Source organism: Martinezella miluonensis, assembly GCF_900094545.1.
GTDB lineage: Bacteria > Pseudomonadota > Alphaproteobacteria > Rhizobiales > Rhizobiaceae > Rhizobium > Rhizobium miluonense.
In genome coordinates, this window is record NZ_FMAH01000001.1 from 57166 (window position 1) to 168125 (window position 110960).

The window sequence follows — 110960 nt, forward strand, 5'->3', positions numbered from 1 at the left end:
CGCCCTGCTCAAAAGGCTTCCGCAGCCAGTTCCATCATCGTGTCGGCGCCGGTTTCGATGCGGGCCTTGCGCAATGCCGTTTCCGGCATGATGCGCTCCATATAGAACCGCGCCGTGACAAGCTTGTTCTTCAGATAATCCTCGCGCGCGCCGTCGCCGCCCGCAAGGCCTGTCTGCGCCGCCTTCGCCATCTTCGCCCACATATAGCCGAGGACGACGAGACCGAAGAGGTGCATGTAGTCGGTCGAGCCGGCACCCGCATTGTCGGGCTTGGCCATGGCGTTCTGCATGAACCACATGGTTGAGGCCTGCACATCGTTCAAGCCCTTCTTCAGATGCTTGGTGAAGAAGGCCATCTGCTCGTCGTTGCGGTTCTCCTCGCAGAAATCGCCGATCTCCTTGAACAGAGCCATGACGGCGCGGCCGCCGTTCAGCGCCAGCTTGCGACCGACGAGATCGAGCGCCTGGATGCCGTTGGCGCCCTCATAGATCATGGAGATGCGGGCATCGCGGACATACTGGCTCATGCCATGCTCTTCGATATAGCCGTGACCGCCGAAGACCTGCTGCGCCATGACGGCATGTTCGAAGCCCTTATCGGTCATGACGCCCTTGAGAATCGGCGTTGCCAGACCAAGGATATCGTCGGCTGCCTGGCGGTCCTTCTCGTCCGGGGAGCGATGGGCGATATCCGACTTCAGCGCCGTCCACAGCAGGAAGGCACGGCCGGCTTCGTTGAAGGCGCGAATGGTCATCAGCGAGCGGCGGATATCGGGATGGACGATGATCGGATCAGCCTTTTTGTCCGGCGCCTTGGGGCCGGAGAGCGAGCGGCCCTGGATGCGCTCGCGGGCGTAGTTTGCTGCGTTCTGATAGGCGATCTCGGCAATAGAGAGACCCTGCAGGCCGACGCCGAGGCGCGCCTCGTTCATCATGACGAACATGGCGTTGAGGCCCTTGTTCTCGGCGCCGATCAGGAAGCCGGTGGCCTCGTCATAGTTCATCACGCAGGTCGCGTTGCCGTGAATGCCCATCTTGTGCTCGATCGCACCGCAGGAGACCGGGTTGCGCGCGCCAAGCGAGCCATCTTCCCTGACGAGGAACTTCGGCACGATGAACAGCGAGATGCCCTTGGTGCCTTCAGGCGCACCTTCGATGCGGGCAAGGACGAGATGGACAATATTATCCGTCATGTCGTGTTCGCCGGCGGAAATAAAGATCTTCTGGCCGGAAATCTTGTAGCTGCCATCGGCTTGCGGCACGGCCTTGGCGCGCAGCAGGCCAAGATCGGTGCCGCAATGCGGCTCGGTGAGGTTCATGGTGCCGGACCAGATGCCCTCGACCATCTTCGGCAGATAGGTCTGCTTCTGCGCGTCGGTACCATGCACGAGGATGGCGGCGATCGCGCCCTGCGTCAGGCCCGGATACATCATCAGCGACATATTGGCGGCAGAGGTATACTCGCCGACGGCGCAGTGCAGCACATAGGGAAGCCCCTGCCCGCCGAATTCCTCCGGCACCGCCAGACCCAGCCAGCCGCCTTCGCGATAGGCGCGATAGGCTTCCTTGAAGCCCTTCGGCGTCGAGACGGTGCCGTCGTCGTGGCGCACGCAACCTTCCTGATCGCCCGAATAATTGAGCGGGAAGAGCACTTCTTCCGACAACTTGGCCGCCTCGCCGACGATCGCCTCGATCATGTCGGGCGTGGCGTCCGCGTAGCCGGGCAGGTTGTTGTAGCGCTCCACCCCGAGCACATCGTTCAGGACGAAGAGCGTATCGTTCACGGGGGCCTTGTAGACTGGCATCTTTCGAATTCCTCCAATTCGCCGCCGGACCTCAGATTCCGGTCACTGCGGTTACTCTTACAAAATATTGACGTTTGCGTAAACGTCAAATTTGTATCGCACCGAATTTTTGGCGAAGCGATGGAACGGCGCTTCGATCGGCACGAACGGAACGCAGCGTTTCCAAAGACCTTCCGGGGTTTGCCCCATAAGAATATCGGGGCATCCGACAGCAGAACCGAAATAAAAGGTTAAGACTTCCGATAAACTTAACGAGTTGTTTACCACGTTTCGTAAATTGTACGAGTTGAGCAGCGGTGCTTCGCGTTTCTTCAACTTATCCTTTGATGACGCGCTGTCTTTGCGGCTCTGTTTAAGGAAAGCCAATACATTTATCCCTTTCCGAACGGCGGGATCCGGGCAGCGCGGCAATGTCGCAACGTCTTTCTTCCGTCAACATGGTGACCTGGGTGGTCATAGTTCGAGGCGAGCAAAAGATATGAGCGGATCGCGATCAAATCCTACCAGCACGGGCGACTGGACGTCGCTGGATGCTCTGAGCCGCACAATCGAGGGGCTGGAAGCGCGCATCGAGGGATTGATGGGCACCGCCGCCTCGCGCGATACGCACCAGCGCGTCGCTGCCGGCTATGGTGCCGTTCCCGAGCGCACTGCTCCGCCGGAGCGCATGCCGCCGCGCCCCGAACGCGAATACCCAGCCAGCCGGCCCTATGAGCGTCCGCTGCGCTCCGAGCGCCAGGAGAACGACGTCTGCCCCGATCCGCTTGTAGAAATCCGCCAACGCCAGCGCGCGCTCGAGGCAAACCGCGAGCGGCTGCTTTCCCGCCGCGAAGAAATCCCGCAGTCCGAACCGCAGCCGGTTCGTCGTCCGCTCGATCCCTATAGCCAGCGCCAGCCGCAACGGCCGACCGCTGAAAATTCCGTCGACATCGCTCAGGCGCTCGTCAATCTTCGCCAGGATCTGAAGCGCGATATCGCCGACAGCGTGACCCGCGAAGTGAACTCGCTGCGCGCCGAAATTCGCGATATCCGCGAGAACACGAACGACAGGCATTTCGCAGCCGACGTTCGCGAGGATATGGCGCGGCTTGCCGACAGCATCAATCAGCTTACCGGGCAGCCTGAGACGGCCGGCCTGAAGGCCGAGTTCGACGAGCTGCGCTCGCTGATGGATGGCCTTGCCCGCGAGGAGTCCCTCCACCATGTCGGGCGCCAGGTGAAGGCGATCGACACCACCGGCCTGCAGGACGAGCTCGTTTCGCTCGCCTATCGCCTCGACGATATCAAGCAGCACCTCGGCGGCATGAATGACAGCCCCGCGGTGCATGCGCTGGAAAACAAGCTGCTGACGATTGCGACCGCGATGGAAAGCCTCGGCTCCATGATGCAGCCGCAGGACCAGGCGATGCAGCGGCTCGAAGGACGACTCAGCGGTCTTGCCGACCAGATCGACGTGATGAGCAGCGACGCGGCTCGACGCCAGCCTGCCGACGATCTCTCCGGCCGTCTCGAAGCGCTCTCCATGCGCATCGACGAGCTGGGCAGCGCCAAGGCCGTCGCCCGCCTCGAGGAGCGCCTGGACCAACTCTCGCATCTGATGGAGCGCTCGCAGAAGGCGGCGCCGCAGCCCGAACTCGTCACTTATCTTGCCGATATCTCCCACAAGATCGATGCGCTGGAACACGGTTCGGTCGGCAACGTCCTGGCGGACCGCCTGGACTACCTCGCCCGCCGCATCGACGAGATGGATTTCCATCCGCCCGTTCCGGCCGCAAGCCTTGACGACAGCGCCGCGCGCCGGCTGGAAGGCCGCCTCTCCGACATAGCGGCACGGCTGGAAGCCAGCACCGCAGCACCGCCGACGGATATGCAGGCGATGCGCAGCCTCGAAGAGCAGATCGCCCATCTGTCCACTCTGCTCACCAACGAGCCCCGCGCGGCGGCCGACCATTTTCCCGTCGATTTCGATCGGCGGATGGGCGCCATCGAAGACTATATGGCGACCAACGACGAATACATCATCGAGGCGGCACGCCATGCGGCGGAAACCGTCGTCGAGGCCTATTCGCGTGACGGCGGAATGGTCAGCGGGGTGCGGCCTGGCGACATGGCGGCACTGACGGCGCTCGCCGAAGACCTGCGCCATCTTGAAGATCTCAGCCGCGCCAGCGACGAGCGTACGCATCGCACCTTCGAGGCGCTGCACGACACGCTGCTGCAAATCGCTGACCGGCTCGACCACATGGAACATCGCCGGCCGGCACCGGCCATGCCCGCAGCGACCTTCAAAAGCGACGTCTTCGCGCAAGAAGATGCCCCGGCCATCAGGCCGCCGATGGCAGCGCCGCAGAAGGCAGGCCCGATCATCCGCACGGTTGCGCCCGCAGAGTCTGCCGCCGATTCCGAAACCGTTGTCGCGCAGGCAATCGATGCCAATACCAAGGCGGAAATCAAGGCTGCCGCCAAGAAGAGCGGTTCGAGGGCTGGCCTTCTCGCCAGCCTCGGCAAGCGTCTCTTCACGCCGGAAAAGGCCGAGCCGATCTTCCTGCCGGACCGCCCCGTGATCGAACAGGCGCCATCGATCGATCCCGCCGACATGATGCCGGCTGAAGAAGCCAACGAGCTGCTGGAGCCTGGCTCCGGCGCACCCGACATCAAGAGGATCCTGGAGCGAGTGCGCGCCAGCCAGACCTCCGCTCGCGGCGGCCGCCAGCCGACCGAGAACGAGCGCGCCGACTATATCGCAGCCGCCCGCCGCGCCGCACAGGCTGCGGCAGTAGAAGTCGATCAAGCGCAGCGCGGCACCGCACCATCCTCCAAGAAGGATGCAAAGACGGGCGGAGCATTTTCGCGCTTCCGCCGCCCGATCCTGCTCGCGATTGGCGCTGCGCTGCTGGCGATCATGGCTTTCCCGCTGGTCAACACTCTGACGCGCGGCCAGAAGGCGCCGCAGCCGGCGCAGATTTCGACCCAGGTTGCACCGGCAGACAGCGCCGCGACCAACAGTGTCGCCGCCACCGCCAACGCGGCCGGCAACAATCAGCTGCCCGGCGCGGGCCAGACCGCAACGCCGGCGGCCACCGCGACGAATGCGACAGAGGTTCAGCCCGCAGCGGCACCTGGCAATCCGACGCCTGCGCCAACCGACGACCACCCTGCAGCGGCGGCTCCGCTCGACGGCAATCAGGGCGCTACGGAAATTCCGGCGACCAGCGAAGCTCCTGCACAGCAGACCGCAGCTATCGCCCCCACCGACAAAGTATCCCTCGCGGCTCCGGCAGCAGCAGATATCCAGGTGCCTGACGGCATCCAGCCGCCATCGCTCGCCGCCGCAGCCAAGTCGGGCGACCCCGTTGCGCTCTTCGAGATCGGCGCGCGCTACACCGATGGCCGCAATGTCGCGACGGATCTGAAGCAGGCGGCAAGCTGGTACCGGCTTTCGGCCGACAAGGGTTACGCGCCGGCACAGTACCGGCTTGCTAGCATGTACGAGAAGGGCAACGGCATCGACCGCAATCTCATCAAGGCCAAGGAAAATTACGAGCAGGCCGCCAATCAGGGCAACGCCAGCGCCATGCATAACCTCGCCGTCCTCTACGCCTCGGGCGCAGCCGGCCAACAGGATTACGACTCCGCTGCAAACTGGTTCACGCGCGCCGCCAATCTCGGCGTCTCCGACAGCCAGTTCAACCTTGCGATCCTCTACGCCCGTGGCAACGGCGTGAAGCAGGATCTGCAGGAGTCCTACAGGTGGTTTGCGATCGCCGCCAAGAGCGGCGACAAGGACGCCGCGCAGAAGCGCGACGAAGTCGCCAACGCCATGAAGCCGGCCGATCTCGAAGGTGCGCGCGCCAAGGTCGATCTCTGGAAGGCCCAGCCGGCCGATCCCAAGGCCAACGGCACGGACGTTCCCGATGAATGGACGACCGGCAAGGGCGTGAACACGGCTTCCATCGACATGAAGAAGGCCATCCGCAACATCCAGGCCATCCTCAACAAAAATGGCTTCGATGCCGGCGCACCTGATGGTGCGATGGGTGACAAGACAGTTGCGGCACTGAAGAGCTTTCAGAAATCCGTCGGCCTGCCGTCGGATGGACGGGTAACGGATCAGGTCGTCAAGGAGCTTCTGGCCCGCAACAAGTAGACCTTGCTGTTCCTTCGGAATTCAGAATAGCAGCACGCTGGCGTTACCACGGCGGCGTGCTTTTGTTTTGCGGAGGTTCGATGCGCGCAGCCGCAGGCCGCACGCACCTTGCCCTTCCGGCATATCGCCGTCACAGAAAAGCGGAAAAAGCCGCGCTAGAGTGGCACGAGCAATTCTAAAACTGACGCCACGGAGCTTTTCCTAAGGCTCTGGCAATGATTGCAGATTAGAATTCGCCGCTTAAAAGGGGAAAATGGTTCAGGCTCCGATCATCGTGCCGGAATGCCTGCAAGTGGGAACAGCGCGTGACGATCTATCTGCCGATCGCAGAACTGTCGGTGAATATCCTCATCATTCTCGGCATGGGCGCAGCCGTAGGGTTCCTCTCCGGCATGTTCGGTGTCGGCGGTGGCTTCCTGATCACGCCGCTCCTCATCTTCTACAACATTCCCCCGGTCGTCGCTGTTGCCACCGGCTCCAACCAGGTTGTCGCCTCCTCGGTGTCGGGAGCGCTCACGCATTTTCGCCGCGGCTCGCTCGACCTGAAACTGGGCACGATCCTGCTTGCCGGCGGCCTGGCGGGCGCGACATTCGGCCTCTGGCTGTTCGTGCTGTTGCGCAGGCTCGGGCAGATCGACCTGATCATCTCCTTGATCTACGTGCTCTTGCTCGGCACCGTTGGAACGCTCATGCTCTGGGAAAGCGTGCGCGCCATGCGCCGGGCTGCGGGCAAGCTGCCGCCGGCGAGCGGCAAGCTGCGCCATCACAATTGGGTGCAGCGCCTGCCGCTGAAGCTGCGCTTCAAGAAATCCAAGCTTTATCTCAGCGCCATTCCGGTCATCGGCCTCGGCTTCTTCGTTGGCATGCTGACGCCGATGGGTATCGGCGGCGGCTTCATCCTCGTGCCGGCCATGATCTATCTGCTGCGCGTTCCGACGAACGTCGTCGTCGGCACCTCGCTGTTTCAGGTCATTTTCGTGACGGCCTTCACCACGATCGTGCAGGCGGCCACCAATTATTCCGTCGATATTATCCTGGCTTTCCTGCTGATGGTGGCAGGCGTCGTTGGCGCTCAATATGGCGTTCGTGTCGGCCAGAAGCTCCGCGGCGAGCAGCTTCGCGCCCTGCTCGGTCTCCTCGTCCTTGCCGTTGGGCTTCGTCTGGCGATCGCTCTCGTGGTCACGCCGGCGGACGTCTATTCTATCGTCATGGAAGGGGTCAGCCGATGAAAGGTTTTGGGCTGCTCATTGCCGCGACCTTGCTGCTTGCGCCGATCGCCGCACAAGCGCAGGTGCTGCTCGATCAGCCGACAACCTCGACGACCGCGCGCGAGACGATGGAAATCGGCACATCGACCAGCGAGATCGCCATCACCTCGGACTTCACCGGCGCCGATCTGACAATTTTCGGCGCGCTTTCCAACACCGACCAGCTGCTTCTGGCGATCGGCCAATATGACATCGTCGTCGTGCTGGAGGGGCCACGCGAAAATGCGACGGTGCGCAAGAAGCAGCGTGTCTTCGGCATCTGGGTCAATACCCGCTCGATGACGTTCGAGCATGTGCCGCAGGCCTATTCGCTATCGAGCACGCGCGCCGTAGACAACATCACCGCGCCGCTGGAACTCAGCGACCGCGGCATCGGCGTCGACCATATACCCCTCACCCCGGTCGGCTTCGTCGGCAATGTCGGCGACGTCCCGGAGTTCCGGCAAGCCTTCCGGCGGCTGCAGGCATCAGGCGGGCTTTACGAAAGCGATCCGGCGGGCGTGCGCTTCGTCAGCTCCTCGCTTTTCAAGGCGACGCTCAGAATTCCTGCCGACGTGCCGAACGGCGTGCACACCGTTCGCGCCTATCTCTTCAAGAGCGGAAAGTTCATCGGCGAGAAGGCTTTGCCTTTGCGCGTCATCAAGACCGGCATAGAGCAGATGATCACGGATGCGGCGCATCAGCAGCCGATCGCCTATGGCGTATTTTCCGTGTTGCTGGCCCTGGCTACGGGATGGGGAGCCAGCTTCATGTTCCGGAAAAACTGATCAGCCGTTCTTCTTGCGATTGACGACTTCGAGATAGGCTTCGGTCAATCGACCGAGGACGGAGGGCGTGCCCGGCGGCAGCACCTTGCCGAGATGCTTGGCGCGCAGCTCCTCCATGAAATCCTCCCATAGGTTCGAGCCACCATTCTCCAGCAGTTCGGCCCGGATCGACAGTTCTTCCGATACCGCCAGATGCTTGCGGCCCCAAGCGCCCATATGGGCGAAGAGCGGCACGAGGTCGATCGCCATTTCGGTCAAGCTATAGACGGCCTTCTGCTTGTGAGTGGGATCGTCCGCGCGCGTCAGCAAGCCGCGCTCGACCAGCCGCTTCAGGCGGTCGGCAAGGATGTTGGAGGCGATCCCCTCCTCCGAATTTTGCAGCAGCTCGCGAAAGTGACGGCGATTGCCGAACATGATGTCTCTGATGACGATCAGGCTCCAGCGATCCCCGAGAATTTCCAGCGTCAGATTGATCGGGCAGCCGGAACGATGTGATGCGTCCATAATGATCTCCAAAAACTGCTTGCATTTTGCCATCGGTGTAGCTAGCAATCAACCGCTTGCTTTTAGTAACCAGTTTCATTTGTGAAACAGTTTGCCACGGAGGAAATGATGAGAAAGCTTGTTGTCTGGAATCTCATGACGCTTGACGGCTATTTCGAGGGAACCAAGCCCTGGGATCTCGATTTTCACATGCTCGCATGGGGCGACGAGCTGGAGCGCTATGCGACAGACCTCGGCAAGGAAGGCGATCTGCTGATCTTCGGCCGCAAGACCTATGAAGGCATGGCCGCCTACTGGTCGACCGCAACGGAAACGCCCGCCATCGCCGCCTACATGAACGGCATCGCCAAGATCGCCGCCTCGCGGACGCTCGACAAGGCGGATTGGAATAATACCCGCGTCGTCGGCGACATTGCCGCGGAAGTGAAGACGCTGAAGGAAGAACCCGGCAAGACCATGTTCGTCTTCGGCAGCGCCGAGGTGACGGATGTGCTGCTCAAGGCTGATCTGGTGGACGAGATCCGCATCTGCCTTGTTCCCGTCGTGCTGGGATCAGGCAATCCGCATTTCAAGCCGGCAACGGCGCAGCGGCCGTTGAAGCTCATCGACTCCACGGCCCTCAAGACCGGGGCAGTCGTCCTGCGTTACGTACCCGCAAACGTAGCTTAGGCAGATAGGTTACCGAACCGCACGGAATAGATCCGGTCGCGGCCGAGCAGATGAGCGATCAGGCTCTCCCGCTCGAAGAGACCCGCCATCGCCTTGTGGCGGAGATCGAGGCCGCCCGCCATCACGCCGAAGGCCGGCATCAGCAGACGGGCGCCATCCGTCGCAAAGCACGGGCGGCGCACCGACTTTTCACGACGGCGAACGGTGGCGGAAGGATGCAGGTGGCCGGCGATTTCGCCAGCCTGCCGGCCCGCCTTCGGTTCGTGGCGGAAGGTGAGCCCGCCATAAAGCACCTCGTCGACGGAATGGCCGGGAAGGTCGACCGTGCCATCCGGATCGTGATTGCCGTTGATCCAGATCCATTCGCGGCCACGCGCCATGTTGACGATGAGGCTGCGAAACTCTTCCGGCAAATGCTGCGAACCGACCCGATCATGGAAATTGTCGCCGAGCGACACGACGAGCTTCGGATCGTAGCGGGAGATGACGGCGGAGAGAACGGTCAGCGTCGCCAGCGTGTCATAGGGCGGCAACAACATACCGCGACGGGCAAAGGCCGCCCCCTTTTCCAGATGCAAGTCGGAGACAACGAGAATACCAGCATCCGGCAGATAGAGCGCGCCAAGCGGATCGCAGACGGCCGCGACACCGTGAACAATGGTCTCGACGCCCGCAGCGGGCGCAGATTCGCCGCTGTCTTGGCAGTTCAAGCTCCGTGCCAGCGCCAGCCGGTTGATCACCTCAGTCCATCCTCGTTCATCTGTTGCGCATGATCTTACCCGAAACGGCGTCACGCTTTATTCCATCGCCTCGCGGATCAGGTCGTCGGCGGCCTCCGCAAGCAGGACATCGTGAGCCTCGCCCGGTACCGGCACCTTGCCGATTTCCAGCATCACCGGCACGGCGAGTGGCGAAATATGATCCAGCGCCCGGTGGGTGATGTGACCTTTGATTCGCTTCAGCATATCCGCAAGACGGCCAATATCCAAAAGTCCCGTCGCCGCATCCTGCCGCGTTGCCTGCAATAAGATGTGATCCGGCTCGTGGCTGCGCAGCACGTCGTAGATCAGATCGGCAGAGACCGTCACCTGACGGCCGGTTTTTTCCTTCCCCGGATGCCGGCGCTCGATCAAACCGGCAATCACGGCGCAATTGCGGAACGTGCGTTTCAGCAGGAAGGATTCGTCGAGCCAGGCCTCGAGATCGTCGCCGAGCATATCCTCATCAAAGAGATCGGCAAGGCTGAGGCGGCGGTTGGCAATCATCAGCCCCATATCCTCCAACCCCCAGATACCGAGGGAATAATCGGTGGCGACGAAACCCATGGGCTTGGCGCCTGCCCGCTCCAGCCGCCGGGTCAACAGCATGCCGAGCGTCTGGTGCGCGAGCCTCCCCTCGAAAGGATAGGCGACCAGGTAGGCACGGCTGCCACGCGGGAAGGTCTCGACCAGAAACTCATTGCGTTTCGGCAGCAACGACTTCTCTTTCTGGATTTCCAGCCAGTCGCGCACCTGATCCGGTAGGCGACGCCGCCGGTGGGGATCGGCAATCATCGCCCTCACCTGATCGGCAAGATAGGTCGAAAGCGGAAACTTGCCGCCGGCGTAGGAGGGGATTTTCGGGTCCAGCGAAAAGGCCTGTGACGCCAGGCATTCGCTCTCACGGATGCCTTCGAAGCGCAGCACCTTGCCGGAAAAGAGGAAGGTATCGCCGGGCGAAAGCTGCTCGACGAAATATTCCTCGACCTTGCCGAGCGGCGCGCCGCCTCTTCCGAGCGAGCCCAGCGCATTGCGCTTGACCATGCGGATATTCAGCATCGCCTCCTCAACGATGGTGCCGAGATTCAGGCGATATTGCTGCGCCACCTGCGGATTGGAGACGCGCCAGCGCCCTTCCGGCGTCTTACGGATGCGGGCATAGCGCTCATAGGTTCTGAGCGCATAGCCGCCGGTGGCGACAAAATCGACGATGCGCTCGAAGGTCTCCCAGGAAAGCTCGGCATAGGGAGCGGCACTCTGCACCTCGTCATAAAGCTCCAGCATGTCGAAAGGTTCGGCACACGCCATGCCGAGCACATGCTGGGCGAGAACATCGAGCGCGCCGGCGCCGATCGGCGGCGTATCCTGCGCGCCGATATAATTGGCATCGAGAGCGGCCTGACACTCCATGACCTCGAAGCGATTGGCCGGCACCAGGATCGCCTTCGACGGCTCGTCCATGCGGTGATTGGCGCGGCCGATGCGCTGGGCAAGCCGGCTTGCTCCCTTCGGCGCGCCGACATGGATGACGAGATCGACATCGCCCCAGTCGATGCCAAGATCGAGTGTCGAGGTGGCGACGACGGCGCGCAACCGGTTCTCCGCCATGGCCGCCTCGACCTTGCGGCGCTGGCCGACATCGAGCGAGCCGTGATGGAGCGCGATCGGCAGATTGTCGTCATTGGCCGACCATAGCTCCTGAAACAGCATTTCCGCCTGCGAGCGCGTATTGACGAACAGCAGCGTCGTGCGATGCGCCTTCAGCTCGCGATAGATATCGGGGATCGCATATTTGGCGGAGTGGCCGGACCAGGGGATGCGCTCTTCCGTCGCAAGGATCGAGATATCGGGCTTTGCGCCGCCCTCGACGATGACGAGGCCGGCATGGTGCTCTTCCCCCTGCTCTTGCGCCACAAGCCATTTCTGCAGGTCCATGGGGTCGGCCACGGTCGCCGAAAGGCCGATGGTCTGCACATCGGGTGCGAGCTTGCGGATGCGGGCAAGGCCGAGCGACAGCATATGGCCACGCTTGGAGGTGACCAGCGAATGCAGCTCGTCGAAGACGATGTACTTCAGGTCCTCGAAGAAGCGCTCGGCCTCGCGGTTGGCGAGCAGCAGCGCCACCTGCTCCGGCGTCGTCAGCAGAATATCGGGCGGATTGAGCTTCTGCCGCTGCCGCTTGCCGCTTGGCGTATCGCCGGTGCGGTTCTCGACGGAGACCGGCAGGCCCATTTCGGAAACGGGCTTCATCAGGTTGCGCTCGATATCGACGGCCAGCGCCTTCAGCGGTGAGATGTAGAGCGTATGGCTGCCGGTGAAGGCCGAGCCCGGTGGGATCTTGCCGCGACGAGTGAGATCGGTGAGCGACGGCAGGAAGCCTGCGAGCGTCTTGCCAGCGCCGGTGGGCGCGATCAGCAGCGTGCTTTCGCCGGCCTCAGTGCGCGCAAGCAGTTCGAGCTGATGGGCGCGTGGCTGCCAGCCCTTTTCCGCAAACCAGCGGGTGAAGGGTGCAGGCAGGGCGAGAGGATGCTTCGGGTCAATCTGGTCCACGCCCAAACCCTAGCGGCAAATTACGGAAAAAAGAAAGGGCTTGACGGGCATCGTAATCACGGATAAAAAATATCCATGATTAGAAAGGCAGAGAGATGAAGCTCGGAGACGGCGTCGAACAATCCATCCATTGCGTTGGCATGCTGGCGGGCCTGTCCGATGGCGGAGTGCTTTCGGCAGCGGCACTTGCGGAATTTCACGGCGTCTCGGTCAGCTATCTTCTGAAGCATCTGCAAGCGCTTTCGGGCGCCGGCATTCTCGATACCGTGCCGGGGCCGAAAGGTGGCTACCGGCTTGCGCGCAAGCCGGAGGACATCAGCCTGCTCGATATCGTGCTGGCGGCGGAAGGGCCGGCGCCCGCCTTTCGCTGCGCGGAAATCCGCCAGCGCGGCCCGAACCCTCTGGAAGGGCGCTATTTTGCCAAGCCATGCGGCATCAATGCCGCCATGCTGGCTGCCGAACGCGTCTATCGGGCCGAACTGGCCAAGACGAGCATCGCCGACGTGCTGACCGATCTTAGGCAGACGGACACGGATGGTGGAATAGCCGCGAGAGGCTGCGCCTTTCTCGAGCTTCATGAACGCAAGACCAAAAACTGAACCCTAAGACCTGAACCCAAGGAGAAGACCATGCATCCCCGTTTCAACTTCGCCAAAGCTTCGCCTGACTCCTACAAGGCCGTCGTCGCACTGGAGAACTTCGTTCAGAGCAGCGGCCTCGAACGCCGCTTCATCCACCTGATCAAGCTTCGCGCCTCGCAGATCAACGGCTGCGCCTACTGCGTCGACATGCATGTGAAGGAAGCCCGGCACGATGGCCTTAGCGAACAATGGATCAACCTGATGTGCGTCTGGTGGGAATCGCCTGTTTACGACGACCGCGAACGCGCCCTGCTGCGCTGGGTCGACTCGGTGACCAAGATCGCACAGACCGGCATACCGGATTCCGACTATGAGCCGCTGAAGCAGCATTTCAGCGAAGAGGAGATCGTCAAGATCACCGTCGCGATCGCCACGATCAATGTCTGGAACCGCCTTGCCGTCGGCTTCCGTTCGCAGCATCCGGTCGATGCGGCAAACAGGGCTGCTTGAAGCAGGCCATCAGAATGCAAAAAGCGCGGGACCGAAATCCCGCGCTTTCTATTTGTACCAGTCTCACAGAACTTAGGCAGCTTCCGAAGCGAAGCCAGCCGTCGGAACTTCCGAGATGGTCTTCAGAACCTGCGAAGCGATCTGGTAGGGGCAGCCCTGAGAGTTCGGACGACGATCTTCGAGGTAGCCCTTGTAATCGTTCTTGATGAACGAGTGCGGAACGCGGATCGAAGCACCGCGGTCGGCAACGCCGTAGCTGAACTTGTTCCACGGAGCCGTTTCATGCTTGCCGGTCAGGCGCATGTGGTTGTCCGGGCCGTAGACAGCAATGTGGTCGTGCAGGTTCTTGTCGAACTGAGCCATGAGCGCTTCGAAATAGGCCTTGCCGCCGACTTCGCGCATGAACTTGGTCGAGAAGTTGCAGTGCATGCCCGAGCCGTTCCAATCGGTGTCGCCGAGCGGCTTGCAATGGAACTCGATGTCGATGCCGTACTTTTCGCACAGACGCAGCAGCAGGTAGCGTGCCATCCAGATCTGGTCGGCGGCCTTCTTGGAACCCTTGCCGAAAATCTGGAATTCCCACTGACCCTTGGCCACTTCGGCGTTGATGCCTTCGTGGTTGATGCCTGCTTCGAGGCAAAGGTCGAGATGCTCTTCAACGATCTCGCGAGCGACATCGCCGACGTTCTTGTAGCCGACGCCGGTGTAGTACGGGCCCTGCGGAGCCGGATAGCCGGATTCCGGGAAGCCGAGCGGACGGCCGTCCTTGTAGAAGAAGTATTCCTGCTCGAAGCCGAACCATGCGTCCTCGTCATCGAGGATGGTCGCGCGGCTGTTGGATTCGTGCGGCGTGACGCCATCCGGCATCATGACTTCGCACATGACGAGCGCGCCGTTCGTACGAGCCGGGTCCGGATAGATGGCGACGGGCTTCAGCACGCAATCGGAGCTGCGGCCTTCGGCCTGCATCGTCGACGAACCGTCGAAGCCCCAAAGCGGAAGCTGCTCGAGCGTCGGAAATGCTTCGAATTCCTTGATCTGCGTTTTACCGCGCAGGTTTGGTACCGGGGTGTACCCGTCGAGCCAGATGTACTCGAGCTTATATTTCGTCATTACGCACCTCATAACAGTTAATCAGGCAAAGCAGGAAACTTGCCCGGCGCGGCTGCCGGAAAATTCCTCGCCACGAACGGCTGCCAAGGAAGAAGCATTTGCCGTGCCAGATTGCACGGACACGCGGCTCTCCAGGTGAGTTTTTTATGATTCGGTCGTTTTCAGGCCGGATTTCTGGGTGCCAACCGTCGGATTCTTTTCAAATCGCAGGCACCATTCCGGCCGAGCTGACAAGATGTCGCAGGCTCGCGTGCTTTGGAATGGCTTGGAAAGCCGGCAGGCCAAAGAAGCGGCATCGATCCCGCCATCGCCAAATTGCCTATAATTTCAGCATTCAGCATTTTTTTTAAGCGGAATGATGATATTCGCTTTGGGCTTTGCTATATATGAGCTGTCTCTTCAAGCGCGCCCGCTTGAAAACCAAAAGGGAGAGACGGCGAATGGCAATCAGTGCTCGACATGAAACGGCAAAGATCTATCAGTTTCCGGTCACGGCCCGCGCTACGGCGGTGAGCCAGCAGCGGCCGAAGGTCAACCTTACGCCCGACATCGGCCCGAGCATTGCGTCGGCTGCATTCGATAGCTGGTATCATGAAGCCGCGCTCACCGAGACGGATCCCAGCCGCAAGCAATAAGGCTACCGCCGATTACAAGGCCCACTTACAAGGCGATGTAGCGATCCGAGCGATGATTGATCGCGACGAAGAGATTGAGCGCGATTGCGCCGATCACCGAGCAGATGACCACGGTCGGCGTGGTCACCGCGAAAGCGACGGCGAGCACGCATAGATCGATCGCAAGCTGCACCAGCCCTGCCCTGATACCGAAACGCTCCTGCACATAAATCCCCAGAATGCCGACGCCGCCCAGGCTGGCGCGGTGGCGATAGAGTGCAAGCAACCCGAAGCCGAGCAGGATGCCGCCGAGGATCCCTGACCAGAGCGCATTGATATGTGCGATATCGAACAGGAGCGGCTGCAGGTTGGTAAGCAGTGACGTCAGCGCAATGGCGATGAAGGTCTTGACGGTAAAGGCGGGACCGAGCTGCTTTAGCGACAGATAGAAGAACGGCAGATTGACCACGAAGAAGGCCAGGCCGAAATTCACACCAATTGCGTAATGCAGCAGGAAAGCGACGCCGGCAGTGCTGCCGGTCAAAAGGCCGGCACTTGAAAGGCAGAATAGCCCCAGCGACGAAATCAGGCTGCCGGAAATGATGCCCTGAACGTCCTCGACCCATGAATGCCGGGTCGCAGATGTATTCCAGACGCCAAAAGTGGCCTTCGCGTTCGCCATGTGCTTTCTCCTGTGTTTCCGGAGCTTTCTGCTGAAAGCTCTGGCGACAATCAAGCGAAAATACGTAAGCAATGCTGACCTATTTTAAATTCGCAAGATTCGAATAGTCAGGCCGATTTGCGGGTAATGAACAGAATGCCATGGACCGGTTTTCCGGCATCCATGCGAATGACGCTACGGGCTAGGTCCTGCACGGCAAAGCCGTGATCGGCCAATATCTCCCGCACATAGGCTTCCGAGTGTGCGAAGCGCAGAGAATCGCGCAGCACATAGCCTTCTGCCTGTTGCTGCGCATCCTCGACCGAAAAGGCAAAGACGGCGCCATCAGCCGAAAGCTCGCGCACGATCACCATCACGCCTTGCAGATTGCCCAGATACATCAGCACGTCGGCGGCAGTGATCAGGTCCGCACGGCCCGACGCCATGCCGGCGTCGAAAACGCCTGACAGATCCGGCGCCAAAGACAGATCGGCCTGGCCGAGATGGTCGTAGACATTCTTCTCGGCCGCTCTGGCAAGCATGCCCTTCGACAGGTCGTAGCCCTCGAGCCGATCGACACGGCCCCGGATTTCCGGCCCCAGCAGGCCCGTTCCGCAGCCAAGGTCGACGGCGAGACGGAAATGTTTCAGAATGTCGGCCGTCTCGGCAATCAGAGCGGCAAGCTTGCCGGGTACGCTATAGCCGAGCTTTTCGACAAGCGAGGTTTCGAAGCGATCGGCGTAATCGTCGAACAGCCGCTCGACATAGAGGCTCGGCGGTCGGTCCGGCTGTTCGGTGCCACCGAGAACGGCAAGCTTCAGGCGGGCACCGAAGACATCGCCCGCATCAAGCGTCAGCACCTCATTCAGCGCGGCGATCGCGCCCGCCACGTCGCCGGCCTTCTCGCGATAGGTCGCAAGCGTAAACCAGCCCGCCGCCCAGCGTGGCACCAGCTCCAGCGCCTGCTCCATGAGTTCGGCGGCGCTTGCAGGCTCTCCGCTTTCGGCAAGCATCTTCGCGTAGTCGGCGCGGCGGTCGGCAATGACATCGCCGGAGGAAAGCTGGCTTGGCGGCATCGGTTTCATCCTGTTTGACGCTCGGCTTTGAACGCGGCCATAAAAAAACTCAAGTCCTATTTCAGGCAGTCGCCTGTTTGAGGTGCACGCCAGGCAAAAGTGCTTGCGAGTCGCAGGCCCCGGCCCTATCTCAACACCACCGACTGCCATCATGGAGACGTCAGTATGTCCGATCAGGTGAACAGATTCCTTGGCGACTCGCCCGGTCGCACGCTGGTGAAGCTCGTTATCGTATCGCTCGTCGTCGGCTTCGTGATGAAGTTCTTCGGCTGGCGGCCGCTCGATTTCTTCTATGGCGTCCGTCGCTTCCTGCTCGACCTCTGGCACAGCGGTTTTGCTGCGCTCGGCGAGTTCGGCGATTATGCGCTGATCGGCGCAACCATCGTCATTCCCATCTTCATCATCCTCCGCCTGTTCAATTATCGCAGCTGACATGACCTCCCAGACACTGAACTACACGCGCCGCGATACGCTGCGCCTCGCCGCCCTTGCGCTCACCGCATCCGTCGCAAGCTGTGCCACGCCGCCCGCCCGCGTTTCCAAAACGCCCGCCAGCGACCAGACCGCCTCGGCCCTGCCGCTCGTTAATGCGCTGCGGGCCAAGAACGGCCTGCCGCCGCTGAAAATCGATACCGCCGCCGGTGCCGCCGCCGTCTATCAGGCGCGCCGCATGGCGGATGCCGGCAAGATGGAACACCTGATCGGCATCGGCGACGATTTCGGCAAGCGGGTCAAGGCGAGCGGGGTCAAGCTGCCAGCGGCAGAGAACATTGCCGAGGGACAGCGCGACGTGAATGCGGCCGTGACGGCCTGGATCAACTCGCCGAAGCATTTGCACAACATGCTCGGCAAATATGACGGTCTTGGCGTTGCTCTCGCCTATACACCCTCTTCCGGTGACAAGCCCTATTGGTCCATGGTGCTCTCTTCAAACTGAGGAGGCGTAACGCAACATGGATGTCCAACAAGGGGGCCCAAGGGTTCTGCCCTTCGACGTAACGCATCGGCTCGTGCTGTCGATCGCGCTTCCGATGACGCTCGGCTTCATGACGACGCCGCTGCTCGGTCTCGTCGATACCGCAGTCGTCGGCCATCTCGGCGAGCCGGATGCGCTGGCGGGGCTTGCGATCGGCGCCGTGCTCTTCGACCTCCTCTTTGCCAGCTTCAATTTCCTGCGCGCCTCCACCACGGGCCTTACCGCCCAAGCTTTTGGCCGGCATGACCGGCGTGAACAGCAGGCCGTCTTCTGGCGGGCGCTGATCTCGGCGCTCGGCTGCGGCATCCTGATCGTCCTTTTGTCGCCTCTTCTGCTCTGGCTCGGTATTCAGCTGATGGGGCCGCAGGGCGCTATCGCCGATGCGACGCGCACCTATTTCTCCATCCGCATGCTCTCGGGGCCGGCCGCGCTTGCCAATTATGCGCTGCTCGGCTTCGTGCTCGGCCGCGGCCAGGGCCGCATCGGCCTCCTGCTGCAGACCGTTATCAATGGCGTCAACATCGTGCTTGCCATCCTGCTCGGGCTCTGGCTCGGCTGGGGCGTGGCCGGCGTTGCCTGGGGCACGCTGATCGGCGAAGCGAGCGGTATGCTGCTGGGGCTTGCCATCGTGGTACGCGGCTTTGCAGGCGAGGAACGGCCGCCCCGCGCGGAACTCTTCTCGCGCACCAAGCTCGCACAGCTCTTCGGGCTCAACCGCGATATCCTGATCCGGACCTTCGTGCTCATCGGCGCCTTCACGCTGATGACGCGCATCGGCAACAGCTTCGGCGCCGTCATGCTGGCCGCCAATGCGGTGCTGATGAACTTCTTCCTGCTATCGGGCTATTATCTCGACGGGCTGGCAAACGCCGCAGAGCAGATCACCGGCCGCTCGATCGGCGCCAATTACCGGCCGGCCTTCGAGCGCGGGCTGAGGCTGACCGGGCTTTGGTCGTTCGGGCTGGCACTTGCCGCTGCCGTCTTCTTCTTCACCGCCGGTCCGGCTCTAATCCGCCTGCTGACGACCTCAGATGAGGTTCGCACGGCAGCCGGAACCTATCTGCCCTGGGCTGCCATTACCGGGCTGACCGGCGCGCTCGCCTTCCTGATGGATGGCGTCTTCATCGGCGCCACATGGTCGCGCGAGATGCGCAACAAGATGCTGATGTCCTTCGGCGGATACCTCGTAGCGCTTGCCGCCTTCGTACCGACGCTCGGCAATCATGGCCTGTGGATGGCGATGAACGCCTTCCTGCTGTTCCGCGGCATCTTCCTCGCCATGGGTCTGAAGAAGCGCGCGGATCAGACGTTCCGGTTCGCCCAATAGTCCAGTCTTGTATCGCGGAGGTCACGGATCGAGGCAGCGCGCGCTTGGTCGAGCAACGTCGAGAGGCCGGTGACGACCCGGGTCGGCAATCCGGGCCCTTCATAGACCATGCAGGAATAGAGCTGCACGAGATCGGCTCCCGCCTTGATCTTCTCCAGTGCCGTCTCGGCCGACGACACGCCGCCAACGCCGATGATCGGCAGCACAGCTCCCACGCGGCGACGCATCTTAGCCAGCACTGCGGTCGATTTCTCGAAGACCGGCTTACCGGAAAGCCCACCTGCTTCCTTGGCCTGCAACTGATCCTTCAACCCGTCACGGGAAAGTGTCGTGTTGGAGACGATCAAACCGTCAAGCGCATGGGACAAGGCTTCGGCGGCGATATCGTCCATGCCCTCCTCGGTCAGATCCGGAGCGATCTTGAGAAAGACAGGGATGCGAAAGCCTGCCTTCGCCGCTTCCTCGTTACGGGCAGCAAGCACGGCCGACAACAGCGCCGAGAGGCTTTCGCGCGCCTGCAGATCGCGCAGACCGGGCGTATTGGGCGACGAAATATTGGCGGTGAAATAGCGCGCCACAGAATAGAAGCGACGGATGCCGGCGACATAGTCGGCGATGCGGTCGGCGCTATCCTTGTTGGCGCCGATATTGACGCCGATGATGCCGTTGCCGCGGATGGCCTTGAGCCGCTGGAAGGCGGCTTCATGGCCTTCATTGTTGAAGCCGAGACGATTGATGACGCCTTCGTCCTCGACCAGGCGGAAGATGCGCGGGCGTGGATTGCCTGACTGCGCCTTCGGCGTCACCGTGCCGATCTCCGTGAAGCCGAAACCGAGCTTCAGTAGCGCTTCCGGCACTTCGGCATTCTTGTCATAGCCGGCCGCCATGCCGATGGGATTGGCAAAATCGAGCCCGGCCACAGTCTGGCGCAGGCGAGGATCGGCGCTAACGCGGCAGGCTGGCACGAGGCCGGATTTCAGCGCGGCTATAGACATACCGTGCGCGGTTTCCGGATCAAACAGGAAGAGGCCGCGCCGGCCGAGATCGCGAAACGCACCGATCATTCCGCCATCTCCGGAAAGACGTGGGCACCATCGGCGCCGAGCGGCAGGGGCTTTTCCCAGAGCACGGCCGAGAGCGCCAGCGGCGCATAAAGATGCGGGAAGAGATCGCCGCCGCGCGAGGGCTCGAAGACCAGCTTGTCGCCGAGCGCATTGCCGTCGATCGCCACCAGCAGGAGGCCAGTCTGTCCTGCGAAATAGAGCTCTGCAGTTTTCTTTGCCTGCTTCGCGGTGGAGAAATGAATGAAACCATCCGTCAGATCGATTGGCGCGCCATGAAAAACGCCGCTTTGTCTGGCTTGCTGCCAGAGTGTGTCCGGCACGATCTTGTAAACCACTGGCATGGCGGTCATCATCCCTATGTAAACTTGTCCTGTTAGGGCTTTGCACGAAAACATCGGCTGATGTCCACGGTTTCCGTGGTGGATTTAAGTTTTAACGTAGAAAATCCGGAGGATGACATGACGAAGAAACTGAGAATCGGCCTTGCAGCCATGCTTGTGCCTGCCGCTTTTCTTCTCTCCATACCGGCTCTGGCCGCTGAACCGGACACGGCACGCTTCCAGCTCGAACGCAGCGGCGATCATTTCGTCCGCCTCGACCGGAAGACGGGTGCAATGTCCGTATGCCAGGATCAGGGTGGCAACCTCGTTTGCCGCATGGCTGCCGACGAACGCAGCGCCTATGACGACGAGCTCGACCGCCTGTCCGACCGCGTGACGAAGCTCGAAAAGACCGTTGCTTCGAACAAGGGATCGAGCCTGCCTGACGATGCCGAAATCGACCGCACGCTCGGCATCATGCAGAAATTCATGCGCGGCTTCATGGGCATGGCGAAGGAATTCCAGAACGAGGAACCCAACACCAAGCCGCTGCCGCAGAAGACCTGAGGCCGGCAAGACCGCAAGACGAAAGCGGGGGGATAAAGGATCCTATTCCTATGCCGGCCTTTACTCGCCCAAATGCCTCGGTTAACGTTTTTTAAAGAGTTGAGCGCCCGGGCAAGCCGGTGCACGGATGCTGAGCGGCGATGCTGTCACACGAGCAGATATGGGGGGCGATCGACCGGCTTGCCGAGCGGCATGCCTTAACACCCTCCGGCCTCGCACGCCGCGCCGGGCTTGACGCCACCTCCTTCAACAAGTCGAAGCGATTGAGCCAGGATGGCCGCTTGCGCTGGCCATCGACGGAATCGATCGCCAAGGTGCTGGAGGCGACAGGCGCCAGCCTGGAGCAGTTCCTCAGCTTCATTCGGCCGGGCGAGCCGCCGGGCGCTGCTGCACCACAGGCGATTTCGCCGGGCGGAAACGCCATCCCCCTGATCGGCTTTGCCCAGGCAGGCGCCGGCGGCTTCTTCGACGACGGCGGATTTCCCGCAGGCCAGGGCTGGGACATGGTGGAATTTCCCGTCGCGGCCGGGCAAAGGGCTGGCGCCTATGCGCTTGAGGTGCAGGGCGAAAGCATGTTGCCGCTCTATCGCGACGGGGATATTCTGATCGTCGAGCCAGGCGCTCAGATTAGGAAAAACGACCGTGTCGTTGTGAAGACCCGCGAGGGTGAGGTCATGGCCAAGGTCCTGCTGCGGCAGAGCGCAAAGTCGATAGAACTGTTGTCGCTCAACCCCGAACACCCCAACCGCAACTTCGATCTTGCGGATGTGGAATGGATTGCCCGGATCACATGGGCCAGCCAATAGGAAAGTTTTCTCGTTATGCGTCGCAAATTTTTGCTTGCAAGTGTGGCAGGCGGGATCGTCGGTTCTTGGTTGACCCTCATCGCGGTTCAGTTCGGTGGATACGGCTTCAGTCTTCCGGGCCGAGGCCACGCCACGACGACCGAGTACAAATCTACTACGGCGGCGCCCCCCGAGACCGCCAAGGCTGAGCCGACGCTGCCGAAAGCCATGGTGGCACCAAAGCCCGTCGAAACGACAAGGCCGGACGAGGTTGCATCGGGCAAATCGCAACCGGAAAATCCGCCGGTGGCCCAGCCTGCCAACTTGGCATCGAAGGACAAGGAGACGGTTCTGGCCGCAGCGTCCTCTTCGACAAAGGGGTCCGACAGCAGCCCCGAGCTATCCGCCACGGCCATGGCAGCCGCTGCAACGGCCACCCCAGTGGGCAACGACACTGAAAAGGCACCGGACGGCAAAGTTCCCACCGACCCCGCACATTCGAACGACGCGTCAACGAAGCTGGAAGAGGCACAGGCGGCGCCTGCAGCGACAGACGCGGCCAAGAATACCGCCTCGCCTTCCACGCCACAGCCGACCGAAACCACGCCGGACAAGGCATCTGCCGCCGCACCGGGGGCAACTCTTGCCGACCAAGCCAAAACCGATCCACTGCCGAACAATCGGATACCGGCCGACCAGATCGACAGGGAAATGGCGGCGGCCGCGCACCGGACGATTCCTTCGCTGCCTCAGCATCAGGACAAATCCAAATCCGGGTCCGAACAGGCATCGCTCGGTCCAGTATCCCAACCACGAGGGCAGACGACGACGATCGAGCTTATCCGCCCCTTCGCGGATCAGGCCGGCATATTGACCCTAGCCGGCAGGAGCGTGCAACTGGACGGGATCATTCCGACCGATGTGGACCGAATGTGTACCGGCCCGAGCGGCAAGAGCTGGCCCTGCGGCCAAGCCGCACGCACGGCATTCCGTATGTATCTGCGCGGGCGCTCGATCGATTGCGATGTGCCGGACCCTGCCTGGAAGGGCACGGTTAAGGGTGCGTGCCGCTATGTCCGCGTTGATCTTAGCTCCTGGCTCGTCCGCTTCGGCTGGGCCGATCCGGAGCCCGGTTCGCCGCTTGCGGCACTTGTCGACGAGGCCAAGGAGAAGAAGCGCGGCATGTACGGAGACGATCCGCGCAAGAACGGAAAATCGACGCTTGGGCCGCCCCTGCCTAAGGAAGATCCGCTCAATCCGATCTGACGCCTTGCTTCCGCCACTACAGCGCCGCGCGTCGTATATGACGCGCAAAGGTCGCTGTAGCACTTTTAATTTGCTGCATAATTTTATCCTTAAATCGATTCCGATTTAAGGAATTATGCAGTAACTTTTGCCATGAGACGCGCGACTTTTCAGTCTGCCAAATTCAAAGGACTTCGCCTGTCATGAACAAGCCGCTTTCTGCTCACGAGGCCCTGATCTACGTCATGGTGCTGGCCTCGGCCGTCGACCGCACGATGAACGACCGCGAGCTCAGCCGCATCGGAGAGCTCATTCACGCCCTGCCGGTCTTCAAGGGCTTCGACGACGAGAAGCTGATTTCGGTATCGCGCGACTGCGCCAAGCTGCTTTCAAGCAACGAAGGGCTCGACATCGTTCTCGAAACGGTGCGCGACACCCTGCCGGCGCGTCTCTACGACACCGCTTATGCACTTGCCGTTGAAGTCGCTTCGGCCGACCTCTCGGTCAAGGCGGAAGAACTGCGCCTGCTCAGCCTGCTTCGCGATCGCCTTGGCCTGGACAAGCTGACCTGTGCCGCCATCGAGCGCAGCGCGATCGCCCGCTATCGCAAGGCCTAGAGCGTTTTAGGCATTCCGGACGGAAAACCGCTGCGCACTCTTCCCGGAATTGCTCTAATCAGTAAAGCCCGTAAGGGAAATAGCGCAGATAGATTTCCTGCAGCCTGCCATCGCGCGAGAGCATGGCGAGGGCATGGTTGATTGCGGCCGTCAGATCGGCATCTTGCTGGCGCAGCATGATGGTCAAGCCTTCGCCGAGAAACTGCTGCGACAGATAAGGCCCGTCGAAGATCGCGCAGCATTTTTCAGCCGCCGGCGACGATACCCAGAAGGACAGCTGCAAGCCGTCGGCAAAAGCGGCATCGACCTTGCCTTCCTTGAGGGCGGCAAGAAGCGCGTCCTTGTCGTCAAAGGGCACAGGTTTGATGGCCGGGAAGAAGGCGGCCATCATCGCCTCATGCGCCGTTCCCTTGACCACGCCGACCGGACGGCCGGCGAGCGCTGCCGCCGTCGTTCCGTTGATCGAGGCCCTGACGTTGCGCACGAAGCGCGCCGGCAGCATCAGGAAGGGGCGCGAAAAGGCGAAGCTTTTGCGCAGCTCCGGCGTTACCGACACACCGGCGATCACCGCATCGCCCTGCGAGGCCGCAAGCGCGCCCTGCAATTCGCCGAAGGGCAGAGCCTGGATCTGGCACTTGTCCGCTATCGCGAGCTCATCGCAGATCTTGCGCGCAAGCTCGACATGGAAGCCCGTGAGCTTGCCGTTCTGATCGAGGAAATTGAAGGGCGGAAAATCGATCGATGTCAGGAAACGCAGCCTGACCAGCGAAGACAGATCGGGCTTAGGCAACCGCTCGCGGGCATCGAACAGGATCGGCAGACTGGGCGGCTTGGCCTCCTGGGCAGCAAGCGGCATGACGCAAGACATCGCAATCAGTGCCGCATGCGTGAAAAGCCGGGCCATGGAGACCATCGACGAAAGGCAAACACGCATGGTCTTGATCCGGCCTCCGGTCGCAAATGCACATTCCTGATTCACTGCCACGATGTAGCAGAGTCATGCCGCAGGGGGAATATCACGCCTCGCAGTGACGGCCGCAGCGCTCAAAGGATGAGCGGAAGACAGCCCGCACATCGCGTGGTTGCGCGGTTTTGAACACGTACGAAATTAGTACGGGATTTCTCCCGGCAATCCCCCGCCGTTAGCAGTCGATTAAGCTCTGTTGATTGTACTCCGGGATATCGACGACGTCGGCCGGGCCGATCGCATGATGCTGGTCGTCCAAGCCTTCTTTGCAGGGTATCAAGCAACTCGACCTCCACACGCACGCATCAGGCGAAACTCCTTGATCACATCCGGGCGAGCGGCCTTCCGCACGTTTCCTCGATGCCGCGCAGCACTCGCAGACGGACAGCCATGTTCAGCAATCTGAAAATCAAGACCAAAATGCTAGCGGTGATCCTGCTTCTCGGCATCATCTCCTTCGCCGGCCTGCTGCATATCGCCGGCGAGTTCCGCAGGGCGGACCGTGCCTATAGCGCCTTCCTCGACAACGAGGCCGTTGCGGCGACCGAATCCGCACGCGCCAGCGCCGCGTCGCTGGCATCGGTGCTGCAGGCAAGCTTGATGCTGAATTTCGATCCCGGCAGCGATGCGTTCAAGGCGGTCGCGGCCGGCGACAATCACTTCAGCGAGGCAAGGGAGAGGCTCAAGCACGCCGAAAGCCTCGTTCCCGACGAAAGGCAGTCGATCGAAGATATTCTTGCCGGCCTGGACGAACTGCAAATGCTCACGAACAAGGCTATCCAGCAGCGCAAGGACGGTGACCTCAAAGGCGCGGAAACGAGCATGATCACGGTCAACGGCAAGCTGGCCAAGATCATAGCAAGCATGATCGCCAACGACGAAGCGCTGACAAATCGCATGAACGCCGGCGCGGATGCCTTGTCGGCCAATGTCAATAGCGACGTCATTTATACGCTCGTCGCCCTCGGCGGCTTCACGCTGCTCGCACTGATTTTCGGCATATATGTCGCTCAGAATGGCATCGCGACGCCGCTGATGCGCCTGCATCGGCGCATGACGGCGCTCGCCGACGGCGACACGGTCAGCGAGATCGAGGGCCGCGACCGTCGCGACGAGATCGGCCAGATGGCGTCCGCTATCGCCGTGTTCCGCGACAATGCCATCGAACGCGCCCGCTTGGAGGCACAGGCGGAAGCCGATCGTACGCTGAGCGATAGCGAACGCGCCCAGCGCGAGACCCGGCAGGCGGCCGAGGCGGCTCATCTGCAACAGGCCGTCCAGGCGGTCGGCGACGGCTTGAAGCGCCTTGCGGAAGGCGATCTGGTCACGCGGATCGACGCGCAGTTCGTCGGACACCTCGACCAGTTGCGGCAAGATTTCAACAGCTCGCTCACGAAGCTGAGCGGTACCATGCAGGCCGTCGGCGCCAATGCCCGCGCCATCAGTGCCGGCGCCAACGAGGTCCGCGGCGCGGCCGACGAGCTTTCCAAACGGACCGAGCAGCAGGCTGCGTCCGTCGAGGAAACTGCCGCCGCACTGGAGCAGATCACCACCACGGTCAAGGACGCCGCCCGGCGCACGCAAGAAGCAAGCCAGCTCGTTGCACATACCCGTGCCGGAGCAGAGCGATCTGGCGAGATCGTCCGCAATGCCATCGAGGCTATGCAGCAAATCGAGACATCCTCGGGCGAGATCAACAACATCATCGGCGTCATCGACGACATCGCCTTCCAGACGAATCTTCTGGCGCTGAATGCAGGCGTCGAGGCGGCCCGTGCCGGGGAGGCCGGCAAGGGCTTTGCGGTCGTTGCCCAGGAAGTGCGCGAGCTGGCGCAGCGCTCCGCCAATGCTGCCAAGGAAATCAAGACACTCATTGCCACCTCCGAAACGCATGTGCGCACCGGCGTCGGCTTGGTCGGCGAAACCGGCAGGGCGCTCGACGCCATCGTCTCTGAGGTGCAGGAGATCAACCGGCATGTGCACGCGATCGCCGAGGCGTCGCGCGAGCAGTCGGCCGGCCTGCAGGAGATCAATACCGCCGTCAACGCCATGGACCACGGCACCCAGCAGAATGCCGCCATGGTCGAAGAGAGCACGGCCGCAAGCCATGGCTTGGCGACCGAGGCCGCCTCTCTGGCGACGTTGCTCGGTCAGTTCCGTACGGGCGATGATGCCGCCCATCTTTCCGTGGCGCCTGTCGCCAATACCACGTCGCGCCCAGCGGCTCGCCCCTCGCCTCGACCTGTCGCTGCACCGGCCATTCGGGCCGTCGATGGAGCCAAGGTCCGCCCTTCTCCCTCGCCGGCACGCGCGCTCGGTCAGAAGTTGATGAGCGCATTCGGCGTCGGCCAGACGACCGCATCGACAAGCAAGGATGCGGACTGGACGGAGTTCTGAGTTCGCCCGTATCGCGTCATCAATGGGACGGCAGCGACGTGCCTCGATGGGCGATTTCATGATGTCGGGGCGAGCGGCCTATGCTGCTCGCCCCGTTTCATTCAGGTCCGTGTGGCAACGCCGGTAACAAGGGCAATCACGCCGAAGCCCGCGGCGGCCGAGCAGACCGCGACCCAGCCGCCAAAGTCCCATGCCGTGCCGGCAAGGGCGGAGCCCAGCGCCCCACCGAGAAAGAAGATGCCGACAAAGAGACCGTTGATGCGTCCTCGGGCTTCCGGCTTCAGGAGGTTGACGGCCCGCCGCCCCAAAGTTTGATCGCCGGTAATGCCAACATCGAGCATCACGGCGCTGACGCCGAGAAGGATCAGCAGGATGAGCGGCTGGCCGGATCGTACCCCGCCCACCCAGGCCGCCAAGGCCGTGGCGCCAAGCACGATCAGGTGCGACACCAAGGTCGCCGTCCGCGTCCAGCCCCTGTCGCCCATGCGGCCGAACGGAGAGGTGGCGGCCGCACCGCCGGCTCCGACCAGCGCAAACAATGCGATGCCGGACTGACCGAGGGAGAACGGTGGCTGCGCCAGGAGCAGAGCGACGGACGTCCAGAACAGGCTGAAGCTCGCCATCATCAAAGCGGCAGTGAATGCACGCACCCGCAGTACCGGCTCTTCCCGCAGGAGCTGGAAGAGCGAGCCGATCAGCGCTCCGTAGCTGGCGCTCACCAGGGGGCGCCGCTCAGGAAGCCTGAGCGCAAGCACGGCAGTCAGAAGCGCCAGCGCCGCAGCGCTGACGACGTAGAAGCTTCTCCAACCCCATAGATCGGCAATCATGCTCGCCAGCGGGCGGGAGACCAAGATGCCGACCATGACGCCGCTCATGACATTGCCGATCACGCGGCCACGATGTTCGGGTGGCGTCATGGCTGCAGCGATGGGCACGAGAATCTGGATTGCGGAACAAGCGGCGCCCAGCAGGAAGAGGAAGATCAACAGGCTCCAGCCTGTCGGTGCGAAGGCGGCCGCAACGGCCATCACCAGGGCCGATATCAGCATACGCAACACCAGCTGCCGATTCTCCATGAGGTCCGCCAGCGGCACTAGGAAGAAGAGGCCGGCGGCATAGCCAAGCAAGGAGGCCATGGCCACTAGGCCCGCGCCGCTTTCGGAAAAACCCAGCGACGGGCCGATGATGCCGACCAGTGTCTGCGGGGCAAAGAGATTGAGGATGATGACGCCGGTGGCAACGGCAAACAATAGCGTCGAAGGGGCAGCGTCCGCGACGGAAACATCGTCCTCCGGCTCGCTCACCATACATTCGGGAACTTGGGACATGGGCTCTCCGATAATTTATGATAATAAAGATGGCCATGTTTATCGCCTTGATGCATAATGCGACAATTGAAATGAAGTAATAATGATTATGTGAGTTCTGCATGAACATTCATGATCTGGAAGCTTTTGTCGCGGTGGTGGAAACGGGGTCGATCGTCGCTGCCTCAGCGCGGATCAACCTGACGCAGCCAGGCATTACCAGGCGCATCCAGAATCTGGAGGACAGTCTCGGCATTGCGCTGCTCGACCGGCAGTCCAAACCGCTCAAGCCGACGGCGGCAGGGCGCGAGGCCTATGAACATGGACGCCGCGTGCTGCGCTCGCTGGACGACCTCAAGACCGGCGTTTCGCCCGGCGGAGCGATCGGCGGCGAATTCCGCCTCGGCATCATGCCCTATCTCTCCGAGGCTGCGCTCTCTGCTCCGCTCGACGCGCTCCGCAGCCAGTTTCCGCAATTGAGCTTACGGATCGTCTCAGGCTGGTCGCCGCAACTCATCGAGCAAGTCGCGCATAGCCAGCTCGATGCGGCAACCGTCTGCCTGGCGGAAGGCATGCAGCCGCCGGACAATGTCGTCGGCGACGTGCTTGGAGTCCATAGTGTCATTCTCGTCGCCGCGCAGTCGCTGGGCGTTCCCAAGGCGCCGCGCATCGAGGAGCTTTCCCGCTTTCCATGGATTTTGAACCAGAACGGTTGCGGCTTCCGCGCCTTCATTCACCATCGCTTCGAAGCGGAACGCTTGCCCTTCGATGTCGCCGTCGAGGCAATGAGCGCCGATTTGCGCATGTCGCTCGTCGCGCGCGGCCTCGGCATCGGTGTGCTGACACCGGCGGCACTGGCAGACAGCCGCTGGCGCAATGACGTCGAGATCATCGAGGCTCCCGATTTCAGTCCGAAGGTGGTCAACTGGCTGCTGCACCGGCCACCAGCGGGCCGGCTCGCTCGGCCAATCGCAACCTTCGGCGAAGCGCTGACGGAAACGCTGAAATCGAAAAGACCGTTTCTGACCTGAGCCCTGCCAGGGCGCGTCGCGATCCTTCGGATCAGCAGCTTACGCTTTAGGCCTTTGGTTTTTCAGATAACGAGACCGTTGAGCGGTCAAACCAATTGCTGAGAGAGACTGGAGCGGGTGAAGGGAATCGAACCCTCGTATTCAGCTTGGGAAGCTGCTGCTCTACCATTGAGCTACACCCGCCTGACCCCTGAGATGTCCAACAGTTGGCGGCCTCTGTCAAGGCCGCCGCTATGCGATCACAGGCGGAAATGCTTCGAGAGCTTGAGGCCCTGCGCCTGATAGTTCGAGCCGGCACCGGAGCCGTAGAGACTGCTCGGCTGTTCCACCATGTGTTCATAGATCAGGCGACCGACGATCTGGCCATCCTCGAGAATGAAGGGCACTTCGTGGCTGCGCACTTCGAGCACAGCGCGGCTACCGCGGCCGCCGGCCGGCGCATGGCCGAAGCCCGGATCGAAGAAGCCGGCATAATGGACGCGGAACTCGCCGACCAGTGGATCGAACGGGGTCATTTCGGCCGCAAAATGCGGCGGCACATGGACGGCCTCGCGAGAGACGAGGATGTAGAACTCATCCGGATCGAGAATCAGCTCGGTGCGGCCGCGGCTATAGAGCGGCTCCCAGAAATCGAAGATATCGTGCTGGGCCTTCTTGTCGACATCGACGACGGCGGTGTGATGCTTGCCGCGATAGCCGATCAGCCCTTCCTTGTCGCCGGCAAGGTCGATCGACAGCGCGATGCCGCCGCCGGTGATGTTCGGCTTCTTGCTGGCAACCAGCGTCTCCGTCTCGTGCAGTGCCAGCAACTCCGGCTCGGTGAGCAGGGCCTGGCCGACACGGAAGCGGATCTGCGACAGGCGCGAACCACGGCGCACGACGATCGGGAAGGTGCGCGGGCTGATTTCGAGGTATAGCGGCCCGGAATAGCCAGCCGGGATCTTGTCGAACTCCTGCGCCCGGTCGGTGATGACGCGGGTGAAGATGTCGAGGCGACCCGTCGAGCTCTTCGGATTGGCCGATGCCGACATGTCTTCCGGCAGGTCCAGCCGCTCCATTAGCGGCACGATATAGACACAGCCGGTTTCCAGCACAGCGCCCTCAGAAAGATCGATCACATGCAATTTCAGCCGGTCGAGCTTGTCGGATACGAGATGCGAAGGCCCTGGCATGAAGCTGGCACGGACGCGGAAGGCATGCGAACTGAGCCGCAGGTCGAGACTTGCCGGCTGGATCTGATCGACATCCAGTTCTCTCTCGCTCGTCAGCCGCCCCGTTTCAAAGAGCGCTGCAATGGCGCGATCGGCCAAAATTCCAGTATTGCGAGCCATCATGCCTCTTTCCCAGCCCATAACCCTGCGAGTGGAAAATCAACTTGCAGGGTTATGGGCTGATTCAAACTATTACTGCGATCCTTGCGCATCCTGACGGTCGCGCGGGCAGTAATTTGCCGCAGACAAAACCAAACTCAGGGAATTGACGCAAGCCGTCAACGGCAGTATTGCAACTTATCCCGTGGTGATTTGGCCGGTCGGCTTGCAGCCACGTTAAATAAGTGGCTAAAAAGACCGGGGTTGAACCGGTCTGCTTTCGCGGCCGGTTTTTTTGTTTTGAAAGTGGTGATGGCATGAGCAAGACTTGGCGCCCCGCAACCCAACTCGTTCACGGCGGAACGCTCCGTTCGCAATTCAGCGAGACCTCCGAAGCGATCTATCTGACCCAGGGCTTTGTCTACGACACTTCGGAAGCGGCGGAAGCCCGCTTCAGGGGCGAAACGGAAGGCTTCATCTACGCCCGCTACGGCAGCCCCACCAACGACATGTTCGAAAAGCGCATGTGCGCGCTGGAAGGCGCTGAAGACGCCCGAGCCACCGCCTCGGGTATGGCCGCCGTTTCCGCCGCCATCCTCTGCCAGCTGCAGGCCGGCGATCACATCGTCGCAGCGCGCGCCCTCTTCGGCTCCTGCCGTTGGGTGGTCGAGACGCTCGCGCCGAAGTACGGCATCGAGTGCACGCTCGTCGACGGACGTTTCGTCGAGAACTGGGAAAAGGCCATCCGCCCGAACACCAAGGTCTTCTTTCTCGAAAGCCCGACCAATCCGACGCTGGAAGTGGTCGACATCGCAGCCGTCGCCAAGCTCGCCAACCAGATCGGCGCCAAGGTCGTGGTCGACAACGTCTTCGCCACGCCGCTCTTCCAGAAGCCGCTGGAACTCGGCGCCCATATCGTCGTCTACTCCGCCACCAAGCATATCGACGGCCAGGGCCGTTCGCTCGGCGGCGTCATCCTTTCCGACAAGCAGTGGATCGACGAGAAGCTGCAGGATTATTTCCGCCATACCGGCCCGGCCATGTCGCCCTTCACCGCATGGACGCTGCTGAAAGGCATCGAGACGCTGCCATTGCGCGTCGCGCAGCAGACCACAAACGCCGCCAAGGTGGCCGATTTCCTCGCCGAGCAGACCAGCAAGGTCGCCCAGGTGATCTATCCGGGCCGCAAGGACCATCCGCAGGCCGATATCATCGCCAAACAGATGAGCGGCGGCTCGACCCTGGTCGCCTTCGAGCTCAAGGGCGGCAAGGAAGCAGCCTTCAAGCTGCAGAACGCATTGGAGATCGTCAAGATCTCCAACAATCTCGGCGACTCCAAGAGCCTGATCACCCATCCGGCCACGACGACGCACAAGAACCTCACCGATGAGGCCCGCGCCGAGCTCGGCATTTCGCCCGGCACCGTGCGCTTCTCCGCCGGTATCGAGGACGGCGAGGATCTGGTCGAGGATTTCGCCCGCGCGCTGGCGCAGGTTTCCGCCTGACATCGCTCGAGCCGCCCGGAAGTTTCTCCGGGCGGCTCGAACTAGCTTATGGGCAATGTCGCAGGAGACGGCTCTCTGTCAGCTTGCGGCCCTGAACTGAACTTCACCGTCGTGCAGGAAGAACATCTTGTCGAACAATCTGAGATCCAAGGGGTTCGGCAGGCGGACATCCTCCAGATCGGGGACCGGCTTCCGTTCAGGATCGTATGAGCGATCGATCTGCGAGATGAAGACGATGATCACGCTTCTTTCGCGCGCGAATGCCTTCAACGCCTGTACCTGGGTCATCACATCAGGATTTTCCCGCTTCTGATCCAGCAGTTGCAGATAATCGACCACCGCCAGCGTGCCGCGCGGCGCCGCGGCCAGCCTTTTGACGATATAGTCGGCGCTGATGACATCCGAATTGTCGAATTCGAACAATTCAGCGAATTCTACGGGATCGGCCTCGATCATCCGGAAGCGATCCAGAACGGCCTTCTCCGTGTCTTCCAGGGTGAAGAACGCACCGCGATTGCCTGATTTCATGGCTTCGACGGCAAGCCTCAAGCTCATCAAGGTCTTACCGTGACCGGGTCGGGCTCCGACCAGAACCAGATCGCCCGGATTCAATCGCGAATACAACTCGCTGACTGGGACGTCAGTTTTTGTTCTGGCCGAAAGCAAGCTCCAGCCTTCAAATCCCTCGCTGGCCGCAATGCGATCCAGCGCGGCATGCAAGGGTATGCTCTGCTGGCGGGACAGCAGCCTCGCCTTACGTTTCAAATGATAAACAGGGGCGGAAAGCCTCATCTAAACCTCCTATTGCGAGCAATGACCGCAACCCCTCCTTATGCCAGGTGCTCAAACAGTCGGTTCGGTGATCGACCGCCCCGCATGAATCATACTTTCCCGAATGGAGGGGGGAGGCACGGGCCATGCCAGAATCAGATGATAGCCTAAATCCGGTTGCCGGAAAATCTCAAGCAGGCACCTCGCCGGCGGAACATAAGGCAAGATCAGGCATTATGCGAACTCAAGTTCTTGATCGGAGATCAGCAAATCCGAGCATAAAGTCAAAGTGAACCTGCAATTGTGGCAAGCCTATATATCTGCGGCGGCACCTGCTGCCGGGAATTGTGCTAGACAAGAGCAAATGACAAATGGAGCGAGATACTTTTGAAGCAAGCCGCTAACCTTCTTCATCGGTCTTAATAGCTGAAATTCAAAAGACTTCGCCGTTACGAGCTAGATTTCATTACGCCGTTCCTTGACGGAACGGATCGGTTATAGGATACCGCTAGATGTCCTGCGCTTTGCAGGGATCAGGGAAAGCGGATAATATGCCGCTAGCATTGGAAATGCTGAAACGTTCATGAGGCTTGAAGAAGCGTTCGACGATTCAGGGCAGTGGCAAGGTATGAGATATGTATCGCGCCTTAACACGCGACATAGAAGTGGTCGTGGAGCCGTTTTATCTGGAGGAGCAATCCGATCCGGACGACGATCGCTATGTATGGGGATACCGCATCGTCATCTCCAATCATTCCAAGATGGCCGTCAAGCTGGTGACGCGCTACTGGCACATTACCGACATGAACGGCATCGTGGATGAAGTGACAGGCCCTGGCGTGGTCGGCGAGCAGCCGCATCTGAAGCCTGGCGATACCTATGAATACTCCTCCGGCTGCCCGCTGGACACGCCGTCAGGCATGATGTTCGGCCATTATCAGATGGAGACGGATGACGGGGAGCAATTCCATGTCAAGATCCCCGCCTTCTCTCTCGATACGCCCAACCTGCTGCGCACTCTGAACTGAGCAGCATCAGGCCGCTTCTATTTCCGACACTTCGAAGCGATAGGTGGTCGAGCAGAACTCGCAGGTCACGGCGATTTCGCCATTCTCCTCGCTGGCTTCGATCTCCTCGGCCGAAAAGCCCTGCAATACGCCCTTCAGCTTGTCACGCGAGCACGAACAGCGATCGTAGACGGCCTTCGGCTCGTAGACGCGCACGCCGCGCTCGTGGAAGAGGCGGTATAGCAGCCGCTCAGTGCCGACAAGCGGATCGGTCAGTTCGTCTGCATCGATCGTCTCGACCAGGCTGCGCGCTTCCGCCCAGGCATCATCCTCGAGATGACGACGCGCGCCGTCATCCCCGTCGCCGCCATGCAGGTCCGGCTGCCGCATGCGTTCCGGCGCTTCCGGGAGGAACTGGGCGATCAAGCCCCCTGCCCGCCAGCGATGACGCGGCTTGCCATTCTCGTCGCGGTCGAAGAGTTCGGCAGCGCCCAGACGCACGCGCGTCGGGATCTGTTCCGACTGGCGGAAATAAGTGCCGGCAATCTCCTCGAGCGACGCGCCGTCGAGAGCAACAATGCCCTGATAGGGCTGGCTGAAACGGCCCTGGTCGATCGTGAAGGCGAGCACGCCCTTGCCGAGCAGCTGCTCCGGCTCCGTCCGGCCTTCCGCCACAGCCTTTGCCAGCGCCTCTTCATTGAAGCGGGCATAGGCGCGGACATTCTCCGGCGTCGAGAAATCGGCAACCAGAAGATCGACGGGACCATCGCCCTTAGTTTGCACGGTGAACTTGCCTTCGAACTTCAACGACGTGCCGAGAAGCACCGTCAGGACAACCGCTTCAGCCAGAAGACGCGCGACCGGCATCGGATAGTCGTGCCGGGCGAGGATGGCGTCCAGCAGCGGACCAAGCTGCACGGCACGGCCGCGCACGTCCAAACCCTCCACCTGGAAGGGGACCACGTGATCGTCACCGGCAAAATCGAACTGACCCAGCGATGCGGCATTTTCAGCCATTGCTTTACTCCTACTGCGCCCGCGCCCTTGAGACGCGGCTTCATATCCTCAGATCGCGCCCAGGCACCAAGCAAGAATCGACTTTTGCGCATGAAGGCGGTTTTCCGCCTCATCGAAAACAACGGATTGCGGACCATCGATCACTTCGTCCGTCACCTCCTCCCCGCGATGGGCGGGCAGGCAATGCATGAACAACGCGTCTTTGCCGGCCTGTGCCATCAAAGCCTTGTTGACCTGATAGGGCTGGAAGACGTTGTGACCGCGAGCCCGGTGTTCCTGATTCATGGAAACCCAGGTATCGGTTACCACGCAATCGGCGCCGGCGACCGCACGGTCTGCATCATGCGAGAGCAAGATTTCGGCGCCCTCGTTGCGGGCCCAGTTCAGATAGTGATCCTTTGGCTCGGAACCAAGGGGTACCGCCATGTTCATGCGATAACCGAAGCGCGCGGCACCTTCGATCAGCGAATGCAGCACGTTGTTGCCATCGCCGGTCCAGGCAATTGTCTTGCCCTTGACGGGGCCGCGATGCTCCTCGAAGGTCATGATGTCGGCCATGATCTGGCAGGGATGCGTATCGTCCGTCAGCGCATTGATGACCGGAACGGTCGCATGTTCCGCAAGCTCCAGCAGGCGCGAGTGATCTGTCGTGCGGATCATGATCGCGTCGACATAACGCGACAGCACCTTGGCGGTGTCGCCGATCGTCTCGGCCCGGCCGAGCTGCATTTCGGTGCCGGAGAGGAACAGCGTCTCGCCGCCCAGCTGACGCATGCCGACATCGAAGGAGACGCGGGTACGGGTGGACGGCTTCTCGAAAATCATCGCCAGCATCTTGCCGTCCAGCGGCTTGTCAGCCGCGCCCGCCTTCAGCGCCTTCTTTCGCACGATCGCATCGTCGATGATATTGCGCAGATCGGCAGCCGGAACAGCCGAGAGATCGAGGAAGTGTTTCGGAGAAGCCATGTCCTTACCTGTACTCCAGAAAAAACAATAACGCCCGCGTGGGGCAGGAACGCCCCGACTGCGGGCGGTAAACTTAAGCCGATTTCTTGGTGCGGGCAGCGCGCGCGCGTTCGGCCGCATGCTCGATGCGGGCGAGGCCCTCGCGTGCTTCCTCGGCGGTGACGACCAGCGGCGGCAGCAAGCGGATGACGTTGTCGCCTGCGGGCACACCCAGCAGATGCTCGGCTCGGATAGCCTGCAGCAGATCCGCCTGCGGAATGGCCGCCTTGATGCCAAGCATCAAGCCTTCGCCTCGTACATCCTCGATGATATCGGGGAAGCGGTCTTTCAGCGAGGCAAGGCCCTGGCGGAAGACCAGGGCGACATCGCGAACATGCTGCAGGAAGCCATCGGCAAGGACGATGTCGAGCACGGCATTGCCAACGGCCATGGCAAGCGGATTGCCGCCATAGGTCGAGCCGTGCGTACCGGCCTTCATGCCGGAGGCGGCCTCAGCCGTCGCAAGGCAGGCGCCGAGCGGGAATCCGCCGCCGATACCCTTGGCCACGGCCATGATGTCAGGCTTGATGCCGGCCCACTCGTAAGCGAAGAGCTTACCTGTGCGGCCGACACCGCACTGGACTTCGTCCAGGATCAGGAGCAGGCCGTGCTCGTCGCAGATCTGGCGCAGACCACGCAGGAATTCGTTGGTTGCCGGGCGAATACCGCCTTCGCCCTGCACCGGCTCGATCAGGATCGCAGCCGTCGCATCGGTAACGGCTGCACGAACGGCATCGAGATCACCGAATGGCACCTGATCGAAGCCCGGAGCCTTCGGGCCGAAGCCTTCGATATATTTTTCCTGGCCGCCGGCAGCGACTGTCGCGATGGTGCGGCCGTGGAAGGCGCCCTCGAAGGTGATGACGTGGAACTTCTCGGGATGGCCCTTGGCGAAATGATAGCGCCGCGCCGTCTTGATGGCGCATTCCAGCGCTTCGGCACCGGAGTTGGTAAAGAACACCTTGTCGGCGAACGTCACCTCCGTCAGTCGCTTCGACAGCTTCTCCTGACCGGGCACTTCATAGAGGTTGGATAAGTGCCAGACCTTGTCTGCCTGTGCCTTCAGTTCCGCCACGAGGTGGGGATGAGCGTGACCGAGCGAATTGACCGCCACGCCGGCTGCGAAATCGAGGTAACGTTCGCCACTTTCAGTGATCAGCCACACGCCCTCGCCTCGCTCGAACCGCAGCGGAGCACGCATGTAGGTATCATAAAGCGGCGCGGTCTCGGCCATGGCCATATCTCCTCGATCACAACTCTAAGGACCAATCGCTTCCGCTTGATGAAACGGGCCCGAAAAAATCAAAAATGCCGCCTTGCGGCGGCCTGGGCACTATTGATGTTTTGCACCGCGATGTCAACAAAACTGGCGATTTAGCAGGTGCGAGAAAGCGCTTGCGCATAAAAGGAATGCGTTGGGCGTTGCATATTGCAGAAATGCCACGTTGAGGCAGCAAGTTGGGGAAAACCTCGAAATCGATTCCTCAAGATTCCCGCGACTCTTGTCACGGAGTCAGCCTCACACTAGGTTAAAAACCAATTGCTAGACTGCATGCGGCGGAACTAGTCACCACAATTTTAAAGCGTTTCGCGCCTCGACCTAATGCGAGGCTATGGTGAAGGATTCTGCCATGGGAAACGCGACAGCGGAGACAGGGCATGAATTGGACAGACGAACGCGTCGAGAAGCTGAAAAAGCTATGGTCCGAAGGGTTGAGCGCCAGCCAGATCGCGGCGCAGCTGGGCGGCGTCAGCCGTAATGCCGTCATCGGCAAGGTGCATCGCCTGAACCTTCCCGGCCGAGCGAAGGCGGGTGGCACGACGACCGCCGCCCGCACGCCGAAGCGCGGCGCCACGGCGCCACGGGCTCCGACCTACGCCTCGCGCGTTGCAACCCGCACGGTTACCCGTCAGCAGGGCGCGACCATGCTGAAGGAAGAGATCGAGATCGATGCCGTCAGCGAGATTACCTATCGGCCGGCGAGCAATGTCGTCGTTCCGATTTCGCGCCGCCTCGGCCTGACCGAGCTGACGGAACGCACCTGCAAATGGCCTGTCGGCGACCCGCTGAAGGACGATTTCCATTTCTGCGGCAACGATAGCCCGGATTCGTCGCCCTACTGCACCTATCATCAGCGCATGGCCTACCAGCCGGTGCATGAACGCCGCCGCAACAACGGCTAAGCATCGGATCCCAGGCATCCAGACAAAGAAACGGGCCCATCAGGGCCCGTTTTCTGTTTCCGCCGCTATGTCGAGTGCCTGAGCGGGCATTGCCGCTCAAGCCTCCATGGAGTAGCCCGCGCCGCGAACGGTGCGGATGACATCCTGCATACTGGAAAAATTGAGCGCCTTGCGCAGGCGGCCGACATGAACGTCGACGGTTCGTTCGTCAACGTAGATATCATGCCCCCATACGCCGTCCAGCAGCTGTGAACGCGAGAAGACGCGACCCGGCGAGGACATCAGGAATTCCAGCAGGCGGAATTCCGTCGGCCCCAGCCGCACTTCGCGGCTCTTGCGATGGACGCGATGGGTCTCGCGATCCAGCTCGATATCGCCGCAGCGCAGCACCGTGGAGAGGACCTCCGGGCGGGCACGCCGCAGCATCGCCTTGACGCGGGCCATCAGCTCCGGCGTCGAGAACGGCTTGACGACATAATCGTCCGCGCCGGTGGAAAGGCCGCGCACGCGCTCGCTTTCCTCGCCGCGGGCCGTCAGCATGATGATCGGCAGGCGCTCCGTCTCCGGCCGCATACGCAGCCGGCGGCAGAGCTCGATGCCGGACACGCCGGGGAGCATCCAGTCGAGGATCAAAAGATCGGGGATGCGCTCCTGGAGACGCAGCTCGGCTTCATCGCCTCTGAGGATCGTGTCGACCTCGAAGCCTTCCGCCTCGAGATTGTAGCGCAGCAGAACGCTCAGCGCTTCCTCGTCTTCTACAACAGCAACTCTCGGAACCATGCGCCTGTGGTCTCCTTTCTTAGCTTCCAGATTATTCCGTCACCGCACCGACGGTGTTCGCAGTATCGTCCTTCGGACGCTCGCCTTCCGGCTGAGCGCCGGTCGCCATGTAATAGATCGTCTCGGCAATGTTGGTGGCATGGTCGCCGATGCGCTCGATGTTCTTGGCGCAGAAGAGAAGATGCGTGCAGGTGGTGATGTTGCGCGGATCTTCCATCATGTAGGTCAGCATCTCGCGGAAGAGCGAGGTGTACATGGCATCGATTTCCTCGTCGCGCTCGCGGATCGACACGGCCTTGTCGGGCGAACGGGTCGCGTAGACATCGAGAACCTCCTTGAGCTGGCTCAGCGCCAGTTCGGAGAGATGTTCGATGCCGCGGGCAAGCTTCCGCGGAACGCCGGTGCCCTGCACGGCGATGACGCGCTTGGCGGTGTTCTTGCCGAGGTCGCCGACGCGCTCCAGGTCGGAGGCGATGCGGATCGAGCCCATGATCTCGCGCAAGTCGGCCGCCATCGGCTGACGACGAGCGATGGTGACGATCGCCTTGTCGCCGACTTCGCGCTCGGCATGATCGAGGATGACGTCGTCGGAAATGACCTTCTGCGCAAGAGCAGTGTCGCTTTGGACCAGCGCGCGCACGCTGTCGCTGACCATCTGCTCGGCCAGACCGCCCATTTCCGCAATGCGGCGGGTCAGGAACTTCAGGTCTTCGTCATAGGCAGAGAGAATGTGAGTGGAGACCATTTTTCTATCCTCAAGGTGAATTGTGTGAAAGGAACCGCGCGCGCGGCATCATCAACCAAATCGGCCCATGATGTAATCCTGCGTGCGGAAGTCGTCGGGATTGGTGAACATCTTATCGGTGTCGTTCTCCTCAACCAGATGGCCGAGATGGAACATTGCGGTGCGTTGCGAGACGCGGGCTGCCTGCTGCATGGAATGCGTCACGATGACGATGGTGAAGTTTTCCCGCAGCTCATGGATGAGATCCTCGACCTTTGCGGTTGCGATCGGATCGAGCGCCGAGCAGGGCTCATCCATCAGAATGACCTCCGGGCTGACGGCAACGGCACGGGCGATGCATAGGCGCTGCTGCTGCCCGCCGGACAGGCTGGTGCCGGCATCGTGCAGCCGGTCCTTCACCTCGCCCCACAGACCGGCCTTCTGCAGGCTGGTCTCGACGATATGCTCGAGATCGGCCTTCGAACGATGCAGGCCGTGAATGCGCGGGCCGTAGGCGACGTTTTCGTAAATCGACTTCGGAAACGGATTGGGCTTCTGGAAGACCATGCCGACCCGTGCACGCAGCTCCACCACGTCGATACTGTTGTCATAGACATCCTGATCGTCGAGCGTGATCTTGCCGGTAACGCGGCAGGTCTCGATCGTATCGTTCATGCGGTTGAGGCAACGCAGGAAGGTGGACTTGCCGCAGCCGGACGGGCCGATCAGCGCCGTAACCGTGTTGGCGCGGATATTCAGATTGACGTCGAAAAGCGCGCGCTTTTCGCCATAGAAGACCGAAACGTCCTGGCCGATCATCTTGTAGGGGATCGTCATCATCTTCTTGGCCAATGCTCTTTCACTTCCAGCTTCCGTCATCATGTTCATCTTAGCCCCTCCCTTACCAGCGCCGCTCGAACCGGCGGCGCAGCAGGATCGCGCCGATATTCATCGCGACGAGGAAGAAGAGCAGGACGATGATGGCCCCTGAGGTTCTTTCGACGAAAGCCCGCTCGGCTTCGCTCGCCCACATGTAGATCTGAACCGGCAGCGCCGTCGAAGGATCGAGCGGTGATGTCGGATAGTTGGCGACGAAGGCGACCATGCCGATCAGAAGCAGCGGCGCGGTCTCGCCGAGCGCATGTGCCAGCCCAAGGATCGTGCCCGTCAGGATGCCGGGCATTGCGAGCGGCAGCACATGGTGGAAGACCATCTGCATGCGCGATGCACCGAGGCCGAGTGCTGCGCTGCGGATCGAGGGCGGCACGGCCCGCAGCGCGGAACGCGTGGCGATGATGATCATCGGCAGCGTCATCAGGCTGAGCACCAGCCCGCCCACCAGCGAGGCAGAGCGCGGCAGCCCCATGGTGTTGATGAAGACCGAAAGCCCGAGCAGGCCATAAACGATCGAGGGCACGGCGGCGAGGTTGTTGATGTTGACTTCGATCAGATCGGTCAGCCGGTTCTTCGGTGCGAACTCCTCGAGATAAATCGAGGCGGCGACACCGACAGGCAAGGCAAGCACGAGCACGGTCAGCATCAGATAGAGCGAGCCGATGAGCGCGACGCCGAGACCTGCGGCCTCCGGCCGGCTCGAATTGCCCGACAGGAAGAGGCCGCTGTTGAAACTCTTATACAGAGCGCCGCTTTCGCTCAGCTGCTTCATCCAAGCGACCTGGCGATCGGATACCTTACGGTCCTTCTCCTCAACGGTCAGATCGATCTGCCCCTTGTTGGCGGAGTCGATGTTGGCGCTGGCGAGGAAGGTGACATTCTGGGTCGTGCCTATGATCGCAGGGTTTGCCACCACCTTGTCGCGAAGCACGATCCTGGCGCTGTCCGACACCATCGAGGTCGCTTCGCGGACGAGCGCGCGATTGGCAGGATCGATGCCCAGCACCTTCACCAGCGTGTCGCGCACGAGGACGGGATAATTGGCTGATATCAGCACCTTGGAATCGCCGGCGCGCTTGCCCGTGGGGTCGATAAGCTTCTCGCTGAATTCGATCGGCAGCGTGATCGAGGTCTGCACGAAGGCGGTATAGCCGTTGCGGACGACCGTCGAGACCAGAATGACGAGGAAGACCAGGCCGAAAATCACGGCGGTCATGCCATAGGCGCGAAAGCGTCGCTCGGCGGCATAGCGCCGCTTGATGCCAATATCGCGTCGCGCCGGAGCGCCTGGCGTGAGCCCGCGCGGGATGTTCTGTGACGGGGAGGATACGACATCGCTCATTCGTATTGCTCCCTGTAGCGGCGGACGATGTAGAGGGCATAGACGTTCAGGCAGAGCGTCAGGCAGAACAGCGTGATGCCGAGCGCAAAGGCGACCAGCGTCTGAGGCGAGGTGAATTCCAGGTCGCCGGTCAGCTGGTTGACGATCTTTACCGTTACCGTCGTCATCGGCTCGAAGGGATCGAACTGCATGCGCGCCGCGACACCGGCCGCCAAGACGACGATCATCGTTTCTCCGACCGCCCGCGAGGCGGTCATCAGCAGCGCACCGACGATACCCGGGAGCGCGGCTGGCAGGAGGACGCGCTTGACCGTTTCCGAGCGGGTGGCGCCAAGGCCGAGCGAGCCGTCCCGCAGCGAGCGTGGCACCGCCATGATGATATCGTCCGACAGCGAAGAAACGTAAGGGATGAGCATCACGCCCATAACGAAGCCGGCGGTCAGAACGCTCTGCGCTTCGATGAAGCTCGTATAGCTTCCGGTCATCAGGCCATTGATCTCGGCCGACATGTCCCTGAGGAAAGGTCCGACCGTGACGAGGGCGAAGAAGCCGTAAACAATCGTCGGAATGCCGGCCAGCACCTCAAGCATCGGCTTGGCGATGGATCGCACGCGAGCCGAGGCGTATTCCGCCATGTAGATGGCGGCGAACAATCCGATGGGCACGGCAAAGAGCATCGCGACTAGGCCGATATAGATCGTTCCCGCCAGCAGCGGGATCAATCCGAAGGTACCAGATGTCTGCGAGCCGGCGCCGGTAAAGCGCGGATCCCAGACCGTGCCGAAGAAGAATTCCTTGGCGGGCACCATGCCGAAGAAGCGCGCCGCTTCCGACAGCATCGAGATAACGATCCCGACCGTCGTCAGCACGGCGATGGAGGACGCGACGATCAAAGCCCCGAGAATGACCTGTTCAACGCGATTGCGGGCGCGAAAACGCAGCGCGATGGCCCGCAAGCCGTAAACGGCGCAGAGCAGCGACAACAGGATCGCCGATATGGTCATGACGATCCGGCTGATCTCGCGCATGCTGTTATACTTGTTGGCGGCATCGATCATGTAGCCGGTCGGGCGAATTGCGAGCGGCACGCCCTTCTGCGCCAGCAGCAATTGCAGATCAGCCCTGCCGCCGGCGACTTCAGCTAGCTCCTGACCATTGAGAAGGCGCATGCCATGGGCGATGCTACGCACCATGCCGTAGCTAAGGTTGAGCTCGGCCCGCGGAAGCGCTTTCACTTCCTCCGGAAAGGACTTGACCACCAGGCCGTCGATCACCTCCGGGCTGGCAATCGACCAGACGCAAACGAGCGCCAGGGCCGGAAGCACGGCCCATATGGCGGCATAGGCGCCGTGATAGCCGAGCCGGGAATGCATCGACGAAGACCTGCCGCCCGACAGCGCAGCAGCCCTCACCCGCCCAAGCACGAAGGCAAAGGCGCCGATGACCGACACGCATAACAGCAATAGCGACACACTCATTCCAATTCCCCGGCCCATTCCTCGGCCAACGTCGTCGCGGTCGAATGCCGCACCGACGCACAGTCCCTACGCACTCACATGATCTTTCCGTCCGCAAAATCCTTGCGGATCTGGTCGCGCTCAGCATCCGGCGCCGGCACGAGGCCATATTCCGCCAACGGGCTATCCGGCCCGATCATCTGATCGCTGGTGAAGAAATCGACATATTCCTTAAGTCCAGGAATGACGCCCAGATGCGCCTTCTTGACGTAGAAGAACAGCGGCCGCGATACCGGATAGGTGCCGTCGGCGATCGTCTGGCCCGACGGCACGATGCCACTCACGGTGGCGACCTTCAGTTTGTCGGCGTTGTTCTGGTAGAAATACAGGCCGAAAACGCCGATGCCGTGCTTGTTGGCATTGATGCGCGCCAGCGTCTCGGGATAGTCGCCGTCGATGTCGACAGCCAGGCCATCCTTGCGCACGGCAATGCACTTCTTCGCCTGCTGGTCGGCATCCTTGACCGTGGCCTTGATGACGTCGAGCGCGCCGGACGCCTTGCAGCCGGCAGCAAGCACCCGCTCTTCGAAGACCTCGCGCGTGCCGTGCTTCTCGCCTGGAATATAGGCTGATATCTCGAAAGCCGGCAGCGACGGGTTGATTTCGGACCATTTCTTGTAAGGATTGGCAACCAGCTTGCCGTCGACGACGACCTCGGCGGCGAGCGCCTTGTAGAGATCGGCGGGCACGAACTTGATGTCCGGATTGCTCTTGTCGAAGGCAAAGACGATGCCGTCATAGCCGATCTTGACCTGCTGGATGTCGGCAACACCGGCCGCCTTGCATGCGCCGATTTCGCTGTCCTTGATCGGACGCGACGCATTGGCGATATCGATGGAATCGGTGCCGACGCCCTTGCAGAATTCCTTGAGGCCGGCACCGGAGCCGCCGGATTCGACGATGGGCGTCTTGAAGTTGGTGTGGGTCTCGCCGAAATTTTCGGCAACGATCTTGGCATAGGGGAATACGGTGGAAGAACCGGAAATCTGAATCTGGTCGCGGGCGACGGCGGCGCCTGCGAAAGCAGCCGATGCGACCAGCGCGAGAATAGACAATTTCAACGCGTTCATGATGAATCCTCCCTGACGGGCTTAAGGAGCACGACGGCGGACAGCACATCCGCCAGTTTCAGCGCTTCTTTCTTACCGGCCAAAGCACCGTCCTTTTATGTCAGGCGAGTGAAACAATTATGACAGGCCATCTATTTGAAATTGATGCGATAAATCTCGCATAAAACAGCCGGTTCACAGAGGTTTTCAGAAGCGTACGGTAAAGTCCGTCCCCTTGCCGACTTCCGACTTGACGATCAACCTGGCGCGGTGGCGGGTAAGGATATGCTTGACGATGGCAAGCCCGAGGCCAGTGCCCTTCTTGGAACGGCTGTCCTCAACGTTAACGCGATAAAAGCGCTCTGTCAGGCGTGGCACATGCTCTGCCGGTATCCCCGGTCCCTTGTCGGAAATGACGACCGCGACCGCCTGGTCCGGCTCGTTCAGCAACGAAACCTCGACCGATTTTCCTTCCTGACCATACTTGCAGGCGTTCTCGATCAGATTTTCGAAAACCTGCACCAGCTCGTCGCGGTCGCCCAGCACCTCCGCCTTGCCGGCCGGGACATGCAGGTTGATCGTCACATCGAGATCGCCGGCAAGCGGCAGGAGCGAATCCCGCACATGGCCAAGCAGCGGCACCAGATCGACCTTCTGATCCGGAGCGATATGCGACTTCGACTCCAGTCGGGACAGCGACAGCAGATCGTCGACCAGACGGCTCATCCGCGTCGTCTGATCGAACATGATGCCAAGGAAGCGCTGCTGCGCCTTCGGGTCAGACTTGGCAGGCCCCTGGATGGTTTCGATGAAGCCGCGCAGGGAGGCCAGTGGCGTGCGCAGCTCATGGCTGGCATTGGCGACGAAGTCGGAGCGCATGCGATCGATATGGCGCAGTTCCGATATGTCACGGAACGACAGCAGGAAGAAGGTTCCCGCCTCCACCTCGGCTTGCTGCAGATCGATCGGCGCGATGCGCACGATATAGACGCGCTCGGACGGCAGCCGCTCGGAGTGCTCGATCTGGTTCGGGCTATTGGTCGCCATGGTCTCGCGGACCATGTCGAGCAGGCCCGGAGAGCGCAGCTTGGAAGAGATGTGCGCGCCGATCGGAAAGGCGCCGAAGGCCTTTTCAGCCGCGGCATTCTGCATCAGCACCGAGGCCTCGCGGTCGATGATCAGCACCGGTATGTCGAGTGCCGAAAGGCCCGCGAAAGCGGTCCGCAGCAAAGCCTCCGGATCAACAGACGCGGGCGCGGTCTGCGATGACACGACGACCCGCTCCACCAGCGGAGGCCGGATCAGCGCAACGATGAACGTGATGGCCCAGATCCAGAACACGATGCCGGTGTGGATGCCTTCTATGAGCGCAAGCGCGGCGATCAGCGTCGCCAAAATCAGGATGGCGCTCTCCTGTCGTAGCCGCCCCGCCAACTTCCTGACAAATGACCACTCGTCTTCCAACTGCGCCCGTCCCTTCGCCTGCCATCATGGAATGCTGGATCCCGCCTCTTATCTGCGATTCATGACAGAAGTATTCGGCTGTATCCACAGAAGGCGATAACTGACAACAATAAATGTAGCCGGCAAAAGAGGAAGATCGCAAAGGGGTTGAAACCATTGGATAAAAGGGCCAGTTTGCCTGCGGAGCTTTTTGCCGCGATCCCGCGGCAGGATTAGCAAAGCGTAAACAACCGAGGAGCCGGGATATATGGGAGAGGAAGCGAAAAGCCGCACGGTGGAATTGGATATCGGCGGTACCAAGCGCATATTCGATGTCGACGATCCCGTACTGCCAAGCTGGATCGACGATGAGGCGCTGACTTCCGGCAACTATCCCTACAAGAAGAAGCTCAAGGACGAAGAGTATCTCGACGAGCTGAAGACGCTGCAGATCGAGCTCATCAAGGTGCAGTTCTGGCTGCAGGCGACCGGCAGGCGGGTGATGGCCCTGTTCGAAGGGCGCGATGCCGCCGGCAAGGGCGGCTCGATCGCCGCGACATCGGCCCACATGAACCCTCGCCTGGCGCGCGTCGTGGCGCTGACCAAGCCGACGGATCGCGAGGCCGGTCAATGGTACTTCCAGCGTTATGTCGCAGAGTTCCCGACCGCCGGCGAATTCGTGCTGTTCGACCGCTCATGGTACAACCGCGCCGGTGTCGAGCCGATCATGGGCTTCTGCACACCGAAACAGTACGAGCAATTCCTGAAGCAGGCGCCGCAGATGGAAAAGCTCATCGTCCACGACGGCATCCACTTCTTCAAATTCTATCTCGATATCGGCCGGGAGATGCAGCTGAAGCGTTTCCACGACCGGTGCCACGATCCGCGCGCCGTCTGGAAACTTTCCTCCATGGATATCGCCGCGCTTCCGAAATGGAAGGAATACAGCGAAAAGCGCGATCGCATGCTGAAGGACACGCATACCGATCACGCGCCGTGGACCGTCGTGCGCGCCAACGACAAGCGGCGCGCGCGCCTGAACCTTATCCGCCACATCCTGCTGACGCTCGATTATGACGGCAAGGACAAGAAGGCGATTGGCGAGATCGACGACAAGATCCTCGGCACCGGGTCGTCCGTTCTCAAATAGCTGATGGCTCTCAAGCAACTGACGGCTGGCGCGCAGCCCGGACTTATTGTCCGGGCAAAACGCGGATAGCGTAGACGTTGATGCCGCGCGCCTTGCCGTCGACATCGCTGTTGATGATCAGTCGGCCAGAGCTCGTCGGCGCCATTGCGCGATCATAGTGAACCTGAAACAGCGCATCCGTCTTCTGGCGGCTGACCGTGAAGCGATGACGCCCGCAGCGGCCGAGCGAACCGAAATCGCATTCCACCGTGATCTGCGTCGGCGCATCAGACGTGGACTGCAAGGTGAGCGCGATCGTCGAAGGTTTGCCAGCCATCTGCTGCAGCACGCTGGTCGGCACCTCGACAGTGGCGTTGCCGTCGGAACCGCTGCTGAGAGAGGTAATCCGCACGGCCGCCCCCTCATTCTCCGAAACATTTTCAGCCTTCGCCTGCGCCGAGGAGCCAACCTTCGATGCTTCCGTGGGCTTCAGGACTTCGATCCACTCTGCGGAGAAGCTGTTCTGCGGGTCTATGGTCGCGAGCCCCGGATTAACCGGACCGCTGTTGTCGTCATACTCGGCGTTGTCGTCTTCGCTATTGTTGCCGCTGAAATCCTGCGAATCGACATGCGCCGGCGGATTGCGGACGCTCGTATCCCGCTGAGCCGCCGACATGAAGACACCCGAGGTCTTGATCCACCAGCCGCCGACACCGAGAAAGGCCAGCAGGATGCAGAACACCAGCAGCCGCGAGAAGAACTTCCGCGGCTTGCGGCGAACCGCGGCGCGCTCCGGCTTGAAATTCATCGGCCGCGCGGCTGTCGGCGCTCCCGCCGTCGCCCGCACCTCGCTGTCGATGCCGAGATGATCGGCGGGGCCGGCTCGCATATCCCCGAAATCGGACTGCGGCCCTGCAGCCTCTACCGACTCGCTTTCGACCGGAACGGGGTCGCGGGCGACAGGCGGCGCGGTCTCACGGGTTTCGCCGCGCACGCTCATGACCGGCTCCGTCCGCAGCACAGGCCGTCCGGCCTCTGGGCGCGTTGCGGCGGGGGAAACATGCGGGGCGCCGAGATCCGGCGAGGTAGGTATCTCTTGCGCGGGGCGCGCGCGCTGCTCGGCCTCGATCTCCCTTATCGTCGCTTCCAGCCGCTGACGCTGGGAGGAAATGACGTTGACATCGGTAATGTCCTGCTTGCGGAGACCGGCTTCCAATGCCTGTCGTGCCGATTGATAGATACGAGCCCGGATTTCCGGATTGGCGCGATCGGACCGATCCAACGCGCTTCTGATAGCCGTTTCTAATCCGCTCACATCAGGTCCTTTACTCTTACTCGCAACATACGCGCATACTCTGCTGGCAAGACGGCCTTGGTCTTTAGCATTCGTTAACCGGATTCGGTAGCGCCCCGCTTGTCAATACGCAAGCCTTCGACAAGGACGGCGAGCACTCCGGCGGGGATAAATGCCAAAGGCGACACTTTTGCGATGGCTCAAGGGCGGTCCGACTTGAGCCGGATACTCCTTGAAATCGCCCTGGAAAGCTGCCCGGCAGCTCGCCACTTCCCCTCGCAACGAACATCTGCTATCCATTTTGACGTTTTCGTAAACGTCAAAATGGATGATGTTCATGGCCCTTCCCTCCATCCTGACCGAGCGCCTGCGCCTGCCGATCGTGGCTTCGCCGCTCTTCATCGTCTCCCATCCGGCGCTGACGCTGGCGCAATGCAAGGCAGGCGTGGTCGGCTCCTTCCCGGCCCTGAACGCGCGCCCGGAAAGCCAGCTCGACGAATGGCTTGGCATGATCACCGAGGACCTCGCCGCATATGATGCCGCAAATCCGGATCGTCCGGCGGCTCCATTTGCGGTCAATCAGATCGTCCATACGTCAAACAAGCGCCTGGAGCATGATCTGATGCTCTGCGTGAAATACAAGGTGCCGATCGTCATTTCCTCGCTCGGTGCCGTGCCCGAGGTGAATGCGGCCGTACATTCCTATGGCGGCATAGTGCTGCATGATATTATCAACAATCGCCATGCCAATTCGGCGATCCGCAAGGGCGCGGATGGGCTGATCGCCGTGGCGGCAGGCGCCGGCGGCCATGCCGGCCGTCTCTCGCCCTTCGCGCTGGTCCAGGAAATCCGCGAATGGTTCGACGGGCCGCTGCTGCTGGCAGGCGCGATCGCCACCGGCGGTGCCGTATTGGCGGCTCAGGCCGCGGGCGCTGATCTCGCCTATATCGGCTCGCCCTTCATCGCGACGGAGGAGGCCCGCGCCATTGATGGCTACAAGCAGGCAATCGTCGAGGGAAGCGCCGCCGATATCGTTTATTCCAACTATTTCACCGGCGTGCACGGCAATTATCTGAAATCCTCCATCCTTGCGGCCGGCCTCGATCCCGACAATCTGCCCGAAGCCGACCCCTCCAAGATGGACTTCGAAGCCGCCACAACCGGCGTCAAGGCCTGGAAGGATATATGGGGCTCCGGCCAGGGCATCGGCGCCGTGAAGGCCATCCAGCCCGTCGCCAAGCTTATCGACAGGCTCGAGGCGGAATACCGTCAGGCGCGGGCGCGGCTCGCCCTTTGAGCATGAGGAAGCGGGCTTGTTTTTCACAAGCCCATTCGCTTTTTTGCCAAATGGCAATTTGAGCGCTTGAAATCTGGTCGCATAGAATGTATCAGCGCCATGCAAATCGCGGGGCCGAACCGAATGCCCCTTGAATGCCGCTTTAGCTCAGTCGGTAGAGCACATCATTCGTAATGATGGGGTCACGTGTTCGAGTCACGTAAGCGGCACCACTTTTCTTTGCAAGGCAACTGAAAAGAAACCAAATTAGCCTCCCCTAATGGTTCCTACCCACCTCTTAATCCACCTTTGTTAATTCGGTGCAGGCCGAAAAATGATTTCCGTCACTTTCTAAAATCCGCTCTCGGATCACCGCATCGCCATGTTGACCACTACAGCTCTAGCCGCGACGATGCGCCTTTCGACAATCGTGAGCCAATCGAGAGAAGAATTCATCAGCCGCATGGGTGGTTTTCGCATTGGCGAGCGCCAGCAAGAATTTGCGGTCCGCGTTCACGAGACTAGCGATCCGGAACGCATCCAGCGTCGGCTGTCTGAGCTGAAGCGGATCAGTTTCGACTTTGATGACGGCAGGTCCGAATAAAACAAGAGAGTTTTGTCGGGTTGACGTTGGCCTTTAGGCCCAATGACGCGACCGCCCCAAAATCATCAATTTTGGTTCAGCTGACGTTCAGGCGGCACGGGATCTAATGCAATTTAAGGGGCTGGATGGAGCGCGAAATGAATCGAATCCTGATCACATCAACGCTGCTTGCCGGATGCTTTCTCGGCGGTACAGCGAATGCGATGCCGGCGCTTGAGGCCGGCATGGCGGCAACCGAACAGAAGCCTGTCCTCGTCGACTATGCCTGCGGTCCCGGCTGGCACCTGACGCAATGGGGCCATTGTCGCCGGAACTATTGGCAACCGGCGCCCAGGTATGTCTATCCCCGCGGCTACAATGGCTGGTACGGCCCTCCCGGCTGGCGCGACCGCGGCCCTCCGCCCGGCTGGCGGCATCGTCATCATCATGAAAACGACGACGACCAGGGCGACGACGACTGACGGAGGCTTTCGGCGGCGGCCCGTCTTTTTGACATTCGTTCCTCTCAGCGTCGCCGAGAAACGGTCTTGTGACCGGAGCCCAAAGAAATAGCCAAGCAGCCTTACGCGCCTTTGCCACGAAATGGCATTACATCAACAACGAACTCGACTGCGTTTCAGGTTGCTTGGCTTGCCGCCCGACAATTGACGTTTCGCAGTCCCCCGGATGAGGTGCATTCAGAGCCGCTTCAGGGAAAACGAGAAATGCCCGTGGGATTCCATGGTGAGGTATTCGAATTGCCAGCGGAAATCCTTGCAGAATTTCGTGCAGGCCTCGACGACGCCGTAGGGGACGGCATCAACCACGTTGCCACTGCAGAAATCATGGCCGGCGATGCGCCCCTGCGGCCTTACCTTGCTGTTGCTGATCACCAACTCTTCCCAGGTCGTCTCGAAACTATGGTTGGTATCGATATAGACCCAGTCGAAAAAGCTGTTGGGAAATTCTGCCAGCCTGACGGTTGAATAGCCCTGCACGATCCGCAGGCGATCATTTTCCAATGCGCCTCGGTATTTCGTCTTTATCTGCTGCAGGCCGTCCTGATAACGGGGTGTGTCCCAGGCGTCGATCAGGTAAAGTTCGCGTGGCGCATTCTTTTCGAGGATCTCGCCGGTGAAATCGCCGAAAGCCGCGCCGATCTCCGCGCCGACGCCACCCTGTGGCAAACGATAAAGAAGCTCGCCGCGATCCGGCAGCAAACGGGCATTTTCCGTGTGCTGCAGGCTGAGCTGCGTGTGCGGCATCGCGCTCTTGTACTGAAATCTCCAGTCGCGGGTATTCATGTGCGGCGGATACCTTCGATGTTGAGCGGCCCGAGCCGCGCCGATGACCCGCTTTAGACGCGGTGGACGCCTGAATTCTTGGCATCCATGGCTTGCCTCAGGCATTCGAGCCGATATGCATTCGCCACGCTTCATGCGCTTGCTTGGCCATCGACGACTTCATCTGTGATGCCCGTTTAGATATCGCCATTCTGTGATAGTGATCGACACCTGCCGCGGATTCGGCGGCATCGGCTATTTTTCACCCCTATTACTTATGGTTCCAAGGATATCGTCATGATCCACGTTCTCGCCATTCTTACCGCGCTGCCCGGCAAGCGGGTCGAAGTGCTCGAAGCTTTTCAGGCCAACGTTCCCGCCGTTCACGCCGAAGACGGCTGCATCGAATACACTGCTGTCGTGGATGTCGAAGGAGCCGATCCGGCGTTCGGACCCGACACATTCGTCGTGGTCGAGAAGTGGGCAAGCATGGACGCGTTCAAGGCCCATGCGGCTTCGGCGCATATGGCAGCCTATGGCGAGAAGGTGAAGCATCTGATGGCCGAGCGCGCCGTTCACGTGCTGAACCCGGCATAAGCCTGTCACCGCCCGGCAGGCCAGACGGGAACATCCTCAGAGAGCGGCGCCATCTGGCGCCGTTTTGCTATCGGCATGGTTGTCAGTTGTGCGAGAAATGCGGCTCGCCATGATACCGCCAGTATCCGTGGCCGCCGTGCCACCCGCCATGATAGTATCCCCGATCACCGTCCCAGCCATGATGATGGTGGTGGTGAAATCCGCCGAAGCCGCCAAACCAGCCGAACGAGTAAAATGGCTGATAGCCGCCATAATAGGGCTCGTCATAGCCATAATAGGGCCGGTAGTAATTGGGATAAGGGCTGTAATAGGGACGATAGTAGTAGCGATGATAATAGTAGTGCCGATAGACCATCATGTGGTGATCGTGGTGATGCCAATGATGGTAGTGACGACGCGCTTCAGCATGGGTTGCAGGCAGCGCGAGCATGCCTAGCGCTACGAGCGCTGTTGCCAGAATTTTCATTTCCAGCCTCCTTGAATGCCGGACGCAAACGCGACTCGGATCATTCGTGTCGTCCGGACCATGAGATAAACGCAATTGCACCCTCGAAAGTTCCGCTAACCGCTGCACCGCAAGCGTTTTCGCGGCTTGCCCGTATCGCCCGCCACGCCAGGAAACACCGTTAGATCAGCAAGTGCGCCTCGGCCGAGGCTTGCGACCATTAATTGATCACGCGGGACGACATGTGTTTTCGCGGAGCGTCCATCTCTCCCACCAATTCGCGAACCGCCTGCTGGATCAGCCGACAAGCTTCGACCGAGGCTTTGCGACCATTATGGGCGAGATGGTAGGACAATGGCAGGACCTCATCCGGATCGACGATCCTCACCTTGTCGGCGATCGGCAAGGCGCTGACGCGGCCGAGAAACGAGACGTAGCCATGATTGGCCACCAGGTCGACGATGACAGGCAGGGAATCCGCCGAGGTGATGTCGCGGCCGCGAAACCGGCGCCGATCATGGCTATCATAGCCGAAGGCAGTCGCCGCGTTGCCGATGCCTGTGCGCGGGCTCGGCACGCAGAGCGGATGATTTTCCACCAGCGCGGCGAGCGTCTGCTCCGTGCTGTCAGGTGGCGCGATCGCCACCATGTCGGTCGCCACCAGCTCCATATGCTCGAAAGCGTCGAGGCCGAACACGGAATCGACGATGGCAACGTCGATACGACCGGAGCGGAGCGCCTCGCGCAGATCATCGGCAGTCATCAGCATCAGCGACAGCATGTTGCGGTTGCCGCCGATGTTCCATCGCGACACGAGGCTTGCAAGCGAGCGGGCGACCCAGCTTTCAGCGCCCGTCGGAATGATAGAGCCGATGCGCACGGCGCGGGCGGTGCGTTGAAAGCGCTCGTCCGCTGCCGCCCTCATCTCGTCCCATGCCTGTGCGATGCTGGCCAGAATGGCGTGAACCTCCTGCCCGGCCTCGGTCAGTACGGAACCTTGCGCCTGCCGAGCGAACAGGCGGAAGCCGAACAGCTCCTCCAGATTGGCGATCTGCAAGGAGAGCTGCGGCTGTCCCAACCGCAGGCGACGGGCGGCACGATTGATACTGCCTTGATCGGCCACTTCGAGGAAGCGCTCGATGGTGGCGATCTTCAGCGACAGGCGTGCCGCCCATTGAGCATAATCATCGGCCGCGGGCGGATCCTTCATCAGGGTCGAAAGCTCGCGAATGCCGGCGAGAACGGGCTGCAGCCCCTTCTGGACCTTCGAGCTGGCGAGCAGCGTCGCCAGCTCTCCGGATGCGCGCTCGACGAGCTTCATCGCCAGTTCCGTTTCCAGGCGGCGCAGCGCGCTGGAGACCGTCGAAGCCGAAAAGGAGAGCCTGCGAGCAGTCTCCCTTACCGAGCCGATGGAGAACACCATGTCCGCTATGAACAATGCCCCGAGATACAAGCCCTTTTTCCCTTCCAAGCCAAGCATGCGCCGCCTTTCCGTCACGGCGGCACCAATTGATATCCCGACGATATGATGTGTTCTTGAAAAAAGATATCCCTAAGCGGAAGAGCGATGGCTATCGTTTCCTTGTCGCCTTACCGATCCAGCCGCAAAATGAGATCGGAACAGCGCCAAACGGGTCAGGGGAACAAAAACAAACGCACTTGCCCCCGAAAAAAGAAATCCAATTTCGCGCGAATGTCGAGTACGCTCGGCATAATCGCGCGACTGCAACGGGAATCCGGAGCATCATCGACTTTTCCGCGATGAGCGCCACGTGCCCGAAACAGCCACGAATTCGCCAGTGGGCAGCCGGCCCGCTCGAAGCCTGCTTGTCCGAACTGCGGCCTTGAGGCGCATGGGCAAGCAGAACAAAGGTTTAACGGGGTACAAAGGGAAAACATCATGCTCAAGAAGCTTGCACTTGCCGCCACGCTGACGGCTTTCCTCGCTAGCGGCGCCAGCGCCGCCGATGTCATCGTCTCCTCCAAGATCGATACCGAAGGCACGCTGCTCGGCAACATCATCCTCGCCGCACTCAATGCCAACGGTATCAAGGCTCAGGATCGCATCGCGCTCGGCACGACGCCGGTCGTGCGCAAGGCGATCACATCAGGCGAAATCGACATCTATGCCGAATATACCGGCAACGCCGGCTTCTTCTTCAACAAAGCCGACGATGCGGCCTGGAAGAACCTGCAGCAGGGCTACGATCTGGCCAAGAAGCTGGATTACGACGCCAACAAGATCGTCTGGCTGACGCCCTCGCCGGCCAACAACACCTGGGCGGTCGCCGTGCGCAACGATGTCGCCGGCCCGGCCAAGCTGAAGACCATGTCCGATTTCGGCAAGTGGGTTGCCGGCGGCGGTTCCATCAAGCTCGCGGCTTCTTCCGAATTCGTCAATTCTCCGGCAGCCCTGCCGGCCTTCGAGACCACCTATAGCTTCAAGCTGAAGCCGGATCAGGAAGTCGTGCTTTCGGGCGGCGATACGGCAGCGACGATCAAGGCTGCGGCCGACCAGACCAATGGCGTCAACACCGCTATGGTTTACGGCACGGACGGCGCCATCGAAGCCGCCGAACTGACCGTTCTTGAAGACGACAAGAGCGTGCAGCCGGTCTATGCGCCGACACCGATCATCCGCGAAACCGTTTTGAAGGCCAATCCGAAGATCGAACAGGTTCTGGCTCCGATCTTCAAGGGCCTGACTGCCGACGTGCTGCGCAAGCTCAACGGCCGCATCCAGGTCGATGGTGAGCCGGCTAAGGCCGTCGCCGAATCCTACCTCAAGGACAAGGGCTTCCTGAAGTAAGGCTATGCCGCTGCTCTTGCGGCTCCATTTTGATAGACTGGAGCCGCGGGGGCTTTCCTATGGGCATGATCTTGTCCGAACCCGCCTCAAATTTTGAGCTCATGCGCTGACGGAGCTTGCCTTATGGAAGATACGCTAGCGGTCCGCAGAGTGGACCGCCTCGGAGTGGTATTGGTGGCAGGCGGCGCATTCGCGATAGCCTGGATGCCGTTCATCATCGTCAAGGCGAATCGCATCGCGGCGGGAAAGCCGCAATTGCTGACGCAGCTTCTTGGCCAGCCGGCGGCGCTTACCCTGCTCATCCTTCTTGCGGCAACCGCCCTTGCCGCACTTTTCCTGCACAATCAGATTATCCGCCTTGGCGTCGCGACGCTTGCGATCGCCATGCTCATCGTCACGCTCGGGCTGGTTTCGACGGCAGCGACGCCGGAGGGCAGCACCGTGGCGCGCATTACACCCGGTGGTTCCTTCTGGGTGTTGCTGGCTGTGGTCGGGCTGATGATTTCGGACGCGCTGGTGAAGCTGCAGCTGACGCCCTGGCTGCGCGTGGCAGCGCTGGCCGCTTATGGCGCCTTGCTCGCGATGGTCCTGCGCTCCGGCCTACTCAACAATCTCTCGATCATGAAGGAATACGCCAACAATGCCGACAAGTTCTGGCATGAGGCGCTCGGTCATGTTTTCCTTTCCCTCGGTTCCGTCGCTATCGCAATCGTGCTTGCTCTGCCGCTCGGCATCTTCTGTTACTGGCAGCCGCGCATCCGCGCCGTGGTGCTGCGGGCGCTGAGCCTGGTGCAGACCATTCCGAGCCTGGCGCTGTTCGGCATCCTCATGCTGCCGCTCGGCTATATCGCCGCCAACGTGCCCTTTGCCGCCGCGATCGGCATCAAGGGTATCGGCGTGGCGCCGGCCCTGCTGGCGCTGGTGATCTATTCGCTGCTGCCGATCGTCGCCAACACCGTCGTCGGTCTTGCCGGCGTCGATCCCTCCGTGCGCGATTCCGCCGCCGGCATGGGCCTGACGCGCCGGCAGATCCTGACCGGCATCGACCTGCCGCTCGCCTTTCCAGTCATCCTCACCGGCATCCGCATCGTGCTGGTGCAGGCAATCGGCCTCGTCACAGTAGCGGCGCTCATCGGCGGCGGCGGCTTTGGCATTTTCATCTTCCAGGGCATCGGCCAGACCGCCAATGACCTTGTGCTGCTCGGCGCCGTGCCGACGGTCTTTCTAGCCTTCTCATCGGCCGTCATCCTCGATGCGGTCATCGACAGCATCCGGGGACAACGCGCATGACCAACATGATCGAGCTCAAGGGCGTCACCAAGCGCTATGGCAGCGCAACCGTGGTCGACAAAGTCACCATGAGCATGGAAAAGGGCACGATCACCGTCATCGTCGGCACCTCCGGCTCCGGCAAGTCGACACTGATGCGGATGATCAACCGGCTGGTGCCGATCACCGAAGGGCACATCACCGTTGGCGGCCAGGATATTATGAGCGTGCCGGCGACCGAGCTTCGCCGTCGCATCGGCTATGCCATCCAGGGGCACGGCCTGTTCCCGCATCGCACGGTCGCGCAGAATATCGCCACCGTGCCCGAACTGCTCGGCTGGGAGAAGGGGCGCATCGATCGCCGCGTCGAGGAGCTCCTCGATCTCTTCCGTCTCGATCCCGGCACCTTTGCCGCCAAATATCCGAGCCAGCTCTCCGGCGGCCAGCAGCAGCGTGTCGGCGTGGCGCGCGCCCTTGCGGCAGAGCCAGAAGTGCTGCTGATGGATGAGCCATTCGGTGCTCTCGATCCCGTTATCCGCGGCAAGGCGCAGGACGATCTGCTTGCCATCCAGAAAAAATTCGGCACCACCATCATTCTCGTCACCCACGACATGGACGAGGCCTTCCATCTCGGCGACAGGATCGCCGTCATGAGCGGCGGCAAGCTTTTACAATGCTCCGAGCCTGAGAAGATCCTGACCGAGCCGGCCGATCCGTTCGTGCAGCAGCTGACTGGTACGTCGGACCGCGCATTGAAGCTGATGTCGCTGCTGCCGCTCAAGGAGAGCATGCAACCGCCGCGGTTCGGCCTCAGCTACAGCCTGCCGCAGACGCTCAATTTGCGCGATGCCTTGGCTGAATTGATCTGGCAGGGCGCGGACGAGGCGACCGTCGAGGACGAACGCAAGATGCCGGTGGGCTCGATTTCGATCCAGCATCTGATCGAGCTGGGCCGCAAAGCATGAAACTCCTCGCCGCCAATCTCTTTCGCCTTCTGGCGCTGACGCTGCTGCTGGTGATGCTGTTCCGTCCGGAATGGCTGACGCCCGTCCTGGCACCCCTGACCAAATTCGGAGCGTCACCGATCTATGCGCAAAACAGCCTGCCGAGCTTGGCGCTCAGCCATCTCGAACTGATCCTCATCTCGATTGCGGCAAGCGGGATCCTCGCCGTTCTCGGCGGCATCTTCGTCACGCGGCCGGCTGGTGCCGATTTCCTGCCGCTGTCGCGGGCGATTGCCAATGCCGGGCAAACCTTCCCGCCGGTTGCCGTGCTGGCGCTTGCCATCTCGACCACCGGCTTCGGGGCAGTACCGACGCTGATCGCACTCTTTCTTTACGCATTGCTGCCGATCTTCGAAAACACGGTGGCCGGCCTGCAGCAAGTCCCAGCCTCGGTGCTCGATGCCGCCAACGGCATGGGCATGAACGGCTGGCAACGGCTGTTCCGCGTCGAGCTGCCGCTCGCCCTGCCCCTGATCATCGAAGGTCTGAAGATCGCGACTGTCATCAATATCGGCACGGCAACGATCGGCTCCACCGTCGCGGCCAAGGGCCTCGGCGAGGTCATTATCGCGGGGCTAATCAACGACAATACTGCCTTCATCCTGCAGGGCGGTCTGATCGTCGGCCTGATGGCGGTGCTGATCTATGACGGCATGGAGATGATCGAGCGGTCCGTAACAAGCAAGATCGGCCTCCAATCCCATTGAGATCGGAGGTCATCACTCGCTCTTACAGCCGGTGATCGGCAAATAGCTCCGTCAATCGCCTTCGCCGGAAAGCAGAGAGGCGCCCGGCAAATACAGCGAGATCGGCCTGATTTCATAAACGGCGGTGGGATTGACGCGGCGCAATTCGCGGGCCGCCTCGACCGCTCCCTCGATAGTCGGAAAATCAACGACGTAGAAGCCAAGCAATTGTTCCTTCGTCTCGGCAAATGGGCCGTCGATGACCAGTCCCGCGCCTTTTCCGCGCACGGTCACGGCGTTTTGCGTCGACCCCAGGCGCGCAGCCGGCCCCAGCGATTTCTGCGCGACCATGCGGTCGTTGATCTCCAGCAGGTCGGTCATGAGCGCGGCGTCTTCCTCCTCGCTCCACGACTCGACGATGTCTTCTTCATGATAGGCCAGAATAGCGTAGTACATGGCGTCTCCCCATTGAGCCGTATGCCTGAGCGCTGGGGAGTAAAGCAGACGGATAGGAATCCAGAAACCCCGGATCTATAGGTAAATGCGCGCAAGACAATTTTCCGCGCCTTGCCTTCAGCGGGCACCGATGGCATTGGCTTCGGATTAGAGACTGAGACGACCGATGGAGAGGCGCCCATGGCCAAGATGATTCACTCGATGATCCGCGTGCTCGACGAAGCACGCTCGGTCGATTTCTACAATAGGGCTTTCGGGCTGGAAGTTGCCGACCGTATCGCCTTCGAGACCTTCACGCTGATCTATCTCAGCAATGCCGAGACCGGGTTCGAACTGGAATTGACGGTCAACCAGGGCCGTACCGAGCCCTATGCGCTCGGCAATGCCTATGGCCACCTCGCCGTCTCCGTCGCAGAGCTGAAGGACGAGCATGCGCGCATGACGACGCTCGGGCTCAATCCCGGCAAGATCGTAGAACTCAATCGCGATGGGAAGGTCTTTGCCCTGTTCTTCTTCGTCACCGACCCCGACGGCTATAAGATCGAGGTCGTGCAAAGACATGGGCGATTTCAATAGGTCACACAAACCAAAGCCCCGCGCCAGCGGGGCTTAACGTACCGGCTCCGTCAGCGCGCTCACATCCAATAGGGTGGCACGCCAAAATAATCATGGCTCTTGTGGCCATGATGCTTGTTGTCGTGTTCATCCTTGATGGCGAAGCGGCGCGCTTTTTCAATGTCGTTCTTGGTCATGCTGACACGATAGCCGTCGATGCGGGCATCGTAGCGCAGCTTCTCCCAAGGCAAGCGGTAGTGATCCTGACCGATGCCGAAAAAGCCGCCGAAGCTCAGAATGACGAAAGCGATCCGACCATCGCTTTTTTCAAGCATCAGGCGCTCAATATGACCAATTTGCTTGCCGTCCGATCCGAACACTTTGGATCCTTCGACACGGTCGCAAGCGACCAGCATCGACATGTCCTTGACATAGAGGTCACGGCCAGGGACTTCGACACTCTCTTTATGCATGTGCGCACCTCCTTTTGGATACGCTTTACATAAACTTGGAGCGTCCGATCTGCTCTTCCAGGCACACGATGCTCCTAATGGGTATTCGCCCATGGCGCATTAACGCTCCGTTGCAGCAAAAGTTCCAGCATTTTTTTCAAAACTGTAAAAAAACGTGAGTGCGCAGGAATTATTGACGCTTACGTTAAGGTTAGTATAGCTTTGGATACGCTCGAATGATTTAGTTGAGAGCGAGGGCTGCGACACCGTGAAAAGCGGGAGACTTTTCGGTCGCGCAGTGACACTCTGCATAACCGCCACTGCAATTGGCGGGGCGTGGTGATGATGCGTAAAGGAGGAAGTGCGCATGAATTCAATCTCCGCTCCTTCGGATAGACCGCAGGTCAAAAAGATCTGGCTTGCGTCCTATCCGGATATCGTACCGGCCGAGTTGCCGCCGCTGGAGCATGCATCACTCGTCGAACTGCTGGAGGAAAGCTGCAGGCGCTATGCCGATCGCTCCGCCTTCACCAGCATGGGCAAATCAATCACCTATCGCGATCTCGACACGCAAACGCGCAAGATCGCCGCCTGGTTGCAGAGCCTCGGCCTCAAAAAGGGCGATCGTGTCGCCGTAATGATGCCGAACGTGCTGCAAAATCCCGTCACCACCTATGGCATCCTTCGCGCCGGCCTCGTCGTCGTGAACGTCAATCCGCTCTACACGCCGCGCGAACTCGAGTACCAGCTGCGCGATTGCGGCGCCAAGGCGATCTTCGTCCTGGAAAACTTCGCTCATACCGTGGAGCAGGTGCTGGCGCATACGGATGTGCGCCATGTGGTCGTCACCTCTCTCGGCGACATGCTCGGACTCAAGGGCCATATCGTCAACTTCATCGTCCGCAAGGTGAAAAAGCTGGTGCCGGCCTGGTCCATCCCCGGCCATCGCAACTTCAAGGCCGTGATTGCCGAGGGCGCACGCCTGCCGCTCAAGCCATCCGAGCTCGGCGGCAGCGATATCGCTTTCCTGCAATATACCGGCGGCACGACCGGCGTTGCCAAGGGCGCGATCCTCACCCATGCGAATCTGCTGGCAAACCAGCAGCAATTGCTGCTCTGGCTGCAATCCGCCTACATCAGCAAGCCGCGCCCCGAACAGCTGACCTTCGTCTGCGCGCTGCCGCTCTACCACATCTTCGCGCTGACGGTGAATTCGTTGATGGGCATGTCGCTCGGCGGCCATAACGTGCTGATCGCCAACCCTCGCGACATACCGGCCTTCATCAAGGAGCTGGGCAAATACAAGTTCGACATGTTCCCCGGCCTGAACACGCTGTTCAATGCGCTGATGAACAATCCCGAATTCACCAAGCTCGACCTTTCCAACACGGCGACGCTTGCCGGCGGCATGGCGGTGCAGCGGCCGGTTGCCGAACGCTGGCAGAAGATGACGGGGGCCTGGATTACAGAAGGCTATGGGCTTTCCGAGACTTCACCCGTTGCCAGCGCCAACCGCTTCGATAGTTCCGAGTTCTCCGGCACGATCGGCTTGCCGATCACGGGCACTGAATTCGACATTCGCGACGAGAACGGCAAATCGCTGCCGCTCGGCGAAGTCGGCGAGATCTGCATCCGCGGGCCGCAGGTGATGGCAGGCTATTGGAAACAGCCGGCAGAAACCGCGCGCGTGATGACATCGGACGGCTTCTTCCGCAGCGGCGACATGGGCTTCATGGACGAACGCGGCTATACCAAGATCGTCGACCGCAAGAAGGATATGATCCTGGTATCGGGCTTCAACGTCTATCCCAACGAGATCGAGGAAGTCGCCGCCATGCATCCGGGCGTTCTGGAGGCGGCGGCGATCGGCGTGCCGGATCCGCATTCCGGCGAGGCGGTGAAACTCTTCGTCGTCAAGAAGGACCCGGCCCTGACCGAGGCCGACCTAAAGGCCCATTGCGCTGAAAACCTGACGAACTACAAGCGCCCGCGTTTCATCGAATTCCGCTCCGAACTGCCGAAATCGAATGTCGGCAAGATCCTGCGTAAGGAGTTGCGCGGCTGACATAATTCCGTGTCATTCAGAAGGCTGCTCACCTTAGCCGGCGAGCGGCCTTTTTTCTTTTTGGACGATACGTGAACTTGATTTACGCCCTACATAGGGAATAGTTTCCGCGACCAACTCAGAGTGCCCTGCCCTCTCCGGACGGCAAGCGGCGCGAACCGCAAGGAGTCCTCCATGAACGCCCTCGTCGATCAACTGAAGAGCATCGCATCTGCAACGAAGGCCACCGATATTCGCGCCGCCTTCGCCTCCGATCCAATGCGCTTTTCCCGCTTCAACGCGTCTTTCGACGACCTGTTGATGGACTATTCCAAGACGGCGGTAAACGACGATATTCTGGGCCTTCTCGAGAAGCTTGCGGACGAGGGCGGCGTCGCGGCCAAGCGCGAGGAAATGTTCTCGGGCGTTGCCATCAACTTCACCGAAAACCGCGCCGTCCTGCACACCGCGCTGCGCAATCGCTCCAATACGCCTGTGCTGGTCGACGGCAAGGATGTCATGCCTGACGTCAACGGCGTTCTGGCCGCCATGGGCAAGTTTGCCGACGGCATCCGCTCCGGCGCGCTGAAGGGCTCGACGGGCAAGGCGATCACCGATGTCATCAATATCGGCATCGGCGGCTCCGATCTCGGCCCGGTCATGGCGACGCTCGCGCTCGCCCCCTTCCATGACGGCCCGCGCTCTCATTTCGTTTCCAACATCGACAGCGCCCACATCGCCGATATCCTGAAGCTCGTTAAGCCGGAAACGACGCTGTTCATCGTCGCCTCGAAGACCTTCACGACAATCGAAACGATGACCAACGCGCAGACGGCGCGCAAGTTCATCGCCGATGCGCTTGGCGAAGCTGCCGTACAGCACCACTTCGCCGCCGTTTCGACGGCGCTCGACAAGGTTGCGGCCTTCGGCATCGACGGCGAGCGCGTCTTCGGCTTCTGGGATTGGGTCGGCGGCCGCTACTCGATCTGGTCAGCCATCGGCCTGCCGCTGATGATCGCCGTCGGCCCGGAAAACTTCGGCAAATTCCTCGATGGCGCGCATGCGATGGACAACCATTTCCGCAAGGCGCCGTTCAAGGAAAACCTGCCGATGCTGCTCGGCACCATCGGCTTCTACCATCGCAACGTGCTCGGCTATCCCACGCGCGCGATTCTGCCCTACGACCAGCGCCTGTCGCGCTTCCCGGCCTATTTGCAGCAGCTGGACATGGAATCGAACGGCAAGGGCGTCACCATCGACGGCACGCCGGTCGAAGGCAATTCCGGCCCGGTCGTCTGGGGCGAGCCCGGCACCAACGGCCAGCACGCCTTCTACCAGCTCATCCACCAGGGCACGAGCGTCATCCCCGCCGAATTCATGATCGCCGCCAACGGTTTCGAACCGGAGTTGCGCCACCAGCACCAGCTGCTAATGGCCAATTGCCTGGCGCAGTCGGAAGCGCTGATGAAGGGCCGCACCTTCGAAGAGGCCAAGGCACAGCTCACCTCGAAGGGCATGGACGGCAAAAAGGCCGACTTCATCGCACCGCACCGCGTCTTCACCGGCAACCGCCCGTCGATCACCTTCGTCTACGACAAGCTGACGCCGTTTGCTCTGGGACGCCTGATTGCGCTCTACGAACATCGCGTCTTCGTCGAAGGCGTGCTGTTCCGCATCAACTCCTTCGACCAGTGGGGCGTCGAGCTCGGCAAGGAACTGGCGACGGGCCTGCTGCCTGTTATCGAAGGCAAGGAAAGCGCTGCCGGCCACGATTCCTCGACGCAGGGGCTTGTGGCTGCGCTAGCAAGCCGCGCGAAGTAATATCTCCATCGGAAACAAAAGAGCCCGCCTGAAGCATCAGGCGGGCTCTTTTATTGGAAGACTTGAAAGTCGAGGGAGCTCAGAGCCCGATCTCATGCGCCCACGGCGGATTGGCGCCGGCGCGGGACACCGTCACAGCCGCGGCCTTGGCGCCGAGCGCCAGCGCATCCTGCAACGCCTTTTCACTCAAAGCAGCGACCTGAGCCTTGGTCAGCAGGTTATTCATCTTCAGCGAGGCCAGAATGCCGGCATCGAAGGTGTCGCCTGCACCGACGGTATCGACCACGGTGACGCGCTCGCTCGGAACCGAGACCTTCAGCGACTTGGTGTAACCGGTTGCGCCTTGCGCACCCTTGGTGATGACGACGAGCTTGGCGCCCTGGCCTAGCCAATGCGCGGCGAGCTCATCGTGATTGCCAGCGATGCCGAACCATTCCAGATCCTCATCGGAGAACTTCAGGATGTCGGACATGGCGACCATCCGGTTCAGACGGGCCATGTGCGCGGCCTTGTCCTTGATGAAGCCCGGACGGATGTTCGGGTCGAGCGAGATCACGCGGCTCTGATGCTCGCGCTTCATCAGCGCCTCATAGGTCGCACCGCAAGGATTGGGGATCAGGCTGATCGCACCGAAATGCAGGGCTTCGCAATCATCACCGAGCGTCGGCAGATCGGCCTCGGTGATCATGCGGCCGGCCGTGCCTTCGTCGTAGAAGGCATAGGTCGCCTGGCCGTTGACGAGCTTGACGAAAGCGATCGTGCTCGGACGGGGCGTGATGGCGCAGTAGCTATAGTCGACCTTGGAGGCGGATAGCGTTTCGCGCAGGATGTCGCCCATCATGTCATCGGCGAGGCCGGTGAAGAAGCCCGTGGGGACGCCGAGACGGCCAAGCGCTATCGCAGTGTTGAAGATCGCACCGCCGGCATAGGGGGCAAAGCCCTTTTCGCCCTGCGTTGTCTCCCGCGGCAGCATGTCGATCAAAGCTTCGCCACAGCACAATATCATTCCGGCCTCCCAAAGAGCGCGTCTATCTTATCCAGTCTCATAAATCGATTAGATAAATTCACGGCAAAAGCAAAGCGTCAGTTTTTCGGCAGCTCCGAAATACCGCCATTCCGGCTGGACCAGGGGAGCGGCGCATTGAGAAAGGCCTCGACCTCGTCGAGCGTCTTCTCGTCGAACAGCTTCTGTTCCTTGGCAACGGCGAGCACATCGCGCCAAGTGGCGATGTGATGCAGGCGGACCTTTCTGTTGGCAAAACGCTGTTCCGCCTCGGGGAAAATGCCGTAATAGAACAGCGCCATGCCATGATCGACGATGCCGCCGGCCGCACGGATGGCGTCGATGAAGGTGAACATGCTGCCGCCGGCCGTCGTCAGATCCTCGATGACGAGCACGCGCGCACCATCCCGCATATCGCCTTCGATCTGGGCGTTGCGACCATGCCCCTTTGGCTGCTTGCGAACATAGATCATCGGCAGGTTCAGGCGCTCGGCCAGGAAGGCGGCGAAGGGAATGCCCGCCGTCTCGCCACCGGCAACGCAGTCGAACTGCTCGAAGCCTGCATTGCGCATGACAATGCTTGCGGCGAAATCCATGACCGTCGAGCGGATGCGCGGATAGGAGATCAGCTTGCGGCAATCGATATAGACCGGGCTCGCCATGCCGGAGGCGAACTTGTAGGGCTTGTCGGCGCTGAAATGGACCGCCTTGATCTCCCAAAGCATCCTGGCCACCAGCTCAGCCATGACGGAGCGATCGGTAAATGTCATCTGGGTCATGCGGGGGGCCTCCTTCGCAGCGCTAATGTTCCAGCGGCAATAGCAGCAAGCGGCCCGGGTTTCCAGACGCATGGAAGGTTTTGCAGGCATCCGTCGCCGGCGCCACAGCCCTCCCTCCGTAAAAAGCCGCCTGTCAAACCACACCGAGATCGGCGGGCAGCATCACCTTGAACAACGCAATCACCTTGTCGCCTTCTTCCCGTTCGATCGAAATCGCATAGCGGACCGCCGCAGCGACAAGCTGCATGGTCAATCTGGCGATCCTTGCCAGCTCGGAATGGTCGCGCTCCGGCCACAGGCGCTGGAGGACAGTGAGAAAAGCCTGCGAATGCCATTCCATGTCCTCGGCATCGACCTGCTGCAGCAGCTTGTCGGCATGGGTTGCGTGCCAGATGTCGCGCATGACGGGCTCATCGAGAAACATGGCGTAATAGCCATCGACAATACGGCCAAGCGCGGACTGGAGCTGATCGCGGCTTTTGATCGCCTCCAGTTCATCCCCGACGCATTGGCGACCCTGCTCGTTATAGCGTTCGGCCAGCACGCGGATGATCGCCGTCTTGTCCGGGAAATATTGATAGAGCGAGCCGAAGGAGACGCCTGCCTTTTCGACGATCTCGCCCATGCGCAGCGCATCGCTGCCGTTCCTGGCAATCAGCTCGGATGCCACCGAAAGGATCAGATCCACGCGTTCGCGGCCGCGCTGCTGGCTGGGTATGCGCCGCGGCGTGCCCGCCTCGTCCTTGCTGCGCCTGCGCTTCGCGACCGGTTCCTGCGTCATGTCATTCCCTACCTGTGACTGTTGACAAGCAATATAAGAGAGTTTATCACATTTCGCAAATGAGAGAATTTATCACATTTTGTGCAGGAGGAGCTTGAAATGCAGATTTCGACTGTTGCCGTCATCGGCGGATTGGGAAAAACCGGCGGCCGGGTTGCCGAACGGCTGAGGGCGCGCGGCATCAAGGTTCGCGCCGCCTCGCGCTCAACGACACCGAACTTCGATTGGCAGGACCGCGGCAGTTGGCATCAAGCGCTTGAAGGCCCGTCGGCCGCCTATGTCACGTTTCAGCCGGACCTCGCCGTGGCCTGGGCGGCCGATGCCATTGCGGCCTTTGCGAAGGCGGCTATCGATGCCGGCGTGAACCATATCGTCCTGCTTTCCGGCCGCGGCGAGGATGGAGCGATCCTGAGTGAAACAAAGCTCAAGGCCGCCGGCGTGGATTACACCGTGTTGCGCGCCAGCTGGTTCAACCAGAATTTCAGTGAGGGCGCCTTTATCGACGGAATTCTCCAGGGGAAACTCGCGTTGCCCGCCGGCGATGTGCCAGAGCCTTTCGTCGATGCTGACGACCTTGCCGACGCGGCCGTCGAGTGCCTCATCAATCCGCGTCACCGCAACCAGACCTACGAGCTGACAGGCCCTCGCGCCCTGACATTTCGCGAAGCGGTTGCCGAGATCGCATTGGCCTCACGCAGAAGTATCGGATACGAAACGGTTCCGATCGATGCCTTCATCGCCGAAATGACCGCTTTCGGTCTGCCGCAAGAGGCCACCGATCTCCTGCATGAGCTTTTCACGCAGGTCCTCGATGGTCGCAACTCGCCCGTCATGGATGGCGTCAGCCAAATCCTCGGCAGGCAGCCGAAAGACTTTTCCGATTACGCCAACCAAACTGCCGCAACCGGCATCTGGAGCATTCAGTCATGACTTTTCCGATCACAAGTATCGCGCTCATCATCGCGGCGCTCAGCAGCGGTCTTCTCGCCGGCGTCTATTTCGCCTTCTCGACCTTCGTCATGCAGTCCCTCGCCCGCCTTCCGGTCGACCAAGGGATTGCCGCCATGCAATCGATCAACGTCACGATCGTGCGTTCGCCATTCATCGTCGTGTTCATGCTGGCCGCCGCCCTGTCGGTCTTCATCGCCGCCATGGCCATCGTCTATTGGCGGGGCGGCGTCAGCGTGATGATGCTGGCGGGGGCTGCGCTCTATATCGTCGCCAGCTTCCTCTCGACCATCGTGTTCAACGTGCCGCTGAATGATGCGCTCGACAAGGTCGATGGCCATACAGCGGAAGCAGCACAGCTGTGGACGACCTATCTCAGCGATTGGATGCAGTGGAACCATGTGCGCACGGTGGCATCGCTTCTTGCCGCATGCGCCTTCGTACGGGCTCTGTTTTAACCGGTCAAAAGAGAGCTACAGGGGCCTAGCGAAATGATCGGCTAGACGGCATGCAGGTAGGCCGCAACCTCGACACGGTTGCGGCCGTTTCGCTTTGCCTCATAAAGCGCCTTATCGGCAGCGCGAAGAACGTCGTCGAAGCCGATCCCCTTGACGGTGCCGGTGGCGACGCCTGCGCTGACGGTGCAGACCAGCGATTTGCCCTCTACCTCGATCGCCCGCGCAGCAAAGGCATCCCGCACCCGTTCCGCGACCTGTTCGGCACGCCCGGGCAAGGTATTGTCGAGCACAAGGGCAAACTCCTCGCCACCGAGCCGCGCCACCGTGTCCGAAGGACGCAAGCCCACGGACAATTCCTGGCCGAAAAGCTTGAGCACAAAATCGCCGGCGGCATGGCCATGCTGATCGTTGATCAATTTGAAGCGATCGATGTCGAAGATGATAACCGCCATGGACGGGCCGAAGGTCCGTCTGCCATGAAGGTCGAAAAGTGCGCGGCGGTTGAGCAGACCGGTCAAGGAATCTGTGATCGCCTCCTGACGATGCAGCGCCGCCTGGCGCCACTGATGCAGTGCAAGCGACAGCGCCCCGATCCCGGTCATTCCGGCGATGCAGACGGCGAGGCTGAAATCCTCGGCCCAATTGTTAGGCGCGTGGCCGAGCACGAGCTTGCCATCGGCGATGAGCACCGCCGCGCAAAGGCCAAAGGAAATGGCGGTCAAAGTGTAGAGCGCGGTAATGCCATAGAGCGGCGTCGGCGCTTCATGGCGGCTTATCCAATATTCGCGCGCCGTCAGAAGCAGCAGCAGGCCGATGACGACGTTGTCGCCGATGAAGGCCAGCCCATCATAGCCGGCGAGCATCGGCCCGACCGAAGCGGCAATACCGGTGAGGCATCCGAGCAGGAAGCGCCACCCGGAGAGCCGGCGCGTGCGAAATTGATAGCCGGCGACCCAGATCGTCGAGAAGCCGATGAAAAACAAGATGAAAGTCAGGATTGCAAAAATCGGATGCGGCTTGTCGACATAATGGCCGTATATGAAAATGCCGCCCACCAGCGGCACCAGGCCGGCGGAGCATGTCAGCAGAAAGGTATCGGGCCGGCGCGAAAACCAGCTTCCCACCAATGTCACCGCGAGGCAGGATGCGGAAACGCCAAGGGCGAGAAGAAGTGAGTTGTAATCGACCAGCATCATGCTCTTTCGACGGTTTCTTGCTTACCGTAGGGGATCAATGACACGCTAGCTCTCAAGGGGTATCGAATTGGTTACGGCAAATAATAAAGAAAATACATTTCAGTAAAATATACGTGCCATTTGGCGGCAGAACACAAATAATCCGCCGCCAATACTGTTCGTTAAATTCATTATTACTTATATAAAGAAGAACTAAATCAGGCTTCGACGTCCCAGTGCAGCGGGAACATCGGGTCGAAAACGGTGACCGGACCAGCCCCGGTCTCAATCTTCGCCGGGAAGGTCACCGCATCAGGCCGGCGCACCAGCGTGATGCTATCCTCGTTGACGGGCAAGCCGTACCAGGCCGGTCCGTTCAGCGAGGCGAAGGCCTCGAGCTTGTCGAGCGCGCCCTCCTCCTCGAAGACATGGGCAAGGCAGCTCATGGTGTTGATCGAGGTATAGATGCCGGCGCAACCACAGGCGCATTCCTTCAGCGGATCGACATGAGGGGCGGAATCCGTGCCGAGGAAGAACCTGGTGTCGCCGCTGGTTGCGGCCGCGCGCAGAGCGAGGCGATGGCTCTCTCGCTTGGCGACCGGCAGGCAATAGTAATGCGGTCGGATGCCGCCGACGAGGATGGCGTTGCGGTTGATGATCAGATGGTGCGTCGTGATCGAGCCGGCGAGATTTGCCTTCGCCGACTTGATGTAGTTCACGCCGTCCGACGTGGTCACATGTTCCATCGTCACCTTCAGCTCCGGCAGGCGCTGACGCAATGGATCGAGCACGGTTTCGATGAAGGCCGCCTCGCGATCGAAAATGTCCACGTCGGGCGTCGTCACCTCGCCATGGACGCAGAGCGGCAGGCCGATCTTCGCCATGCGCTCCAGCACCGGCATGGCCTTGTTCAGATCGCGCACGCCGCCATGGGAGTTGGTCGTGGCACCGGCCGGATAGAGCTTGACGGCGGTGATCAGGCCGCTCTTCTTGCCCTCCTCGACATCGTCGGGGCTGGTATGTTCGGTGAGATAAAGCGTCATCAGCGGCTGGAAGCGATCCCCGGCCGGCAGCGCCTTCAGGATGCGCTCGCGATAGGCCATCGCATCCGCCGTCGTCACGACCGGCGGCACGAGATTGGGCATGATGATGGCGCGGGCAAAGTGTCTGGAGGTATCGCCGATCACGCCTTCCAGCATGGCGCCATCTCGCAAATGCAGATGCCAGTCGTCGGGACGGCGGATGGTGAGCTTTTGCATGGGCGCGACCTCTGGAAATATGAGCATGGTCTCGTCCGAAAGCGGCTTCCCGCCCTTCGGGACCATGCTTGATGATATCGCGCTTCGATAACACCAACCAGCATCGCAAAACAATCCGCAGCGGCGGTTAAATGATCGTGAGCTTCAGTCCTGCACTGCGTCGATGGTGACATCGGCCGGGCGGCGGTTCTCGAGGATCAGCCGACCGTTCGGCAGGTCGTTGCCGTAAACCTTGGCGCCGGCCGCCTCTTCATCGAGATCATAGCCTCTCCAGCGCGCCCACAGCCGCTCCTCAAGCACTTCCATCGGCGGCGCAAGCATGATCGAATAATCGAACACGCCCTCCAGCTCCGCCCATTTACCCTGGCTGAACAGCAGGTAATTGCCCTCGATCACGATAAAGCGATGATCTGGCGACACGATGCGGGCGGATGCAATGGCAAGTTCGCGCGAGCGGTCGAAGACCGGCACGAGCACCTCCTGATCGGCGGCGCGCACGGCTTTGACGATATCGAGAAAAGCGCGGACATCGAAGCTCTCCGGCACGCCCTTCCGCTTCAGGAGCCCTTTTTCGATCAGGACGGCATTGTCCATATGGAAGCCGTCCATCGGCAGGACTTCGGCGCTTTCGCCCTTGGTCTGCAGCGCCTTGGCGACGTTTTCGGCCAAGGTCGATTTGCCGGCGCCGGGCGGCCCGGCAATCGCCACCAGAAACCGCCTGGTATCGCCGGCGCGAGCAATGATCTCGCCGGCGATGTTCTCGAGAGAGACGCTCATGCGGCGACGTTCTCCACCGGCGGAGCCTTGGCACCGGTCATGAAGGCGACGGCATCCGACATGGTATATTCCTTGGGATTGATGACGGTCAGACGACGCCCAAGGCGATGGATATGGATGCGGTCCGCCACCTCGAAGACGTGCGGCATATTGTGCGAGATCAACACGATCGGCAAGCCGCGGGCACGCACGTCGAGAATGAGCTCCAGCACCTTGCGGCTTTCCTTGACGCCGAGGGCGGCCGTCGGCTCGTCCATGATGACGACCTTGGAGCCAAAGGCTGCGGCGCGGGCCACGGCAACACCCTGGCGCTGGCCGCCGGAAAGCGTTTCCACCGCCTGGTTGATGTTCTGGATCGTCATCAGGCCGAGTTCGGTGAGCTTGTCGCGGGCGCGCTTTTCCATGGCCGGCCGGTCGAGCATGCGGAACCAGGAGCCGAGAATGCCGGGCTTGCGGATTTCGCGGCCGAGGAACATGTTGTCCGCGATCGAGAGCGCCGGCGAGAGCGCCAGGTTCTGATAAACCGTTTCGATACCGGCCTCGCGCGCTTCCATCGGCGACCTGAAATGGACGGGCTTGCCTTCCAACCTGATCTCGCCTTCATCGGGTGTGGCCGCGCCGGAAATCGCCTTGATCAGCGAGGATTTTCCGGCGCCGTTGTCGCCGATGACAGCAAGGATCTCGCCGGGGTAAAGATCGAAGTCGGCATTGTCGAGCGCGGTCACGCGTCCATAGCGCTTGACGAGGCCGCGGGCGGTGAGAAGGGGTTCGCCGGTCGTGGTCATGCCGATACCTTTCTGATCCATTGATCGATCGCGACGGCGCCGATGATCAGCACGCCCGTCAGGAGGACCTTCCACTGCGGATCGGCTCCGAGCATGTTGAGGCCCATGGATACGACGCCGACGATCATGGCGCCGAACAGCGTGCCGAGGATCGAGCCGCGGCCGCCGAAAAGCGAGATGCCACCAATCACCGTCGCGGTAATTGCCTGGAGATTGAAATCCGTCACAGCCGAAGACGGGGAGACCGAGCCGTTGCGGCCAATCGAAACCCACGCGGCAAAGGCCGCAATCAGTCCCGAAACGCCGTAGACCGCGAGCAGCACCTTCTTGGTCTGTATGCCCGACAATTTTGCCGCTTCCGGGTCATCGCCGACAGCATAGACATGCCGGCCCCAAGCGGTGTGATTGAGAATATACCATAGGCCGACCACCAGCAGCACCATGGCGATGACACCGAGGGTCAGCACCGCTCCACCGACACGGAAGCTGATCGCGAAGAGATGCAAAAGCGGTGCCTTTTCATCGACATCGGTGTCACGGATGGTCTCATTGGCGGAATAGATGAAATTCGTCGCCATGACGATATTCCACGTGCCGAGCGTCACGATGAACGGCGGCAGCTTCATGTTGGCGACCAGGAAACCGTTGAGCAATCCGCAGAGACCGCCAGCGACCATGCCGGCAAAAACGGCGACAGGCGTCGGCAGGCCGTAGGTGACGGCGACGTTGCCCATGACGACGGAGGAAATGACCATGATCACGCCGATCGAAAGATCGATGCCGGCCGTCAGGATGACCAGGGTCTGCGCTGCGGCGAGAATGCCGACGATGGCGATCTGCTGCAGGATCAGCGTCAGGGTATAGGCCGAGAAGAAACGGCCGCCGATGGCAAAGCCAAAGATGATGATCGCCAGCACCAGCACGATCAACGGCACGGCGGCCGGCGTCGAATGCAAGAAATGCTGCATGCGTTTGAGAAGAGAGACGTCCTGGTGCTCGAACGAGGCAACATTCTTGTCGCTGCCGTCGAGAACACGCTCGAATTCCTGTGCTCCGGTCATTGTATTCCTCCGCTGCCGCGCTGAACTATACGCGGAAACCGCCGGCTGTTGAACCGGCCGGAGTTAAGGTCCGGCCGGCGTTGATATCAGGAAGGCACGATCGCGAACCGAAGGGCCGCTTCAGCGAAAAGTGTGAAGCGGCTCTCGGATTGGATCATGCCAAGTTCAGGACGAGGCTTAGCCCCAGCACTTTGCCGTGCCTTCCTTGGTGTCGATCGACTTCAGGCCGGGAACCGGCTTGTCCGTCACCAGCGAAACGCCGGTGTCGAAGAAGGACTTGCCTTCGGTCGGCTTCGGCTTTTCGCCCGTCGCGGCGAACTTCTTGATCGCCTCGACGCCGAGGGCAGCCATCATCAACGGATATTGCTGCGACGTCGCGCCGATCACGCCTTCCTTGACGGACTTGACGCCCGGGCAACCGCCATCAACAGACACGATCAGAACCTGCTTTTCCAAGCCGACGGCCTTCAGAGCCTGATAGGCGCCGACGGCGGCCGGTTCGTTGATCGTGTGGATGACATTGATGCTCGAATTCTTCTGCAGGAGGTTTTCCATGGCCTTGCGGCCGCCCTCCTCGTTGCCGTTGGTGACGTCATGGCCGACGATGCGCGGATCGGTTTCGTCGCCGATCTTGTTCGGATCCTTCGGGTCGATGCCGAAGCCGATCATGAAGCCCTGGTCGCGCAGGACGTCAACGGAAGGCTGCGATGGCGCCAGATCCAGGAAGCCGACCTTGGCGTCCTTCACCTTGTCACCCAGCGTTTCCTTTGCCCACTGACCAATCAGCTTGCCAGCGAGAAGATTGTCTGTGGCAAAGGTCGCGTCGGCGGCGTCGGCCGGCTCCAGAGGCGTGTCGAGCGCGATGACCAGCAGGCCCGCGTCGCGTGCCTTCTTGACCGAGGAAACGATGCCCTTGGTGTCGGAAGCGGTGATCAGAATACCCTTGGCACCGCTGGCGATGCAGCTCTCGATCGCGGCAACCTGGCTTTCGCTGTCACCGTCGATCTTGCCGGCATAGGACTTCAGCGTCACGCCGAGTTCCTTGGCCTTGGCCGTCGCACCTTCCTTCATCTTGACGAAGAAGGGGTTGGTATCGGTCTTGGTGATGAGGCAGGCGGACACGTCTGCAGCCTTTGCCGGCGCGGCAAAGGCAACGCCGAGCGCCAGAGCGGCGATCGCTGCGGAAATAACAGATTTCTTCATTCAATCCTCCCGATGTTTGAAAAGCCGGACCGTCCGGCATTCCCGGATGAGCGCCCGGGGTGGAGATGCGCAATGCCTGTCAGATTATTTTCGAGAGACCTCCTCCAAGGCCATATACGCATCCTCGACGCCTATATCTGAGCCTAAAGATTTCCATCTGTCAATAAATAAATCGGATTGAATTATTAATTGGATGTGGCATTCTGGAAAAAAATCAGGCATGGCCATGGTGGAAGGAGCAGGCCCATGTCTCTCGTGCACGACCCGGAGGACACACCCACAACGCCAGCGATTCTCGACCCCAGCGGGGGCGCGAACCAGCTTGGCGTGCGTGCCCATAACGAGCGGCTCGTGCTGTCGCTCGTGCGCCGCCACGGCGCGCTGTCGAAGGCCGATATCGCCCGGCGCAGCGGGCTATCCGCGCAGACCGTTTCCGTCATCATGCGTGCCCTGGAGAAGGATGGGCTGCTATCCCGCGATGCACCGGTGCGCGGGCGCGTCGGCCAACCATCCACTCCCATGCGGCTCAATCCGGATGCTGTGCTCTCCTTCGGCGTCAAGATCGGCCGACGCAGCGCCGATCTCGTGCTGATGGATTTTGTCGGCAGAATCAGGATGCAGCTTCATCAGACCTATCCCTATCCGCTGCCGCAGGAGATCATCGCTTTCGTGACTGCCGGCATCAGGGAATTGGAGGGGCGCCTGAGCGAAGAGGAACGCCGCAAACTCGCTGGGATCGGCGTCGCCGCGCCGTTCGAGCTGTGGAACTGGGCCGAGCAGGTCGGCGCGCCGCCCGGAGCCATGGATGTCTGGCGCGGCTTCGACCTGCGCACCGAAATCGCCTCTCGCGTGACTTATCCCGTCTTCCTGCAGAACGACGCCACCAGCGCCTGCGGGGCAGAACTGGTTTTCGGTGCGGGCGCGCATTATCCTGATTTCGTCTATTTCTTTGTCGGCTCCTTCATCGGCGGCGGCATCGTGCTCAATTCCTCGATCTTCGTCGGGCGAACGGGCACGGCCGGAGCCCTTGGGCCCCTGCCCGTGCGTGGCCGCAACGGTGAAAATCGCCAGCTCCTGGAAATCGCCTCGATCTTCGTGCTCGAGAACCTGTTGAGGGATCACGGCTTCGACTCGCGCCCCCTCTGGTACTCCGCCGACAACTGGATCGATTTCGGCGAACCGCTGGAGATCTGGATACAGGATACGGCAAAGGCGCTGGCGCAGGCGATCGTCGCAGCTGCCTCGGTCATCGATTTCAGCGCTGCCGTCATCGATGGCGGCTTCCCCGATTGGGTACGAGAGCGGGTGGTGCGCGCAACCATCAAGGCCGCCTCGGATCTGGATCTGCAGGGTGTCATCATGCCCGAGATCATCGAGGGTGCAGTGGGGCCGCAGGCGCGGGCCATCGGCGGCGCGAGCCTGCCGATCTTTGCACATTACCTCATCGACCAAAACGTCCTCTTCAAGGAGATAGAGCATGCTGAAGGGCATTGACCCGCTGTTGAGCCCGGAGCTTCTGGCGACCTTGCGCGCCATGGGTCATGGCGACGAAATCGCCCTCGTGGACGGCAATTACCCCGGTCTCGAACATGGGCGCCGTCTCGTCCGCCTCGATGGCCATGGCGTCATCCGCGTGCTCGATGCCGTGCTGAGCGTGCTACCGATCGACGATTTCGTGCCGCAGGCGATTTTCCGGGCGACCGTCAAACAGGACCGTGATGCTATCGATCCCGTTCATGCCGAGATGATCGAGTGCTGCGCCCGGCATGTGCCCGATATCCGGGTCGTGCCGCTGCTGCCCGCGGAATTTTACGAGCGGGTCAAGCAGGCGCATACGCTGATACAGACCAGCGAGCCGCGGCTCTATGGCAATATTATTTTGCGCAAGGGCGTGATTTATCCGAAGGGATAGCGGAGGGGCAGAGACGCCCCTCATCCGGCCTATCGGCCACCTTCTTCCCGCAGGCGGGGCGAAGGGGATAGACGCGACCACAGCCTTCCTTCCGGCAATTTGCTTCGACGAGAATGCAGAGCTAGTCCCCTCTCCCCGTCAAAACGGGGAGAGGGTTAGGGTGAGAGGCAGAACTCTCCAGACGATAGGAGCCGATGGCCCTGCCCCCTCAAATATCGCCCGCCGAAGGCCCCCAGACATCCGTCATGGCGAAGCCTTCCGCCATCGGGTCGAACGGATCGAGCGCCACCTGGCTGAGACCGAAGGTGAAGCCTCGGCCGGTGATCGTGGGAATGATGGCCGGCTTGCCGGCGACTTCGGTCACCGCCTGCAGGCCGACCTCGAACTCCGAACCGATGATCGAGCGGGACTTGAAGATATCGCCGACCTTGGCCTTGCCGCGGGCATGCAGCGTCGCCAGATTGGCGGAATTGCCGGTGCCGCAGGGTGAGCGGTCGGCGCGGCCTGGCCACATGGTCGTGCAGGTGCGGATGGCGCCATCGGGATCGATGTCGCGGAACATCACATAGGCAACGCCGGAGATCGCAGGGATTTCCGGGTGAACCACGGTCATCGCCCGATTGATCGCATCCTTGATGACCATGCCGGCCTGAACGAGGGTAGCAGCATTGCCCTTCTCGATTTTCGAGCCGATCTGGCCGACATCGACGAGCGCATAGAAGATGCCGCCATAGCAAAGGTCTAGCTTGATCTTGCCCCATTGCGGCGTGTCGAGTTCGACATCAAGCTCATGAACGAAAGACGGCACCATGATCAGCCGCACCTTCTCGCAGCGGCCGTCGCGGCAGGTCGCCGTGGCACGGACGAGGCCGGCAGCCGTATCGAGCGTGACGACCGTTTCCGGCTCCTTCATCTCGACGATGCCGGATTCGAGCAAAGCGGTGGTTACGCAAATGGAGTTGGAGCCGGAGCTTGCATGCGCCTGATCCGGCTGGAGGATGATGAAGCCCGCATCGGCCTCTGGGTGCTTGGCCGGCAGCAGCAGGTTGACAGAGCCGATCGGCGCGCCGCGCGGCTCCAGCACGAGGAAGCGGCGCAGCTCCTGCCCCTTCGGATCAGTGTTTAGCCAATGCAGCTGCTCGGCAATACTGTTTCCGGGGATCTTCGGCACGCCGCCGATGGCAACCTTGCCGATTTCCCCTTCGCAATGAACGTCCAGCAGCTGGATCGTGCGCTTCCATCTCATGTCATCTACTCCAATCAAACGTATCGCGGGATGCCGCTATCGATCATCAATGCAGGTGCTCTTTGTTGCGGGGCATCAAGCCGAGATGGCCGCTGAACAGCCGCGTACCGGAGGTCCGGTACGCAGGAGCGACGATAATCCCGCGGCAAATCGCGGCCGGCCATCTCGCCACCATCGCCGACGCTGATAACCGTACGCCTGATTTCGCCCATGCCAAAGCCTACCCGCAATGCGCCACCATGTCCGATATGGCGCAGCTCTGTGATATATCAGATTGAATTGACTGGCTACGGCGTTCTGAAAGACGACAAGCGATGCGGTCCCGATTGAAGATATGGGGCTCTACTTTCCCAATGTCTCCCCGACATTGTTACTCGTCGCCTCGACGCTGTCGCCGAGCGAGCCGACCGTATTGCCCGCGGACGCGCCGACACGGCGCCATTGCTCGCCGTAATTCGCACGCGTGCGGGGATCGAAGATGGCAATCGGGGCGCTGACGGCCGCGCCTGCGACACTGCCAACCGTCTGGGCAGCGCCGAGAGCCACCGCGCCGACGGCATCGCCGATACCGACATCGGAATCGGTGATCGTCTGGCCGGCAATCAGCCGCGCTCCGATCAATTTCACTACTTCAGGGCTCTCGGCAAACTTGCCGTGGTTCAGGCCATCGCCAGTCTTGAGCTTGGTGAGATCAAGTACGGTGATCCCCTGCTTTTCCAGCTCGCTGCGATAGGGCTCGGCTGTGGGATCGATCTGGCCGAGACGATCGATACTGCCCGAAATGCGCCGTGAGAGCGACAAGGCCCGGTCGTCGCGCGAGACGAACAGCGTAAAATGCGGCTTGTCTTTGCCGAGTGCTGCGAACTGCCGCCCGAAGACATCGACATCGAGATCGGGCGAAGCCAGAATGACGTTCTTGATCTTCGGCGTGACGCGGCCATTGCGGATCGCCATCTGCCGGAGGGATTCGACGGCTAGCCAGCTCCCCATCGAATGCGCCATGACGGTGATATCGCCGACGGCAGGATCGGCGGCGACCCGGCGCAACAGCTCCTCAAGCGAGTCGCGCGAATAGTTCGCGCTTTCCTTGTCATAGGCATAGTCGAAGATGCTCGCCCGCGATGGCCAGGTAAAGACGATCGGTGCGACATTGGCGTGCGAATCGTGCACGATCTGCGCAAAGCGATAGACGGCGTCCTCATAGCGATTGTTGAAACCATGCACGAAGATCAGTACCCGCCGGTCCTTCGGCAATTCCGCATGCAGCCAGGCGCGACCATCCGCTTCGGTCGCCAGCGGCTTGACGGCAAGGGTGACGAAATTCTTCAAGGGGTTGCCGGGCAGACGGCTCGGCCACTGCACCTGGCCGACCTTGCGATTGGCCTCCGGCGGAATGGAGACGCTGACAGCGTCGATCTTCAACCCCGGGCCACGTTCTCCCGAAAACAGGATCGCCGGATCCTTGTCCGGCAAGCGCGTGGTGGCGACCAGCAGATCGACCTTCGAGGTTCCCGGCACATTTTCCCCGACCGGCTGCATGACTCCGACGGGACGGCCGCAAGCCGCAAGCGATAGCGTCACAGCAACGGCAACGGTTCGGAAAAACACGCTTCCCCCTCGGCCCGAGCCTGCCACATGCTGCATCATGCAACCCTTCTCCAACGCCCAACGATCGCGCCACTCTACGCATCGGCACCCATGGTGCAAGCAGAGAGAGCGGTTATCGCCCACATGAAGCAGCGCTAATTCGCACCGGCATTGCAATGGCGCAACTCCGAGATCGAACAGAAGATGCCGCGGGAACATCAGGAATGTGGGGAATAAAAAAGAGCCCGACGCGGGAGGAGGATGCGTCGGGCTCTTGATCCGGATTGGCAACTGGGAGGAGGAGTGTTGCCAATCAATGAAGGAGCGCTGGGAGGAGGAGGTGCGCTGCCTTCGAGCGGGTAGATATAACGCTGGGACACGCATGAATAGACCGGCCTTCGCAATGCAGCAATGCGCTGCGCGCAATGCTTATACCCAAATTGGCCAGGAATCCCGCATAGCACCGGCGAACAGGGCATTCCGCCGCCTATTTTAAAGCCGTCGGATGCCAAGACTGCAGGATTCACATGATCGTGAAGCAGGACTGCGCGCTCGCACAAGCATATATGGGCGGCAGAGACGTTGTCTTCGCCGCCCCGTGCACATTTTCGAATCGTCGCTCCAGCTTTGCGCGCCGAAGCCGTGGGCCTTATGCCGCCTTGAACGCCTTGCGACCTTCGGCATCCAGTGCAGCAAACTCCTCATCGGAGAGCACGATGTCGACGGCCGCGGTGTTTTCCTCGAGATGCTTGACCTTGCCCGTTCCGGGGATCGGTAGCATGACCGGGCTGCGCTTCAGCACCCAGGCAAGCGCGATCTGGCTCGGCGCCGCGTCATGCTTCTTGGCGATGGTATCGAGAAGCGAGCCTTCCTTGGCGAGATTGCCCGCGGCCAGAGGGAACCAGGGAATGAAGCCGATATTGTGCTTATGGCAATAATCGAGGACATCTTCGCTGGTGCGGTCGACGAGATTGTAACGGTTCTGCACCGTCGCCACGCTGAAGTGCTTCGACGCCGCCTCGATGTCGGCAACGGAGACTTCGCTCAAGCCCGCATGGCGGATGATACCGTCATCGATCAGGGATTTCACGGCATCGAATTGCTCGGCGACCGGCACTTTGGAATCGATGCGGTGGAGTTGCCAGAGATCGATGCGGTCGACGCCGAGGTTGCGCAGGCTCTTGTGCGCCTGCTGGATCAAGTACTCCGGACGACCTAAAGGCACCCAGACATCCGGGCCGGTTCGCGTCAGTCCGCCCTTGGTGGCGACGACGAGATCCTTGCTATATGGATGAAGCGCTTCCTTGATCAGCAGTTCGGAAACGTCGGGACCATAGGAATCGGCTGTGTCGATGAAGTTGATGCCAAGCTCCGGCAGGCGCTTCAGCGTGCGGATGGCTTCGTCGTGATCGGCAGGCTCGCCCCAGATGCCGGCACCCGTGATGCGCATGGCACCGAAGCCGAGACGATGGACGGGAAGATCACCGCCGATCTTGAATTGACCGGACTTGGCTGCGTCGAAATCTGACATGGTTATGTCCCTTCACTGATCTAAGAATATATCTGGAGTTCCCGCCATCGGAGCGGCCGGGATCTGTCGATCAAAGCGAGCTGTTCGCGAAGAGGGAAATAGGGTCGCGACACGGCAGTAGATGGGTCTGCGATCCGGCATATGCAATGCATTGCCGCCGACAAAGCCATCTTTTCGAGATGCCGCGATCGACGCGGGTCTGCAGCTGCCGATGGATCGCATCGGGATCACCGGGCTGGCAAATGCGCCCGCGCCAGCGCGCCCAGGTCGGCAAGCGCTGCCCAAAGCTCATGGAACATGCCGGAGGCGAACTCCTCCAGCGGTAGATCTTTCTGCGCGCCGCTCCAGCGTTCGCCGCCGATGCGCAGCATGCCGACGACGGCTGCGGCAAGCAAACTCAAGCGGAACCGCTCCTCGTCTCCGCCGGAACAGCGGGCATGCAGCGCATCCGTGAGCTTTCGTTCTAGCTTGGCGTATTTCAGCTGATCCCGGGACCGAAGTGCCGGCGTATCCCGGATCAGGACGGCGATGGCAAGATGCTGAGGATCAGAGACCGCAGCCCGCAGGGCCGCATTGATTGCCGTCTCGATGACCTCGACCAGCGGTGCATCTGCAGGCTGGGCAGCGACTGCACCGATCAGTTCGTCGGCGAAGCCATCCTGCCAGGCAGCGACCACATCTTCCTTGCTGGGGAAGTAATCGAAGAAGCTGCGTTTGGAAACATCGGCCGCCTCGGTGATATCTTCGATGGTGGTATTGTCGAAGCCTCGCTCGAGGAAAAGCTTCAATGCCGTGGTTTCGATACGCTCGCGGGTCTGGCGACGCTTCCGTTCGCGCCGGCCTTCCCTCACCGCGCCATCGATATCCGCCATCTGCTCCCCCCGCTATGCATTTGCTTCGGGCCGCCCCGTATCAGCCGTGCCGGCCTCCTGCGCATGGGCGCCGATTGCCGCGATCTTCCCGGTGCTACGAGATTCGGCGCCGTTGATCGAGAGTTCCAGCGGATCTTGGCGCGATATCCTGTAGACGCCGGCCGGCGGAATGTTGCGCACGGTGCCGCCGATGCGAGTGCCCTTCAAGCCGAGGCTTTCGAGGATCGGCCGCTGAATAGGACAGCGCGGGCCATAGGTGAATTGATAGAAGGCACTGCCCGGCTTCATCACCGCGAAGGCTCCGCCGACAATGGCGGCGACTTTCGAAGGCGGCATGGACAGGAGTGGCAGGCCGCTGACGACGGCACCAAAAGGCGCGTCGTCGAAGAGGCCGCAACCACCAAGCTGGGCCGCATCCATCCGCACTACTCGAGCCTCAGGAAAACGGTCCCGCAAACGAACGGCAAACTCCTCGCCGAATTCGACGAGCGTGAGGGCACTTTCCGGAATTCCCCGCGCCAGCAGAGCCCGCGTGAAAACGCCCGTGCCGGGGCCAAGTTCCAGAATCGGGCCATCAAGCGGATCAATCTCCTGCGTCATCAGCCTGGCCAGCCGCTCGCCCGAAGGCGCGACTGCTGCGACCCGCATCGGATCGCTCACCCAGGAGCGAAAGAACCGCACGAAATCGGCGCATGATGTCTTTGTCGTCATTCCGCGAATCCAATCTCCGGCTGCGATATCGAATGTGGCGCGATCAGGACTGAGCAGCATGGCATTTCAAAGGCGTATCACGCCATTAGGCCATCCAGAATCGTTGAGATGCAAGTGCCGTCGCACGACTTTTCGCATATTTTATCTATTGCAAATTTGCATTTAATGCAAAAATATATCGGTTGCAACAGGCGATAACGAATCTCTCTGTGAAGTCTCTCGCAACGGCGTGAAATAAAGCCCTCCCCGCGATTGCCGAGAGGGCTTCAAGCATCCAGTTCACCGACAGCTTACGGGCTCACGCACTGGCGGCGAGGACCATTGGTCGGCTGATAGGTATTGTCGGAAGCGCGATAGGTCTTGTAGCGGCTGGCGCACCAGCGAACATGCGCACTGCCGCGAGGTGGATGAGCAACGGCGCCGGCAATAATTGCACCGGCAGTGAAGGCAGCCATCGGATACCACCAGCCATCGCTATAACGGCGATAGCCTGGGCGGGCGTGGCGATAGCCGCGATGGCCATGCCAATAGCCCGGCCGATGATGCGGGCGATAGCCAGGACGATAATGGGGGCGGTGGTGCGGGCGATAGCGCCTGTCGTGATGACGATACTGCACGTCGACGACACTGGAGGGCTGGCCACTCGTCTGTATGGCCGCCGGCTGAACCATCGGCTGGATCGGTCCTGCAACTGCCGGATCAAAGGACGAAATCGCCAAAAGGGCACTCAATGCGGTCACCGTTACCGTGGTCAGAAGTCGTTTCACAGCTCTCTCCTCTCGAGTCGCAGTACTGATGAACAACGCGTAATGATTGAAAAATGTTTCACAATATTATCGCTTGCGCAAGTACGCAGGCGGAGCATATAGATAGGAAGCCTACCTATCTATTGAGGCTGATGCTCCATGACCGATACCATCCGCCATCCTGGGCTCGACGAAGCCCATGCGCTTGCCGAAGCATTGCGCCCTGCCTTGCATCGCCTTTATCGACAATTGCGCCGCGAAAGTGACGATCCGGGATTGTCGCCGCTACATGCCCTGCTCCTCGTTGCCGTCATGCGGCAACCAGGCATCGGAGTTGCCGAACTGGCGCGGATGGAGAAGCTGCGCGGGCCGACGATTTCAGGACATGTGAAGGCAATGGAGCGGGACGGTCTCATTACGCGCTCAGAACCGGACCCCAGCGACCGCAGGCGCAACGGCCTGATCGCAACCGAGAAGGGCAAGAAGCTCATACAGGCTCTGAAACAGAGGCGGACCGACTGGCTCGCATCGGAACTGGCCAAACTGTCGCCTGAAGAGCGCGCTGCAATTCGGGCCGCGATCGGGCCACTTGGAGAGATCGGACAATGAGCGGAGATCGTCTCCAGGCAGCTTCGCCAGCGGCACCAGCAGCGGACGGCCTACCCGACCGCCGCGAGATCCGCGCCGTCATTCTCGGCCTGATGATCGTTCTCGGGCTCGGCGCCATCGACCAGAGCATCGTCGCCACCGCCCTGCCCCGCATCGTCAGCGATCTCGGCGGGCTGACGCATCTTTCCTGGGTGGTCAGCGCCTATGTGCTCGCCTCCACCGCCACCATGCCGCTCTACGGCAAGCTCAGCGACCAGTATGGCCGCAAGCCGATGATCTATGCGGCGATCCTGATCTTCCTGCTCGGCTCCGTCCTGAGCGGCATGGCGCAGACGCTGATGCAGCTCATCATCTTCCGGGCGATCCAGGGCATCGGCGCCGGCGGATTGATGCCGCTGGCGCAGATCATCATCGGCGACATCGTGCCGCCGGCTCGGCGTGGGCGCAACCAGGGCTCGATCGCCGCCGTCTTCGCGGTTTGCAGCGTCATCGGCCCGATCGCCGGCGGCATCATCACCGATCTCCTGTCCTGGCACTGGATCTTCTACGTCAATCTGCCAATCGGCGCCGTTGCCCTCATCATGATCGGCCGCGCGCTCAAGCGGCCGCACCAGTCTCGCAGTCGCCGCATCGACTATCTCGGCGCCGCCTTGCTGACGGGCTGTACGACGAGCTTCCTGCTGGTGCTGGCGCTCGGCGGCAACGAATGGGCCTGGAATTCGCCGGAGATTTTCGGACTGTCTGCCGTCGCCCTCGTGCTTTGCGTTCTTTTCATCCTTCACGTCCGGCGCGAGCCCGAGCCGGTGCTGCCGCCCGATCTCTTCCGCAATCGGCTGTTCGTCGTCGCCTGCATCGTGCTGGCCCTGACCTTCATGGGGATGCTGGGCGCAAGCCTGTTCTTTCCGCTGTTCTTCCAGATGGTCATGGGGGTCAGCGCCTCGCATTCCGGGCTGCTGACCGGCCCGCTGATGATCGGCGTCGTTATTTCCTCGATGGTCAACGGGCGCGTACTGCTGCATCGCTTCGGGCGCTACAAGCCGGCGCAGCTCTGCGGCCTCAGCCTCGCGACGGTCGCCTTCGCGATCCTTTCCTGGGCCGCGGCCACCAGCCAGGGTTTCGGGATCATTGAGCCCGCCGTCTTCGCTCTCGGCCTTGGTCTCGGGCTTGTCATGCCCACCATGACGATTGCCGTGCAAAATGCCCTGCCCCTTGCCCATCGCGGCGTCGGAACGGCGACACTCGCCTTCTTCCGTTCGCTCGGCGGCCTCATTGGCGTCACCGGCTCGGGTGCAATTCTGGCCTATCGCGTGCAGAACGCCTCCGGCGCGCTGGATGGCGTGCATGTGTCGTCCCTCACCGAGGCCGGCATGAGACAGCTCGCGACCGCCTCTCCCGAGGCCCATGCCGCCGCCATCGCGCTTTACCGCCACGCCATTGCAATGACCTTCGCAACGGGAACGGCGATCGTGGCACTGGCGTTGGTCGTTCTGTTGTTTCTGCCGGAATTGCCATTGGCAACGGATCACGGACAGGGGACCCCGCGGTCAAGCTGACTGGGCTTCTCCGCCAGCAGGGCTACCGATCCAGAGAGACGCTGACTTGGGGCGCAAAGCCACCATCGGCCCGTCCGTGCGCCGGTCGAGGTGCGCCCGTCGCGCCCAGCAGGTAATCGCGGCGACCAGAACAGATCGGATCGAGGGCGCGAACACCGAGGCCGAACCGGCTATGCGTTTAGCCCGATAACAGGCTGCGTTTCAAACGCAGCAAGCATAAAAAACGATAAGGGAAAAATGGCGCACCCGAAGAGATTCGAACTCCTGACCCCCAGATTCGTAGTCTGGTGCTCTATCCAGCTGAGCTACGGGTGCGTGCCGAAACGGAAGAAACCGTTCGGTGTGGGCGGTTCTCTAAAGGGTCCCTTGGGGGAATGCAAGTGGATTTCTGAAAAAGATCGCGATTTTCGTGCAAGATACCGACAACTATCTGAAAATATTCAGATTTCTTGCAAGCTCTTGCTGCGATAATCGTCGAGGGATACGGGACGGTCGGGAATTTCGATGCGGAACTGCGTTCCGGCAGCCGGTTTTTCCACGAGCGCAATGGTGCCGCCATGGGCAAGCACCAGCTCCCGGGCGATCGCCAGGCCAAGGCCTGTGCCTCCGGAGCGGGCGGAGCCACGAAAAGCGGTGAAGAGATTCTCCCGCGCCTTCTGCGGCATGCCGGGGCCGGTGTCGTCGACGGTAATGCTGACGACGCTGCCGATTCGATGCGCCGAGACCGTGATGCGCTTTATGCTGTCGAGCTCGGCGTTGCTAATGGCAACCAGCGCCTGATGGGCGTTGCGGCAGAGATTATGGATGACGCGGAACAACTGTTCGCCGTCGGCATCGACTTCCAGATCGGCACTAAGCTGCTCGATGAATTCTATGCCGCTGTCGGGCTCGATCGCCAGGATATCGCGAACCTCGGCGATCAGCTCGATAAGACGAATCTTGCGCCGGCGCGGCGCCGATTCGGAGGTCTGGCCATAGGACAGCACCTCGGTCGTATAGCCGACGGCGCGATCGATGGTGCGCAGCAGCTTCGGCGCGAAGCGCTTGACCATGGGGTCGTCGATATCGACGAGCCGGTCCGACATCAGCTGCGCAGCCGACAGGATGTTGCGCATGTCGTGATTGATCTTCGAGACGGCGAGGCCGAGGGCGGCAAGATTCTTCTGCTGCTTCAGCGTCTTCTGAAGCTGCGTCTGCATGGCAGCAAGATGGCGGCCAGCGACGGCAAGCTCGTCGCGCCCCTGGTCGGGCACGAGAATGCGGCCCGGATCCTCCGGATCGTCGGAATAGGCCTGCATGCTGTCGGTGAGACGGCGGATCGGGCGGATCATGATGCGGTTGATCGCAAAGAAGATCAGCGTCGCGGTGAAGAGCGAAATCAGGATGGAAACGAGGAAGACGCTGCGGGAATAGGCAAGCATCGCATTGCGCAGGCGCGTATCCTTCAGCACCACTTCGATGCCGGTGCCGGCATCCCCGCCGACGGGGCCGAAAACACGGATGATGCGGTTGCCGCCGAAAAGCAGAGTGTCGAGGGCGTCCTTGATGGCGGTAGGCTGCGACACGTCGCTGAGATCATACATGTCATCGACCGAAGCCGGCATTTCTGCCGTCGCCAGCAGACGCGAGGTGCCGTCCTTGCGCAGAACGATGGCCCGCGTGCCGGTGGCCATCAATGTTTCCTTCTGCAGCGCACGGGGCAATTCGGCCGTCTGCAAGCCGTCAATGGCGATGGCGGCGGCGGCAGCCGTGCTCAGCCGATCCTCCAGCCAGCGCAGCCGCATATTGGCGACGGAAGGCACGAAGATGAGCACCTCCGCCAACGATATGAAAACGATGGTGAGGATGAGGAGCTTGCCGGAGAGCCCGCCAAAGATGCCGGTTGGCCTGCAAAGCCTGGAGAGGCCGACCTTCTCGGCCTTGCCGTCCTTTGCGGCGCTCCTGCCCTGCTCACTGTCCATTTCAATTGTCCCGCTTCGCCGCAAAGCGACCTGATGGCGACTTGTCGAAACGGTATAATAGGTGATTGTGGGCTTTTTTCCAATCGCGTCCCGATCCTAGGGCACGATGACGCATACAAGGAGAGCGGCGGCGCTCAGCACAGCCGCTTCTCGCCCACTCGCGAAGAGATCAGAACTCTTCCCAATTCTGCGCAGCAGCGGCCGGCGCGCGGGCAGCGTTGCCGCCGAAGGCCGTCGCGACCTTGTCAATCATCCGGCGCGCCGGCGATGCCGTCGGACGATGCGTTTCGGCGCGCGCCGGCACCGGAGCGGAAACGCTGCCTCCATCGACCTTGAAGCGGGAGACCAGGCGCACGAGGCCGTCAGCCTCGCCCGCCAGACGATGGGTCGCTGCCGAAGTTTCCTCGACCATGGCAGCGTTGCGCTGCGTGACCTCGTCCATCTGATTGACGGCCTTGTTGACTTCCGACAGGCCGGTCGCCTGTTCGCGCGCCGCGGTGGCGATGGAATGGATGTGATCGTTGATCTTGAGCACGCGCGCTTCGATGGTCGACAGCGCCTCGCCGGTCGCCTGCACCAGCTTGACGCCGACCTGCACCTCGCCGCCGGATTTTCCGATCAGCGCCTTGATATCCTTGGCCGCCGTGGCGGAGCGTTGGGCAAGCTCGCGCACTTCCTGCGCGACGACGGCAAAGCCCTTGCCTGCCTCGCCGGCGCGCGCAGCCTCCACACCGGCGTTCAGTGCCAGCAGATTGGTCTGGAAGGCGATATCGTCGATAACGCCGATGATCTGGCTGATTTCGCCGGATGCCTGCTCGATGCGGCCCATAGCATCGATCGCGTTGCGAACGACGGTGCCGGAACGGGCAGCATCTTCCTTGGCTTCGCCCACCATGACGCTCGCTTCGCGCGCCCGCTCCGTCGAGTTCTGGACGACGGAGGTGATCTCATCGAGCGCTGCCGAGGTTTCCTCGAGGGCAGCTGCCTGCTGCTCGGTACGCTTGGATAGGTCGTCGCTGGCGTGACGAAGCTCGTTGGTGTTGGAATTGATCGAGCCGGTGGTCTCGCGCACCTCGCGCATGGTGCTCTTCAGCGTTGCGAGCGTCGCGTTGACGTTCTGCTGCAATTCCGCAAAGGCGCCCTGGAATTCGCCCTTCATCGACTGGGTGAGATCGCCTTCGGCCAGGCTTGCGATGACGCGACGGACCTCGCCGATGCCGACATCGACGCTCATCAGCAGCTCATTCACATTGGTAGCGAAGCGATTGAGATTGGCGTCGCCGTAATCCTTGTCGATGCGGCGGCTGAAATCGCCGGCGGCCGCAGCCGAAACGGCCAGCGACATGCTGGACTGCAGCTCGTCGCTTCTGGCGCGCATCGCCATTTCCTCGGCATTCATGCGGCGCACGGCATTGCCGTTTTCCTTGAAGACGTCGACAGCCGCTGCCATCTCGCCGATTTCGTCGCCTCGACCGGCAAACGGGACCTCGATATCGAACTGGCCGTCGGCAACCTTCTTGATCGCGTCCGTGACCTTGCGGATCGGGCGGCTCAGGTGAACGGTGCCGATGTAAGCTCCAAGACCGACGCCGGCGCCGATGCCGGCGACCATGATGCTGAGGACGACCCACAGGACGCTCTCGTGGAAGACGGCGATCTCGGCTTCAGCCTTTGCAAGTTCCGCTTTGTCAGCCTGGACGACGGCGTCGATCTCAGCCTGGAAGGCTTTGCGATTGGCGCGGTTCGCCTCGTTGTTGCCCTGCTTGGCCGCCGCATCGGGGCCATCCGTCACGCCGAGTTTGACCGTCTCCGTGCGGAAGACGCGAAACTCCTGAGCGCGGGCTTTCAGCTTGGCGAAATCCGCTTTCTGACTATCCGGAACCAGAGGCGACCAGGAGACCAGAACCTTGTCGATCTCGTCGAGATCGGCCGTCAGCCCATCGGCGAAGCTCTTGGCATCCTTTGCGGAAGCGGCCGCATAGATGCCGCGGGATTCCATGACCACCGCGGTTACATAACGGTTGAGGTGCTCGCCCATATAGGCGCGGCTGGCTGTCTGCTCATAACTCTGCAATCTCTGGTCATATTGATGCAGCGCGTAAAGAGTGGTGCCGCCGATCAGGAGTGCTGCGCCGGTCATGACGAGTACAAGCAGATTTACTTTGCCGCGAATTTTCAAGATATCCCCCAAGGCCAGCGTCATCCCCCAAAATCGGTGGGTTTTGCCAGTACGCACTTAGATATCGGCTAAATTCATTAATGTTATCTTGCCGTATTTCGCGTCGGAACATCGGGATTCAGGGCTGTTTCCGCCTTATATTTCAGGAATCTCCGAACTCTATTGCCGGCGGCACAATCGATCGGCCGACTAACAGGAATCCTGGATTTCCAGGAATCTGCGCCGGTATAATTGACTTTGGGGGCCCTGATCCTTATAAGCCCGCGCACGTTCGGTCATAGAGCCTGCATCTGCGGGCCAAGTCCGTTCGTCATAATCAACAACGCTCCTTGCTATTGAAGCAAAGCTCAAGAAGGGCCGCACTCCGCGGTGTTTAAATAAATGAAGCGTACCTATCAACCATCCAAGCTTGTCCGCAAGCGTCGCCACGGCTTCCGTTCCCGTATGGCTACCAAGGGCGGCCGTGCGGTTCTTTCCGCTCGCCGTAACCGCGGCCGCAAGCGTCTTTCGGCCTAACGGCCGAAATGCCCGATAGTCGAGGATGGCGGGCAATTGACGAATGAACGACCCAAAAAGACTGTCGGGCGGCTGAAAAGCCGGCCGCAGTTTCTTGCAGTCCGTGAAGGCGAGAAGCGCAGAGGCGGCTTCTTCCTGCTAGAGATGCTGGACCGCAAGCTTGCCGACGCCGACCCCCGCGTTGGTTTTACCGTTACCAAAAAACATGGCAACGCAGTGGAGCGCAACCGCATGCGGCGCAGGCTGAAAGAAGCCGTGCGGCTTCATGCCGGGTTTGCAATGCAGCCCGGACACGACTATGTGGTTGTCGCGCGGCGCGATGTGCTGACCGCACCTTTCGAAAAACTGGCAAGCGAACTCGTAAGCCGCATCGAAACCAGGCCGAAACATCGGCGGTCCGAGACGGACCGCTCCAGGAAAGTATGATGGAAAACAACCGCAATTACTTCATTGCAATTGCACTGTCTGTGCTGATTGTTCTCGGCTGGCAGTTTTTCTACATGAACCCGCGCCTCGAGGCGCAGCGCCAGGCCGAACAGGCCGCCAAGCAGCAGCAGTCGCAGCACGCCCAGACGACGCAGGCACCCGCCGCCGGCGCAGGCGCTGCTCCGGTCAATGGTTCGCTGCCGGCAGGCGGCCAGAACACGGCGTCGGTGCTGACGCGCGATCAATCGGTCGCCAAGACGTCGTCTGCGCGCGTCGCGATCGATACGCCCGCGCTGTCAGGCTCCATCAACCTGGAAGGCGCGCGCCTCGACGACCTGCAGCTCAAGGCCTATCATGAGACCGTCAGCAAGAGCAGCCCGATCATCACGCTGTTCAGCCCGGCAGACACCAAGGATGGCTACTTCACCGAGCTCGGCTATGTCGGCAGCGACGCGACCGGTGCTGTCCCCGGCCCTTCGACCGTATGGAAGCTGGCAAGCGGCGACAAGCTGACCGATAAGACGCCGGTGACGCTGTCCTACACCAACGACAAGGGCGTCACCTTCTCGCGCACCATCTCCGTCGACGATCGCTACATGTTCACGATCACCGACAAGATCGCCAATGGCGGCCAGGCACCGGTTTCGCTGTCGAGCTATGGCCGCGTCACCCGCTACAACAAGCCCGAGACGCCTTCCGCCTACGTCCTGCACGAAGGCTTCATCGGCGTCATCGGCGATGACGGCCTGATCGAGACCAAATATGCGTCGACCGAGAAGGAAGCCACGACGCCCGCCAAGGCGACCGGCGGCTGGCTCGGCATGACGGACAAATACTGGGCCGCAACCATCGTGCCGCCGCAGTCGACCGCCTATGATGCTCGCTTCTCGCATTTCAGCGACGGTACGGCGCGTTATCAGGCCGATTACAAGCAGGATGCCATCACGGTGGCTCCCAGCCAGTCGATCGAGCTGAAGAACCTCATCTTCGCCGGCGCCAAGGAAGTTCCGGTCATCGATCGCTATGAAACCAGCTATTCGATCCCGCGCTTCGACCGCCTGATCGACTGGGGCTGGTTCTATTTCATCACCAAGCCGATGTTCAAGCTGATGGATTTCTTCTTCCGCTTCTTCGGCAATTTCGGCGTCGCCATCCTCTGCACGACCATCGTGGTCAAGGCGCTCTTCTTCCCGCTTGCCAGCCGGCAATATGCCTCCATGGCGAACATGAAGCGCGTGCAGCCGAAGATGGAAGAGCTGAAGGCCAAGTTCGGCGACGACCGCATGGGCCTGCAGCAGGCGACGATGCAGCTCTACAAGGAAGAGAAGATCAATCCGATCGCGGGTTGCTGGCCGGTGCTCTTGCAGATCCCGATCTTCTTCTCGCTCTACAAGGTGATCTACATCACCATCGAGATGCGCCATGCGGCGTTCTTCGGCTGGATCCAGGACCTCTCCGCGCCGGATCCGACCTCGATCGTCAACCTCTTCGGCCTGCTGCCGTTCGCAGCCCCGACCATCCTGCATCTCGGCGTCTGGCCGCTGATCATGGGCGTCACCATGTTCTTCCAGATGCGCATGAACCCGACGCCGCCGGATCCGACCCAGGCGATGATCTTCAACTGGATGCCGCTGGTGTTCATGTTCATGCTGGCAAGTTTCCCGGCCGGTCTCGTGATCTACTGGGCCTGGAACAACACGCTCTCGGTCATCCAGCAGTCGATCATCATGAGGCGCCACGGCGTGAAGGTGGAGCTCTTCGACAATCTGAAGGGCCTCTTCAAACGAAAACCGGCGCCATCGAAATAAACAGCAAAGCCCCGCTTCGGCGGGGCTTTTCTTTTTTGTAGCAAGTGACCTGCGTCGCGATGAGGTCGCCATCTCCTGGCTGCGGTCAGGGCGTGCGGCTTGCGCCGAGATGCCGGCGAAAGAAGGCCAGGACCTCCGCATCGAACGAGCGGTGAAACGCCGCCCTGTCAAACCCCGCCTGATCCTTGCAGATCTCCGGCTGTGAGGCAGCCAAGGCGGCCGGACATGGCGCCAGGAAGGCGAAATGCGCCGAGCCGGGCACGGCATGAAAGTCGGGCCTATCCGGTAGATTGACGGCCAGCGCCGCGACGCTTTCCGGCAGCACGCCATCGCCGCCATGCTCGGAACTCCAGAGCTGGATGGGCGCGCCGACAGCTTTCAGGCTCTCCCTGTTCGAAAAGAAGCTCAGCGGATCGGCAAGGACAAGTGCCCTTATACGCCCGTCGCGGGCAAGCGGCTTTGCCGGTATCTCGTTCCGGCGAATTTCACCGCAGATGGGAGCAGGCTCGGGACAGGGAACGTTAGGGTCGCGAAAATCAGGGACCGCGCCGGCGAGCACGAGGCCGGTATAGCCGCCGCGCGAAAAGCCGAAGAAGCCGATTCGGTCGGGATCGATCTTTGCCGCCTCCGGCCATTTGCCGATGATGAAATCGATCAGGCGCTTTATATCCGTCGGCCGCTGAAACATGATCGAAATGTCGCCCGCCCGGCTCAGATCGGAAAAGTTATCGCCCGGATGGTTCACCGCGACCACAAGGAAGCCTGCATCCGCAAGCGCCTCCGCAGTATCGTGATGATTGAGGGAGCCACCGCCATGTCCATGCGAGATGATCACCAATGGCAACTTGCTCCCGGCAATCGGGCAGCCGCGAACGGCGGGCAGCGCGACTGGCCCCAGCTTGACCTCACTTGGCGGCGTCGCACATGGCGACCAGACGAAAGCTTTAAGAGCAGGACCGTCTCCATTCGCCGGAACGTCGATCGATGCCAGTCCCGCGGCCCGGACCGATGTCGTCGCCAAGGCGAAGGCGATGAGAAAGCCGATTTTCGTAATGCGCATTTTCTTCTCCGAACAGGGTAGTGAAAGGCAAAAATGAAAGGCCTCGGCAGACGCTTCACGGTCAGCCGCATATCAGGGATCGAGATGTCAAAGGATATGGATCGTTAAGTCGTGTCGGCGCCGCGAAGCGGGATCAGCAGCTCGGTGGCAATCTCATGCTCCATCACCGTGGCCGGATGGTTGAGATAGACCTCGATAACCGGGCGGTCATCGGGTTCAAAGCCGCTTTGCGGCAACCAGCTACCGAACAGCGTCTGAAAGGTAGAGGAAATAAGGGCGTAAGATCCCATGAGCCTGTAGCATGCATAGCGGCCGCCGGGCAGATCGTAGCGCTCCAGCCCTTCCAGTGTGGTGCTTTCCAGCGGAAGCACGACCCCGGCAAAGTAGGTAAACTCCTCTCCTTGCTCCGGATCGCCGGATCCGACACCGACCCTTGTCAGATCGCTCCACGCCAGTCCTCGCTCCGACAGCATCTGCGCGAGGCGACGGTAGGTATGCGGGATGGTCTGTGCCGGACCCTCATGATGCAAGCCGTATACCCTTGCCTGCGGACGATCGCCGATCGTCACCAATGGCAGGTTTGCCGCAATCGACTGTTGTTGTTGCTGGAAAGCCGTCGGGGTGAGGCCCGTCAGGCTGCGAAAGGCGCGGGCGAAGCTCTGCGAGCTGTCATAGCCAGCCTCCAAAGCCGTCTCGGTTATCGAGGCCGGGCTCACGGCCAATTGATACGCCGCCTGCGCAAGCCGCACCCTGCGTATGGTGGCGGCAACGCTTTCGCCGGTCATGGCACGGTAGAGCCGGTGAAAATGAAAGGGGGAGAAGCGGGCCACTGCGGCAAGGCTTTCGACGGAATGCGGCGCCGAGGGATCGACCATGATCGCCTCGATGACCCGCGCTATGCGCCGACGATAGTTCTGTTCCGTGGTCGTTTTCATGGCATCGAGCCTTAGCACGACTTATGCGGCTCTGCGGTGCAGCAATTGCGGATTTTGCGCTGGCGGCGTCAAATTCAGAAGACACGAACGAGCCAGCCAATCCCGTCCAGCGATCAAAACTTGACTTTCGCGGATAAAACCCCGAAGCCAGTCCACTCATCCAAGCAAAAGACCGAGAGCATGGCAGACCAGACGACAAAAGACGACAAGCCGCTTTTCGGGCGTCCGTGGATCTTCATCCGTGGCGTACCGTCGATGAAGTTCCTGCCGCCGGAAGGGCCGTTCGAAGTGGCCTTTGCCGGGCGCTCGAATGTCGGCAAGTCGTCGCTGATCAATGCCCTGGTCGGACATAGGGGACTGGCGCGTACCTCGAATACGCCGGGACGCACGCAGGAACTCAACTATTTCGTTCCCGATGGCTTTTCCGGCGAAGGTGGTGATCTGCCGCCGATGGCTCTGGTGGATATGCCCGGCTATGGCTACGCCGAAGCACCGAAGGACCAGGTCGACGCCTGGACCAAGCTGGTGTTCGACTATCTGCGCGGGCGCACGACGCTGAAGCGCGTCTATGTGCTGATCGATAGCCGCCACGGCATCAAGAAGAATGACGCGGAAGTCCTCGACCTGCTCGACAAGGCCGCCGTTTCCTATCAGATCGTGCTCACCAAGACCGACAAGATCAAGGAAGCGGGCCTGCCGAAGCTGCTCGCCGACACAGCCGAGAAGATCCGCAAGCGCCCCGCTGCCTATCCCGGCATTCTTGCCACCTCCTCGGAAAGAGGCGTAGGCCTTCAGGAACTGCGCGAGGCCATCGGCTTGACGGTCGGCATCGAGGTCTGAAAATGCACCGGTCGCATGTGGCCGCCGCTCATTACGCCGCCAAGTAGGAGCGACGGCCGTGTCGCCGCGAGATGACTACATCTTCGGCAACAACACCTTATCGACGACATGGATCACGCCGTTCGACTGCTTGACGTCGGCGATGGTGATGTGAGCGGTGCCGCCGGCCTCGTCGGTCAGCGTCAGCTTGCCACCTTTTTCCATGGCCTTGATCGTGCAGCCGCCGACCGTTTTCAGATCGTATTCGCCACCCTTGCTCATTGCCCATTTCTTGAGGGCGGCGGCCATGTCATCGCCAGCGACGACATGGCAGGTCAGCACCTTGACCAGCTTTTCCTTGTTCTCCGGCTTCAGCAGCGTCTCGACCGTACCGGCCGGCAGCTGCTTGAAGGCTTCATTGGTCGGAGCAAAGACGGTGAAGGGGCCTTTGCCTTCAAGAGTGTCGACGAGGCCAGCAGCCTTGACGGCTGCAACGAGTGTCGTGTGATCCTTCGAATTGACGGCGTTCTCAACGATATTCTTGCTGGCGTACATCGCTGCACCGCCCACCATCGGGTCCTTGGCATAGGCAAGGCTGGTTGCGGCAGACAGAATTGCGGCAACAGCGGCAACGCGAAACACGGTCTTGGTCATAACGTTTCCTCTTCCTCTTTGTTACCCCGATCAGGTGGGGTCGGAAGAAGATACGGAGCGCACGGAGAAAGAGTTTCAGCGGCGATTGCTTTTCGCGGAAGGAAATTCGTCAGGGCAAGTGGATCGTGCCGGAAGCGATCACATCGCCTGTGGGCTTGCCGGTCGGAGAGCCGCCGAAGGGCTCGACGCTGACGGCGATGATGGCGCCCTCGGTCAACTTGCCGTGAAGGTCCGGCGGCAGGACAATTTCGCCATCGCCGGTCTGCGGCAGGATGCCCAGCGCCTCGGCCGGATCGCTGCCGCGAATCAGCCAGAGCTCCAGCGACTTCTCACCAGACTTGCCGGCCGCGACCGGCGTTACCTTCAAACGGCTGTTGGCGATGTCATAATTGGCAAGGAGATTGATGGGGTTGTTCTGGCCGGCAAGGGATGCAGAGAGCTGCTTGCCGGGGGAAGGACGCAACACACCTTCGTTTGTAATGGCAAAGACCAGAACGCTGGCCGCCAGAAACAGCGAACCGAAGGCGACGGAGCGCCAGAGAATGAGCGAATTCCAGAGCTGGGCGCCGCGGGCAGCTTCCCCGAAAATCCGCTTTTCGATCTTCGGGAACACCGAAGCCGCGGGCGTCGCCGATTCGTATTCCTCGTTGAATTCCGAGAGGTTCTGCTCCCATCGGCTGACGATGGCGGCAAACTGGCGATCGCTGCGCATGCGGCGCTCGACCTTTTGCCGATCCTCCAGCGAAAGCACGCCAAGCACGTATTCTCCGGCCAGGACTTCATCGCGGGAGCGGCCTCCCTTGCTTTGATCGGGGGTACTCATCTGTCCATGCACTCTCTTAGTCTGATCAGGCTCCGGCGCAGCCAGGTGCGCATGGTATTCAAAGGTACCGAATATTGATCGGCGAGTTCCTGGTAGCTCAAGCCCTCGACATAGGCGCTGCGAACAGCCCGGGCACGATCAGCTTCCAACTCTTCCATGCAGCTGTCAATCCGCCTACCCTCTCCCTTTACGATTGCTTGCTCTTCAGGGTCGAGTTCTCCATCGGCAAGATCGTAGGCGGCATCGATCTCGTCGGCCACCGGCTTGCGGGCGCGGACAAAATCGATGGAACGATTGCGCGCGATCGTCGCGAGCCAGGATATCGCCGACCCTTCCGAGGCGGAAAACTGCTCTGCCTGCTGCCAGATCTTGATATAGACTTCCTGCAAGACCTCTTCTGCATCCGCCTTGTTGCCGATGATACGTAAGCAAACGCCGAGGAGTTTCGGGCTGGTGCGCTTATAGAGCGCGGCAAAGGCTTTCTGGTCACGCATGGCGACACGGCCGATCAGCGCTTCCATCTCCTCGGTTGCCATCCAACTCCCCGGTCGCGACACCTGCGCCATCTTTAAGAGAAAAGCGACGGCTGGCAAGCTTGCGGGTGCGATCAATTTTGATAGCGCTAGTGTGACACAGCATCAACTTATACCGACATCATTATTCCCTCTGTCAAAAACTTGAGATAAAAGGCCGCGAACATTTTCGAAGGGTGCACCATGTCCGAAGCCCACAGCGAACTCCAAGCCAGCCTGCTCGCACAGGCGCTGCCCTACATGCAGCGTTACGAAAACAAGACAATCGTCGTGAAATACGGCGGCCATGCCATGGGCAATGTCGAGCTCGGCAAGGCATTCGCAGCCGATATCGCGCTCTTGAAGCAGTCGGGCGTCAACCCGATCGTCGTTCATGGCGGCGGACCGCAGATCGGCGCCATGCTGACGAAGATGGGCATCGAATCGAAGTTCGAAGGCGGCCTGCGTGTCACCGACGCCAAGACGGTCGAGATCGTCGAAATGGTGCTCGCCGGCTCGATCAACAAGGAAATCGTCGCGCTGATCAACCAGACCGGCGAGTGGGCGATCGGCCTTTGCGGCAAGGACGGCAACATGGTCTTCGCCGAAAAGGCGCACAAGACCATCAAGGATCCGGATTCCAACATCGAGCGCGTGCTCGATCTCGGCTTCGTCGGCGAAGTGGTCGAAGTCGACCGCACGTTGCTCGACCTGCTCGCCAAGTCTGAGATGATCCCCGTCATCGCACCAGTCGCTCCGGGCCGCGACGGCGCGACCTATAACATCAATGCCGACACCTTCGCCGGTGCGATTGCCGGCGCGCTCAGCGCCACGCGCCTGCTCTTCCTGACGGATGTCCCGGGCGTGCTCGATAAGCAGGGCCAGCTCATCAAGGAGCTTTCCGTCGCCCAAGCGCATGCCCTCATCGCAGACGGCACGATTTCAGGCGGCATGATCCCTAAGGTCGAAACCTGCATCGACGCCATCAAGGCCGGTGTTCAGGGTGTCGTCATCCTCAACGGCAAGACAGCCCATTCGGTCCTGCTCGAAATCTTCACCGAACGCGGCGCCGGCACGCTGATCGTTCCATAAGGAAAATACGCCCTCCCAGAACGGGAAAGGCGTATTTTGTCATTGCCCGCAGCGATACGCTCAACCGAAATCGGTTGAGCGGGTCAGATCTTCCCAGGCGGCGATCTCCTCGCTCAAGGCAGCGATCTTCCCGCGCGCAAGGTTCAGCGCGTCCGTCCCGAGCAGCAGGTGTACGGGCGGATTTTCAGACGCGACCAGCGCCAGTATGGCGGCGGCGGCCTTTTGCGGGTCGCCGGCCTGATTGCCGCTCTTTTCCTCGCGCGCCTTTCGGATCGGATCGAACAGCTCATCGTAGTCCGCAATGCTGCGACCGGAGCGCACCATGGAACGGCCCGCCCAATCGGTGCGGAACGAACCGGGCGCGACGGCGGTGACATGAATGCCGAAATCCTTCACCTCTTTCGCCAATACCTCGCTGATCCCCTCCAGCGCGAATTTGCTGCCGCAGTAATAAGGGATACCGGGCATGGTGATGAAACCGCCCATCGAGGTGATGTTGATGATCTGGCCTGCGCGACGGCGGCGCATGAAGGGCAATACCGCCTTGATCATCGCGACCGCGCCGAAGACGTTGACATCGAACTGGCGCCGCATCTCGTCGAGCGGCGATTCTTCCAGCGTGCCCTCATGGCCGTAGCCGGCATTGTTGATGAGTACATCGATCGGCCCCATCTCCGCCTCGATGCGGGTAACGATGGGCTCGATCGCGTCAAAATCGGTCACATCGAGCAGCACGGCCTTCGCGCGATCCGGCGCGATCGCTTCGAATTGTGCCTTGCCATCGGCATTGCGAACTGTGCCGACGACACGGTGGCCAGCAGCGAGCGCCGCTTCGGCGAAAGCGCGACCGAAGCCGGAACTGACGCCGGTAATCAGGAAAAATTTGCTGTCTTTCGAACTCATGGAAGCCTCCTGGCTGTTGGCGCGCTCCACGCTCGATGAGCGGTCGCGCTCCATCTAGGTGGATATGGCGCGACCGGCAGTCCAATATATTGCCGTGGCTTTGTTCATATCTTAAAGATATCACGCTGCTAACCCGGAGAAGGTCGGATGGAACTGCGCCACATCAGATATTTTCTTGCCGTTGCCGAAGAGCTGAACTTCACGCGCGCCGCGCGACGGATAGGTATCGGCCAACCGCCGCTCAGCAACCAGATCCGCGATCTGGAAGAGGAAATCGGCGCGTCGCTGTTTCGTCGCATGCCGCATGGGGCGGAGTTGACCCAGGCGGGCCAAGTTTTTCTGCCGGAGGCGCGCGCGATCGTGGCCAAGGCTGAGCAGGCTAAGGCATTGGCGCTGAGGGCGGCGCGCGGCGAACTCGGGCGATTGCGGATTGGCTTTACCGGTTCAGCGGCTTTCAGCCCGATCGTTCCGTCGTCCGTGCGCAGCTTTCGCCGCGCCTATCCGGAGATCGACCTGACTTTGGAGGAGGCGTATACGACCCGGTTGCTGGAGCGGCTTGGTGCCGAGGAGCTGGATGCGGTCTTCATCCGGCCGGGGCACGCCGATCCGCCCTCTTTCCGTTCGCATACGCTCGCGGAAGAAGCCATGATGATCGCCCTGCCCTCGGGCCATCCGCTGGCGGGGGCGGAAAGTCTGCCTCTATCGGCCTTGTCCGGCGAGCCTTTCGTGCTTTTTCCGCGCACCGCCGGCCCCGGCTTGTTCGACCGGATCGTCGCCGCTTGCCGGCAGGCCGGCTTCGAACCGATCCTCGGGCAAGTCGCACCGCAGATCACCTCGATCGCCAATCTGATCGCTGTGGAACTCGGTGTTTCGGTAGTACCGTCGGCGATAGCTCAAATCCGGGTTCCCGGCGTTACCTATATTGCCATTGCGGGCGATGGACCGGTAGCGCGGCTGACGCTCGCGACGCGCCGCGAGGAACGTTCGGCCGTCGTGCAGAACTTCATTGCGCGCGTGCTGGCAGCCAAGGTTGAGCTCGTATGATCAGTCGTGCCGATAGATTGCTTCGGCCTCGCTCTTCAGCATCCCCATCACCGAACGATAGGGCGCGGGGCCATAGCTGATGCGGCTGACGCCCAGGCCGGCCATCGTCTCGTTATCGGGCGTCGTTGGGCGCACCATGATGTTGACCGGCAGGGACGAGCGTTCGCAGAGGGCTCCGATCAGTTCCGGATCGACAAGACCGGGTGCGAAGAAGCCGCTGGCTCCCGCCTCGGCAAAGGCATCGGCGCGGCGATAAGCATCATCGAGCAGGATCTGATGGTGTGCCGTATCGCTTTCCTGGAGGAAGAGATCGGTGCGGGCATTGATGAACAGCGGCAGTTCGCGCCGGTCGGCCATTTCCCTGATGGCGCGAATGCGGGCAACTTGCGTCTCGATCGGATGAACACCGTGTCCGCCGATTACCTGGTCTTCGAAATTGATGCCGATGGCGCCGTGATCCATGATTTTTTCGACATTGGCGGCGACTTCCTCTGATTCGACGGCATAGCCGCCCTCGAAATCGACCGACAGAGGCAAGTGGCTCGTCACCGAAATCAGTTTGGCGGTGACCGCCAGCAGCGATAACGGAATGGCCTGGCCGTCGCCGAAACCGTTGGCGGCGGCGACCGACCAGCTTCCCGTGGCCAGAGCTTTCGCTCCCGCCTCCGTGACTGCCTTCGCCGAGCCGGCATCCCAAATATTGAAAAGGATCAGCGGCTCGCCCTTCTTATGCAGCCGCGCGAACTCCTGCGCCTTTTCCACCTGACTCATCGCATCCCCTCCGAAAAGCCCGGCCGGGCAATTTTCTCTCCACAACCCGAAAGAGCGTAAGCCCTCCCTCACTTGGCAAATAGAGCAAAACCCCGGAAATCAATGGTGGAAACATAGTCGGCATTGGATCAACCGGCAATCTCCATCAGCGGCCCCATATGCCGCAACATGAATATTTTCCTTTTCCTTGGCGGAGGCGGCATGTCATAACGCGGCCATGAGCCAGACAAAAACGCTATCCGAACCTGCAGACTTTTCCGATATCCGCGATTGGGTGTTCGATCTCGACAACACGCTCTATCCGCATCACGTCGATCTCTTCGCGCAGATCGACAAGAACATGACGGCCTATGTCTCGGCTCTGCTGCAAATGGAGCGGGAAGACGCGCGCAAGCTGCAGAAGCAGTATTATCTGGAGCACGGCACGACCCTGCAGGGGCTGATGATCCATCACGGCATCGACCCGAACGACTTTCTGGAAAAAGCGCATGCGATCGACTATTCGGCGCTGACGCCACAGCCGGAGCTGGCAGCCGCTATCAAGGCGCTGCCGGGGCGCAAGTTCATCTTCACGAACGGCAGCGTGAAGCACGCCGAGGCGACGGCCGGTGCGCTCGGTATCCTCGACAATTTCGACGGCATCTTCGATATCGTCGCGGCCGATTTTGTGCCCAAGCCTGCCGGCAGCACCTATGACAAGTTCATGAGCCTCAATCGTGTGGATACGAAGAAGGCGGCGATGTTCGAGGACCTGCCGCGCAACCTCACCGTGCCCAAGGCGCTCGGCATGAAGACCGTGCTGCTTGTTCCGCGGAACCTCGAGACTGCTATCGTCGAATGGTGGGAGCGCACGACCGGCGAGGACGACCACATCGACTATGTGACCGACGACCTCACGGCCTTCCTCAAGGCGCTGGTTTAACCATTCATCAGGACGGGGTTACGAAAGTTTCATCCGCGTTACAGAGGTTTAATTGGTCGTTTTTAACGGCCAGCCGTATCGTTTGACCATTCCTCGACACGAAAGGAAAAACGATGAACGGGAAAAAATTTCTTCTTGCAGGACTTTCCGCAGCCCTTCTGGTGGGCGCTGCCGCCCAGGTGAGCTTCGCTGCCCAAGGCGATGAAGCAGGGGATGGTCATCATGGCGGACGTTGGCACGGACCGCGCTTTTCACCGGAAATCGTCTATGTGCGCATGCTGAAGCAATTCGGCCAGCCGGGCGACACGAAGGTCACCCGGGACGAGGTGAAGGCTGGCGTCGACAAGATCTTCGATCAGATCGACACGAACCACGACGGCGAAATCACGCCCGGCGAGCTGCGTGCCTATCGTCAGGAACGCATCAAGGAATGGAAGGCCGAACGCGCCAAGGCAGACGGCGATCAGGGCAAGAATGAGGCCCAGAACGATCAGACCAAGGGTGATCAAACCAAGGGCGACCAGGCCCAGGCCGACGATAACGGCGACAACCGTCCGCGCCACCACAGGCCACATGGCCGCTTCATGCATGAGGCAGGCTTCATGCGCGGCATGATGCTGTTCCATCGCATCGACAAGGATGAGAACGGCCAGATCAGCAAGCAGGAAGCCGAAGACGCGGCCAACAAGCTCTTCGACCGCATGGATCGCAACCATGACGGCGTGATCTCGCTGGACGACATGCCGAACCGGCCGCTGCTGTAAACCGGTCGATCCGGCGCGATCCGAAGAAGCATCGGCACGCTGCACGGATTGCTTTGAAGAATATCCCAAGACCGAAAGGCCCGCCTTCGCGATGCGACGGCGGGCCTTTCGTCGATCAATGGCCGTTATCGTGCTCGTAGAAATCGGCGACGATCTTCCAAGCTTCATCCGCGGTATCGACAAAGCTGATCAGATTGACGTCGTCGGGAGCGATGGTGCCGAATTCGGCGAGCGCATCGAAATTGATGATGCTGCGCCAGAACTTCTCGCCGAAGAGAATGAGCGGCAGGCGCTCCATGCGGCCGGTCTGGATCAGCGTCAGGCATTCGAACAGCTCATCCATCGTGCCGAAGCCGCCCGGGAAGACGGCGATTGCCTTGGCGCGCACCATGAAGTGCATCTTGCGGATCGCGAAGTAATGGAAGTTGAAGCTGAGCTCCGGCGTCACATAGACGTTCGGCGCCTGTTCGTGCGGCAGGACGATGTTGAGGCCGATCGAAGGCGCCCCCTCTTCGGCCGCACCGCGGTTGCCCGCCTCCATCACGCCCGGACCGCCGCCGGTCACCACGACATATTCATGGAAATCGAAGCCGGCGGAATAACGGGAGCAAAGCCGGGCGAACTTGCGCGCCTCTTCATAGTAGACCGATGCGGCTTCGAGATTGACGCGCTGCACGTCGTTGCGGGCAGCCCAGGCATTGGTGCCGGGTGCGGGAATGCGGGCACCGCCGAACATCACGACGGTCGACTTAATGCCGCGCTCGGTCAGCGACATTTCGGTCTTCAGCAGCTCGAGCTGCAGGCGGATCGGTCGTAATTCCTCACGGCACAAGAAATCCTCGTCTGCATAGGCAAGCCGGTAGGAAGGCGACATCGATTGCGGCGTGCGCGGCACGGATTCGGCCCGCTTCTTGTCCGCCGAGCTCGTCTTCAGGGGATCCCATACCCCATCCTTGCGCCTCAGCCTGCCATTCTTCCCCTTGCTCATCTATTCATGCCTTTCGAATCGATCGTGACGCGCTATTCTCGCCCGCAGGCAGGAATAGCCAAGCTCTTGCATATGCCCCTACAACGCCTTGAATCCAAGCTCAATCGGCGCGGAAAAGACATTCCATTTTCAAGCTTCATGTTATAGGACCAATCGACCATATCCGGAGCCGCTGCCGGAAATCACGATAGGCACTGACGTTTTAAGGAATTCCCATGAGCGCTAACGATCTCGCCTCCCTCGAAAAGTCTATCGAGGCTGCTTTCGACAATCGCGACAACGTGAACACGTCGACGCGCGGCGAAGTCCGCGACGCCGTCGAGACGGCGCTCAACCTCCTCGATAGCGGCAAGGTTCGCGTCGCAGAGCGCGGTGCGGACGGCAACTGGACCGTCAATCAGTGGCTCAAAAAAGCTGTCCTGCTCTCCTTCCGCCTGAACGACATGAAGATTGTCGAAGGCGGCTCCGGCGGCGCGACCTGGTGGGACAAGGTTCCCTCGAAATTCGAAGGCTGGGGTGAGAACCGCTTCCGCGAGGCCGGCTTCCGCGCCGTGCCCAACGCCGTCGTGCGTCACTCCGCCTATATTGCCCCCAATGCCATCCTGATGCCGTCCTTCGTCAACCTCGGCGCTCATGTCGGCGAAGGCACCATGGTCGACACCTGGGCGACCGTCGGCTCTTGCGCCCAGATCGGCAAGCATGTGCACCTCTCCGGCGGTGTCGGTATCGGCGGCGTCTTGGAGCCGATGCAGGCCGGCCCGACGATCATCGAGGATAATTGCTTCATCGGCGCCCGCTCCGAAGTCGTGGAAGGCTGCATCGTCCGCGAGGGATCGGTGCTCGGCATGGGCGTCTTCATCGGCAAGTCCACCAAGATCGTCGATCGCGCCACCGGCGAGATCACCTACGGCGAAGTTCCGCCCTACTCGGTCGTCGTTGCCGGTTCGCTGCCGAGCAGCAATACGATGGCGAACGGCCAGCCGGCCCCCGGCCTCTATTGCGCCGTCATCGTCAAGCGCGTCGATGAGAAGACCCGCTCGAAGACCGGCATCAACGAGCTGCTGCGCGACTGATCATCGATTGGGGAGCGCGGTACTCATATCGTGCTTCCCTTACGCTTGCCGGATGACTATGCCCGTGCGATTGCTGGAATCGCGGCAAGGATTTTTCGGCCTATCGCCGACCCTTGCCATCGCTTTGCCATTTCCCGCCGGATAAATTGCCCCCGATGACCGCTACCGATCCCATCGCCAATCTGCAAACCCTGATCCGCTGCGCTTCCGTGACCCCCGCCGAGGGCGGCGCGCTCACGGCGCTTGCTGGCATGCTGGCGCCGCTCGGCTTCAAGATCGAGCGCATGACGGCGAACGAGCCAGGAACACCCGATATCGAAAACCTCTATGCGCGGCTTGGCACCGACGGGCCGCATCTGATGTTTGCCGGGCATACGGATGTCGTTCCTGTCGGCGACGCCGCCTCCTGGAGCCATCCGCCCTTTGCCGCCGAAATCGCCGATGGCGAGCTTTTCGGCCGCGGCGCTGTCGACATGAAGGGCGGCATTGCCTGCTTCGTGGCCGCCGTGGCGCGTCATATCGAAAAGCACGGCAAGCCCGCCGGCTCGATCTCCTTCCTGATCACCGGCGATGAAGAAGGCCCGGCGATCAACGGCACGGTCAAGCTGCTGCAATGGGCAGCCGAGCGCGGCGAGACATGGGATGCGTCGCTCGTCGGCGAACCCACCAACCCCAATCGGCTCGGCGACATGATCAAGATCGGTCGTCGCGGCTCGATCTCCGGCTTCATCACCGTCCACGGCGTTCAGGGCCATGCCGCCTATCCGCACCTCGCCGACAACCCGGTGCGCAGCATTGTCAAGCTGACGGAGGCGCTGCTCGATCCGCCCTTCGACGCCGGCACGGATAATTTCCAGCCGTCAAACCTCGAAGTCACGAGCATCGACGTCGGCAATGCAGCCACCAACGTCATCGCCGCCAAGGCTACCGCCGCCTTCAACATCCGCTTCAACGACACCTGGACGGTCGATGCTCTAAAGGCCGAAATCCTGGCCCGCCTGGATGCGGCCGCAGCCGACCAGACGCTGCGCCCGGGCCGCGAGCCGACCAGATACGACATCACCTGGTCGGAGCGCCCAAGCCATGTCTTCCTGACGCGCAACAATGCGCTGATCGCCTCGCTCTCTTCCGCCGTCGAAAACATCACCGGTCAAAGGCCGGCGCTTTCGACCACAGGCGGCACCTCCGACGCCCGCTACATCAAAGACTATTGCCCGGTCGTCGAATTCGGCCTCGTCGGCCAGACCATGCACATGGTCGACGAACGCGTCGCAGTCTCGGATCTCGAAACGCTGACCGAGATCTACCAGACCTTCATCCAGCGCTGGTTCGAGAATGCCGACCTTTAGGGAAGTCCAATATTATCTGTCCGGCCTCTGGCTGCTGATCCGCATGGATGCGCGCGGCTTCCAGTATCTGGACATATCGGACCGCGGCATGCTGCGCTCCTTCTGGGCCATCCTCTGGAGCCTGCCGCCGATCGGCATTTCCTGGCTGTGGTGGCAGCGGGCCTATCTGACCGCGATGCCGCCCGAAACGTCGACGGGTCTTGCCTTCTTCCTGCGGCTGGCGCTGGTCGAAGCCACAAACTGGGTGATCCCACTCGTTCTCGCCGGCGTGCTGCTGCTCATCTTCCGATTCGGCGACAAGTTCGCGCCGATCGTTGTTGCGGTGAACTGGCTTGGGGTACCGACGTCCTATCTGAACGCATTGCTCATTGCGCTGATCGCCTTTGTCCCTGGCTCCAGCGGGCTGGTGGCGCTACTCTGGCTGGTGTTGATGATGGCGGTCATCTTCTCGCTGGCGCGCATCCTCAGGATGATCTGCGGTGCCCATCCGCTCTTCATCGGTGCGCTGACGCTGGTGCTGATGATCCCCAGCATGCTGCTGACGGACTTCCTGCAGCGCTTCCTCGGCGTCTATCCGCCGGGTTGAGACACGCGGGGCAGGACTACGAGAGATCCTCGCCCTCATCGACATTATCGCCATCGCCGCCAGCCGCACCGGTGCCATCGCGATAATCCACCTGCATGAAGTAAAGCCCGTCCGGCGGAGCAACAGGACCGCAGGCCTTGCGATCCTGAGCTTCGAGCGCTGCGCGCACATCGTCCGGCGTCCACTTGCCCTCGCCTGCGAGCTTCAGCGTGCCGGCGAAAGAACGGATCTGATTGTGCAGGAAACTTTGCGCCGTGGCGCGGATCTCGATCAGTTCACCGCTGCGCGTCACATCCAGCCGGTCGAGCGTGCGCACCGGGCTATTCGCCTGGCAATGCGCCGAACGGAAGGTGGTGAAATCATGCCGGCCGACAAGTGTCTGCGCGGCGGCATGCATGACCTCGTAATCCATGTCCTTCGGCACCCACCATGCGCGTCCGGCTTCCAGCGCCAGGGGCGCGCGGCGGGCGATGATGCGATAGAGATAGTGGCGGCGAATGGCCGAAAAGCGCGCGTCGAAGCTCTTATCGACCTCGGCGATATCGAGAATGGCGACCCGCTCTCCGGCGAGCCTCAGATGGGCATTGAGCGCATTGCGCAGCGTGTAGATCTTCCATTCCTTGGAAAGATCGGCATGCATGACCTGACCCATGGCATGAACGCCGGAATCGGTGCGTCCCGCTCCACGGATCGAAACCGTCTCGCCCGTCAGCGAGAAGATGGCACCCTCGATCGCGCCCTGCACGGAAGGACCGTTCTCCTGGCGCTGCCAGCCGACATAGGGGACGCCGTCATATTCGACGGTCATTTTGTAACGCGGCATCACGCTTGCTCCGACGCAAGCACGGTGCCAGGCGCGATCGGCGTGCCGCGCAGGAAATCGGCCGCCGCCAGCGGCTTGCCGCCGGCCTTCTGCAGCTTCGTAAGCCTGATGGCACCATAAGCGCAGGCAATGACAAGATCATCCGTCAGGACCTGGCCGGACGCTCCGTTGCCATCGGCCAATTCCGAGCCGAGCACCTTGATGCGCTCCGGCCGACCGGCGATATCAGCCTCGAACCATGCGCCGGGAAAAGGCGACAGACCGCGAATATGATTGTGAACGTCGGTCGCTGGCTTGCCGAAATCGATGCGGGTTTCGCCCTTGTCGATCTTTGCTGCATAAAGAACGCCTTCGGACGGCTGAGCGGTCAGCGGCAGTTCGTCATGCTCCAGCTTGTTCATCGCCTCGACCATCGCCTTGGCGCCGACGAGCATCAGCCTGTCATGCAGCTCGCCTGATGTCATGGTGTCGCCGATCTCGACTTCGCGTGTCAGAGCGACCGGCCCGGTATCGAGCCCCTTGTCCATCTTCATCACCATCATGCCGGTCTTGGCGTCGCCCGCCATGATCGCCCGTTGGATCGGAGCCGCGCCGCGCCAGCGTGGCAGCAGCGAGGCGTGACCGTTATAGCAGCCGAGGCGCGTGCCGGTGAGGATCGCTTCCGGCAGCAGCAGGCCGTATGCGACGACGACCGCGACATCGGCATCCAGATCGCGAAAGCGCTGGCGCTCGTCGGGATCCTTGAAATTGACTGGCGTGAAAACCGGCAGGCCCAGCAATTCGGCCGCCTGATGCACCGGCGATTTCTGCAGGTCGAGCCCGCGCCGGCCGCCCGGCCGCGGCGGCTGCGTATAAACGGCGCGCACCTTATGCCCGGCATCGATCAAAGACCGCAACGTCGGTACGGAAAATTCGGGCGTTCCCATGAAAATGATGTTGAGCGACATGCGATCCATCCGGCTAAAGTATCAAGTTTCGAGTGACCTGGCGGCAACTGCGCGCGCCATCGGGGTCAAACGTTAGCCGCCTTCAAACGGGTTTATGAGCTTGAGATCAAGCCCCTCGAAGTCTTTTGTGTTGCGCGTCGCCAATGTCGCACCGTTCGCAAGGCAGATGGCGGCGATCATGGCGTCCTGCACCGAAATCTGATGGCCCGTGCGATCGCGACGGGCGCGAATACGTCCCGTCTCGATGGCGGAATTCTGATCGAACCGAAGTATCCTGCCATGGAACGACGTTAGCAACGTATTGAAAATTCGCGCGTAGCGATCAGATTGTGTGCGAAGTAAAAAACGCTCCGCACCATAGGATTGCTCCATCACCACGACATCACAAAGATAGAGCTCGGTGCTTGGCTGAGCTTTCATCCAGATAGTAACATCTTGATCGGGTACAGGCTTTTCCAATTCGGAAATGACGTTCGTATCGAGGACGATCATTCGAAATCCTCGACCGGACGGCCGAAGTCCTTCTTTCGCTCCACCTCGATTTCATCCATGATACGAGCGTATTCCGTCGCCGCGGCATCATCGCCATCGTAGAGAATTGGCCGAAGTAGTTCCCAAGCAGACAATCGGGAGCTCTCCTTTTCGCTGTTCTCTGCCACCAAGGCCTTCCGCAAGAGTTCCTTCGCTTCGTCCGAGAGGCTGCGCCCAGCCTGCTTTGCCCGTTCTGCGATATCCTGCTTCATCGGCTCGGAAATATCGCGAATCAAAAGATCACTCATACGCTATCTCCCACTGATATCAATGATATCATAGGCGCATCAACCCGGTCTTTCAATGGCGAGAGATCAGAGCGCCTTGGCCTTGGCAGCCTTGGTGAACTTCTTGATCACCATCTCCCGCTTCAGGCGAGAAATATAGTCGATGAACAGCACGCCGTTCAGGTGATCGATCTCGTGCTGCACGCAGGTCGCCAGCAGGCCGTCAGCCTCCGTGATCTGTTCCTTGCCGCTGCGATCCAGATACTTGACGGTGACGCGCGCCGGGCGCTCAACTTCGGCATAGTAATCCGGAATGGAAAGGCAGCCTTCCTCGTAGACCGAACGGTCGTCGGACGAAGCGACGATCTCCGGGTTGATGAAGACCAGCGGCTTCTTCTCTTCGCCTTCGCGCGCGACATCGATGACAAGCAAGCGGCGGGGAACGCCGACCTGGATCGCCGCAAGGCCGATACCTGGCGCGTCATACATGGTTTCCAGCATGTCGTCGGCGAGGCGCTGAATTTCGGTGTCGATCTGCTCGATGGGCTTGGAAGCCTGGCGGAGCAGCGGGTCGGGCAAAATGATGAGTGGCTTGATCGTCATGACGTTTCCCATAACGCATCTTGTTGTACGATGGAATCGCCAAGATGGCGGTGAAGGCTTGTTTTTTCATCGAGCGCCATCCTGGTCGACGGAAATGGCTCTGAAATTTTGTTCATGGTTTGATCTGGATGTTCGCAACAATTTTGCTATGGTGCCAATAAGACTTTCACAAGCACGCCAGGTTTCATGTCCTTCATCATCTTCGGCCAATCCATTTCCACCGTCCAGGTTCTGACCGGCCTTGTCATCCTGCTTGCTATCGCGGTGATCGTCCTTTTCGTTCGCAGCAAGGCACGCGCGGAAGACGATATGCTTGATGCCGAGCATACGATGGCCGCGCTGTTGCGGTCGCAGGCGGAGATGCAGGGGCGGCTCGCCACCATGGCCGAAGTCTTCGGCTCCAGGCAGGCCGAACTCAATCAGGCCATTGGGCAGCGTCTGGATGGCATGTCGCAGCGGGTGACCGCGACGATCGGCGAGCAGACGCGCTCGACGCATGAAAACCTGCGCCGCCTGCAGGAGAGGCTCGCCGTCATCGACGCGGCGCAGACCAATATCCAGTCGCTGGCGAAGGATGTCGTCGGTCTGCAGGCCATTCTTTCCAACAAGCAGACGCGGGGCGCCTTCGGCCAGGCACGCATGGAGACCATCGTCGCCGACGGGCTGCCGATGGGCGCCTATGCGTTCCAGCCGACGCTTTCGAACGGCTCCCGGCCGGATTGCACCATTCGCATGCCGAACGGCTCGCCGCCGTTGGTCATCGACGCCAAGTTTCCGCTCGAAGCCTGGAACGCCATTCGCAGCGCCGCCAGTCCCGAGCATGGCAAGATCGCCGCGCAGCAGTTCCGCCGGGATCTTGAGCTGCATATCCGCGACATCGCCGAGAAATATCTCATTCCGAGCGAGACGCAGGACACGGCTTTTCTCTTCGTACCCTCGGAATCGATCTTCGCCGAGATCCACGAGAATTTCGAGGCGATCGTGCAGAAAGCCCAGCGCGCCCGCATCGTTATCGTTTCGCCTTCGCTGCTGATGCTGTCGATCCAGGTCATCCAGGCGGTGCTGAAGGACCAGCGCATGCGCGAGCAGGCGCATGTCATCCAGAGCGAAGTGGCGCATCTGATGGAGGATCTCTCGCGCCTGGATGAGAGGGTGCGCAAGCTTCAGGGTCATTTCGCCATGGCGCAGAAGGATGTCGACACGATCGTCACCTCGGCCGACAAGCTGGCAAGGCGTGGCGAGCGGATAGAGGCGCTGGAATTCGAGGCAGCAAAGGAGCCGGCAAAGACGCGCCCGGAAGAAAGGCCCAAGCCGGTCGACAACCGTACCAGCCAACTCAAGCTCAGGGTGGTTGACGAAGACTGATCGCTTCGGGCAGTGTCGCGCTCAATCGATGTGTGATCCCAAAAGACATAACAGGCCTTCGGGCAGGATCATGCAGGATCAACACCCAGGGCAGGATATCGCATGATCACTATTTTTGGCTCCATCAACATGGACCTTATTGCCACCACGGATCGTCTGCCGAAGCCGGGCGAGACCGTCGCCGGCAACGGCTTTGCCACCGCCGCCGGCGGCAAGGGCGCCAACCAGGCGCTTGCAGCACGCCGCGCCGGCGCAACGGTGAGGCTTAGCGGTGCGGTCGGCAATGACAGCTTTGCAGAACCCGCGCTCGCGCTGCTCGGCGCTGCCGGCACCGACCTTTCCGCCACCCGCCGCGTCGCCGAGCCAACCGGCACGGCCCTGATCCTGGTGGGCGGCGACGGAGAGA

The 110960-nt window shown here is 61.0% G+C and carries 110 protein-coding genes, 3 tRNA genes and 1 riboswitch (1 of these 114 running past the window's edge); of the genes, 51 read left to right on the top strand and 62 right to left on the bottom strand.

Features of this window, described 5'->3' with window-relative positions; genetic code table 11:
- Window positions 1-8 precede the first annotated feature (8 nt).
- Both GA0061102_RS00285 and GA0061102_RS32470 read right to left on the bottom strand, forming a co-directional pair.
- Window positions 9-1805, bottom strand: coding sequence for an acyl-CoA dehydrogenase C-terminal domain-containing protein (locus GA0061102_RS00285; RefSeq protein ID WP_092842953.1), 1797 nt, complete (start codon window positions 1803-1805; stop codon window positions 9-11).
- Between the two features lie 57 nt (window positions 1806-1862).
- On the bottom strand, window positions 1863-2171 hold the full coding sequence (locus GA0061102_RS32470) for a hypothetical protein (RefSeq protein ID WP_139115009.1): 309 nt from the start codon (window positions 2169-2171) through the stop codon (window positions 1863-1865).
- A 112-nt stretch (window positions 2172-2283) separates the two neighbouring features.
- Between GA0061102_RS32470 and GA0061102_RS00290 the strand changes: the two genes are divergently transcribed.
- The 3 genes from GA0061102_RS00290 to GA0061102_RS00300 all read left to right on the top strand — a co-directional run bounded on the left by GA0061102_RS00290 (window position 2284) and on the right by GA0061102_RS00300 (window position 7987).
- A complete protein-coding gene (locus GA0061102_RS00290) occupies window positions 2284-5952 on the top strand; it encodes an SEL1-like repeat protein (protein ID WP_092842955.1) in 3669 nt (1222 codons plus the stop codon).
- Window positions 5953-6257: 305 nt separating this feature from the next.
- The gene (locus GA0061102_RS00295) at window positions 6258-7181 is read left to right on the top strand and encodes a sulfite exporter TauE/SafE family protein (protein ID WP_092842957.1); all 924 of its coding nucleotides are present in this window, start codon (window positions 6258-6260) and stop codon (window positions 7179-7181) included.
- On the top strand, window positions 7178-7987 hold the full coding sequence (locus GA0061102_RS00300; protein WP_092842959.1) for a TIGR02186 family protein: 810 nt from the start codon (window positions 7178-7180) through the stop codon (window positions 7985-7987). Before GA0061102_RS00295 ends, GA0061102_RS00300 begins: the two co-directional genes overlap by 4 nt.
- Here GA0061102_RS00300 and GA0061102_RS00305 read toward each other — a convergent pair whose 3' ends face one another.
- Window positions 7988-8491 (bottom strand): winged helix-turn-helix transcriptional regulator, encoded by a 504-nt coding sequence (locus GA0061102_RS00305; protein WP_092842961.1) that lies wholly within the window; start codon window positions 8489-8491, stop codon window positions 7988-7990.
- Window positions 8492-8599: 108 nt separating this feature from the next.
- On the opposite strand from GA0061102_RS00305, the gene GA0061102_RS00310 reads away from it, so the two are divergent.
- Entirely contained in the window at window positions 8600-9160 is a 561-nt protein-coding gene (locus tag GA0061102_RS00310) for a dihydrofolate reductase family protein (protein ID WP_092842963.1), read from the top strand.
- On the opposite strand, the gene pdeM is transcribed toward GA0061102_RS00310, so the two are convergent.
- Both pdeM and GA0061102_RS00320 read right to left on the bottom strand, forming a co-directional pair.
- Complete coding sequence (gene pdeM, locus GA0061102_RS00315) at window positions 9157-9897, bottom strand: ligase-associated DNA damage response endonuclease PdeM (RefSeq protein WP_425348505.1); 741 nt, start codon at window positions 9895-9897, stop codon at window positions 9157-9159. The genes GA0061102_RS00310 and pdeM overlap by 4 nt on opposite strands.
- A gap of 60 nt (window positions 9898-9957) precedes the next feature.
- Window positions 9958-12468, bottom strand: coding sequence for a ligase-associated DNA damage response DEXH box helicase (locus GA0061102_RS00320; protein WP_092843640.1), 2511 nt, complete (start codon window positions 12466-12468; stop codon window positions 9958-9960).
- A gap of 95 nt (window positions 12469-12563) precedes the next feature.
- On the opposite strand from GA0061102_RS00320, the gene GA0061102_RS00325 reads away from it, so the two are divergent.
- Both GA0061102_RS00325 and GA0061102_RS00330 read left to right on the top strand, forming a co-directional pair.
- The gene (locus tag GA0061102_RS00325) at window positions 12564-13067 is read left to right on the top strand and encodes an RrF2 family transcriptional regulator (protein WP_092842965.1); all 504 of its coding nucleotides are present in this window, start codon (window positions 12564-12566) and stop codon (window positions 13065-13067) included.
- A 30-nt stretch (window positions 13068-13097) separates the two neighbouring features.
- The gene (locus GA0061102_RS00330) at window positions 13098-13559 is read left to right on the top strand and encodes a carboxymuconolactone decarboxylase family protein (RefSeq protein WP_092842967.1); all 462 of its coding nucleotides are present in this window, start codon (window positions 13098-13100) and stop codon (window positions 13557-13559) included.
- 72 nt (window positions 13560-13631) lie between these two features.
- Here GA0061102_RS00330 and GA0061102_RS00335 read toward each other — a convergent pair whose 3' ends face one another.
- Window positions 13632-14672, bottom strand: coding sequence for a glutamine synthetase beta-grasp domain-containing protein (locus tag GA0061102_RS00335; protein WP_092842969.1), 1041 nt, complete (start codon window positions 14670-14672; stop codon window positions 13632-13634).
- 440 nt (window positions 14673-15112) lie between these two features.
- On the opposite strand from GA0061102_RS00335, the gene GA0061102_RS00340 reads away from it, so the two are divergent.
- On the top strand, window positions 15113-15307 hold the full coding sequence (locus GA0061102_RS00340) for a DUF2735 domain-containing protein (RefSeq protein ID WP_092842971.1): 195 nt from the start codon (window positions 15113-15115) through the stop codon (window positions 15305-15307).
- Window positions 15308-15332: 25 nt separating this feature from the next.
- On the opposite strand, the gene GA0061102_RS00345 is transcribed toward GA0061102_RS00340, so the two are convergent.
- Both GA0061102_RS00345 and GA0061102_RS00350 read right to left on the bottom strand, forming a co-directional pair.
- The gene (locus tag GA0061102_RS00345) at window positions 15333-15968 is read right to left on the bottom strand and encodes a YitT family protein (protein ID WP_092842973.1); all 636 of its coding nucleotides are present in this window, start codon (window positions 15966-15968) and stop codon (window positions 15333-15335) included.
- A gap of 107 nt (window positions 15969-16075) precedes the next feature.
- Window positions 16076-17023, bottom strand: coding sequence for a class I SAM-dependent methyltransferase (locus GA0061102_RS00350; protein ID WP_092842975.1), 948 nt, complete (start codon window positions 17021-17023; stop codon window positions 16076-16078).
- Window positions 17024-17188: 165 nt separating this feature from the next.
- Between GA0061102_RS00350 and GA0061102_RS00355 the strand changes: the two genes are divergently transcribed.
- Genes GA0061102_RS00355 through GA0061102_RS00365 form a run of 3 tightly spaced genes read left to right on the top strand, consistent with a single transcriptional unit; the run spans window position 17189 to window position 19326 of the window.
- Window positions 17189-17455, top strand: a complete 267-nt coding sequence (locus GA0061102_RS00355) for a DUF6460 domain-containing protein (RefSeq protein WP_092842977.1) — start codon at window positions 17189-17191, stop codon at window positions 17453-17455.
- A gap of 1 nt (window position 17456) precedes the next feature.
- On the top strand, window positions 17457-17960 hold the full coding sequence (locus GA0061102_RS00360) for a CAP domain-containing protein (protein WP_092842979.1): 504 nt from the start codon (window positions 17457-17459) through the stop codon (window positions 17958-17960).
- A 16-nt stretch (window positions 17961-17976) separates the two neighbouring features.
- Window positions 17977-19326: an MATE family efflux transporter gene (locus GA0061102_RS00365; RefSeq protein ID WP_092842981.1), complete on the top strand. Its 1350-nt coding sequence runs from the start codon at window positions 17977-17979 to the stop codon at window positions 19324-19326.
- On the opposite strand, the gene GA0061102_RS00370 is transcribed toward GA0061102_RS00365, so the two are convergent.
- Window positions 19302-20390 carry a quinone-dependent dihydroorotate dehydrogenase gene (locus GA0061102_RS00370; protein WP_092842983.1) on the bottom strand — a complete coding sequence of 363 codons (1089 nt, stop codon included), beginning with the start codon at window positions 20388-20390 and terminating at the stop codon, window positions 19302-19304. The genes GA0061102_RS00365 and GA0061102_RS00370 overlap by 25 nt on opposite strands.
- On the bottom strand, window positions 20387-20743 hold the full coding sequence (locus GA0061102_RS00375; protein ID WP_092842985.1) for a DUF952 domain-containing protein: 357 nt from the start codon (window positions 20741-20743) through the stop codon (window positions 20387-20389). The genes GA0061102_RS00370 and GA0061102_RS00375 overlap by 4 nt, the downstream gene beginning before the upstream one ends.
- Window positions 20744-20848: 105 nt before the next feature.
- Here GA0061102_RS00375 and GA0061102_RS00380 point away from each other — a divergent pair, with 105 nt between their 5' ends.
- The 4 genes from GA0061102_RS00380 to GA0061102_RS00395 all read left to right on the top strand — a co-directional run bounded on the left by GA0061102_RS00380 (window position 20849) and on the right by GA0061102_RS00395 (window position 23924).
- Window positions 20849-21277, top strand: coding sequence for a hypothetical protein (locus tag GA0061102_RS00380; RefSeq protein WP_092842987.1), 429 nt, complete (start codon window positions 20849-20851; stop codon window positions 21275-21277).
- A 140-nt stretch (window positions 21278-21417) separates the two neighbouring features.
- Complete coding sequence (locus GA0061102_RS00385; RefSeq protein WP_092842989.1) at window positions 21418-22083, top strand: S24 family peptidase; 666 nt, start codon at window positions 21418-21420, stop codon at window positions 22081-22083.
- A 15-nt stretch (window positions 22084-22098) separates the two neighbouring features.
- On the top strand, window positions 22099-23328 hold the full coding sequence (locus tag GA0061102_RS00390) for a hypothetical protein (protein ID WP_167667858.1): 1230 nt from the start codon (window positions 22099-22101) through the stop codon (window positions 23326-23328).
- A 182-nt stretch (window positions 23329-23510) separates the two neighbouring features.
- Window positions 23511-23924, top strand: coding sequence for a tellurite resistance TerB family protein (locus GA0061102_RS00395; RefSeq protein WP_092842991.1), 414 nt, complete (start codon window positions 23511-23513; stop codon window positions 23922-23924).
- Window positions 23925-23982: 58 nt separating this feature from the next.
- On the opposite strand, the gene GA0061102_RS00400 is transcribed toward GA0061102_RS00395, so the two are convergent.
- Entirely contained in the window at window positions 23983-24828 is an 846-nt protein-coding gene (locus GA0061102_RS00400) for a transporter substrate-binding domain-containing protein (protein WP_425348506.1), read from the bottom strand.
- 453 nt (window positions 24829-25281) lie between these two features.
- Here GA0061102_RS00400 and GA0061102_RS00405 point away from each other — a divergent pair, with 453 nt between their 5' ends.
- Window positions 25282-27288, top strand: coding sequence for a methyl-accepting chemotaxis protein (locus GA0061102_RS00405; protein WP_092842995.1), 2007 nt, complete (start codon window positions 25282-25284; stop codon window positions 27286-27288).
- Between the two features lie 101 nt (window positions 27289-27389).
- Here GA0061102_RS00405 and GA0061102_RS00410 read toward each other — a convergent pair whose 3' ends face one another.
- Window positions 27390-28616, bottom strand: a complete 1227-nt coding sequence (locus tag GA0061102_RS00410) for an MFS transporter (RefSeq protein WP_092842997.1) — start codon at window positions 28614-28616, stop codon at window positions 27390-27392.
- Window positions 28617-28717: 101 nt separating this feature from the next.
- Here GA0061102_RS00410 and GA0061102_RS00415 point away from each other — a divergent pair, with 101 nt between their 5' ends.
- Window positions 28718-29626: a LysR family transcriptional regulator gene (locus GA0061102_RS00415; protein WP_092843000.1), complete on the top strand. Its 909-nt coding sequence runs from the start codon at window positions 28718-28720 to the stop codon at window positions 29624-29626.
- Between the two features lie 109 nt (window positions 29627-29735).
- Here GA0061102_RS00415 and GA0061102_RS00420 read toward each other — a convergent pair.
- Together GA0061102_RS00420 and GA0061102_RS00425 are read right to left on the bottom strand one after the other, a co-directional pair.
- A tRNA-Gly gene (locus GA0061102_RS00420) sits at window positions 29736-29809 on the bottom strand.
- A gap of 56 nt (window positions 29810-29865) precedes the next feature.
- Window positions 29866-30960, bottom strand: coding sequence for a 2'-deoxycytidine 5'-triphosphate deaminase (locus tag GA0061102_RS00425; protein ID WP_167667859.1), 1095 nt, complete (start codon window positions 30958-30960; stop codon window positions 29866-29868).
- Between the two features lie 171 nt (window positions 30961-31131).
- Window positions 31132-31210: riboswitch (SAM riboswitch) on the top strand.
- A gap of 43 nt (window positions 31211-31253) precedes the next feature.
- Between GA0061102_RS00425 and GA0061102_RS00430 the strand changes: the two genes are divergently transcribed.
- Window positions 31254-32441 carry an O-succinylhomoserine sulfhydrylase gene (locus GA0061102_RS00430; protein WP_092843003.1) on the top strand — a complete coding sequence of 396 codons (1188 nt, stop codon included), beginning with the start codon at window positions 31254-31256 and terminating at the stop codon, window positions 32439-32441.
- A 78-nt stretch (window positions 32442-32519) separates the two neighbouring features.
- Here GA0061102_RS00430 and GA0061102_RS00435 read toward each other — a convergent pair whose 3' ends face one another.
- Window positions 32520-33233, bottom strand: a complete 714-nt coding sequence (locus GA0061102_RS00435) for a DNA helicase (RefSeq protein ID WP_092843005.1) — start codon at window positions 33231-33233, stop codon at window positions 32520-32522.
- Window positions 33234-33847: 614 nt separating this feature from the next.
- Between GA0061102_RS00435 and apaG the strand changes: the two genes are divergently transcribed.
- Entirely contained in the window at window positions 33848-34240 is a 393-nt protein-coding gene (apaG, locus tag GA0061102_RS00440; RefSeq protein WP_092843006.1) for a Co2+/Mg2+ efflux protein ApaG, read from the top strand.
- A 6-nt stretch (window positions 34241-34246) separates the two neighbouring features.
- Here apaG and GA0061102_RS00445 read toward each other — a convergent pair whose 3' ends face one another.
- The 3 genes from GA0061102_RS00445 to GA0061102_RS00455 all read right to left on the bottom strand — a co-directional run bounded on the left by GA0061102_RS00445 (window position 34247) and on the right by GA0061102_RS00455 (window position 37475).
- Window positions 34247-35236 (bottom strand): Hsp33 family molecular chaperone, encoded by a 990-nt coding sequence (locus GA0061102_RS00445; protein WP_092843008.1) that lies wholly within the window; start codon window positions 35234-35236, stop codon window positions 34247-34249.
- 48 nt (window positions 35237-35284) lie between these two features.
- Window positions 35285-36202: an ornithine carbamoyltransferase gene (gene argF, locus GA0061102_RS00450; protein WP_092843010.1), complete on the bottom strand. Its 918-nt coding sequence runs from the start codon at window positions 36200-36202 to the stop codon at window positions 35285-35287.
- A gap of 73 nt (window positions 36203-36275) precedes the next feature.
- Window positions 36276-37475, bottom strand: a complete 1200-nt coding sequence (locus GA0061102_RS00455) for an aspartate aminotransferase family protein (protein ID WP_092843011.1) — start codon at window positions 37473-37475, stop codon at window positions 36276-36278.
- 425 nt (window positions 37476-37900) lie between these two features.
- On the opposite strand from GA0061102_RS00455, the gene GA0061102_RS00460 reads away from it, so the two are divergent.
- On the top strand, window positions 37901-38425 hold the full coding sequence (locus GA0061102_RS00460) for a GcrA family cell cycle regulator (protein ID WP_092843013.1): 525 nt from the start codon (window positions 37901-37903) through the stop codon (window positions 38423-38425).
- Window positions 38426-38521: 96 nt separating this feature from the next.
- Here the strand turns inward: GA0061102_RS00460 and phoB are convergent, their stop codons facing one another.
- The 7 genes from phoB to phoR all read right to left on the bottom strand — a co-directional run bounded on the left by phoB (window position 38522) and on the right by phoR (window position 46195).
- Window positions 38522-39205: a phosphate regulon transcriptional regulator PhoB gene (phoB, locus tag GA0061102_RS00465; protein ID WP_092843014.1), complete on the bottom strand. Its 684-nt coding sequence runs from the start codon at window positions 39203-39205 to the stop codon at window positions 38522-38524.
- Window positions 39206-39236: 31 nt separating this feature from the next.
- Complete coding sequence (phoU, locus tag GA0061102_RS00470; RefSeq protein ID WP_092843016.1) at window positions 39237-39950, bottom strand: phosphate signaling complex protein PhoU; 714 nt, start codon at window positions 39948-39950, stop codon at window positions 39237-39239.
- A gap of 51 nt (window positions 39951-40001) precedes the next feature.
- Window positions 40002-40817, bottom strand: a complete 816-nt coding sequence (gene pstB / locus GA0061102_RS00475) for a phosphate ABC transporter ATP-binding protein PstB (protein ID WP_092843018.1) — start codon at window positions 40815-40817, stop codon at window positions 40002-40004.
- A gap of 13 nt (window positions 40818-40830) precedes the next feature.
- On the bottom strand, window positions 40831-42165 hold the full coding sequence (gene pstA / locus GA0061102_RS00480; protein ID WP_092843020.1) for a phosphate ABC transporter permease PstA: 1335 nt from the start codon (window positions 42163-42165) through the stop codon (window positions 40831-40833).
- Complete coding sequence (gene pstC, locus GA0061102_RS00485) at window positions 42162-43643, bottom strand: phosphate ABC transporter permease subunit PstC (protein ID WP_092843022.1); 1482 nt, start codon at window positions 43641-43643, stop codon at window positions 42162-42164. Before pstC ends, pstA begins: the two co-directional genes overlap by 4 nt.
- A gap of 74 nt (window positions 43644-43717) precedes the next feature.
- Entirely contained in the window at window positions 43718-44752 is a 1035-nt protein-coding gene (locus tag GA0061102_RS00490; protein ID WP_092843024.1) for a substrate-binding domain-containing protein, read from the bottom strand.
- 186 nt (window positions 44753-44938) lie between these two features.
- Complete coding sequence (gene phoR / locus GA0061102_RS00495; RefSeq protein ID WP_208858592.1) at window positions 44939-46195, bottom strand: phosphate regulon sensor histidine kinase PhoR; 1257 nt, start codon at window positions 46193-46195, stop codon at window positions 44939-44941.
- Window positions 46196-46442: 247 nt separating this feature from the next.
- On the opposite strand from phoR, the gene ppk2 reads away from it, so the two are divergent.
- Window positions 46443-47324, top strand: coding sequence for a polyphosphate kinase 2 (gene ppk2 / locus GA0061102_RS00500; protein WP_092843028.1), 882 nt, complete (start codon window positions 46443-46445; stop codon window positions 47322-47324).
- Window positions 47325-47367: 43 nt separating this feature from the next.
- Here ppk2 and GA0061102_RS00505 read toward each other — a convergent pair whose 3' ends face one another.
- Complete coding sequence (locus tag GA0061102_RS00505) at window positions 47368-48618, bottom strand: hypothetical protein (RefSeq protein WP_092843030.1); 1251 nt, start codon at window positions 48616-48618, stop codon at window positions 47368-47370.
- Window positions 48619-48934: 316 nt separating this feature from the next.
- Here GA0061102_RS00505 and GA0061102_RS00510 point away from each other — a divergent pair, with 316 nt between their 5' ends.
- The 3 genes from GA0061102_RS00510 to GA0061102_RS00525 all read left to right on the top strand — a co-directional run bounded on the left by GA0061102_RS00510 (window position 48935) and on the right by GA0061102_RS00525 (window position 50938).
- Window positions 48935-49894 (top strand): NAD(P)H-dependent flavin oxidoreductase, encoded by a 960-nt coding sequence (locus tag GA0061102_RS00510; RefSeq protein WP_092843032.1) that lies wholly within the window; start codon window positions 48935-48937, stop codon window positions 49892-49894.
- 136 nt (window positions 49895-50030) lie between these two features.
- Window positions 50031-50106, top strand: a tRNA-Thr gene (locus GA0061102_RS00515).
- A 508-nt stretch (window positions 50107-50614) separates the two neighbouring features.
- On the top strand, window positions 50615-50938 hold the full coding sequence (locus tag GA0061102_RS00525) for a GCG_CRPN prefix-to-repeats domain-containing protein (RefSeq protein WP_092843036.1): 324 nt from the start codon (window positions 50615-50617) through the stop codon (window positions 50936-50938).
- Window positions 50939-51154: 216 nt separating this feature from the next.
- On the opposite strand, the gene GA0061102_RS00530 is transcribed toward GA0061102_RS00525, so the two are convergent.
- Window positions 51155-51760 carry a class I SAM-dependent methyltransferase gene (locus GA0061102_RS00530; protein ID WP_092843038.1) on the bottom strand — a complete coding sequence of 202 codons (606 nt, stop codon included), beginning with the start codon at window positions 51758-51760 and terminating at the stop codon, window positions 51155-51157.
- A gap of 276 nt (window positions 51761-52036) precedes the next feature.
- Here GA0061102_RS00530 and GA0061102_RS00535 point away from each other — a divergent pair, with 276 nt between their 5' ends.
- Complete coding sequence (locus tag GA0061102_RS00535; RefSeq protein ID WP_092843040.1) at window positions 52037-52336, top strand: putative quinol monooxygenase; 300 nt, start codon at window positions 52037-52039, stop codon at window positions 52334-52336.
- A gap of 82 nt (window positions 52337-52418) precedes the next feature.
- Here GA0061102_RS00535 and GA0061102_RS33260 read toward each other — a convergent pair whose 3' ends face one another.
- Both GA0061102_RS33260 and GA0061102_RS00545 read right to left on the bottom strand, forming a co-directional pair.
- Window positions 52419-52802 (bottom strand): hypothetical protein, encoded by a 384-nt coding sequence (locus tag GA0061102_RS33260; RefSeq protein ID WP_208858593.1) that lies wholly within the window; start codon window positions 52800-52802, stop codon window positions 52419-52421.
- A gap of 199 nt (window positions 52803-53001) precedes the next feature.
- Window positions 53002-54234, bottom strand: coding sequence for a LysR family transcriptional regulator (locus tag GA0061102_RS00545; RefSeq protein ID WP_092843646.1), 1233 nt, complete (start codon window positions 54232-54234; stop codon window positions 53002-53004).
- An 83-nt stretch (window positions 54235-54317) separates the two neighbouring features.
- On the opposite strand from GA0061102_RS00545, the gene GA0061102_RS32480 reads away from it, so the two are divergent.
- The 5 genes from GA0061102_RS32480 to GA0061102_RS00565 all read left to right on the top strand — a co-directional run bounded on the left by GA0061102_RS32480 (window position 54318) and on the right by GA0061102_RS00565 (window position 58570).
- Window positions 54318-54629: a hypothetical protein gene (locus GA0061102_RS32480; protein ID WP_139115010.1), complete on the top strand. Its 312-nt coding sequence runs from the start codon at window positions 54318-54320 to the stop codon at window positions 54627-54629.
- 52 nt (window positions 54630-54681) lie between these two features.
- Complete coding sequence (gene osmF / locus GA0061102_RS00550; RefSeq protein WP_092843042.1) at window positions 54682-55590, top strand: glycine betaine ABC transporter substrate-binding protein OsmF; 909 nt, start codon at window positions 54682-54684, stop codon at window positions 55588-55590.
- 123 nt (window positions 55591-55713) lie between these two features.
- The gene (locus GA0061102_RS00555; protein ID WP_092843044.1) at window positions 55714-56880 is read left to right on the top strand and encodes an ABC transporter permease; all 1167 of its coding nucleotides are present in this window, start codon (window positions 55714-55716) and stop codon (window positions 56878-56880) included.
- Window positions 56881-56885: 5 nt separating this feature from the next.
- The gene (locus tag GA0061102_RS00560) at window positions 56886-57824 is read left to right on the top strand and encodes an ABC transporter ATP-binding protein (protein ID WP_245297900.1); all 939 of its coding nucleotides are present in this window, start codon (window positions 56886-56888) and stop codon (window positions 57822-57824) included.
- Window positions 57821-58570 (top strand): ABC transporter permease, encoded by a 750-nt coding sequence (locus GA0061102_RS00565; protein ID WP_092843048.1) that lies wholly within the window; start codon window positions 57821-57823, stop codon window positions 58568-58570. Before GA0061102_RS00560 ends, GA0061102_RS00565 begins: the two co-directional genes overlap by 4 nt.
- A gap of 51 nt (window positions 58571-58621) precedes the next feature.
- Here the strand turns inward: GA0061102_RS00565 and GA0061102_RS00570 are convergent, their stop codons facing one another.
- Entirely contained in the window at window positions 58622-59005 is a 384-nt protein-coding gene (locus GA0061102_RS00570) for a YciI family protein (protein ID WP_092843050.1), read from the bottom strand.
- A gap of 180 nt (window positions 59006-59185) precedes the next feature.
- Here GA0061102_RS00570 and GA0061102_RS00575 point away from each other — a divergent pair, with 180 nt between their 5' ends.
- A complete protein-coding gene (locus tag GA0061102_RS00575; RefSeq protein ID WP_092843051.1) occupies window positions 59186-59581 on the top strand; it encodes a VOC family protein in 396 nt (131 codons plus the stop codon).
- A 59-nt stretch (window positions 59582-59640) separates the two neighbouring features.
- Here the strand turns inward: GA0061102_RS00575 and GA0061102_RS00580 are convergent, their stop codons facing one another.
- A complete protein-coding gene (locus tag GA0061102_RS00580) occupies window positions 59641-60033 on the bottom strand; it encodes a PRC-barrel domain-containing protein (protein WP_092843053.1) in 393 nt (130 codons plus the stop codon).
- A 346-nt stretch (window positions 60034-60379) separates the two neighbouring features.
- On the opposite strand from GA0061102_RS00580, the gene GA0061102_RS00585 reads away from it, so the two are divergent.
- Window positions 60380-62077, top strand: coding sequence for a long-chain fatty acid--CoA ligase (locus tag GA0061102_RS00585; RefSeq protein ID WP_092843055.1), 1698 nt, complete (start codon window positions 60380-60382; stop codon window positions 62075-62077).
- A 174-nt stretch (window positions 62078-62251) separates the two neighbouring features.
- The gene (pgi, locus tag GA0061102_RS00590) at window positions 62252-63877 is read left to right on the top strand and encodes a glucose-6-phosphate isomerase (RefSeq protein WP_092843056.1); all 1626 of its coding nucleotides are present in this window, start codon (window positions 62252-62254) and stop codon (window positions 63875-63877) included.
- A gap of 79 nt (window positions 63878-63956) precedes the next feature.
- Here the strand turns inward: pgi and GA0061102_RS00595 are convergent, their stop codons facing one another.
- The 3 genes from GA0061102_RS00595 to GA0061102_RS00605 form a co-directional block, all read right to left on the bottom strand.
- On the bottom strand, window positions 63957-64883 hold the full coding sequence (locus tag GA0061102_RS00595) for a carbohydrate kinase family protein (RefSeq protein WP_092843057.1): 927 nt from the start codon (window positions 64881-64883) through the stop codon (window positions 63957-63959).
- Window positions 64884-64960: 77 nt separating this feature from the next.
- The gene (locus tag GA0061102_RS00600; protein WP_092843058.1) at window positions 64961-65659 is read right to left on the bottom strand and encodes an orotate phosphoribosyltransferase; all 699 of its coding nucleotides are present in this window, start codon (window positions 65657-65659) and stop codon (window positions 64961-64963) included.
- A 133-nt stretch (window positions 65660-65792) separates the two neighbouring features.
- Window positions 65793-66440 (bottom strand): TetR/AcrR family transcriptional regulator, encoded by a 648-nt coding sequence (locus GA0061102_RS00605; protein WP_092843060.1) that lies wholly within the window; start codon window positions 66438-66440, stop codon window positions 65793-65795.
- 99 nt (window positions 66441-66539) lie between these two features.
- Here GA0061102_RS00605 and GA0061102_RS00610 point away from each other — a divergent pair, with 99 nt between their 5' ends.
- On the top strand, window positions 66540-67370 hold the full coding sequence (locus tag GA0061102_RS00610; protein WP_092843062.1) for an SDR family oxidoreductase: 831 nt from the start codon (window positions 66540-66542) through the stop codon (window positions 67368-67370).
- Window positions 67367-67846 (top strand): anthrone oxygenase family protein, encoded by a 480-nt coding sequence (locus tag GA0061102_RS00615; RefSeq protein ID WP_092843064.1) that lies wholly within the window; start codon window positions 67367-67369, stop codon window positions 67844-67846. The genes GA0061102_RS00610 and GA0061102_RS00615 overlap by 4 nt, the downstream gene beginning before the upstream one ends.
- A 41-nt stretch (window positions 67847-67887) precedes the next feature.
- Here GA0061102_RS00615 and GA0061102_RS00620 read toward each other — a convergent pair whose 3' ends face one another.
- The 6 genes from GA0061102_RS00620 to GA0061102_RS00645 form a co-directional block, all read right to left on the bottom strand.
- On the bottom strand, window positions 67888-69039 hold the full coding sequence (locus GA0061102_RS00620; protein WP_092843648.1) for a GGDEF domain-containing protein: 1152 nt from the start codon (window positions 69037-69039) through the stop codon (window positions 67888-67890).
- A 200-nt stretch (window positions 69040-69239) separates the two neighbouring features.
- Entirely contained in the window at window positions 69240-70280 is a 1041-nt protein-coding gene (gene pyrC / locus GA0061102_RS00625) for a dihydroorotase (RefSeq protein ID WP_092843650.1), read from the bottom strand.
- Between the two features lie 144 nt (window positions 70281-70424).
- On the bottom strand, window positions 70425-71057 hold the full coding sequence (locus tag GA0061102_RS00630) for a nucleoside triphosphate hydrolase (protein WP_092843066.1): 633 nt from the start codon (window positions 71055-71057) through the stop codon (window positions 70425-70427).
- Complete coding sequence (locus GA0061102_RS00635; protein WP_004120962.1) at window positions 71054-71863, bottom strand: ATP-binding cassette domain-containing protein; 810 nt, start codon at window positions 71861-71863, stop codon at window positions 71054-71056. The genes GA0061102_RS00630 and GA0061102_RS00635 overlap by 4 nt, the downstream gene beginning before the upstream one ends.
- Window positions 71839-72903, bottom strand: a complete 1065-nt coding sequence (locus GA0061102_RS00640; RefSeq protein WP_004120960.1) for an ABC transporter permease — start codon at window positions 72901-72903, stop codon at window positions 71839-71841. Before GA0061102_RS00640 ends, GA0061102_RS00635 begins: the two co-directional genes overlap by 25 nt.
- A gap of 177 nt (window positions 72904-73080) precedes the next feature.
- A complete protein-coding gene (locus GA0061102_RS00645; RefSeq protein WP_037152929.1) occupies window positions 73081-74106 on the bottom strand; it encodes a sugar ABC transporter substrate-binding protein in 1026 nt (341 codons plus the stop codon).
- Window positions 74107-74352: 246 nt separating this feature from the next.
- Here GA0061102_RS00645 and GA0061102_RS00650 point away from each other — a divergent pair, with 246 nt between their 5' ends.
- Window positions 74353-75600: an ROK family transcriptional regulator gene (locus GA0061102_RS00650; protein ID WP_092843068.1), complete on the top strand. Its 1248-nt coding sequence runs from the start codon at window positions 74353-74355 to the stop codon at window positions 75598-75600.
- Complete coding sequence (locus GA0061102_RS00655; protein ID WP_092843652.1) at window positions 75584-76018, top strand: RbsD/FucU family protein; 435 nt, start codon at window positions 75584-75586, stop codon at window positions 76016-76018. The genes GA0061102_RS00650 and GA0061102_RS00655 overlap by 17 nt, the downstream gene beginning before the upstream one ends.
- Before the next feature lie 208 nt (window positions 76019-76226).
- Here the strand turns inward: GA0061102_RS00655 and GA0061102_RS00660 are convergent, their stop codons facing one another.
- The 6 genes from GA0061102_RS00660 to GA0061102_RS00685 form a co-directional block, all read right to left on the bottom strand.
- Window positions 76227-77264 carry a 4-hydroxyproline epimerase gene (locus GA0061102_RS00660; RefSeq protein ID WP_092843070.1) on the bottom strand — a complete coding sequence of 346 codons (1038 nt, stop codon included), beginning with the start codon at window positions 77262-77264 and terminating at the stop codon, window positions 76227-76229.
- Between the two features lie 342 nt (window positions 77265-77606).
- On the bottom strand, window positions 77607-78911 hold the full coding sequence (locus tag GA0061102_RS00665; protein WP_092843072.1) for an alpha/beta hydrolase: 1305 nt from the start codon (window positions 78909-78911) through the stop codon (window positions 77607-77609).
- A gap of 589 nt (window positions 78912-79500) precedes the next feature.
- Window positions 79501-80382, bottom strand: coding sequence for an aldo/keto reductase (locus tag GA0061102_RS00670; protein WP_092843074.1), 882 nt, complete (start codon window positions 80380-80382; stop codon window positions 79501-79503).
- A gap of 227 nt (window positions 80383-80609) precedes the next feature.
- On the bottom strand, window positions 80610-81254 hold the full coding sequence (locus tag GA0061102_RS00675) for a TetR family transcriptional regulator (RefSeq protein ID WP_092843076.1): 645 nt from the start codon (window positions 81252-81254) through the stop codon (window positions 80610-80612).
- Window positions 81255-81266: 12 nt separating this feature from the next.
- Window positions 81267-81965, bottom strand: coding sequence for a class I SAM-dependent methyltransferase (locus GA0061102_RS00680; protein WP_092843654.1), 699 nt, complete (start codon window positions 81963-81965; stop codon window positions 81267-81269).
- A gap of 290 nt (window positions 81966-82255) precedes the next feature.
- On the bottom strand, window positions 82256-82732 hold the full coding sequence (locus tag GA0061102_RS00685; RefSeq protein ID WP_092843078.1) for a BA14K family protein: 477 nt from the start codon (window positions 82730-82732) through the stop codon (window positions 82256-82258).
- Between the two features lie 138 nt (window positions 82733-82870).
- Here GA0061102_RS00685 and GA0061102_RS00690 point away from each other — a divergent pair, with 138 nt between their 5' ends.
- Both GA0061102_RS00690 and GA0061102_RS00695 read left to right on the top strand, forming a co-directional pair.
- Window positions 82871-83320, top strand: a complete 450-nt coding sequence (locus tag GA0061102_RS00690) for a MarR family winged helix-turn-helix transcriptional regulator (protein WP_092843079.1) — start codon at window positions 82871-82873, stop codon at window positions 83318-83320.
- A complete protein-coding gene (locus GA0061102_RS00695) occupies window positions 83317-84873 on the top strand; it encodes an MDR family MFS transporter (protein WP_092843081.1) in 1557 nt (518 codons plus the stop codon). Before GA0061102_RS00690 ends, GA0061102_RS00695 begins: the two co-directional genes overlap by 4 nt.
- A gap of 238 nt (window positions 84874-85111) precedes the next feature.
- On the opposite strand, the gene GA0061102_RS00700 is transcribed toward GA0061102_RS00695, so the two are convergent.
- The 3 genes from GA0061102_RS00700 to GA0061102_RS00710 form a co-directional block, all read right to left on the bottom strand.
- A tRNA-Arg gene (locus GA0061102_RS00700) sits at window positions 85112-85188 on the bottom strand.
- A 125-nt stretch (window positions 85189-85313) separates the two neighbouring features.
- Window positions 85314-86834, bottom strand: coding sequence for a sensor histidine kinase (locus GA0061102_RS00705; RefSeq protein ID WP_092843083.1), 1521 nt, complete (start codon window positions 86832-86834; stop codon window positions 85314-85316).
- Between the two features lie 169 nt (window positions 86835-87003).
- Window positions 87004-89037, bottom strand: coding sequence for a methyl-accepting chemotaxis protein (locus GA0061102_RS00710; RefSeq protein WP_245297889.1), 2034 nt, complete (start codon window positions 89035-89037; stop codon window positions 87004-87006).
- A gap of 357 nt (window positions 89038-89394) precedes the next feature.
- Between GA0061102_RS00710 and rpmH the strand changes: the two genes are divergently transcribed.
- Genes rpmH through yidC form a run of 3 tightly spaced genes read left to right on the top strand, consistent with a single transcriptional unit; the run spans window position 89395 to window position 91763 of the window.
- Window positions 89395-89529, top strand: a complete 135-nt coding sequence (gene rpmH / locus GA0061102_RS00715) for a 50S ribosomal protein L34 (RefSeq protein ID WP_092843085.1) — start codon at window positions 89395-89397, stop codon at window positions 89527-89529.
- A gap of 36 nt (window positions 89530-89565) precedes the next feature.
- On the top strand, window positions 89566-89955 hold the full coding sequence (gene rnpA / locus GA0061102_RS00720) for a ribonuclease P protein component (protein ID WP_199092748.1): 390 nt from the start codon (window positions 89566-89568) through the stop codon (window positions 89953-89955).
- Window positions 89955-91763 (top strand): membrane protein insertase YidC, encoded by a 1809-nt coding sequence (gene yidC, locus GA0061102_RS00725; RefSeq protein WP_092843089.1) that lies wholly within the window; start codon window positions 89955-89957, stop codon window positions 91761-91763. The genes rnpA and yidC overlap by 1 nt, the downstream gene beginning before the upstream one ends.
- Window positions 91764-91848: 85 nt before the next feature.
- On the opposite strand, the gene GA0061102_RS00730 is transcribed toward yidC, so the two are convergent.
- Both GA0061102_RS00730 and GA0061102_RS00735 read right to left on the bottom strand, forming a co-directional pair.
- Entirely contained in the window at window positions 91849-92823 is a 975-nt protein-coding gene (locus tag GA0061102_RS00730; RefSeq protein ID WP_092843091.1) for an alpha/beta hydrolase family protein, read from the bottom strand.
- A gap of 104 nt (window positions 92824-92927) precedes the next feature.
- A complete protein-coding gene (locus GA0061102_RS00735) occupies window positions 92928-93758 on the bottom strand; it encodes an AraC family transcriptional regulator (protein ID WP_245297890.1) in 831 nt (276 codons plus the stop codon).
- Window positions 93759-93938: 180 nt separating this feature from the next.
- On the opposite strand from GA0061102_RS00735, the gene yihA reads away from it, so the two are divergent.
- Complete coding sequence (yihA, locus tag GA0061102_RS00740) at window positions 93939-94598, top strand: ribosome biogenesis GTP-binding protein YihA/YsxC (protein WP_092843095.1); 660 nt, start codon at window positions 93939-93941, stop codon at window positions 94596-94598.
- A gap of 75 nt (window positions 94599-94673) precedes the next feature.
- Here yihA and GA0061102_RS00745 read toward each other — a convergent pair whose 3' ends face one another.
- The 3 genes from GA0061102_RS00745 to GA0061102_RS00755 form a co-directional block, all read right to left on the bottom strand.
- Window positions 94674-95231: a fasciclin domain-containing protein gene (locus tag GA0061102_RS00745; protein WP_092843097.1), complete on the bottom strand. Its 558-nt coding sequence runs from the start codon at window positions 95229-95231 to the stop codon at window positions 94674-94676.
- A 109-nt stretch (window positions 95232-95340) separates the two neighbouring features.
- Window positions 95341-96054: an anti-sigma factor gene (locus tag GA0061102_RS00750; protein WP_092843099.1), complete on the bottom strand. Its 714-nt coding sequence runs from the start codon at window positions 96052-96054 to the stop codon at window positions 95341-95343.
- Window positions 96051-96590: a sigma-70 family RNA polymerase sigma factor gene (locus GA0061102_RS00755; protein WP_092843101.1), complete on the bottom strand. Its 540-nt coding sequence runs from the start codon at window positions 96588-96590 to the stop codon at window positions 96051-96053. The genes GA0061102_RS00750 and GA0061102_RS00755 overlap by 4 nt, the downstream gene beginning before the upstream one ends.
- A 180-nt stretch (window positions 96591-96770) precedes the next feature.
- Here GA0061102_RS00755 and argB point away from each other — a divergent pair, with 180 nt between their 5' ends.
- The gene (argB, locus tag GA0061102_RS00760; RefSeq protein WP_004120889.1) at window positions 96771-97658 is read left to right on the top strand and encodes an acetylglutamate kinase; all 888 of its coding nucleotides are present in this window, start codon (window positions 96771-96773) and stop codon (window positions 97656-97658) included.
- A 60-nt stretch (window positions 97659-97718) separates the two neighbouring features.
- Here argB and GA0061102_RS00765 read toward each other — a convergent pair whose 3' ends face one another.
- Window positions 97719-98561, bottom strand: coding sequence for an oxidoreductase (locus tag GA0061102_RS00765; RefSeq protein WP_092843103.1), 843 nt, complete (start codon window positions 98559-98561; stop codon window positions 97719-97721).
- A gap of 147 nt (window positions 98562-98708) precedes the next feature.
- Here GA0061102_RS00765 and GA0061102_RS00770 point away from each other — a divergent pair, with 147 nt between their 5' ends.
- A complete protein-coding gene (locus GA0061102_RS00770; RefSeq protein WP_092843105.1) occupies window positions 98709-99605 on the top strand; it encodes a LysR family transcriptional regulator in 897 nt (298 codons plus the stop codon).
- On the opposite strand, the gene GA0061102_RS00775 is transcribed toward GA0061102_RS00770, so the two are convergent.
- Entirely contained in the window at window positions 99606-100376 is a 771-nt protein-coding gene (locus GA0061102_RS00775) for an isocitrate lyase/PEP mutase family protein (RefSeq protein ID WP_092843106.1), read from the bottom strand.
- A gap of 217 nt (window positions 100377-100593) precedes the next feature.
- On the opposite strand from GA0061102_RS00775, the gene GA0061102_RS00780 reads away from it, so the two are divergent.
- Entirely contained in the window at window positions 100594-101298 is a 705-nt protein-coding gene (locus GA0061102_RS00780) for a pyrimidine 5'-nucleotidase (protein WP_092843108.1), read from the top strand.
- Between the two features lie 113 nt (window positions 101299-101411).
- Window positions 101412-102062, top strand: a complete 651-nt coding sequence (locus tag GA0061102_RS00785) for an EF-hand domain-containing protein (protein WP_092843110.1) — start codon at window positions 101412-101414, stop codon at window positions 102060-102062.
- A 115-nt stretch (window positions 102063-102177) separates the two neighbouring features.
- Here the strand turns inward: GA0061102_RS00785 and GA0061102_RS00790 are convergent, their stop codons facing one another.
- Complete coding sequence (locus GA0061102_RS00790) at window positions 102178-103050, bottom strand: LOG family protein (protein WP_092843112.1); 873 nt, start codon at window positions 103048-103050, stop codon at window positions 102178-102180.
- 215 nt (window positions 103051-103265) lie between these two features.
- On the opposite strand from GA0061102_RS00790, the gene dapD reads away from it, so the two are divergent.
- The 3 genes from dapD (at window position 103266) to GA0061102_RS00805 (ending at window position 106058) form a co-directional block, all read left to right on the top strand.
- Complete coding sequence (gene dapD / locus GA0061102_RS00795; protein WP_092843114.1) at window positions 103266-104123, top strand: 2,3,4,5-tetrahydropyridine-2,6-dicarboxylate N-succinyltransferase; 858 nt, start codon at window positions 103266-103268, stop codon at window positions 104121-104123.
- A 155-nt stretch (window positions 104124-104278) separates the two neighbouring features.
- A complete protein-coding gene (dapE, locus tag GA0061102_RS00800) occupies window positions 104279-105472 on the top strand; it encodes a succinyl-diaminopimelate desuccinylase (RefSeq protein WP_092843116.1) in 1194 nt (397 codons plus the stop codon).
- On the top strand, window positions 105459-106058 hold the full coding sequence (locus GA0061102_RS00805) for a hypothetical protein (protein WP_092843118.1): 600 nt from the start codon (window positions 105459-105461) through the stop codon (window positions 106056-106058). Before dapE ends, GA0061102_RS00805 begins: the two co-directional genes overlap by 14 nt.
- Before the next feature lie 16 nt (window positions 106059-106074).
- On the opposite strand, the gene truA is transcribed toward GA0061102_RS00805, so the two are convergent.
- The 5 genes from truA to def all read right to left on the bottom strand — a co-directional run bounded on the left by truA (window position 106075) and on the right by def (window position 109189).
- On the bottom strand, window positions 106075-106881 hold the full coding sequence (gene truA / locus GA0061102_RS00810) for a tRNA pseudouridine(38-40) synthase TruA (RefSeq protein WP_092843120.1): 807 nt from the start codon (window positions 106879-106881) through the stop codon (window positions 106075-106077).
- Window positions 106881-107828 carry a methionyl-tRNA formyltransferase gene (fmt, locus tag GA0061102_RS00815; RefSeq protein WP_092843658.1) on the bottom strand — a complete coding sequence of 316 codons (948 nt, stop codon included), beginning with the start codon at window positions 107826-107828 and terminating at the stop codon, window positions 106881-106883. Before fmt ends, truA begins: the two co-directional genes overlap by 1 nt.
- 72 nt (window positions 107829-107900) lie before the next feature.
- Window positions 107901-108320 (bottom strand): type II toxin-antitoxin system VapC family toxin, encoded by a 420-nt coding sequence (locus GA0061102_RS00820; protein ID WP_092843122.1) that lies wholly within the window; start codon window positions 108318-108320, stop codon window positions 107901-107903.
- Window positions 108317-108607 carry a FitA-like ribbon-helix-helix domain-containing protein gene (locus GA0061102_RS00825; RefSeq protein ID WP_092843124.1) on the bottom strand — a complete coding sequence of 97 codons (291 nt, stop codon included), beginning with the start codon at window positions 108605-108607 and terminating at the stop codon, window positions 108317-108319. Before GA0061102_RS00825 ends, GA0061102_RS00820 begins: the two co-directional genes overlap by 4 nt.
- A gap of 66 nt (window positions 108608-108673) precedes the next feature.
- Window positions 108674-109189: a peptide deformylase gene (def, locus tag GA0061102_RS00830; RefSeq protein ID WP_092843126.1), complete on the bottom strand. Its 516-nt coding sequence runs from the start codon at window positions 109187-109189 to the stop codon at window positions 108674-108676.
- A gap of 186 nt (window positions 109190-109375) precedes the next feature.
- On the opposite strand from def, the gene GA0061102_RS00835 reads away from it, so the two are divergent.
- A complete protein-coding gene (locus GA0061102_RS00835) occupies window positions 109376-110554 on the top strand; it encodes a DNA recombination protein RmuC (protein ID WP_092843128.1) in 1179 nt (392 codons plus the stop codon).
- Between the two features lie 102 nt (window positions 110555-110656).
- Window positions 110657-110960, top strand: the 5' end (the start) of a protein-coding gene (locus tag GA0061102_RS00840; RefSeq protein ID WP_092843130.1) for a ribokinase. The gene runs 596 nt beyond the window's last position; the window shows 304 of its 900 coding nt (coding positions 1-304); the start codon lies at window positions 110657-110659; the stop codon falls past the right edge of the window.

Excerpts from the sequence above, each read along its gene's own strand:
- GA0061102_RS00325 (WP_092842965.1), top strand. The coding sequence starts at position 12,564 with ATGAAGCTCGGAGACGGCGTCGAACAATCCATCCATTGCGTTGGCATG.
- GA0061102_RS00735 (WP_245297890.1), bottom strand. The coding sequence starts at position 93,758 with ATGAAAACGACCACGGAACAGAACTATCGTCGGCGCATAGCGCGGGTC.
- yidC (WP_092843089.1), top strand. The coding sequence starts at position 89,955 with ATGGAAAACAACCGCAATTACTTCATTGCAATTGCACTGTCTGTGCTG.
- GA0061102_RS00460 (WP_092843013.1), top strand. The coding sequence starts at position 37,901 with ATGAATTGGACAGACGAACGCGTCGAGAAGCTGAAAAAGCTATGGTCC.
- GA0061102_RS00530 (WP_092843038.1), bottom strand. The coding sequence starts at position 51,760 with ATGAATACCCGCGACTGGAGATTTCAGTACAAGAGCGCGATGCCGCAC.
- phoB (WP_092843014.1), bottom strand. The coding sequence starts at position 39,205 with ATGGTTCCGAGAGTTGCTGTTGTAGAAGACGAGGAAGCGCTGAGCGTT.
- pstA (WP_092843020.1), bottom strand. The coding sequence starts at position 42,165 with ATGAGCGATGTCGTATCCTCCCCGTCACAGAACATCCCGCGCGGGCTC.
- GA0061102_RS00570 (WP_092843050.1), bottom strand. The coding sequence starts at position 59,005 with ATGTACTACGCTATTCTGGCCTATCATGAAGAAGACATCGTCGAGTCG.
- GA0061102_RS00755 (WP_092843101.1), bottom strand. The coding sequence starts at position 96,590 with ATGGCAACCGAGGAGATGGAAGCGCTGATCGGCCGTGTCGCCATGCGT.
- GA0061102_RS00380 (WP_092842987.1), top strand. The coding sequence starts at position 20,849 with ATGACGAAGAAACTGAGAATCGGCCTTGCAGCCATGCTTGTGCCTGCC.
- GA0061102_RS00405 (WP_092842995.1), top strand. The coding sequence starts at position 25,282 with ATGTTCAGCAATCTGAAAATCAAGACCAAAATGCTAGCGGTGATCCTG.
- GA0061102_RS00300 (WP_092842959.1), top strand. The coding sequence starts at position 7,178 with ATGAAAGGTTTTGGGCTGCTCATTGCCGCGACCTTGCTGCTTGCGCCG.
- def (WP_092843126.1), bottom strand. The coding sequence starts at position 109,189 with ATGACGATCAAGCCACTCATCATTTTGCCCGACCCGCTGCTCCGCCAG.
- GA0061102_RS00410 (WP_092842997.1), bottom strand. The coding sequence starts at position 28,616 with ATGTCCCAAGTTCCCGAATGTATGGTGAGCGAGCCGGAGGACGATGTT.
- rpmH (WP_092843085.1), top strand. The coding sequence starts at position 89,395 with ATGAAGCGTACCTATCAACCATCCAAGCTTGTCCGCAAGCGTCGCCAC.
- GA0061102_RS00630 (WP_092843066.1), bottom strand. The coding sequence starts at position 71,057 with ATGAGCGTCTCTCTCGAGAACATCGCCGGCGAGATCATTGCTCGCGCC.
- GA0061102_RS00640 (WP_004120960.1), bottom strand. The coding sequence starts at position 72,903 with ATGACCGGAGCACAGGAATTCGAGCGTGTTCTCGACGGCAGCGACAAG.
- dapE (WP_092843116.1), top strand. The coding sequence starts at position 104,279 with ATGACCGCTACCGATCCCATCGCCAATCTGCAAACCCTGATCCGCTGC.
- GA0061102_RS00765 (WP_092843103.1), bottom strand. The coding sequence starts at position 98,561 with ATGAGTTCGAAAGACAGCAAATTTTTCCTGATTACCGGCGTCAGTTCC.
- GA0061102_RS00385 (WP_092842989.1), top strand. The coding sequence starts at position 21,418 with ATGCTGTCACACGAGCAGATATGGGGGGCGATCGACCGGCTTGCCGAG.
- GA0061102_RS00655 (WP_092843652.1), top strand. The coding sequence starts at position 75,584 with ATGCTGAAGGGCATTGACCCGCTGTTGAGCCCGGAGCTTCTGGCGACC.
- GA0061102_RS00400 (WP_425348506.1), bottom strand. The coding sequence starts at position 24,828 with ATGGCCCGGCTTTTCACGCATGCGGCACTGATTGCGATGTCTTGCGTC.
- osmF (WP_092843042.1), top strand. The coding sequence starts at position 54,682 with ATGCTCAAGAAGCTTGCACTTGCCGCCACGCTGACGGCTTTCCTCGCT.
- GA0061102_RS00580 (WP_092843053.1), bottom strand. The coding sequence starts at position 60,033 with ATGCATAAAGAGAGTGTCGAAGTCCCTGGCCGTGACCTCTATGTCAAG.
- GA0061102_RS00445 (WP_092843008.1), bottom strand. The coding sequence starts at position 35,236 with ATGGCTGAAAATGCCGCATCGCTGGGTCAGTTCGATTTTGCCGGTGAC.
- GA0061102_RS00825 (WP_092843124.1), bottom strand. The coding sequence starts at position 108,607 with ATGAGTGATCTTTTGATTCGCGATATTTCCGAGCCGATGAAGCAGGAT.
- GA0061102_RS00635 (WP_004120962.1), bottom strand. The coding sequence starts at position 71,863 with ATGGATCAGAAAGGTATCGGCATGACCACGACCGGCGAACCCCTTCTC.
- GA0061102_RS00435 (WP_092843005.1), bottom strand. The coding sequence starts at position 33,233 with ATGAGGCTTTCCGCCCCTGTTTATCATTTGAAACGTAAGGCGAGGCTG.
- GA0061102_RS00690 (WP_092843079.1), top strand. The coding sequence starts at position 82,871 with ATGACCGATACCATCCGCCATCCTGGGCTCGACGAAGCCCATGCGCTT.
- GA0061102_RS00835 (WP_092843128.1), top strand. The coding sequence starts at position 109,376 with ATGTCCTTCATCATCTTCGGCCAATCCATTTCCACCGTCCAGGTTCTG.
- GA0061102_RS00415 (WP_092843000.1), top strand. The coding sequence starts at position 28,718 with ATGAACATTCATGATCTGGAAGCTTTTGTCGCGGTGGTGGAAACGGGG.
- GA0061102_RS00455 (WP_092843011.1), bottom strand. The coding sequence starts at position 37,475 with ATGGCCGAGACCGCGCCGCTTTATGATACCTACATGCGTGCTCCGCTG.
- truA (WP_092843120.1), bottom strand. The coding sequence starts at position 106,881 with ATGCCGCGTTACAAAATGACCGTCGAATATGACGGCGTCCCCTATGTC.
- GA0061102_RS00730 (WP_092843091.1), bottom strand. The coding sequence starts at position 92,823 with ATGCGCATTACGAAAATCGGCTTTCTCATCGCCTTCGCCTTGGCGACG.
- GA0061102_RS00695 (WP_092843081.1), top strand. The coding sequence starts at position 83,317 with ATGAGCGGAGATCGTCTCCAGGCAGCTTCGCCAGCGGCACCAGCAGCG.
- GA0061102_RS00605 (WP_092843060.1), bottom strand. The coding sequence starts at position 66,440 with ATGACGCAGGAACCGGTCGCGAAGCGCAGGCGCAGCAAGGACGAGGCG.
- yihA (WP_092843095.1), top strand. The coding sequence starts at position 93,939 with ATGGCAGACCAGACGACAAAAGACGACAAGCCGCTTTTCGGGCGTCCG.
- GA0061102_RS00780 (WP_092843108.1), top strand. The coding sequence starts at position 100,594 with ATGAGCCAGACAAAAACGCTATCCGAACCTGCAGACTTTTCCGATATC.
- GA0061102_RS00620 (WP_092843648.1), bottom strand. The coding sequence starts at position 69,039 with ATGCTGGTCGATTACAACTCACTTCTTCTCGCCCTTGGCGTTTCCGCA.
- GA0061102_RS00600 (WP_092843058.1), bottom strand. The coding sequence starts at position 65,659 with ATGACCCAGATGACATTTACCGATCGCTCCGTCATGGCTGAGCTGGTG.
- GA0061102_RS00665 (WP_092843072.1), bottom strand. The coding sequence starts at position 78,911 with ATGATGCAGCATGTGGCAGGCTCGGGCCGAGGGGGAAGCGTGTTTTTC.
- GA0061102_RS00510 (WP_092843032.1), top strand. The coding sequence starts at position 48,935 with ATGGCCCTTCCCTCCATCCTGACCGAGCGCCTGCGCCTGCCGATCGTG.
- GA0061102_RS00560 (WP_245297900.1), top strand. The coding sequence starts at position 56,886 with ATGATCGAGCTCAAGGGCGTCACCAAGCGCTATGGCAGCGCAACCGTG.
- GA0061102_RS00345 (WP_092842973.1), bottom strand. The coding sequence starts at position 15,968 with ATGGCGAACGCGAAGGCCACTTTTGGCGTCTGGAATACATCTGCGACC.
- GA0061102_RS00310 (WP_092842963.1), top strand. The coding sequence starts at position 8,600 with ATGAGAAAGCTTGTTGTCTGGAATCTCATGACGCTTGACGGCTATTTC.
- fmt (WP_092843658.1), bottom strand. The coding sequence starts at position 107,828 with ATGTCGCTCAACATCATTTTCATGGGAACGCCCGAATTTTCCGTACCG.
- GA0061102_RS00785 (WP_092843110.1), top strand. The coding sequence starts at position 101,412 with ATGAACGGGAAAAAATTTCTTCTTGCAGGACTTTCCGCAGCCCTTCTG.
- GA0061102_RS00680 (WP_092843654.1), bottom strand. The coding sequence starts at position 81,965 with ATGACGACAAAGACATCATGCGCCGATTTCGTGCGGTTCTTTCGCTCC.
- apaG (WP_092843006.1), top strand. The coding sequence starts at position 33,848 with ATGTATCGCGCCTTAACACGCGACATAGAAGTGGTCGTGGAGCCGTTT.
- GA0061102_RS00370 (WP_092842983.1), bottom strand. The coding sequence starts at position 20,390 with ATGATCGGTGCGTTTCGCGATCTCGGCCGGCGCGGCCTCTTCCTGTTT.
- phoU (WP_092843016.1), bottom strand. The coding sequence starts at position 39,950 with ATGGTCTCCACTCACATTCTCTCTGCCTATGACGAAGACCTGAAGTTC.
- pyrC (WP_092843650.1), bottom strand. The coding sequence starts at position 70,280 with ATGCAAAAGCTCACCATCCGCCGTCCCGACGACTGGCATCTGCATTTG.
- GA0061102_RS00365 (WP_092842981.1), top strand. The coding sequence starts at position 17,977 with ATGGATGTCCAACAAGGGGGCCCAAGGGTTCTGCCCTTCGACGTAACG.
- GA0061102_RS00350 (WP_092842975.1), bottom strand. The coding sequence starts at position 17,023 with ATGCCGCCAAGCCAGCTTTCCTCCGGCGATGTCATTGCCGACCGCCGC.
- GA0061102_RS00525 (WP_092843036.1), top strand. The coding sequence starts at position 50,615 with ATGAATCGAATCCTGATCACATCAACGCTGCTTGCCGGATGCTTTCTC.
- GA0061102_RS00290 (WP_092842955.1), top strand. The coding sequence starts at position 2,284 with ATGAGCGGATCGCGATCAAATCCTACCAGCACGGGCGACTGGACGTCG.
- GA0061102_RS00750 (WP_092843099.1), bottom strand. The coding sequence starts at position 96,054 with ATGAGTACCCCCGATCAAAGCAAGGGAGGCCGCTCCCGCGATGAAGTC.
- GA0061102_RS00425 (WP_167667859.1), bottom strand. The coding sequence starts at position 30,960 with ATGATGGCTCGCAATACTGGAATTTTGGCCGATCGCGCCATTGCAGCG.
- GA0061102_RS00615 (WP_092843064.1), top strand. The coding sequence starts at position 67,367 with ATGACTTTTCCGATCACAAGTATCGCGCTCATCATCGCGGCGCTCAGC.
- ppk2 (WP_092843028.1), top strand. The coding sequence starts at position 46,443 with ATGGGAGAGGAAGCGAAAAGCCGCACGGTGGAATTGGATATCGGCGGT.
- GA0061102_RS00285 (WP_092842953.1), bottom strand. The coding sequence starts at position 1,805 with ATGCCAGTCTACAAGGCCCCCGTGAACGATACGCTCTTCGTCCTGAAC.
- GA0061102_RS00555 (WP_092843044.1), top strand. The coding sequence starts at position 55,714 with ATGGAAGATACGCTAGCGGTCCGCAGAGTGGACCGCCTCGGAGTGGTA.
- GA0061102_RS00390 (WP_167667858.1), top strand. The coding sequence starts at position 22,099 with ATGCGTCGCAAATTTTTGCTTGCAAGTGTGGCAGGCGGGATCGTCGGT.
- GA0061102_RS00595 (WP_092843057.1), bottom strand. The coding sequence starts at position 64,883 with ATGATATTGTGCTGTGGCGAAGCTTTGATCGACATGCTGCCGCGGGAG.
- GA0061102_RS00790 (WP_092843112.1), bottom strand. The coding sequence starts at position 103,050 with ATGAGCAAGGGGAAGAATGGCAGGCTGAGGCGCAAGGATGGGGTATGG.
- GA0061102_RS00305 (WP_092842961.1), bottom strand. The coding sequence starts at position 8,491 with ATGGACGCATCACATCGTTCCGGCTGCCCGATCAATCTGACGCTGGAA.
- GA0061102_RS00705 (WP_092843083.1), bottom strand. The coding sequence starts at position 86,834 with ATGGACAGTGAGCAGGGCAGGAGCGCCGCAAAGGACGGCAAGGCCGAG.
- GA0061102_RS00650 (WP_092843068.1), top strand. The coding sequence starts at position 74,353 with ATGTCTCTCGTGCACGACCCGGAGGACACACCCACAACGCCAGCGATT.
- GA0061102_RS00660 (WP_092843070.1), bottom strand. The coding sequence starts at position 77,264 with ATGAGATGGAAGCGCACGATCCAGCTGCTGGACGTTCATTGCGAAGGG.
- GA0061102_RS00585 (WP_092843055.1), top strand. The coding sequence starts at position 60,380 with ATGAATTCAATCTCCGCTCCTTCGGATAGACCGCAGGTCAAAAAGATC.
- GA0061102_RS00775 (WP_092843106.1), bottom strand. The coding sequence starts at position 100,376 with ATGAGTCAGGTGGAAAAGGCGCAGGAGTTCGCGCGGCTGCATAAGAAG.
- GA0061102_RS00355 (WP_092842977.1), top strand. The coding sequence starts at position 17,189 with ATGTCCGATCAGGTGAACAGATTCCTTGGCGACTCGCCCGGTCGCACG.
- GA0061102_RS00535 (WP_092843040.1), top strand. The coding sequence starts at position 52,037 with ATGATCCACGTTCTCGCCATTCTTACCGCGCTGCCCGGCAAGCGGGTC.
- GA0061102_RS00575 (WP_092843051.1), top strand. The coding sequence starts at position 59,186 with ATGGCCAAGATGATTCACTCGATGATCCGCGTGCTCGACGAAGCACGC.
- GA0061102_RS00610 (WP_092843062.1), top strand. The coding sequence starts at position 66,540 with ATGCAGATTTCGACTGTTGCCGTCATCGGCGGATTGGGAAAAACCGGC.
- GA0061102_RS00770 (WP_092843105.1), top strand. The coding sequence starts at position 98,709 with ATGGAACTGCGCCACATCAGATATTTTCTTGCCGTTGCCGAAGAGCTG.
- GA0061102_RS00820 (WP_092843122.1), bottom strand. The coding sequence starts at position 108,320 with ATGATCGTCCTCGATACGAACGTCATTTCCGAATTGGAAAAGCCTGTA.
- GA0061102_RS33260 (WP_208858593.1), bottom strand. The coding sequence starts at position 52,802 with ATGAAAATTCTGGCAACAGCGCTCGTAGCGCTAGGCATGCTCGCGCTG.
- GA0061102_RS00375 (WP_092842985.1), bottom strand. The coding sequence starts at position 20,743 with ATGATGACCGCCATGCCAGTGGTTTACAAGATCGTGCCGGACACACTC.
- pgi (WP_092843056.1), top strand. The coding sequence starts at position 62,252 with ATGAACGCCCTCGTCGATCAACTGAAGAGCATCGCATCTGCAACGAAG.
- argF (WP_092843010.1), bottom strand. The coding sequence starts at position 36,202 with ATGGCTTCTCCGAAACACTTCCTCGATCTCTCGGCTGTTCCGGCTGCC.
- GA0061102_RS00675 (WP_092843076.1), bottom strand. The coding sequence starts at position 81,254 with ATGGCGGATATCGATGGCGCGGTGAGGGAAGGCCGGCGCGAACGGAAG.
- GA0061102_RS00490 (WP_092843024.1), bottom strand. The coding sequence starts at position 44,752 with ATGAACGCGTTGAAATTGTCTATTCTCGCGCTGGTCGCATCGGCTGCT.
- GA0061102_RS00330 (WP_092842967.1), top strand. The coding sequence starts at position 13,098 with ATGCATCCCCGTTTCAACTTCGCCAAAGCTTCGCCTGACTCCTACAAG.
- GA0061102_RS00805 (WP_092843118.1), top strand. The coding sequence starts at position 105,459 with ATGCCGACCTTTAGGGAAGTCCAATATTATCTGTCCGGCCTCTGGCTG.
- GA0061102_RS00430 (WP_092843003.1), top strand. The coding sequence starts at position 31,254 with ATGAGCAAGACTTGGCGCCCCGCAACCCAACTCGTTCACGGCGGAACG.
- GA0061102_RS00645 (WP_037152929.1), bottom strand. The coding sequence starts at position 74,106 with ATGAAGAAATCTGTTATTTCCGCAGCGATCGCCGCTCTGGCGCTCGGC.
- dapD (WP_092843114.1), top strand. The coding sequence starts at position 103,266 with ATGAGCGCTAACGATCTCGCCTCCCTCGAAAAGTCTATCGAGGCTGCT.
- argB (WP_004120889.1), top strand. The coding sequence starts at position 96,771 with ATGTCCGAAGCCCACAGCGAACTCCAAGCCAGCCTGCTCGCACAGGCG.
- pstC (WP_092843022.1), bottom strand. The coding sequence starts at position 43,643 with ATGAGTGTGTCGCTATTGCTGTTATGCGTGTCGGTCATCGGCGCCTTT.
- GA0061102_RS00360 (WP_092842979.1), top strand. The coding sequence starts at position 17,457 with ATGACCTCCCAGACACTGAACTACACGCGCCGCGATACGCTGCGCCTC.
- GA0061102_RS00710 (WP_245297889.1), bottom strand. The coding sequence starts at position 89,037 with ATGACGCTGGCCTTGGGGGATATCTTGAAAATTCGCGGCAAAGTAAAT.
- GA0061102_RS00340 (WP_092842971.1), top strand. The coding sequence starts at position 15,113 with ATGGCAATCAGTGCTCGACATGAAACGGCAAAGATCTATCAGTTTCCG.
- GA0061102_RS00745 (WP_092843097.1), bottom strand. The coding sequence starts at position 95,231 with ATGACCAAGACCGTGTTTCGCGTTGCCGCTGTTGCCGCAATTCTGTCT.
- GA0061102_RS00565 (WP_092843048.1), top strand. The coding sequence starts at position 57,821 with ATGAAACTCCTCGCCGCCAATCTCTTTCGCCTTCTGGCGCTGACGCTG.
- GA0061102_RS00670 (WP_092843074.1), bottom strand. The coding sequence starts at position 80,382 with ATGTCAGATTTCGACGCAGCCAAGTCCGGTCAATTCAAGATCGGCGGT.
- GA0061102_RS00395 (WP_092842991.1), top strand. The coding sequence starts at position 23,511 with ATGAACAAGCCGCTTTCTGCTCACGAGGCCCTGATCTACGTCATGGTG.
- pstB (WP_092843018.1), bottom strand. The coding sequence starts at position 40,817 with ATGAACATGATGACGGAAGCTGGAAGTGAAAGAGCATTGGCCAAGAAG.
- GA0061102_RS00335 (WP_092842969.1), bottom strand. The coding sequence starts at position 14,672 with ATGACGAAATATAAGCTCGAGTACATCTGGCTCGACGGGTACACCCCG.